90 protein-coding genes, 1 tRNA gene, 1 rRNA gene and 2 pseudogenes (1 of these 94 cut by a window edge) are annotated in these 101,089 nt (G+C 66.5%); 27 read left to right on the forward strand and 67 right to left on the reverse strand.

Features of this window, described 5'->3' with window-relative positions; all coding sequences use genetic code 11:
- From KOE53_RS04605 to KOE53_RS04640, 8 genes are all read right to left on the reverse strand, one after another.
- A protein-coding gene (locus tag KOE53_RS04605; RefSeq protein ID WP_188057567.1) for an ABC transporter ATP-binding protein crosses the window boundary here: on the reverse strand, window positions 1–175 show its start. 1,622 nt of this gene lie to the left of the window's left edge; the window shows 175 of its 1,797 coding nt (coding positions 1–175); it begins with the start codon at window positions 173–175; its stop codon lies off the left edge, out of view.
- The gene (locus tag KOE53_RS04610) at window positions 168–1,796 is read right to left on the reverse strand and encodes an ABC transporter transmembrane domain-containing protein (RefSeq protein ID WP_215401661.1); all 1,629 of its coding nucleotides are present in this window, start codon (window positions 1,794–1,796) and stop codon (window positions 168–170) included. Before KOE53_RS04610 ends, KOE53_RS04605 begins: the two co-directional genes overlap by 8 nt.
- Window positions 1,793–2,581, reverse strand: a complete 789-nt coding sequence (locus KOE53_RS04615; RefSeq protein WP_188057568.1) for an ABC transporter ATP-binding protein — start codon at window positions 2,579–2,581, stop codon at window positions 1,793–1,795. The genes KOE53_RS04610 and KOE53_RS04615 overlap by 4 nt, the downstream gene beginning before the upstream one ends.
- 11 nt (window positions 2,582–2,592) lie before the next feature.
- Window positions 2,593–3,651 (reverse strand): FecCD family ABC transporter permease, encoded by a 1,059-nt coding sequence (locus KOE53_RS04620; RefSeq protein WP_188057569.1) that lies wholly within the window; start codon window positions 3,649–3,651, stop codon window positions 2,593–2,595.
- On the reverse strand, window positions 3,648–4,775 hold the full coding sequence (locus KOE53_RS04625) for a FecCD family ABC transporter permease (protein WP_353055579.1): 1,128 nt from the start codon (window positions 4,773–4,775) through the stop codon (window positions 3,648–3,650). Before KOE53_RS04625 ends, KOE53_RS04620 begins: the two co-directional genes overlap by 4 nt.
- Window positions 4,772–5,833: an ABC transporter substrate-binding protein gene (locus KOE53_RS04630; RefSeq protein ID WP_188057570.1), complete on the reverse strand. Its 1,062-nt coding sequence runs from the start codon at window positions 5,831–5,833 to the stop codon at window positions 4,772–4,774. Before KOE53_RS04630 ends, KOE53_RS04625 begins: the two co-directional genes overlap by 4 nt.
- A 151-nt stretch (window positions 5,834–5,984) precedes the next feature.
- Complete coding sequence (locus KOE53_RS04635) at window positions 5,985–6,830, reverse strand: helix-turn-helix transcriptional regulator (RefSeq protein WP_188057571.1); 846 nt, start codon at window positions 6,828–6,830, stop codon at window positions 5,985–5,987.
- A gap of 69 nt (window positions 6,831–6,899) precedes the next feature.
- Window positions 6,900–8,369, reverse strand: a complete 1,470-nt coding sequence (locus KOE53_RS04640; protein WP_188057572.1) for an MFS transporter — start codon at window positions 8,367–8,369, stop codon at window positions 6,900–6,902.
- A gap of 195 nt (window positions 8,370–8,564) precedes the next feature.
- Between KOE53_RS04640 and KOE53_RS04645 the strand changes: the two genes are divergently transcribed.
- Complete coding sequence (locus KOE53_RS04645) at window positions 8,565–9,605, forward strand: NAD(P)-dependent alcohol dehydrogenase (RefSeq protein ID WP_188057573.1); 1,041 nt, start codon at window positions 8,565–8,567, stop codon at window positions 9,603–9,605.
- 106 nt (window positions 9,606–9,711) lie between these two features.
- Here the strand turns inward: KOE53_RS04645 and KOE53_RS13690 are convergent, their stop codons facing one another.
- Window positions 9,712–12,795, reverse strand: a complete 3,084-nt coding sequence (locus KOE53_RS13690; protein ID WP_188057574.1) for a beta strand repeat-containing protein — start codon at window positions 12,793–12,795, stop codon at window positions 9,712–9,714.
- A 215-nt stretch (window positions 12,796–13,010) separates the two neighbouring features.
- Window positions 13,011–13,652 carry a hypothetical protein gene (locus KOE53_RS13495; protein WP_251364124.1) on the reverse strand — a complete coding sequence of 214 codons (642 nt, stop codon included), beginning with the start codon at window positions 13,650–13,652 and terminating at the stop codon, window positions 13,011–13,013.
- 111 nt (window positions 13,653–13,763) lie between these two features.
- Between KOE53_RS13495 and KOE53_RS04665 the strand changes: the two genes are divergently transcribed.
- The 6 genes from KOE53_RS04665 (at window position 13,764) to KOE53_RS04690 (ending at window position 18,952) form a co-directional block, all read left to right on the forward strand.
- Window positions 13,764–14,246 carry a MarR family winged helix-turn-helix transcriptional regulator gene (locus KOE53_RS04665; protein ID WP_188057575.1) on the forward strand — a complete coding sequence of 161 codons (483 nt, stop codon included), beginning with the start codon at window positions 13,764–13,766 and terminating at the stop codon, window positions 14,244–14,246.
- Between the two features lie 14 nt (window positions 14,247–14,260).
- Window positions 14,261–15,238: a zinc-binding dehydrogenase gene (locus KOE53_RS04670; RefSeq protein ID WP_188057659.1), complete on the forward strand. Its 978-nt coding sequence runs from the start codon at window positions 14,261–14,263 to the stop codon at window positions 15,236–15,238.
- A 109-nt stretch (window positions 15,239–15,347) separates the two neighbouring features.
- Window positions 15,348–16,478, forward strand: a complete 1,131-nt coding sequence (locus KOE53_RS04675; RefSeq protein ID WP_188057576.1) for a GTPase family protein — start codon at window positions 15,348–15,350, stop codon at window positions 16,476–16,478.
- On the forward strand, window positions 16,475–16,786 hold the full coding sequence (locus KOE53_RS04680; protein ID WP_188057577.1) for a hypothetical protein: 312 nt from the start codon (window positions 16,475–16,477) through the stop codon (window positions 16,784–16,786). Before KOE53_RS04675 ends, KOE53_RS04680 begins: the two co-directional genes overlap by 4 nt.
- A 181-nt stretch (window positions 16,787–16,967) precedes the next feature.
- Window positions 16,968–17,762, forward strand: a complete 795-nt coding sequence (locus KOE53_RS04685; protein ID WP_188057578.1) for a siderophore-interacting protein — start codon at window positions 16,968–16,970, stop codon at window positions 17,760–17,762.
- A gap of 83 nt (window positions 17,763–17,845) precedes the next feature.
- Window positions 17,846–18,952: a serine hydrolase domain-containing protein gene (locus tag KOE53_RS04690; protein WP_188057579.1), complete on the forward strand. Its 1,107-nt coding sequence runs from the start codon at window positions 17,846–17,848 to the stop codon at window positions 18,950–18,952.
- Between the two features lie 140 nt (window positions 18,953–19,092).
- Here KOE53_RS04690 and KOE53_RS04695 read toward each other — a convergent pair whose 3' ends face one another.
- Window positions 19,093–19,662, reverse strand: coding sequence for a MarR family winged helix-turn-helix transcriptional regulator (locus KOE53_RS04695; RefSeq protein ID WP_188057580.1), 570 nt, complete (start codon window positions 19,660–19,662; stop codon window positions 19,093–19,095).
- Between the two features lie 104 nt (window positions 19,663–19,766).
- Here KOE53_RS04695 and idi point away from each other — a divergent pair, with 104 nt between their 5' ends.
- The 6 genes from idi (at window position 19,767) to KOE53_RS04725 (ending at window position 25,536) form a co-directional block, all read left to right on the forward strand.
- Entirely contained in the window at window positions 19,767–20,315 is a 549-nt protein-coding gene (gene idi / locus KOE53_RS04700) for an isopentenyl-diphosphate Delta-isomerase (RefSeq protein ID WP_188044427.1), read from the forward strand.
- A gap of 164 nt (window positions 20,316–20,479) precedes the next feature.
- A complete protein-coding gene (locus KOE53_RS04705; protein WP_370566934.1) occupies window positions 20,480–21,484 on the forward strand; it encodes a polyprenyl synthetase family protein in 1,005 nt (334 codons plus the stop codon).
- Window positions 21,481–22,380, forward strand: coding sequence for a phytoene/squalene synthase family protein (locus KOE53_RS04710; protein WP_188044382.1), 900 nt, complete (start codon window positions 21,481–21,483; stop codon window positions 22,378–22,380). Before KOE53_RS04705 ends, KOE53_RS04710 begins: the two co-directional genes overlap by 4 nt.
- Entirely contained in the window at window positions 22,377–23,978 is a 1,602-nt protein-coding gene (crtI, locus tag KOE53_RS04715) for a phytoene desaturase family protein (protein WP_188057582.1), read from the forward strand. Before KOE53_RS04710 ends, crtI begins: the two co-directional genes overlap by 4 nt.
- Window positions 23,978–24,310: a lycopene cyclase domain-containing protein gene (locus KOE53_RS04720; RefSeq protein ID WP_188044384.1), complete on the forward strand. Its 333-nt coding sequence runs from the start codon at window positions 23,978–23,980 to the stop codon at window positions 24,308–24,310. The genes crtI and KOE53_RS04720 overlap by 1 nt, the downstream gene beginning before the upstream one ends.
- The gene (locus KOE53_RS04725) at window positions 24,307–25,536 is read left to right on the forward strand and encodes a prenyltransferase (protein WP_188057583.1); all 1,230 of its coding nucleotides are present in this window, start codon (window positions 24,307–24,309) and stop codon (window positions 25,534–25,536) included. The genes KOE53_RS04720 and KOE53_RS04725 overlap by 4 nt, the downstream gene beginning before the upstream one ends.
- A gap of 73 nt (window positions 25,537–25,609) precedes the next feature.
- Here the strand turns inward: KOE53_RS04725 and KOE53_RS04730 are convergent, their stop codons facing one another.
- The 3 genes from KOE53_RS04730 to KOE53_RS04740 are packed head-to-tail and all read right to left on the reverse strand — an operon-like array spanning window position 25,610 to window position 30,620.
- Window positions 25,610–27,082: an SDR family oxidoreductase gene (locus tag KOE53_RS04730; protein ID WP_188057584.1), complete on the reverse strand. Its 1,473-nt coding sequence runs from the start codon at window positions 27,080–27,082 to the stop codon at window positions 25,610–25,612.
- Entirely contained in the window at window positions 27,079–28,413 is a 1,335-nt protein-coding gene (locus KOE53_RS04735) for a nucleotide disphospho-sugar-binding domain-containing protein (protein ID WP_188057585.1), read from the reverse strand. The genes KOE53_RS04730 and KOE53_RS04735 overlap by 4 nt, the downstream gene beginning before the upstream one ends.
- The gene (locus tag KOE53_RS04740) at window positions 28,410–30,620 is read right to left on the reverse strand and encodes a glycosyltransferase (protein WP_188057586.1); all 2,211 of its coding nucleotides are present in this window, start codon (window positions 30,618–30,620) and stop codon (window positions 28,410–28,412) included. The genes KOE53_RS04735 and KOE53_RS04740 overlap by 4 nt, the downstream gene beginning before the upstream one ends.
- A gap of 209 nt (window positions 30,621–30,829) precedes the next feature.
- Here KOE53_RS04740 and KOE53_RS04745 point away from each other — a divergent pair, with 209 nt between their 5' ends.
- From KOE53_RS04745 to KOE53_RS04770, 6 genes are all read left to right on the forward strand, one after another.
- Window positions 30,830–32,263, forward strand: coding sequence for a nucleobase:cation symporter-2 family protein (locus KOE53_RS04745; protein WP_188057587.1), 1,434 nt, complete (start codon window positions 30,830–30,832; stop codon window positions 32,261–32,263).
- 209 nt (window positions 32,264–32,472) lie between these two features.
- Window positions 32,473–33,408, forward strand: coding sequence for a linear amide C-N hydrolase (locus KOE53_RS04750; protein ID WP_188057588.1), 936 nt, complete (start codon window positions 32,473–32,475; stop codon window positions 33,406–33,408).
- Window positions 33,409–33,504: 96 nt separating this feature from the next.
- Entirely contained in the window at window positions 33,505–34,335 is an 831-nt protein-coding gene (locus KOE53_RS04755) for a TspO-related membrane protein (protein WP_188057589.1), read from the forward strand.
- A 240-nt stretch (window positions 34,336–34,575) separates the two neighbouring features.
- On the forward strand, window positions 34,576–36,468 hold the full coding sequence (locus KOE53_RS04760) for an AMP-dependent synthetase/ligase (RefSeq protein ID WP_188057590.1): 1,893 nt from the start codon (window positions 34,576–34,578) through the stop codon (window positions 36,466–36,468).
- A 64-nt stretch (window positions 36,469–36,532) separates the two neighbouring features.
- A complete protein-coding gene (locus tag KOE53_RS04765) occupies window positions 36,533–37,408 on the forward strand; it encodes a DUF1295 domain-containing protein (RefSeq protein ID WP_188057591.1) in 876 nt (291 codons plus the stop codon).
- Between the two features lie 9 nt (window positions 37,409–37,417).
- Window positions 37,418–38,239, forward strand: a complete 822-nt coding sequence (locus tag KOE53_RS04770; protein ID WP_188057592.1) for a DUF1206 domain-containing protein — start codon at window positions 37,418–37,420, stop codon at window positions 38,237–38,239.
- 45 nt (window positions 38,240–38,284) lie between these two features.
- Here KOE53_RS04770 and KOE53_RS04775 read toward each other — a convergent pair whose 3' ends face one another.
- The 6 genes and pseudogenes from KOE53_RS04775 to KOE53_RS04800 all read right to left on the reverse strand — a co-directional run bounded on the left by KOE53_RS04775 (window position 38,285) and on the right by KOE53_RS04800 (window position 42,312).
- Window positions 38,285–38,734 carry a GNAT family N-acetyltransferase gene (locus tag KOE53_RS04775; RefSeq protein ID WP_353055580.1) on the reverse strand — a complete coding sequence of 150 codons (450 nt, stop codon included), beginning with the start codon at window positions 38,732–38,734 and terminating at the stop codon, window positions 38,285–38,287.
- Window positions 38,731–39,263, reverse strand: a pseudogene (locus KOE53_RS13790) (SDR family NAD(P)-dependent oxidoreductase). The gene KOE53_RS04775 and the pseudogene KOE53_RS13790 overlap by 4 nt, the downstream one beginning before the upstream one ends.
- A 102-nt stretch (window positions 39,264–39,365) precedes the next feature.
- Window positions 39,366–40,154, reverse strand: a complete 789-nt coding sequence (locus KOE53_RS04785; RefSeq protein ID WP_188057593.1) for an anti-sigma factor — start codon at window positions 40,152–40,154, stop codon at window positions 39,366–39,368.
- The gene (locus tag KOE53_RS04790) at window positions 40,141–40,791 is read right to left on the reverse strand and encodes a sigma-70 family RNA polymerase sigma factor (RefSeq protein ID WP_188057594.1); all 651 of its coding nucleotides are present in this window, start codon (window positions 40,789–40,791) and stop codon (window positions 40,141–40,143) included. Before KOE53_RS04790 ends, KOE53_RS04785 begins: the two co-directional genes overlap by 14 nt.
- A 10-nt stretch (window positions 40,792–40,801) precedes the next feature.
- On the reverse strand, window positions 40,802–41,455 hold the full coding sequence (locus KOE53_RS04795) for a class F sortase (RefSeq protein WP_188057595.1): 654 nt from the start codon (window positions 41,453–41,455) through the stop codon (window positions 40,802–40,804).
- Window positions 41,456–41,490: 35 nt separating this feature from the next.
- Window positions 41,491–42,312, reverse strand: coding sequence for a DUF4397 domain-containing protein (locus tag KOE53_RS04800; RefSeq protein WP_188057596.1), 822 nt, complete (start codon window positions 42,310–42,312; stop codon window positions 41,491–41,493).
- A gap of 614 nt (window positions 42,313–42,926) precedes the next feature.
- Between KOE53_RS04800 and KOE53_RS04805 the strand changes: the two genes are divergently transcribed.
- Window positions 42,927–43,568 (forward strand): helix-turn-helix domain-containing protein, encoded by a 642-nt coding sequence (locus KOE53_RS04805; protein ID WP_188057597.1) that lies wholly within the window; start codon window positions 42,927–42,929, stop codon window positions 43,566–43,568.
- A 12-nt stretch (window positions 43,569–43,580) separates the two neighbouring features.
- Here the strand turns inward: KOE53_RS04805 and KOE53_RS04810 are convergent, their stop codons facing one another.
- The 6 genes from KOE53_RS04810 to KOE53_RS04835 all read right to left on the reverse strand — a co-directional run bounded on the left by KOE53_RS04810 (window position 43,581) and on the right by KOE53_RS04835 (window position 50,960).
- Window positions 43,581–44,657, reverse strand: a complete 1,077-nt coding sequence (locus KOE53_RS04810) for a peptidase C39 family protein (protein WP_188057598.1) — start codon at window positions 44,655–44,657, stop codon at window positions 43,581–43,583.
- Window positions 44,654–46,555, reverse strand: a complete 1,902-nt coding sequence (locus tag KOE53_RS04815; protein ID WP_188057599.1) for an ATP-binding cassette domain-containing protein — start codon at window positions 46,553–46,555, stop codon at window positions 44,654–44,656. The genes KOE53_RS04810 and KOE53_RS04815 overlap by 4 nt, the downstream gene beginning before the upstream one ends.
- Complete coding sequence (locus KOE53_RS04820; protein ID WP_188057600.1) at window positions 46,552–47,415, reverse strand: ABC transporter permease; 864 nt, start codon at window positions 47,413–47,415, stop codon at window positions 46,552–46,554. The genes KOE53_RS04815 and KOE53_RS04820 overlap by 4 nt, the downstream gene beginning before the upstream one ends.
- Window positions 47,412–48,398: an ABC transporter permease gene (locus tag KOE53_RS04825; RefSeq protein WP_188057601.1), complete on the reverse strand. Its 987-nt coding sequence runs from the start codon at window positions 48,396–48,398 to the stop codon at window positions 47,412–47,414. The genes KOE53_RS04820 and KOE53_RS04825 overlap by 4 nt, the downstream gene beginning before the upstream one ends.
- A gap of 16 nt (window positions 48,399–48,414) precedes the next feature.
- Window positions 48,415–50,010: an ABC transporter substrate-binding protein gene (locus KOE53_RS04830; RefSeq protein WP_188057602.1), complete on the reverse strand. Its 1,596-nt coding sequence runs from the start codon at window positions 50,008–50,010 to the stop codon at window positions 48,415–48,417.
- Window positions 50,011–50,177: 167 nt separating this feature from the next.
- A complete protein-coding gene (locus KOE53_RS04835) occupies window positions 50,178–50,960 on the reverse strand; it encodes a gamma-glutamyl-gamma-aminobutyrate hydrolase family protein (RefSeq protein WP_188057603.1) in 783 nt (260 codons plus the stop codon).
- 145 nt (window positions 50,961–51,105) lie between these two features.
- Between KOE53_RS04835 and KOE53_RS04840 the strand changes: the two genes are divergently transcribed.
- Window positions 51,106–51,861: a FadR/GntR family transcriptional regulator gene (locus KOE53_RS04840; protein WP_188057604.1), complete on the forward strand. Its 756-nt coding sequence runs from the start codon at window positions 51,106–51,108 to the stop codon at window positions 51,859–51,861.
- An 83-nt stretch (window positions 51,862–51,944) separates the two neighbouring features.
- On the opposite strand, the gene KOE53_RS04845 is transcribed toward KOE53_RS04840, so the two are convergent.
- The 10 genes from KOE53_RS04845 to KOE53_RS04890 form a co-directional block, all read right to left on the reverse strand.
- Window positions 51,945–52,433: a DUF1801 domain-containing protein gene (locus tag KOE53_RS04845; protein ID WP_215401662.1), complete on the reverse strand. Its 489-nt coding sequence runs from the start codon at window positions 52,431–52,433 to the stop codon at window positions 51,945–51,947.
- A gap of 398 nt (window positions 52,434–52,831) precedes the next feature.
- Window positions 52,832–55,504 carry a DEAD/DEAH box helicase gene (locus tag KOE53_RS04850; protein ID WP_188057605.1) on the reverse strand — a complete coding sequence of 891 codons (2,673 nt, stop codon included), beginning with the start codon at window positions 55,502–55,504 and terminating at the stop codon, window positions 52,832–52,834.
- Window positions 55,501–56,517 carry a HamA C-terminal domain-containing protein gene (locus tag KOE53_RS04855; protein WP_188057606.1) on the reverse strand — a complete coding sequence of 339 codons (1,017 nt, stop codon included), beginning with the start codon at window positions 56,515–56,517 and terminating at the stop codon, window positions 55,501–55,503. Before KOE53_RS04855 ends, KOE53_RS04850 begins: the two co-directional genes overlap by 4 nt.
- Window positions 56,518–57,128: 611 nt before the next feature.
- Window positions 57,129–57,317 carry a hypothetical protein gene (locus KOE53_RS04860; RefSeq protein WP_188057607.1) on the reverse strand — a complete coding sequence of 63 codons (189 nt, stop codon included), beginning with the start codon at window positions 57,315–57,317 and terminating at the stop codon, window positions 57,129–57,131.
- Window positions 57,318–57,682: 365 nt separating this feature from the next.
- Window positions 57,683–57,756: transfer RNA gene (locus KOE53_RS04865), tRNA-Pro, on the reverse strand.
- Between the two features lie 84 nt (window positions 57,757–57,840).
- Window positions 57,841–58,350, reverse strand: a complete 510-nt coding sequence (locus KOE53_RS04870; protein WP_188057608.1) for a GNAT family N-acetyltransferase — start codon at window positions 58,348–58,350, stop codon at window positions 57,841–57,843.
- A complete protein-coding gene (locus KOE53_RS04875) occupies window positions 58,347–59,162 on the reverse strand; it encodes a carbohydrate ABC transporter permease (RefSeq protein WP_188057609.1) in 816 nt (271 codons plus the stop codon). Before KOE53_RS04875 ends, KOE53_RS04870 begins: the two co-directional genes overlap by 4 nt.
- On the reverse strand, window positions 59,159–60,106 hold the full coding sequence (locus tag KOE53_RS04880) for a carbohydrate ABC transporter permease (protein ID WP_188057610.1): 948 nt from the start codon (window positions 60,104–60,106) through the stop codon (window positions 59,159–59,161). Before KOE53_RS04880 ends, KOE53_RS04875 begins: the two co-directional genes overlap by 4 nt.
- Window positions 60,084–61,442, reverse strand: coding sequence for an extracellular solute-binding protein (locus tag KOE53_RS04885; RefSeq protein ID WP_188057611.1), 1,359 nt, complete (start codon window positions 61,440–61,442; stop codon window positions 60,084–60,086). The genes KOE53_RS04880 and KOE53_RS04885 overlap by 23 nt, the downstream gene beginning before the upstream one ends.
- Before the next feature lie 81 nt (window positions 61,443–61,523).
- Window positions 61,524–62,663, reverse strand: a complete 1,140-nt coding sequence (locus KOE53_RS04890; RefSeq protein ID WP_188057612.1) for a carbohydrate kinase family protein — start codon at window positions 62,661–62,663, stop codon at window positions 61,524–61,526.
- 162 nt (window positions 62,664–62,825) lie between these two features.
- Between KOE53_RS04890 and KOE53_RS04895 the strand changes: the two genes are divergently transcribed.
- From KOE53_RS04895 to KOE53_RS04910, 4 genes are all read left to right on the forward strand, one after another.
- Complete coding sequence (locus KOE53_RS04895; RefSeq protein WP_188057613.1) at window positions 62,826–64,331, forward strand: family 4 glycosyl hydrolase; 1,506 nt, start codon at window positions 62,826–62,828, stop codon at window positions 64,329–64,331.
- A gap of 227 nt (window positions 64,332–64,558) precedes the next feature.
- Window positions 64,559–66,079: an HNH endonuclease signature motif containing protein gene (locus KOE53_RS04900; RefSeq protein ID WP_188057614.1), complete on the forward strand. Its 1,521-nt coding sequence runs from the start codon at window positions 64,559–64,561 to the stop codon at window positions 66,077–66,079.
- A gap of 99 nt (window positions 66,080–66,178) precedes the next feature.
- On the forward strand, window positions 66,179–67,132 hold the full coding sequence (locus KOE53_RS04905; RefSeq protein WP_188057615.1) for an NUDIX hydrolase: 954 nt from the start codon (window positions 66,179–66,181) through the stop codon (window positions 67,130–67,132).
- 83 nt (window positions 67,133–67,215) lie between these two features.
- A complete protein-coding gene (locus KOE53_RS04910; protein ID WP_188057616.1) occupies window positions 67,216–67,755 on the forward strand; it encodes a hypothetical protein in 540 nt (179 codons plus the stop codon).
- 24 nt (window positions 67,756–67,779) lie between these two features.
- Here the strand turns inward: KOE53_RS04910 and KOE53_RS04915 are convergent, their stop codons facing one another.
- The 22 genes and pseudogenes from KOE53_RS04915 to KOE53_RS05020 form a co-directional block, all read right to left on the reverse strand.
- Window positions 67,780–68,493 carry a lysoplasmalogenase family protein gene (locus KOE53_RS04915; RefSeq protein WP_353055581.1) on the reverse strand — a complete coding sequence of 238 codons (714 nt, stop codon included), beginning with the start codon at window positions 68,491–68,493 and terminating at the stop codon, window positions 67,780–67,782.
- Window positions 68,494–68,520: 27 nt separating this feature from the next.
- Window positions 68,521–69,003 carry a GNAT family N-acetyltransferase gene (locus tag KOE53_RS04920; protein WP_188057617.1) on the reverse strand — a complete coding sequence of 161 codons (483 nt, stop codon included), beginning with the start codon at window positions 69,001–69,003 and terminating at the stop codon, window positions 68,521–68,523.
- Between the two features lie 44 nt (window positions 69,004–69,047).
- Window positions 69,048–69,470 (reverse strand): ester cyclase, encoded by a 423-nt coding sequence (locus KOE53_RS04925; protein ID WP_188057618.1) that lies wholly within the window; start codon window positions 69,468–69,470, stop codon window positions 69,048–69,050.
- 9 nt (window positions 69,471–69,479) lie between these two features.
- A complete protein-coding gene (locus tag KOE53_RS04930) occupies window positions 69,480–70,598 on the reverse strand; it encodes a CPBP family intramembrane glutamic endopeptidase (RefSeq protein WP_215401663.1) in 1,119 nt (372 codons plus the stop codon).
- Window positions 70,595–71,650, reverse strand: a complete 1,056-nt coding sequence (locus tag KOE53_RS04935) for a DUF1648 domain-containing protein (RefSeq protein WP_188057619.1) — start codon at window positions 71,648–71,650, stop codon at window positions 70,595–70,597. Before KOE53_RS04935 ends, KOE53_RS04930 begins: the two co-directional genes overlap by 4 nt.
- Window positions 71,647–72,027: a GntR family transcriptional regulator gene (locus KOE53_RS04940; protein ID WP_188046671.1), complete on the reverse strand. Its 381-nt coding sequence runs from the start codon at window positions 72,025–72,027 to the stop codon at window positions 71,647–71,649. The genes KOE53_RS04935 and KOE53_RS04940 overlap by 4 nt, the downstream gene beginning before the upstream one ends.
- 175 nt (window positions 72,028–72,202) lie before the next feature.
- A complete protein-coding gene (gene der, locus KOE53_RS04945; protein WP_188046670.1) occupies window positions 72,203–73,744 on the reverse strand; it encodes a ribosome biogenesis GTPase Der in 1,542 nt (513 codons plus the stop codon).
- On the reverse strand, window positions 73,737–74,516 hold the full coding sequence (gene cmk, locus KOE53_RS04950; protein ID WP_188057620.1) for a (d)CMP kinase: 780 nt from the start codon (window positions 74,514–74,516) through the stop codon (window positions 73,737–73,739). Before cmk ends, der begins: the two co-directional genes overlap by 8 nt.
- Window positions 74,501–75,643 (reverse strand): prephenate dehydrogenase, encoded by a 1,143-nt coding sequence (locus KOE53_RS04955; RefSeq protein ID WP_188046668.1) that lies wholly within the window; start codon window positions 75,641–75,643, stop codon window positions 74,501–74,503. The genes cmk and KOE53_RS04955 overlap by 16 nt, the downstream gene beginning before the upstream one ends.
- A gap of 326 nt (window positions 75,644–75,969) precedes the next feature.
- Window positions 75,970–76,719, reverse strand: a pseudogene (locus tag KOE53_RS13505) (pseudouridine synthase); the annotation flags it as partial.
- Between the two features lie 157 nt (window positions 76,720–76,876).
- Window positions 76,877–77,515 carry an SMC-Scp complex subunit ScpB gene (scpB, locus tag KOE53_RS04965; RefSeq protein ID WP_188057621.1) on the reverse strand — a complete coding sequence of 213 codons (639 nt, stop codon included), beginning with the start codon at window positions 77,513–77,515 and terminating at the stop codon, window positions 76,877–76,879.
- A complete protein-coding gene (locus KOE53_RS04970) occupies window positions 77,505–78,365 on the reverse strand; it encodes a segregation and condensation protein A (RefSeq protein WP_188057622.1) in 861 nt (286 codons plus the stop codon). Before KOE53_RS04970 ends, scpB begins: the two co-directional genes overlap by 11 nt.
- 10 nt (window positions 78,366–78,375) lie before the next feature.
- On the reverse strand, window positions 78,376–79,230 hold the full coding sequence (locus KOE53_RS04975) for a ParA family protein (RefSeq protein ID WP_188057623.1): 855 nt from the start codon (window positions 79,228–79,230) through the stop codon (window positions 78,376–78,378).
- A gap of 99 nt (window positions 79,231–79,329) precedes the next feature.
- A complete protein-coding gene (locus tag KOE53_RS04980) occupies window positions 79,330–81,600 on the reverse strand; it encodes an invasin domain 3-containing protein (protein ID WP_188057624.1) in 2,271 nt (756 codons plus the stop codon).
- Between the two features lie 159 nt (window positions 81,601–81,759).
- Window positions 81,760–82,797: a site-specific tyrosine recombinase XerD gene (locus KOE53_RS04985; protein ID WP_188057625.1), complete on the reverse strand. Its 1,038-nt coding sequence runs from the start codon at window positions 82,795–82,797 to the stop codon at window positions 81,760–81,762.
- On the reverse strand, window positions 82,794–83,546 hold the full coding sequence (locus tag KOE53_RS04990) for an NUDIX domain-containing protein (protein WP_188057626.1): 753 nt from the start codon (window positions 83,544–83,546) through the stop codon (window positions 82,794–82,796). Before KOE53_RS04990 ends, KOE53_RS04985 begins: the two co-directional genes overlap by 4 nt.
- Window positions 83,515–85,242, reverse strand: coding sequence for a CTP synthase (gene pyrG / locus KOE53_RS04995; RefSeq protein ID WP_188057627.1), 1,728 nt, complete (start codon window positions 85,240–85,242; stop codon window positions 83,515–83,517). Before pyrG ends, KOE53_RS04990 begins: the two co-directional genes overlap by 32 nt.
- Before the next feature lie 50 nt (window positions 85,243–85,292).
- On the reverse strand, window positions 85,293–86,561 hold the full coding sequence (locus KOE53_RS05000) for an AI-2E family transporter (protein ID WP_188057628.1): 1,269 nt from the start codon (window positions 86,559–86,561) through the stop codon (window positions 85,293–85,295).
- A 38-nt stretch (window positions 86,562–86,599) separates the two neighbouring features.
- Complete coding sequence (gene recN / locus KOE53_RS05005) at window positions 86,600–88,288, reverse strand: DNA repair protein RecN (RefSeq protein WP_188046659.1); 1,689 nt, start codon at window positions 88,286–88,288, stop codon at window positions 86,600–86,602.
- Window positions 88,285–89,235: an NAD kinase gene (locus KOE53_RS05010; RefSeq protein WP_188057629.1), complete on the reverse strand. Its 951-nt coding sequence runs from the start codon at window positions 89,233–89,235 to the stop codon at window positions 88,285–88,287. Before KOE53_RS05010 ends, recN begins: the two co-directional genes overlap by 4 nt.
- Before the next feature lie 47 nt (window positions 89,236–89,282).
- Window positions 89,283–90,086, reverse strand: coding sequence for a TlyA family RNA methyltransferase (locus KOE53_RS05015; RefSeq protein WP_188046686.1), 804 nt, complete (start codon window positions 90,084–90,086; stop codon window positions 89,283–89,285).
- 86 nt (window positions 90,087–90,172) lie between these two features.
- Complete coding sequence (locus KOE53_RS05020) at window positions 90,173–90,367, reverse strand: hypothetical protein (RefSeq protein WP_188046687.1); 195 nt, start codon at window positions 90,365–90,367, stop codon at window positions 90,173–90,175.
- 38 nt (window positions 90,368–90,405) lie between these two features.
- Here KOE53_RS05020 and KOE53_RS05025 point away from each other — a divergent pair, with 38 nt between their 5' ends.
- Complete coding sequence (locus tag KOE53_RS05025) at window positions 90,406–91,152, forward strand: FadR/GntR family transcriptional regulator (protein WP_188057630.1); 747 nt, start codon at window positions 90,406–90,408, stop codon at window positions 91,150–91,152.
- An 11-nt stretch (window positions 91,153–91,163) separates the two neighbouring features.
- On the opposite strand, the gene KOE53_RS05030 is transcribed toward KOE53_RS05025, so the two are convergent.
- The 8 genes from KOE53_RS05030 to KOE53_RS05065 all read right to left on the reverse strand — a co-directional run bounded on the left by KOE53_RS05030 (window position 91,164) and on the right by KOE53_RS05065 (window position 99,612).
- On the reverse strand, window positions 91,164–92,786 hold the full coding sequence (locus tag KOE53_RS05030) for an amidohydrolase (protein WP_188057631.1): 1,623 nt from the start codon (window positions 92,784–92,786) through the stop codon (window positions 91,164–91,166).
- 22 nt (window positions 92,787–92,808) lie between these two features.
- Window positions 92,809–93,666: an ABC transporter permease gene (locus tag KOE53_RS05035; protein WP_188057632.1), complete on the reverse strand. Its 858-nt coding sequence runs from the start codon at window positions 93,664–93,666 to the stop codon at window positions 92,809–92,811.
- Entirely contained in the window at window positions 93,663–94,613 is a 951-nt protein-coding gene (locus tag KOE53_RS05040) for an ABC transporter permease (RefSeq protein ID WP_188057633.1), read from the reverse strand. Before KOE53_RS05040 ends, KOE53_RS05035 begins: the two co-directional genes overlap by 4 nt.
- Window positions 94,613–95,758, reverse strand: coding sequence for a polyamine ABC transporter substrate-binding protein (locus KOE53_RS05045; RefSeq protein ID WP_188046653.1), 1,146 nt, complete (start codon window positions 95,756–95,758; stop codon window positions 94,613–94,615). Before KOE53_RS05045 ends, KOE53_RS05040 begins: the two co-directional genes overlap by 1 nt.
- Before the next feature lie 28 nt (window positions 95,759–95,786).
- On the reverse strand, window positions 95,787–96,878 hold the full coding sequence (locus KOE53_RS05050) for an ABC transporter ATP-binding protein (protein ID WP_188046652.1): 1,092 nt from the start codon (window positions 96,876–96,878) through the stop codon (window positions 95,787–95,789).
- Entirely contained in the window at window positions 96,875–97,414 is a 540-nt protein-coding gene (locus KOE53_RS05055; protein WP_241095418.1) for a gluconokinase, read from the reverse strand. Before KOE53_RS05055 ends, KOE53_RS05050 begins: the two co-directional genes overlap by 4 nt.
- 147 nt (window positions 97,415–97,561) lie before the next feature.
- Window positions 97,562–98,596, reverse strand: a complete 1,035-nt coding sequence (locus KOE53_RS05060; RefSeq protein ID WP_188057634.1) for an HAD-IIA family hydrolase — start codon at window positions 98,594–98,596, stop codon at window positions 97,562–97,564.
- A 2-nt stretch (window positions 98,597–98,598) separates the two neighbouring features.
- Complete coding sequence (locus tag KOE53_RS05065) at window positions 98,599–99,612, reverse strand: hypothetical protein (protein WP_188057635.1); 1,014 nt, start codon at window positions 99,610–99,612, stop codon at window positions 98,599–98,601.
- Between KOE53_RS05065 and KOE53_RS05070 the strand changes: the two genes are divergently transcribed.
- Window positions 99,574–100,731 carry a hypothetical protein gene (locus KOE53_RS05070; RefSeq protein ID WP_188057636.1) on the forward strand — a complete coding sequence of 386 codons (1,158 nt, stop codon included), beginning with the start codon at window positions 99,574–99,576 and terminating at the stop codon, window positions 100,729–100,731. The two genes, KOE53_RS05065 and KOE53_RS05070, sit on opposite strands and share 39 nt — an antisense overlap.
- A gap of 81 nt (window positions 100,732–100,812) precedes the next feature.
- Here KOE53_RS05070 and rrf read toward each other — a convergent pair.
- A 5S ribosomal RNA gene (gene rrf / locus KOE53_RS05075) occupies window positions 100,813–100,929 on the reverse strand.
- Window positions 100,930–101,089: the final 160 nt, after the last annotated feature.

Here is a 101,089-nt window from a genome sequence, read left to right on the forward strand (position 1 = left end):
CGATGATCTTGCCGATGCAGGCGGGCATGACGAGCCCGAGCGCGGAGGCCGCGAGGAACAGGGTCGCCACCGCGCTCGCCCGCCCGCGGTGCTGGCTCAGGAGCCGCCGTACGACATCACGGACCTGGCCGCCCGTCGCGATGGGGAGCGTCGTTGCGGGTGCGTGCTCATGCATGCGGGTTCTCCGAATCGTTCGGGCGCAGTGCGACGACCCGGTCGCAGGCGGCAAGCAGCACGGGCGAGGTGGTGATGACAATCGTCGTGCCCTCGAGCCGAGCGAGCGCCCGGGCGATGTGGGCCTCGGTGAGCGCGTCGACCGCGGACGTGGGCTCGTCGAGCACCAGCACTTCCGCTTCGGCGTGCAACCCGCGGGCAAGCCCGAGCCGCTGCCGTTGGCCTCCAGAGAGCCGCCGGCCCGACTCGCCGACTTCAGCTCCCCATCCGCCCACCTGCGCGACGGTGTCGTGCAGGGCCGCGGCTTCGACGAGCGCCGGGTCGGGCGGCCCGGGAGCGCGCCACCCACGCACGGCGTCGCTCAGGGTACCGCTGACGATCGCCTGCCGGTGCGGCATCGAGACCACCCGGGCCCGATAGTCAAGCGGGTCGAGATCTCGCAGGTCGCGGTGGGCGCCGTCTACTTCGACCGAGACGTCATCGCGGGTGACGGGTGCACGCATGCCGAGCAGTCGGGCAAGCGCGCGGGCCGCATCGCTGTCCCCCGGCCGCACGCCGAGCAGCTCACCGCGGCGCACGTCGACCCGGTCGATCCCGACGCGGAATGCCAAGACCACGCCATCCGGGCGCTCGAGCGCCGCGCCCATGCCGGGCTCCCCGAGGAGGTCGGGGGCGTTGATGACCTCGGCGAGGCGCTTGGCCGACGCAAACTTGTGGATCCAATTCGACGGGAAGGACCCGGCATAGGCGAGCGAGCCGCTGATGTACTGCGCGAGCCCGAGCACGGTGACGAGCTCGCCGATGCTGATGTGCCCCTCCGCCGCGAACCAGGCGGACATTCCCGCGAGACCAGCAAGGGTGAGTGCCGCGAGCGTCGCGCTGACCGCCTCGTAACCGGCGAGGGTGCGCCCAGCGGCGGTCGCAGCCAGGCGAGATCGGTCGCTTGCGGTGGCGTAGCGGCGCACCGCCTCGTCCCGCGCGCCCATTCCCACAAGCACCCGAAACCCGCTCATAAAGTCGGCCGCGACGGCGCCCGCCTCGGTCGCAGCGCTCTGCTCAGCGAGGCCCCGGCGCTCGAGCGGTCGCGACACGGCGCGCATCACGACCATCATCAGCACGGTCGACGCACACACCACGATCGTCGCGACCGGGGAGATCACGAGCATCGCGAGCGCAGACGCGACGATCGCTGCGATCGTGGCGCACTGCTGCGCGACAGACCAGGCGACCCCGGCGACGCGGTACGTGTCGGAGGTCACGAAGGTAAGCGCCTCGCCCGCGCTGAGCGGTTCTTGCGACAGTCTGGGCCGCAGGATCCGGGCCAGTGTGAGGTGGCGCAGCGCCTGCTCGCCGAAGCCGTAGATCGAGACCATCAGGCGTGACGCACCTTGATAGCTCAGGGTCAGCACGAGAAACACCCCGAGCATCACGCCGAGCCAGACGGCGAGCGCGCCCGGGTCCGCCGGCAGTACGGCGCGGTCTATTGTCACTCCGATCAGCACCGGGATCGCGGCCTCCGCGAGCGCGTGTACGACCAGCAGCAGGATCGCCACGCTCAGCTGAGCGCCGCGCCCCTCTCCCGACAGCGCCATCCCGAAGAGCTGCCTGGGTGAAACGCTCACGGCCTCCGCCTGCCGAGCGGCAGCACCAGCGGCGTGCCGGTGACCGGATCGGTGATGACCTTGCAGGGAAGGTCATAGACGGCCTCCACGAGTTCTGCGGTGATGATCTCTCGCGGGTCGCCCTGCGCAACTATCTCCCCGTCTCGCATGGCGACCAGGTGCGTCGCGTAGCGGGCTGCGTGGTTCAGGTCGTGCAGCACCGCCACGAGCGTCGTGCCGCCACGGTGGAGTTCGGCGAACAGCTCGAGGAGGTCGATCTGGTGCGCGATATCGAGAAAGGTCGTCGGCTCGTCCAAGAGCAGGTGTCCTGTCTGCTGAGCGAGCGCCATCGCGACCCACACGCGCTGGCGCTGCCCACCCGAGAGCTCGTCCACGGGGCGACGCGAGAGGTCAGTGGTAGCCGTCGCCGCCATCGCGTCCGCGACGGCCCGCTCGTCCGCCCGGCTCCAGGTGCGCATCGCGTTCTGGTGGGGAAAGCGGCCGCGCCCGACGAGGTCGGCCACGGTGATGCCGTCGGGGGCGATTGAGGACTGCGGCAGCAGCCCGAGCCGCTGCGCGACCTCCTTGGGTTTGCGGGTGTGCAGCTCCGAGCCGTCGAGCAGGATGGCGCCCGTCGCGGGTCGCAGCAGCCGAGCAAAGCCGCGCAGCAACGTCGACTTCCCGCAGGCGTTGGGCCCGATGATGATGGTGAACGAGTGGTCGGGGACCTCGAGGCTGAGTTCCGAGATGATGCGTGTGTCCCCGTAGCTCAGGGTGATGTCGCGCGCGAGCAGCGATGCGGTCATGGCGGGTCCTTTCAGGTGCGACGCGAGTACTGGGCGGCGAGAAGCCAGGCGAGGTAGAACCCGCCGACCGAAACGGTGACGACGCCGACGGGCACGGTGAGCAGCTGCGCAAACGCATCTGAGACCACGACGAGCGCGGATCCTGTCAGCATCACCGGCACCGTGCCCATCGGGCTGTGCGAGCGGGTGAGCCGTTGGCTGATCTGCGGTGCGGCGAGCGCGATGAAGGAGATCGGGCCCGCGGCGGCGGCCACGAGCGCCACGAGGGCGACGCCGAGGACCATCGCGGAGAAGCGCGTGCGCCCAGGGCTCACCCCGAGCGCGGTGGCCGCGTCGTCGCCCATCTCGAGCACGGGGAGCGTTCGATTCAGCGGCAGCGCCGGCAGCATGACCGCGACGAACACCAGGGTGGCCGGGACCAGTTGGTCGAAGCCGAGCGACGCGATCGACCCCGCACCCCAGGTCGCCGCCATCATCGCCTTCTCGACGCTCACGGAGATTAAGATCCACGAGGTCAGAGAGCCCAGGCCCGCGGAGACCCCAATGCCGACGATGATGAGCCGGAATGAGGACATGCCGTTCTTCGTCGCGAGCACGTACACGATCAGCGCCGTAATCAGCCCGCCAACCAGCGCGCCGGCCGCCTTGTACATGTAGGTATTGAGCTCGAGCACCACCATGGTGAGCGTGACCCCGAACTGGGCGCCCACGCCGAAGCCGATGATGTCTGGCGAGCCGAGCGGGTTACGGGTAAGCGATTGGAAGATCCCGCCCGAGAGCGCAAGCGCCGCACCGCACAGCACGGCGAACAGTACGCGCGGCAGGCGCCACTCGAAGACGACTTGGCCTGTGTCTGGGTCGGCGGCGGGGTCGACGAGCGCGCGCAGCACGTCCGGGAAGCTCACGTCGTAGGCGCCGATGGTCATGGAGGCGATTCCCGCGACGAGAATCACGACGATCAGCACCGCCGATACGACGACCGAGCGCACCGGCACGAGGGCGGACAGCCGCCTGGTCTCGATCCGGAACTGTCGGCGCCCGAAGTCGACGGGGGGAGGGTGAACGCTCACAGCCCGCTCACCCGCCCCCGTCGCACGAGGGCGATCAACACTGGGGCGCCGAGGATCCCGGTGACGATTCCGACGCGGAGCTCACCGTTCGGGAGCACGATGCGGCCCAGCACGTCGGCGAGTACGAGGAAGATGGGACCCACGATCATCGAGTAGGCGATCACCCAGCGCTGGTCGGGGCCGGTGAACCAGCGCACCATGTGCGGGATCATAATGCCAACGAAGGCGATCGGACCTGCGGCCGCGACGCTCGTGCCGGCAAGGAGGGTAACGGCCACGATTACCAGGATCTGCGTGAGCGCCACCCGGGCGCCGAGAGCCTGCGCGAGATCGTCGCCGAGCGCGAGCGCGTTCAGCGAGCGGGCGCACACGAGTCCGAGCGCGAGGCCCGCGGCGATGAGCGGCAGCGCCCACTCGAGCTGGTCGAGGGTTCGCCCGCCGACTGAGCCGACGCCCCAGAACCGCATGACCTGCAGCGTGCTGTTGTTCTGCAACACGATCGCGGTGGTGAATCCGGTGAAGGCGGCCCCGAGGGCGACGCCCGCAAGCGTGAGTTTCATCGGGGTGGCCCCGGACGGGCCGACCGAGCCGAGCGCGTAGACCAGGAGGGTCAGCACGAGCGCCCCGAGCAGGGCGAAGGGCACGTAGGCGCCCGGCGAGCTGAGCCCGAGAACCCCAACGGCGAACGTGACGGCGAATGAGGCACCGGCGTTGACGCCGAGGATCCCGGGGTCGGCGAGCGGATTGCGCGTGAAGGCCTGGATCAGCGCGCCACATACGGCGAGCGCCGCACCCACCAGCAGGCCGAGGACGGTGCGCGGAACGCGCAGCTCGACCACCATGAGGTGCAGCGGATTGGCCTCGTCGTAGTGGGTGAGCGCGGTGAGCACGGTCACCGGGTCGATCGGTCGACTCCCCACGGCAAGGGAGACGATCGCGGCGACGACGAGGGCCGCCGCCGCTACGAAGAGCCCGACAACGCGGGCCGTGTTGCGGCGGGGCCGGCCGCCGCGTGTGCGACGACCACCCCCGCCCGGCTGAACTTGGTCGCGCGCGGCGCCGACGCTCAGGCCCGCGGCCGGCGAGGCCGTTGCCTGGCCAAGCGCTGACACCGGCGAACTCACTTGCCCAGGATCGTCGGTTCGCCCTTGAGGGCCGCCGCGAGGTCGTCGACGTAGGTGGGCAGGATGTACTCGAGCGAGAGCACTGTCGGGGCGCTGATGGCGGAGGCCTCGGCGTCGCTCGCGTAGATCACGTAGGAGTTCGCGGCGATCGGCTGCCACCGCGAGACCACCTTGTTTTCGACAGTGTAGGTACCCTCGGCGGCACTGCTTCCCCAGGCGGCGAAGAGATCCGCGTCAACGTCGTACAGATTCTCGAGGCTGACACCCGTGTACCAGTTGTCGCCCTCCGCAGTGGAGAGGAAGGAGTCCATCGCCGAGGTCGAGGTGAACCCAAGCGCCTCAGTGATGCGCACGCGCGGGTCGTACTCGAGGTACACGCCGAGGTCGGTACCGCCCTCGTTCAGGGTCAAGCCCCAGACAAAGCTCTTGTCTTGGAACTCTGGGTGCTCCTCGGCGAGGCCGGTCACGAGGGCGCTCGTCTCCTCGATCAGTTCCTCGGCTCTGTCGTCCTCCCACATCGCCTGGCCGACGGTGCGGGTCATGCCCTCCCACGTACCCGGGTTCCAGGGGCCCTCGATATAGGGAACCGTGGGGGCGATCTCGCTCAGACGCTCGTACTCGACGTCGGTGATGCCCGAGTAGAGACCGAGGATCAGGTCGGGCTTCAGCTCCTTGATCGCCTCGTAGTTCGGCCCCTCCTTGGCGGAGGGAATGATCACGGGGGTCTCGCCGTACTCTTCGGTGACGAACTCCTCGAACCAGGGTTGGAAGCCGCTCTCGCCGGCGCCCCACACCTCCTCGATTCCCACAGGGTTCTCACCGAGGGCCGCAACGATGTCCGGGGTCATCCAGCCGAGAGCGACGATGCGCTTGGGCTTCTCCGGGATTGTGGTCGAGCCGTGCGCATGTTCAACCACCACGCCGTCGGTGGCGACCGCGCCCGGCGAGGTCTCTGTAGCGGACGCGCTGCAGCCGCTGATGGCCAGCGCGGCCGCGGCCACCAGCGTGACGAGCGCCGTGGCCCGCCGGGCCTTCGGGCGCGCAAAAGTAATCGACATGATTCTCCGATCGAGAAGAGGGGGAAGGGGCCGCAACGACACGGCACGCGGTTAGGAAAGCCTTACCTAACAAAACGATGCTACGGCGAAACCCGCGACGCATGTGTCGTCAAACAGACGACTATTCCCGAAAAACAGACATAGATCAGATCTATCGCCAGTACTGGTGACTCGCGGGGTCGGACCTGACCTGCGCGACATACCGACGCGGGGTCACGCCATAGCGCCCCTTGAAGGCCGCCGAGAACGCGCTCGTCGAGGCAAAGCCGCTCTTCACCCCGGCGACGCCGACAGGATCGCCGTCGACCATCAGCCGCGCCGCCGCAGTCAGCCGCACCCCCGTGCGCCACTGACCAAAGGTCATGCCGACATCGCCCTGGAAGATCCGCAGCACACTCCGCTCGTGCAGCCCGTGCGCAGCGCACAGCTCGCCGGCGGAGCGCGGGTCCCCCGGCGCGGCCAGCACGGTCCGCACCAAACCACTCACCCGCTCGTCTCCGGGCAGCGGCACCTCTCCCCCGGCGCCAGCGAGGCTCGCCGCGGGCAGCTGAAGGAGCTCGATCAACACCGACTGGATGCGCACGCGCAGACCCTCGTCCATGTCGTTCACGCCGAGGTGCAGCATCATCTCCTGCACCGCGCGCGGCACTTGCACGCGGGCAACCGCGCGCATCGGCGCCGCGAGCGCCTGATCTGGGACATAGGTGTAGCACCCGATCGCAGTGCCCTCGTGACGCGCGGTGTGCGCGATTCCCGCCGGAATCCAGACGCCCTGACCCGGGGCGAGGCGCCACATCGTGTCTGACAGGTGCACCGAGACGGTGCCGCGATAGCACCAGGCCAGCATGGCGTCCGGGTGACGATGCGGCGGCGACAGCGGTCGACTGGTCGAGCCGCCCGCACCCGTCACCACCCCGGTGCCCATGAGACACGGCGGGTGCACCATCGAGGGGTGCAGCGCGCTGGAGTCCCAGTCGGCCTGGAGGAACACATTCATCAGATGATTAGCGTAACAGGGGTCGGCGACGCAACACTCCCGCGAACGGACCCGTCGCTTTGACTGGCGTTATCGGGACGCGCTCGGCTGCACCGGCAGGCTCGCGGTGTCGTAGCGCGGCTGGCGCTTGGGCAGCAGCAGCGTGAGCACGAGCCCGATCAGGGCGGCCCCCGCACAGAGCGCAAAGCTCAGCTTGAATCCAAACTCGTTCGGCGTCGTCACCCCGTTGACGGTGACGATGTTTACGGACAGGATCACGCCGATGACGGCGCTGGCCGACGTCGAACCCAGGGTGCGCATGACCGAGTTCAGGCCGTTCGCCCCCGCGGTCTCGGACGCAGGCACCGCGGCCATGATCAGCGTCGGCATCGCGGCATACGCGAAGCCCACGCCAAAGCCGACCAGGGTGGCGATCAGCACGGTGTGCCAGATCTCGGTCATGAGCCAGATCGCGAGGAGATAGCCGACCGCGATCAGGGTGATCCCGAGGAAGAGGCTGGTCCGGGCGCCGTGTCGATCGGTCAGCCGGGCCGCGGCACCCGACATCGCCCACATGACCAGGCCGCTCGGCATCAGGCAGAGGCTGGCGATAAGCATGCTCTGGCCGAAGCCGACCCCCGTATCAGTCGGCGACTCGAGCAGCAGCGGCAGGGCGACTGCCGTGGCGAAGAAGGCGAAGCCCACGGTGACCGAGGCCAGGTTCGTGAGCAGCACCGAGCGCCGCATCGACACGCGAATGTCGATCAGCGGGCTCGAGATGCGCAGCTCGTACCAGGCCCAGAGGCCCAGCACGGCGATGCCGCCGAGCGTGGTGCCGAGGGTCAGCGGGCTCGTCCACCCCCACGCAGCGCCCTTCGAGACGCCCAGCAGGATCCCGACCAGGCCGACCGCGAACCCGATCGCGCCGACGAAGTCGAAGGACCCTGGGCTGCGCAGCGTACTGACCGGCACGATCGTGAGGACGAGCACGAAACCGATCGCGCCGAGCGCGCCCGACGCCCAAAACAGCATGTGCCAGTCGAGGTACTGCGAGATGACTGCCGAGACCGGCAGCCCCACCGCGCCGCCAATGCCGAGGGTGGCACTCACGAGCGCCACCGCCTTGCCGAGGCGATCACGGTGCAACACGTCGCGCAAGATGCTGATGCCGAGCGCGATGACGCCGAGTCCCGCGCCCTGCAGCGCGCGCCCGACCACGAGGGGAATGAGCGTGGAGGAAAAGGCGGCGATCACCGAGCCCAGCACGAGGCTGCCGAGCAGCACCAGCATGATCCTGCGCTTGCCGTAGAGATCGCCGAGGCGACCGCCGATCGGTGTCGCCACCGCGGCGGCGAGCAGCGTCGCGGTCACGACCCACATCGCGTCCGCCTGCGTCACGCCGAGCAGATGAGGGAGCTCGGGCAGCAACGGGGTGACCAGGGTCATCATGAACGACGCCACCAGGCCGGTGAACGCGAGTGCCGCGACGATTGCGCCGTCGGGCTGCTTCCGGCTCAGGCGTTTTCGTTCAGATTCGCTCAGCCATGATGCGTCGCTCATGCGCCCCCAGTCAGTGTTGTCAGATTTCGCTGCAACTCCGCAGGGTGCCACTCTAATGCGTCGGGCACTCGCCTGGTGATCAGGCCGGATCCTGCCCAGCAGCCATCGAGCGCAGCACAAGCAGCAGCAGATATCGTCAGTAGCGAGAGCGCCGGTGCCACCAGCAGCGACGACCACCAGAATTTGAGGAGCCCCATGCGAACCGTGAAAGCTTTCGGCGCAGTTTCCGCGACCGATCCCCTCGAGCCGATGACGATTGAGCGCCGCGACGTCGGACCGACCGACGTGCTGATCGATATCGAGTACGCCGGGATTTGCCACTCTGACATTCACACGGTGCGCGGCGACTGGGGACCCATCGCATACCCGCAGGTGGTCGGCCACGAGATCGTCGGCCGCGTCGCCGAGATCGGCAGCGCCGTCACCCGTCACCAGGTCGGTGACCTGGTCGGCGTCGGTTGCCAGTCGAATTCCTGCCGCACCTGCGAGCAGTGCCTGAGAGGCGAAGACCAGTACTGCCTGAACGGCAACGTGCCGACGTACAACGGCCCCGACATTGACGGGTCAATCACCCAGGGCGGCTATGCCGAGGCGACCGTCATCGACCAGGACTTCGTGCTGAAGATGCCCGAGGGCCTCGACCCGGCCAAGGCGTCGCCGCTCTTGTGCGCCGGCATCACGACGTACTCGCCACTCAAGCGCTGGGGTGCAGGGCCCGGCAAGCGGGTTGCGATCCTGGGGATGGGCGGCCTCGGCCACATGGGCGTCAAGATCGCGAGCGCGCTCGGTGCCGAGGTCACCGTGCTGTCGCGCGGCACCGCGAAGTCGGCCGATGCGTTGAGCTTTGGCGCATCGCGCTACGTCGACACCACCGACGCGGCGGCCCTCGCCGAGCTGGCGGGCAGTTTCGATCTGATCCTGAGCACCGTGTCGGCCCCGCTCGACATCGTCGTGTACCTCGAACTGCTCGACATCGACGGCACGCTCGTGAACGTCGGCGCCCCGCCAGAGCCGTTCACCGTCCCCGCGTTTGCCCTGATCGGTGGGCGTCGCTCGCTCGCAGGATCAATGACCGGCGGCATCCCCGAGACGCAGGAGATGCTCGATTTCTGCGCCGAGCACGGCATCCTCCCCGAGACCGAGCTCATCGGAGCGGACGGCATCAACGACGCCTACGAGCGCGTGCTGTCGGCCGACGTTCGGTACCGCTTCGTACTGGATACGAAGACCCTGTAACTGCAGGATCAGGCGGACACGTTTCGCCGATACACACCAGCAACGCCCGGTGAGGCCAGATAACTGGCTCCCACCGGGCGCTGCTTGTTCGTGAGCGGGTCCTCGCCTAGACCTCGCGGCGGCGACGACCACCCAGCGCCAGCGCGCCCGCCAGCAGCCCGGCCACGAGCAGCCCCATAGCCCCGAAGAGCGCCGGGCCCATCTCGGCACCGGTCAGCGCGATGATGTCCGCAGGGTTGCCCACCGGGCCGGTCGTCGAGACGGCCGTGATCTTGCCCGCGGCGTCGACCGCGAACCAGACCGTCTGCGACTCGGCACCCGCGGTGATCACGAGCTTGTGGCTGCCCTTCTCTACCGCCGGGAGGGTGACGGTCGCGTCGAGCGTGCCGCCCGCACCGGTGAACGCCGAGTAGATCGTGGTCGGGGTGGAGTGCACCACGGCCGTGACCGACTGCGCGGCAGCGAAGCCACTTGCCACGAAGGCCACCTTCGCACCCTTGGCTGTGTCACCGACCTTGAACTGAACCGAGAGCTCGACCGACGGCGCGTTGTAGGTGAACGCCGAGGCTGCGGTGGCCTCGCCCCACGGGTTTGTCACCTGGACGTCGACACTCTTGCCTTCCGAACCGGCCAGCACGGTCGGCACGAGCACCGTCAGCGAGGTCGCCGTGTTCGTAGCGCTCGCATCGATCGGCGCGGCCTCGCCTCCGAACGTGACGCTCGCCCCGTCGAGATCGGTACCGGTGATGGTGACGGCGCCTCCCGCATTGCCCTTGTCGGGCGAGATGCCCGCGATGGTCGGGACGGATGACGCAATCTCGATCGTGTAGTCCGCGCTGCCGGTGTAGTCGTCCGGGCTCGTGCCGGTCACGGTGACGTCGAACGAGCCGTGCTCGGTCGGTGTGCCGGTGAGCGTGCCGTCTGCGGCGAGCGCCAGGCCGTCCGGCAATGCGCCGTCCGTGACCTCGAACTCGTACGGACCGCTCGCTGCGCCAGCCGCCGTGAGCGCCTGCGCGTACGCGACGCCCTGCTTTCCTTCGGCGAGCGTCTGGGGAGAGACCGAAATCGTCGGCGCCGCGAAGCTGAACTCACTTGCCGCGCTCGTCGACGTCACGCCATTGGCGGTAGTAACGGTGATGTCGACGTTGCCTGCCGAGCCGGCCGGGGACGCCGCCGTGATCGAGGTGTCTGAATTGACAGTGAACGAAGCCGCGTTCTCGCTGCCGAACTTCACCGCGGTCGCCCCGACAAAGCCGGTGCCAGCGAGGGTGACGATCGTGCCGCCATACACCGAGCCGGTCGATGGAGTCGCGCCCGATACTGTCGGCGGAATGTATGCAAACGCGTCGGATTCGGTGTCGCTGCCCCAGTCGTTCGTTACTGTCACATCGACCGCGCCGCCAGTGGCTCCCGGGGCCACCGCCGGGGCGAGAACGGTGAGGGAGGTGTCGGTGTTTGACGCGCTCGAGTCGGCCTGGGCCGCCTCGCCGCCGATGGTAACGCTCGCGCCGTCAAGGTCAGTTCCCGTAATGGTGACCGCCCCACCGGCAATCCCCGTCGCGGGAGCCACACTCGTGATGACCGGAACCGACGACGCGACCACGAAGGTGTAGAGCCTCGACCCCATGAACGAGTCCACGCTCGTCGCGGTGATCACAAAGGCTCCCAAGCCGGGCTCGCTCGGAATTCCGTGAATCACGCCGTTACTCAGCGACAAGCCCGTGGGAAGCTCGCCGTCTGTCACCGCGAAGTTGTATGAGCTGCTCTGGGCCCCGCTCGCGCTCAACGTCAGCGAGAACGCGACCCCCTGCTTTATCGCCCCGAGCAAGGAGGGGGCCACGCCGATGGTCGGCGCGAAGTAGGTGTACCGCGTGGCAGCGCTCGTGGCGCTCACGCCCCCGAGAGTGATAACAGTGACATCAACAGTGCCGACGACCGAACTGGGCACAGTCACTGAAATTGTGGTGCCCGACGACTCGATGAAGCTCGCAAATTCGTCGCCAAAGAAGACCCCCTGAGTGTTCTCGAGGCCTGTTCCGGTGATCTCGATAGTTTTGCCGCCGTACACCAACCCGGTCGACGGGCTCATCGCAGTGACCGTCGGGATGGGTGCGTAGGTGAACTCGCTGGGGGCTGTGAGCGCAGATCCGCCCGCAATGGTCACCACGATCGGCTGCGCTGCAAGGGGCAGCGGAGACCGTGCCGGGATTGTCAGCACGAGCTGCCGGTCGCTCGAAGACATCACCGTCGCGGCGACCCCGCCGATCGTCGCGGTCGCGCCGGCCAGCCCGGCTCCGCTCAGCGTCAACGCGTCGCCGGCCTTTCCGATCGTGGCTGAGACTGAACCGACAACTGAGGGGTAGGTGATCTTGACGATGCCGTTTCCGCCTTGGTCAACGGCCGAGTTGGCGAGCGTCCCGGAGAAGTAGGACCCGCCGCCACCGCCACCGCCGGCCTCACCATTCTGGCCAAAGTTCCCGCCGCCACCGCCGCTGTAACCGCCGCCACCGCCACCAGCGGATCCGTCGGCCCCGCCGCCACCGCCGAAGCCGCCTGCACGAGCCCCTGAACCGCCGGCCGCGCCGCCCGCCAAGCCCTGCCCGCCCACAGCGTTCCCGCCGCTAGTCAGTAGGCCGCCACCGCCGCCAGTGAGACTCCTCGAACCAAAAGGTGATCCCTGTCCGCCGGCGCCAGCGCTGCCGCCAGCGCCCCCGCCGTTCGTGCCGTTCTCACCGACACTGCCGAGGCTTGCCGAAGTGGGGAAGCTATTCGACCCGGCACCGCCGCCGCCACCCGCGGCGGCGAGCAGACCAGCTTGAGTTGCGGTCGTGTAGACGAAGGAACCGCCACCGCCGCCACTCCCCGCCTGGTACTGCACGCCGTTCGCTCCCGCGCCGCCCACCACAATATTGAGGGTCGCGCCAGGAGTGACCGTCACCGTGCCGGCGAGACGAGCGCCAACGCCACCTCCACCGTAGGCATGTCCACCCTGAGCACCTGCGAGCTCAAGCCCGATCTCGGTCACTCCGGCCGGGACAACCCAGGTCTGCACGGATCCTGATGCCGCGAAGGATGCAACGTGGTCCGCAGGAACAGCGACGGCGGAGCCAGAGGCGCTGATCGCCGAAGCGACCACGATGGTACTGACGGCGACCGCGGCCGCGGTCGCTCGTAAGCGGGATGAGCGCATGTTGGAGGATGCTTTCTCTCGAGGAGACCGAAACGAAACTGTTCGCCGGCGTACTGCGGAACTACGTGTTTCGACCGCTTCTGAGAGAGCAATGGCGGCAATGCCAGCATGGGGTCAATCGCACACTACTCGGTGGTCCGCGCTCAAGATAGGACGTGATCCACTTTTCACCCTGCCGTGTGCGCCTCGGTCCACGATCCCGATGCGCCGCGTGCCTACTGGCCTGGCCCGTTGAACGCGATCATACATGCGAGCACCGCGAGCACTAGAGCGACCGGCGTCATTACCCATCGCTCTCGAGTGGACCTCGAAATTGCATTCATCAGCACTCCGAGCGCGAGATAGCCGAACACCACCCACATCCCGATCGCGGCAATCGCCTCAGGAAGGACGTCAATGATGTCCGCGCGATCGAGCGCAATGATGGCAATGGTGGCGTAGACCACGAGCGACGCGGCGGAGGCCACGCGATACTTCAGTGGCAACGTGCCAGGGTGTTGCCCACCCCAAGCGAAGCTGCCCCACGGAGCGCCGCAGGCGAGCGCAACCTGGAAGAGCGCGAGAACTGCGAGCAACGCGACGAATGCAATAGCGATCACGAGCGAAATTCTAGCCGCCGGGCGGCGCTTCTCCCGGGCCTCTCGGCGGTGCCGCGCCTCAGTTGGCGCTGTGCGGGTGTCTACACGAACGGTGAGCGCCGCCGGGTTCCCCTTCGTCGCGTCCCCCGCAACCGTCGCGAGCTGCAGCTCCCCGCCATCGTCACGCCCGTCGCGGTCGCTTCCCGTCGCAGCGAAGCGAGACGCGACCGGGCCAGCACAGGCCGCAAGCGCCAGGCCGGCCGCGCCGATCGTGAACATGCCGAGCATGCTCTGCTCACCCAGGCGCCGCCAATGGGGAAGCTGGACGCAAGCCGTGCGCGACCAGGAAACTAAGTTGTGCACAATTTAATTGCGTGCAAAACTTAGAACATGTCGGTGACCAATGAGATGGTGTGCTTCTCCCTCTATGCCGCGACCCGAGCGACGACCCAGGCGTACCGCCAGCTGCTCGAGCCGTGGAACCTGACGTACCCGCAGTACCTGGTGCTCGCCACCCTGTGGATCGAAGGTGAACAGACCGTCTCGTCGCTTGGCGAGCACCTGCAGCTCGATTCGGGCACACTCTCCCCTTTGCTTCGCCGCATGGAACAGGGCGAGCTGGTGCACCGCGAGCGGCGCGGGGCCGACGAGCGCGTCGTGACGGTCTCGGTGGGCGCTCGCGGCCTCGAACTTCGCGCCGAGCTCGCCCACATCCCGGGCCAGATCGCCGCGGGCACCGGACTCACCGACCGGGCCGCCGCCGCCGCGCTCATCGAGACGCTGCAGCAGCTCACCGAGACGATGCACGCCGTGAGCGCCCACCCTACAAACGACACAATCGCCATCACGACCCCGAAGGAGTCACACAAATGACCACGAACCCCACCATGCGCGCCCTCGTTCAGCACCAGTTCGGCGACCCCGCCGAGGTCCTGACCGTCGAGGAACGCCCGCTCCCCCAGCCCGGCCCCGGCCAGGTGCGCGTGCGCACCCTGCTCGCCGCCGTGCACAACCACGACCTGCTGACCGTCCGCGGCATGTACGGCTACAAGCCGGAGATGCCCGCCCAGTCGGGCACCGAGGCCGTCGGCATCGTCGACGCGCTGGGCGAGGGCGTCGAGCACCTCGCCGTGGGTCAGCGGGTCGCCAGCGGCGGAACGTTCGGCGCCTGGGCCGAGTACTTCGTGGCTGACGCCGCAGCACTCATCCCCGTCATGGACGCCCTGTCCGACGAGGTCGCCGCCCAGCTCGTGTCGATGCCGTTCAGCGCGATCAGCCTGCTGCACTTCCTCGACCTGAAGGAGGGCGACTGGATCCTGCAGAACGCCGCAAACGGTGCGGTCAGCCGCATGATCGCCCAGCTGGGCAAGGCTCGTGGCATCAACGTCGTCGGCCTGGTGCGCCGCAGCGCCGGCGTCGAGGAGCTGCGCGCCCAGGGCATTGAGCGCGTCATCGCCACCGACTCCGACGACTGGCGCGAGCAGCTCGCCACGATCTCGGGCGGCGCCGATATTCGCGTCGGCATCGACTCCGTCGGCGGCAAGGCCGCGGGCGATGTCCTGTCCGCCCTCGCCACGAACGGCACCCTCGTCGTCTTCGGCGCGATGGCCTCGCCGACGCTCGAGATCTCGTCGGGCGACCTGATCTTTAAGCAGGCCACGGTCAAGGGTTTCTGGGGCAGCGTCGTGAGCCGCGAGATGAGCGCCGAACTCAAGGGCCAGCTCTTCGGCGAGCTGATCGGCCGCGTGCTCGACGGCACGCTCACTCTCCCGGTCGCGGGCACGTTCAGTTTCGATGAGATCGGGGCCGCCGCCGCTGCGAACGCCGCGCCCGGCCGCGTCGGCAAGGTGCTGCTGCGCCCGTAAGGTACTCCCGGCAGGATCCTGCCGCACCACCTCGCGCCCGCCCGGACAGCTCCCTTCGAGCAGTTCGGGCGGGCGCACTTGTATCCTGACGGAAAGACGAGGGGGCACCATGGCAGCCGACGGTTGGTCCGACGAGGAGTTCCGCCAGAAGTGGCAGGAGCAGGCAGACCAGATTGGCCGGTTCAACCTGGCCATCTTTGGCAAGACCGGCGTCGGCAAGTCCACGCTCATCAACGCCGTCTTCAGCGAGGACGTCGCGCCCACCGGCATCGGCGAGCCCGTCACGATGGACAACCACCTCTACCTGCACCGGGCGGGCTTTCTGGGACTGCTCGACACGCGTGGCCTCGAGATTGGCAAGGACACGGACACGCTGATTGGTGAGCTCGGCGACTACGTCAAGCGCATGCGCAAGCAGCCCCTGCAGGATCAGGTCCACGCCGCTTGGTACTGCGTGCGCGCGACCGACCGCCGCTTTGAAGACACCGAGGCGGACTTCATCCGCCGGCTGCACGACCTGGGCCTGCCCGTCGTCGTCGTGCTCACGCAGGTGCCCTCGCGCGGCGCCGAGTATCACCGCGACGCGGTCGCGCTCGCCGAACACATTGCGAGCCTGGGCTTGCCGATCTTCGGCGGCGGGCCGATCCTGGTGATGGCCACGGAAGATCAGTTCACCGGCCAGGTGAAACACGGCCTGAAGGATCTCGTCGATGCCACCTTTCGCGTTGCTCCAGCAGGTGTCGAAGCAGCATTCATCGCGGCACAGAAAGTCGACCTCGAGCGAAAAAACAAGCAGGCCAAAGACGTCGTCAAAGTGGCTGCCGGGATGGCGCTAGCCGTCGGCGCGGTGCCGATTCCGATGGCCGACGCGGGCGTCCTCGTGCCCATTCAGCTCGGCATGATGGCAAAGATCGCCGCCATTTACGGCGTCAAGATGGAGACGGCGACGATCGCCGCCACTGTCGCGACGACCGCGGCTACGGCCGCGGGCCGCAGCGCCGCCGTCAGCCTCGTGAAACTCATTCCGGGTGCCGGGTGGGTAATCGGCGGCACGATCTCGGCCGCCGTCGCCAGCACGTTCACCTTCGCCGTCGGCTACGCCTGGGCGACGGTGTGCGGCGAGCTCACGCAGGGGCGACTCAAGGGCGCCGACGGCGCGCTCGACACCGAACTGGTGCGGAAGCTCTTCACCGAGCAGGTCGCCGCGTGGTTCACAAAGAATGGGTCAAAGAAGCCGTGACGAGGGAGCCAAGCGTTCCCCGGCAGAGCAGCCCCGCGCACTCGCCGCAGAACAACGCCCGCCACCTGTTCGCGCTTGCCGCCGGCATGCTGGTCATCGTCGTTTCGATTTTCGGGCCGAGCGGAATCGCTGGCTACCTGCTCCTGATCGGAATGGGCATCGTGGCCGTCGCGATTGGCCACAGGTCCCTTCGGCACCCCGGACCGCTGCTCTGGGCCGCCATCGTGGGCCTCGTACTCGGCTATCTCGAACTCATCATGGCCGTCGGCTTGCTCACCGTTCGCCTGACACGGATCGCTGCGATGTAGCTGACGCACGCGCGTTGGGCACCGCGGCGAGCGGGCCCTCTGGATCGGAGACGACGCGCGCTCGGCCGTGGCACTGCTCGAGCGGCTCGACGCCCCTCAGTAGCCAGGGGCCAGCTGAGCGCCAGACCACTCTGACAAAAGATCCGACCATTCCGTCCGCGAACCGGATAGCGTGGAACAGGTGACCACTGCACCCGAGGCCTCCCCTCGTCCCCCACGCCCACAGCGCCCCGTCGTCGAGCTGACAGTGATCTCGTCGGAGCGCCTCAGCCCCTCCCTCGTGCGCGTGCGGTTCGGCGGCCCCGGCTTTGCAGAGTTCCAGGATCGGCCCGAGACTGACAAGTACGTGAAGCTGCAGTTCACGACCCCGCCGCCCGAGGCGCACCCCGTGACGCGCACGTACACCGTGCGCCGCGTCGACGCCACAGCGCAGACGCTCGACATCGACTTCGTCGTGCACGGCGACGAGGGCCTCGCGGCGCCCTGGGCGGCGGCGGCCCAGCCCGGCGCGTTGCTCTCGCTTTCCGGTCCGGGTGGCGGCTACCGGCCGAACCCGGATGCCGCATGGCACCTGTTCGCGGGCGACCTCTCGGCCGTACCGGCGATCGCCGCGGGCCTGGAGGCGCTGCCCGCAGATGCCGTCGGCACTGCGATCATCGAGACCGACTCGGAGGAGGCCATTCTCGAACTCGCGGCCCCCACCGGCGTCGAGGTCCGTTGGATCGTGGACCCGGCACATGACACGGAGCTCCTGGCAGATGCCGTCCGCGCCCTGCCCTGGCGTGACGGGCACGTGGATGTTTTCGCGCACGGCGAGCGCGAGTCGATGAAGGCCCTGCGCCGCGTGTTCTTCGACGAGCGCGGCCTCGAGCGAGGCCAGGTCTCCCTCTCGGGGTACTGGGCGCGCGGCCGCACCGAGGACCGCTTCCAGGCGGAGAAGCGCGAGCCGATCGGGCAGGTCATTCCGCAGGCCTAGTGCTCGCCGCTCGCACCGGCCAGGCCCGCGGAGCCCGAAGCACGCCAGTTTTCCCGAACAGATATCCGACGAAGGAGCCCGACATGTCCGAAGGCCTGAGCGACCTCCTGGCCCGCCACGTCGAGGCGGGCACCATGCCGGGCGCCGTCGCCACGTTCGGGGGGACGTTTGAACCGGTCGCCGTCGGGCTGACCGCGCCTGGCGGCGAGCCCATGCCGGCCGACGCGATCTTCCGCATCCAATCGATGACGAAGGCCGTCACCTCCGTGGCGGCACTGCGCCTGGTGCAGGACGGCGTAATCGCGCTCGACGACCCCGTCGCTTCCTGGCTGCCCGAACTGGCCGACCGCCGCGTGCTCGCGCACCCCGACGGCCCACTCAGCGAGACGCGGCCAGCACGAGGCCCGATCACCGTGCGGCACCTGCTGACCAACCAGTCCGGCTATGGAATCATGACGACCGATTCTCCGCTCAAGCAGACGATGATCGATGCGGGGGTAGAAGCCGACGCCGGCCCCGTGGGTCTCGGCGCCCAGGACTGGCTCGACACCTTGGCAACGCTGCCGCTCGCCTTCGAGCCGGGCGAAGCCTGGCGCTACCACCACTCGTTCGGCCTCCTGGGCATTCTGCTGGGACGCGTGCGCGACCGTAGCGCGCTCGAGATACTCAACGAGACCGTGTTCTCGCCTGCGGGGATGACCGATACCCGGTTCTCGGTGCCGCTCGACCAGGCGCATCGCCTGCTCCCCGGCTTCCGGCATGGGGCAGACGGCCTCGAACAAACCGAGCCAGCAGGATCGGGTTTCTACGTTGAGCCGGCGCCGTTCGACGTCAGCCATGCCGAGCTCGTCTCAACCGTCGCCGACTATCACGCGTTCCTGCGCGCGCTGCTCGACGGCAAGCTCATCGACGCTGCCCTGCTGCACGAACTCCGCAGCGACCAAGTCTCGCGCGACGCGAAGGCGGAGGACAGTTTCTTCCCCGGGTTCTGGGAAGAAACCGGCTGGGGGTATGGCGTCTCCGTCGCGACCACCGGCCCACATCGCGGCCGGTTCGGTTGGTCCGGCGGGCTCGGCACCGACTTCTTCGTCGACCCCGACGGCACCATTTGCATCGTCCTCACCCAGGTCGAGATGGGCGATCGGATGATGGGGCTGCTTCGCGACCTCCAGGAGCTACGCGGCGCCTAGTGCCGAATCTCGATGAGATGCCGGTCCGTTCGGCGAGCGCGCCACGGACCAGTAGCACCGCTACCGCTCGGAGGTCACAGCCGAGCCGAACCGCGTGCGAAAGCACGATCGCTTGCTCACCAGTTCCCGTGCGCCCGCCATCACGCTTCTGTCCAGGCCTCATCGAAGGTCGTGATCTCATCCGTCATGTCCTCAAGAAACCGAATGATGATTTCTCGTTCCGGTTCAGTCAGGCGGGCCGCAGCATGAAATCGCTTTGCATGTTGTCGGCCCACCGAGTTCATGGCGGCCTCGTGCGTTTCAGGAGTGATCGAGATGGCGAGGGCACGGCGGTCTGTCGGGTGCGACGCTCTGGCAATGTGCCCAGCCCGTTCAAGGCGATCGAGCAGCTTGGTGGTTGATGCACTGGAAATCTTGAGATGCGCGGCGATCCGCCCCGGAGTCGCGATGTCGCCACTATTGCTCGAGACAATGAGGTAGTGCAATGCCCGCATGTCCGTCTGGTTGAGCTTCATGTACTTCATGGACAGCACCGAGAGTTCCTGCTCGGCCTCTCGCAGCCGAGCGAACGCACCCATCAGGGCACTGATCCCTCGTACCTGAGCGGGGTCCAACGCCGAGCGATCGACCAGCGCGCCTCGCGGGTCACTGGAATCGAGATCGAACATCTTCGACGAAACCGAATCGTGGTTTTCATCGACGTGTTCCATGAAAAGAATTGTAGCTTCGGATAACATAAGCACCCAGTACTAAATCTTGAGAAGTTATTTTCATGCCAGGCTAGGCAAATTCTGGAAGCGTGAAGCGAGCGAAGATGTTCGATGAAGAGCGTGTGGTTCTCTTAGGTGAAACCGGCCTGCCGATAGGCACCGCGTTGAAGTCTGGCGTGCACACCGCCGATACTCCCTTGCATCTGGCATTTTCTTGTTATCTCTTCAACGAGCTCGGCGAAGTTCTCGTGACTCGCAGGGCGCTCACCAAGCGAACCTGGCCGGGGGTCTGGACCAATAGTTTCTGTGGCCACCCCAGCCCTGATGAATCGCCAGAGATCGCCATCGTGCGTCGGGCGCAGGAAGAGCTTGGCGCCGAAATCTTTGGGATCGAACTTGTCCTTCCGAACTTTCGGTACCGCGCGACTGACGCAAGCGGCGTCGTCGAGAACGAGATCTGCCCGGTGTATGTTGCCCGGCTCGGCTCCTCGCTGACCCCCCACCCGGACGAGATTGCTGAGTGGGCATGGGTGTCTCCACTTCACCTTGCAGAGTCGCTTGAGCGCACACCCTTCACGTTCAGTCCCTGGATGGTGCGGCAACTCCCCGAACTCTTCCTGCACGAGAACGCCTTCCCCGGGGAACGCCGATGACGGCGTCGACAGTCGTCCTCCACGATCGAAGCGACGTCAGGCGCGCGATCGAGCGCGAACTGAGTGAGATATTTCAGGCTCGCGCGAGCGCTGCCGCGCCATACGGAAACAGTTTTGTTCGACTCTGGACGCTCGCCGGACACAGCGTTCTCGGGGGCAAGCTCGTGCGCCCCCTGCTGCTCGTAGAAACGCACGAAGCTCTCCATCACCGAGATCCCGAGCGTCCCGGGCCTGCTGCACTCCCCGCCCCCACCGCTCAATACCCTCAGGATCGCGCGTGGCCGAACCAGGAGTCCGTCATCAGCATCGCCGCAGCGATCGAGTTGCTGCACTACTCATTCTTGCTGCACGATGATGTGATCGATGGGGACTTGACTCGACGCGGACGGCCCAACCTCATCGGGGCGCTCCTTGCCGAGTCCGGCACGGGTACGAGCGACCCTGTCGACGCAGAAAATATGTCTGTCGCGGGGCTGCACTGGGCACGCACCGGTGGCATCCTCATGGGGGATCTGCTTCTGGCAAGCACGCATCAGATCTTCGCCCGAGCGTGCGTCCCACAGGCGACACGTTTGAGATTGCTTGACCTCCTCGAATACACCATCACCGAGTCGGTGGTGGGCGAACAGCTCGATGTGGGTTTGGGCGGGGGCATCATTGAACCGGATCTAGGGACAGTGCTCACCATGTCCACGTATAAGACGGCAACGTACACATTCGAATTGCCCCTCCGGGCAGCGGCGATACTCGCGGACACCAGCTCTCAAGTCGAGAGCACCCTCTCATCAGCAGGTAGACACTTGGGGCTCGCATTTCAGCTCCAGGATGATCTGTTGTCGACGTTCGGGGACCCGCTGCGACACGGCAAAGACCCGTTCTCCGATCTGAGGGAGGGTAAGCAAACCGCGTTGATTGCCTACGCGAGAATGACGAGCGAATGGCCGAGCATCGAACCGATGTTCGGGAGTGCTTCCCTCAGCAAGGAGGACGCGCTGCGTATCAGGGACCTGCTTCGGCAATGCGGCGCGGAACAGTTTGTGCAGGGCCTCGTCGACGAGCAACTCAGGTCTTTCTATGAGCTGCTGAGCAACCGCGCCTCAGCGATCCCCGCTGAGGTTCGGCGCGTATTGGTCGACCTCGCACGCCAGTTGGAGGGCAGACAGGCATGAATGACAGCGTCTCGTTGGCCCTGTTCACGCGCACCGCTGAGCGTGCAGCAAATCAGGTGATCGAGTCCTATTCCACCTCGTTCGGGCTCGCGTGCCGCCTCTTGGGAGCACCGCATCGCCAGCACATTCGAAACATTTACGCGCTCGTTCGCGTCGCCGACGAGCTCGTTGACGGGATGACGGTCGAGGCTGGGCTGACTGCGGCGGAACAGTCTGAGACGCTCGAGAGCTTCATCGAGCGCACCCATCTCGCGTTGCGGCAGGGGTGCAGCAGCGACCTCATCATTCATGCGTTCGCGCGCACTGCACGTCAGTGCGGCATCACCACCGAACTCACCACGCCCTTCTTTGACTCGATGCGCACTGACTTGATCAGACAAGACAGTTCGTCACCCGGTCTCGCCCGTTTTGACGCATCGGCACACGCCGACTACATATACGGCTCGGCCGAGGTGGTGGGGCTGATGTGCCTCCGCGTCTTTCTGCGCGACCAGCACGTCAGCGAGCCTGAACGCCGTGCGCTTGAACATGGTGCCCGCCAGCTGGGTGCCGCTTTCCAGAACATCAACTTCCTCCGCGACCTCTCCGACGACACCGATCGCCTGGGGCGGAGCTACCTGGGTGTCAACGACCGTCTCAGCGACGAAGACCGGAGTTCTTGGGTGCAGACCATCCGAGAACAGCTGGCAGACGCGCGCGCGAGTATTCCCCTGTTGCCGCCTGACGCCCGAGCGGCAGTGCGCAGCGCACTTGAGCTGTTCACCGCGCTCACCGATCGAATTGAAGCCGTGCAAATCGAAGACCTGTATCGCCGACGTGTCCGAGTACCCAATCCGGTGAAAGCCGGGCTCGCCGCCCGGGCCCTGTTCACGAGTTGGCGGGAGCCGCGACGATGACCCGCACTGTGGTGATCGGTGGCGGTATCGCCGGCCTCGCGACTGCCGGGCTGCTCGCTCGGGAAGGCCACGAGGTCGTCGTACTTGAACGACTCGAGCGCTTTGGCGGGCGCGTCGGCACTGTCGAACGAAACGGGTTCCGCTTTGACACGGGGCCGTCGTGGTACCTCATGCCGGGTGTCTTCGACCATTTCTTCTCGCTCATGGGAACGAGCACCAGCGAGCAGCTCGATCTTCACGATCTCGACCCTGCCTATCGGGTGTTTCAAGAACCTGGCCCGGACGGAGGCGCGGCCCTCCCCGTCACCATTCCTCGTGGCCGGGAACGTGTGATTGCCGCCTTCGAGTCGCTCGAAAGCGGAAGTGGGCACACGCTCACTACCTATCTCGATTCCGCGCGCACCACCACTGCGATGGCCGAGCGGTTCTTCCTCTACAACCCGTTCACTCGGCTACGTTCCCTGCTGAACCGTCAAGTTCTCGGCTCGCTCCCCAAGCTTGCACAGTTGCTCCTCACTCCACTTGATACCTATGTGGCGCGACGATTCCAGAACCCGGTGTTGCGCCAGATCCTGGGCTATCCTGCAGTCTTTCTGGGGACCGCGCCCTCCGCTGCGCCCGCGATGTATCACCTGATGAGCACCCTCGACCTCGACGAGGGCGTTCAGTACCCGATGGGCGGATTCTCCGAGCTGGTGGAGCGAATCGAGGCACTCGCGCGCGATGCCGGCGCGACACTGATCAGCAGTGCTGAGGTCACCGCCATCACTACCGATCGGGACGGCGAATCCCGCTCCAGCCGCCGTCCGTCAGTGACAGGAGTCCGCTGGCGTGACGCACATGGCGAGGTCCATTTCACCGCAGCCGACCTGGTTGTGTCGGGGGCTGATTTGCATCACACCGAGACAACTCTGCTGGAAACAGCAAATCAGAGTTACCCCGAACAGTGGTGGACGAAGCGAACGAGCGGGCCGGGGGCAGTGATCGTCCTCCTCGGCGTCCGCGGCGAGCTTCCTGAGCTCCCGCACCACTCTCTGTTCTTCACCCAGGACTGGCAGCACAACTTCGACGCGATCTTTGGGGGCCATCCGTCAATTCCGGATCCTGCCTCAATCTATGTGTGCAAGCCCAGTGCCACCGACCCCAGCGTCGCTCCGCCCGGACACGAGAACCTGTTCGTCCTCGTTCCGATCCCCGCCGATCCGGACATCGGCGCGGGAGGCGCAGACGGTGACGGCGACCCCCGGATCGAGCAGGCAGCAGATGCGGCCATCGACCAGATCGCACAGTGGTCAGGTGTCACCGACCTTCAGGATCGAATCGTGTTGCGACACACTCTCGGGCCCGCTGACTTTGCGCGCGACTACCATTCGTGGCAGGGCGGCATGCTGGGGCCCGCGCATATCTTGCGACAGAGCGCGATGTTCCGCCCGCAGAACGCGTCACCGCGGGTGGAGGGCTTGTACTACGCAGGTGGCACCACCTCTCCCGGTGTCGGAGTACCGATGTGCCTGATTAGCGCAGAATTGGTGCTGAAGCATGTGCGCGGCGATCACAGCGCCGGGCCGACTCACGCGGGACCGGAGGCCAAACGATAATGGGATACATCTATCTCCTATCCCTCCTCGGGGGGATCGCCTGCATGCTCCTGCTCGACTTTCGCTACCGCCTGTTCTTCTGGCACGACGCCCGGTCGGCAACAATTGTGACGCTCGTGGGTCTCGTGGTGATGCTCGCATGGGACCTCGCGGGAATCGGTTTGGGGATCTTTCTTCGCGGCGAGGGAGAGATCGCGACCGGGCTGCTCATCGCGCCAGAGCTTCCCATTGAAGAGCCCTTCTTCCTCCTCTTCCTCGTGCTCTGCACCATGATTATCTACACCGGACTTCGACGGATTCATGAGCGCCGAGCAGAGAGGCACGCGTCGTGACCTATCTCTGGCTCGCGCTGCTCTTCGTCGTCGCGGCAGGGATCTCGGGAATACTGCTCGTTCGTGTCCGTGGGACGCGGGAGTCAACTCGCACGCACTGGGCCATCGCAGGGGTGACGTTTCTTGTGCTGGCGGTCCTCACCGCGGTGTTCGACTCGGTAATGATTGGCATGGAGCTGTTCGACTTCGGCTCAGCGCACATCCTGGGAGTGCGCATCGGGCTCGCGCCTATTGAAGATTTTTCTTACCCGCTGGTCTGTGTGCTCTTGCTTCCCGCCCTGTGGCTCGCGCTCACGCGGGTGCGTGAAGCTCGGGTGCGTGAAGCTCGGGTGCGTGAAGCGCGCGTTCCCACCCAGCGCCAAGGGCTGGTATCCCAGGCCCTGCTGGCCTCGCGACCGGTGAGTTGGATCAACACCGCGTTCCCGTTCGCGGCGGCCTATCTCCTCACCACGCGTGAGATCGACTGGGTGCTCATCGTCGGCACGGTCTACTTCCTTATCCCATACAACCTCGCGATGTACGGCATCAATGATGTGTTTGACTACGCATCGGATCTAAAGAACCCGCGCAAGGGAGGTCTCGAAGGCGCGCTCCTCGCACCTCGGCTGCATCGTCCCTTGCTCTGGCTCGTTGCAGCGACGAATCTGCCATTCCTGATTGTGTTGGCCGCCGCCGGCGGACCAGTCGTGTGGGTCAGTCTCGCCTTCAGCACCTTCACGGTGATCGCCTATTCTGCGCCAGGGCTCCGTTTCAAGGAACGCCCCATTATTGATTCGATCACCTCGAGCACCCACTTCGTCAACCCCGCCATTGTGGGGCTGGCCCTTGCCGGAGTGGAGGTCACGCCGGGGCTCGTGATCGTCCTAGCGGCGTTCTTCCTGTGGGGTATGGCCGCGCACGCCTTCGGTGCGGTGCAAGATATCGTTCCGGATCGGGACGCCGGCATCGCGTCCATCGCCACGGTCTTCGGGGCACGGCGCACCGTCCGGCTGTCCGTTGCCCTCTGGTCCGTGGCGGGGCTCGCGATGCTCGCGACTGCCTGGCCGGGCCCCCTCGTATCGCTGGTGGCCATCCCGTACCTCCTGAACAGCCTGCCGTGGTGGAACGTCACGGAGAGCACCGCTGCGGACACCAATCGTTCCTGGCGGCGCTTCATTTGGTTGAACTACGGTTCCGGGTTCTTGGTGACCCTCGCGCTGATCCTGCTGTGGATGCAAGGGCCCTAGCGACCAGCCGGTCCTGGGGATGAGTCGCAGGATCCGCCGAGTCTGCCCGCAGCAGGCGCGACGGCGCGAGGCATCAGTCGTGTTGCGGATCAGCCTGCATCGCGGTGGAAGTGATCCGGTTCACCATGCCGCTGAAAATGATCCCGTGAAATGGCAGGATCGAAAACCAGTACAGTCGCCCAGCGAGTCCTCGGGGAAAGAAGATCGCGCGTTGTCGGTACAGCGAGCCCTTGCCGTCGGGAAGCACTTCCATCTGGAGCCAGGCGAGACCGGGGAGCCGCATTTCGGCACGGAGCAGCAGCAGGCGTCCGCGTTCCAGACGCTCCACCCTCCAAAAGTCGAGCACTTCGCCAGTCTGCAATCGTTGCGGGTGGCGGCGGCCTCGGCGAAGTCCCACCCCTCCGACCAGCTTGTCGGCCCATCCCCGAAGCGCCCATGCCAACGGGAAGGAATACCACCCGTTTGCTCCGCCGATCCCTTCGACGACGTTCCAGAGCTTCTCGGGAGTCGCGTCCGTCCTCCGCTCGCGGGAATCGGTGAAGACCGTGCGTCCGGCCCATTCCGGATCGCTGGGCAGCGGGTCACTGGGCGCATCGCCCACTGATGAGTTCTGCCAAGTGGTCTCGACGGCACCGGCATCCAGCTTCGCGAGCGCAAGTCGGACCGCTTGGCGGTACCCGGTGAGGCCACCCTCGGGCGGCGGAATGAACTCGTCAATGTCGTGCTCGGTCATGACGCAGTCGTGTTGCAACGAGGCGATGATCGGAATGGCCAGTCTGCGCGGAATCGGAGTGACCAGGTTGACCCACTGCGAGGCGAGCCAGGGGGTCAGTACCGGTAGTGCTGCGATCGGCCGCTGACGCAGTCCCGCTTCAAGCGCGTACCCGTTCATCATCTGGCCGTAGCGCAGCACGTCCGGTCCCCCGATATCGAACGCACGGCTGACTTCAGGAGGAAGCTCTGCGGCCGCAACGAGGTAGTACAAGACGTCGCGTACCGCGATCGGTTGGATGAAGTTGCGCACCCACTTCGGCGCCGGCATGTATGGCAACACGTCAGTCAGGTGCCGGATCATCTCGAATGAGGTCGACCCGGAGCCGATCACCACACCGGCCTGCAGCGCAACCGTGGGGACGCCAGAGGCAAGCAGGATCTCGCCCACCTGTTTGCGCGAGGCCAGGTGTTGTGACAGACGATGCCCTCGGGGGTAGAGCCCCCCGAGATAGACAATTCGCCCCACCCCAAGCTGTGCCGCAGCCGTCGCGACGTTCCGAGCAGCACGGCCCTCAGCCACTGCAAAGTCGCCCTTGGTGCCCATTGAATGGACGAGATAGTAAACCACGTCCTTGCCCGCGCAGGCTTCAGCCACCGTGTCTGGGTCGAGCAGGTCGCCTGCGACGATCGTCACTCGCTCTGCCCACGGCACGTCCAAGAGTTTCTGAGGCGATCGCACCAGTACCGTGACCTTGTACCCGGCGTCCAGCAGCCGAGGGACGAGTCGTCCACCGATGTACCCGGTTGCCCCGGTTACGAGAACACTCTTCATTTCGTTGTCCCTTCTGCGATGGGATTCAGAGGCCGAACCCGTCCGGCGAGGGCGTGATGGCCCTCGCGCGCACGCAAGGTCGCTCCCAGGTCATGCAGGGCACGGCGGGCGTCTTCGGGAAGGTTCAGCATGGAATCAATGGCGATTTTGATCTCGGCGACTGTGGCTTCATTGGGCGCCAATGCGGCCCCGAACCCGATGCGTTCGAGGGCTTCTGCACCGGCAAACTGATCTGTGGAGAAAGGCAAGACGACGAGAGGTACGCCGAAAGTGAGGGCCTCCGTCACGCTGTTATTGCCGCCATGCGTCACCCCCAACGCCGCTGCCCCCAGCAGCGTGACTTGCGGGAGGAACTCCCCCACCAACCAATGATCGGGGACATCTCCGAGATCCGCGATGTCTGCGGATCCATACGCAATAGCGGCACGAACGTTCGCCACCCGCAGCGCCTCGGCGACCTTACCGAGGACATCGCCGCGAACCGACAAAAAGCTGCCAAAACTGACGTAGACAAAGGGCTCGTCAGTGGCGGACAACCATTCTTCGATGTGAGGTTCTGGCGTCTCTGCACGCACGGACGCACCAATGAACTGGTGCGCCGGAAGGTGCGCCAAACGATCTGGCGGCATGAGTTCCGCCGGGTAGTTGAAGACGAGGGGATCTCCGTGCTCGGCAAACGCGTTCGGAGAGGGCGCGCGGTTCGGCGCCAATTCTGCCAAGGCAGTGTTCCATTCGGAGGTAAACGACTGGCTCACTTGTTCACAGAGTTCACGCAATTCGGTGACTTGCTGCTCGCTGGGTGAGAACGCGGAGGGCCAAGCAGGGGGCAGCCCGTACACCTCGCCGGCGGCTGTCATCGGCAGTGCGGTCGGGTGACCCAGCACGACATCGACATAATCAATCCCTGCGGCTACGAGCGCGAGTCGCGCGCTATAGGCCAGATGATCGACCATAATCGTCGTCGGATTCAGGTCTTCGACGATCGCTTGGACTGCCCGGGCTGTGGCGACCGGCTCCCACATGAGGTCGTTCAAACGGGCCTCCGCCTGGAACGACAGCGTCTGGATCATGCCCTCGCGGGTTGCAGCGAAGAAGCCTCGAAGCGCATCATCTTCGCCGTCTGGTTGCTCCTCGGCGCGAATGATCCCCGGGTTTGAGCCCCGGCTCAGCTGGAGACTGACATGTTCGTAACCGAAGGAGCGGACAATCGAAGCGGTGGCGGGTCCAGTCGCGACAACCACCCGCTCACCAGCCTCCAACCAGCTGCTTCCCAGCGCCGCGAGGGGGTAGAGATGTGAGGCATAGTCGGGGCTAATAATCAGTAGCGTCATGCGGTGCGCACCAGTTCTCTTCGTTGTGCTACGTCATCGCGGTGGACGTCGGAATAGACTCGCGTCAGGGCCTCGGCCATCGCCTCAACCGTGAAGCGTTCTTGCACGACGCCCCGAGAATAGGCAGCTCGTTCAGCGGTGGTTTCCTCGGCTGCGCAGTCCAAGGCGTCCTGCATTGCGCCGCGCAGTAACTCCAGATCCCAGGTCGTGGTCAAGAAGCCGGTTCGGCGCTGTTCCACATAGGTCGCTGGGCCACCGCCGTCAGGGGCCACCAGCAACAGCCCCGAGGCCATGGCTTCGAGAAGCGCCAGACCAAACTCCTCCTTCAGACTTCCGCACACGTAGACGCCACCCGGTGCGATGAATCCAGGCAATCCGATCCGGGTGGCCGCGATCCAGCGAGAAACGGTGGTGTTCGGGCGATGCCCCGAAAGCACAAGACCCGCTGCCATCCGATTCTCGGGATCTACCGTTTGGTCGATGCGAGTCAGTTGCTCGCGTTCATCGGCTGAGGGGTTTTCCAGATTTCCCCCGACGAGCAGGAGGTTCGCACGAAGGCTCAGATCTGATCCGGCCCAGGCGGCAACGATCGAGGCCATGCCCTTCACCCTGTGGAATCTGCCGACACTGATGAGTACCGGTAGGCTCCGGCGTTCCCTCGGAAGCTCCTCGAGCAGTGCGCACAGTTCCGCGAGGGGAGCGCTCGGGGGGCCGCCATCGGCACAGGCTTCTGCTTCGCGCACTGCCTGGTCGATCACCGCCAGATCAATGCCTTCCGGAACCGTCGTGTGCCGCCCTGGTTCACTCCCCATGTCGATGCCCATGAGGTCTTGCATGTCATGTTGCAGGTTTGGTCGCGGGAAGAAGACATTGTGGGCTGAGTTGGCCGCCAACCGCTGGACCAGTCGGGCCCGGAACCAGAAGTGCTCTGCTTCGTCAATCGTGCCGAAATTCTGGCGGTGCAGCTTCCCTGACATGTCCAGGGAATTAATGAGACCATGCGGGTCTGGTGCCGCCGTGAAGATTACCGGTATGTCGAGCTCGCGCGCGACATCGAATGCCGCCAGGCTCCCCACGTCTGCCATCCGAAGATGAATCAGGTCCACGGGTCCTGCCGCCTTCAGGATCCGCGCAATGCCCCTGCGCGCTGCCACTCGGAGCGGCCAAGCATTCGTCGCCTGCATCGGTTCCTGCAGCAACGGAATGCGGCCGTACTGGTGGCCAGAACGTTCGTCTTCGATCGCGGACAAACTCTGTACGGCATCGTCCACTCCACCTCTCGACAGTGTGATGACCCGCTTGATGGGCAGCTGCCGAGACGAGTCAGTACTCGAACTCCTAACACCTCTTTCTGAGCTACTGACGAGCGCATCACCCAGTCGGACCAACAACGTGGCGATCCCACCAGTATCTCCGCTGCCCGCATGACGGAGCTCTGGGTCAATATCTGCGTGGAGAAATAGTTGGGCGACCGTAAGTCCCGCCTCAGGAAGCGGCGTCGAACTTCCACTACGTGCTTCGTCGTGATTCGCCAAGTCAGTCAGGGCAAGTCGCGCCACCTCTCCGAGCGGCGCTTCTGCTTCAGCCAGCTGCGTCAGGCGTCGTTGGACTTCCTCGCTGCCCGCGCGTTCGCCTAACGCTGCGACAGCAGCCATCCTGACGGCGATCTCTTCACCTGTATCGCTGGCGATACGCAGCAGCGGTGCAGTCGCAATCGAGTGGTGCACCAGACCCAGAGTCTCGGCCAGTCGGTATCGGCTGGGCGCGTGCGTGAGGCTGAGTAGCGCACTTTCCAGACCGATGGCGACGAGTTCGGGAGAGGACCTCGCCCAGCGCTCGAGGGTGCGCTGGGCCAGCATCCCGACAAAACCGCCCGCGATCACCAAACCGATGAGTCGCCCGATCGGCCCTGGGCGGGGGGCACGCGCATGCAGCGCCCAGGCCGCATGCTCTCGCACAAACCCGCGTTCGCTGGACAACAAGTCAGCGAGCGCTTCGTCGGACTCTTCGTCAGCGATGTTCGCGAGCGCGTGTATCGCCGCGATCGCAGAGATCTGGTCTGAAGATTCGATCGCACTCAGCAGGATCAGAACATTGCGTATTCCCCCGTCGCGGCTGGCCTCGACGGCGAGCTCGTCTGCCAGGCGGAGGACTTCGACGAGTCGATCAGCGCTCTGCACCGCTTCGAGACAGTTACGAACTCGCATTCATCTCCCAATTCAAGCGTCATGAATCTTCAGCCTGGCGGCGAAAATCCCCCTCAAGTCACTGCTGTGTCCGAGTTTCCAGTCGTTCAGAGCAGTCCCTGCCTCTCGAAGACCGTGATTGATTGCCTAGCTATTGTCTCGTTTATCTAGGTACATTGGCAACAAGGCCCTCATCTCGTCCGTCACCCGCCACAGCGAGGAACATAGTTGTGAATTTCGCTCAACGTAACACCGCAACGCGTCGACCAGAGGACGAGCGTCTTCCCGCGGGACGCACACTCGCCTACGGAATGCAGCACGTGCTCGCCATGTACGGCGGCATCATCGCACCTCCGTTGATCGTTGGCGGTGCAGCCGGGCTCAGCGCGCAAGAAATTGGCCTCTTGATCGCGAGCTGCCTGTTTGTCGGCGGACTCGCAACCATTCTGCAGACCGTCGGCATCCCGTTTTTCGGATCCCAGTTGCCGTTGGTACAGGGCACGTCTTTCGCAGCAGTAGCCACCATGGTCGCGATCATTGATAGTGGCGGAGGCATCCAAGGCGTGTTTGGCGCCGTGCTTGCGGCTTCCACTATCGGCTTCCTTGTTGCCCCGTTCTTTGCCCGAATCGTTCGGTTCTTCCCTCCGGTTGTGACCGGTGTGGTGATTACCATGATTGGCATCTCACTGATTCCTGTCGCCGCAAATTGGGCAATGGGGGGTAACTCAACCGCTGACAGCTACGGAAGCATGGGCAACATTGGGCTTGCCGGTGCGACACTCTTGATTGCACTTCTGCTCTCCAAGCTTGGAAATGCTGCGATTGCCCGGTTAGCCATCTTGCTCGCGCTGTTGCTGGGCACCGGCCTGGCGTGGCTGCTCGGCATGGCTGATTTTTCGACGGTCGGCGAGGGCGCATTTTTTGCCTTCCCGCAGCCGTTCGCCTTTGGCTGGCCAGTCTTTGAGGTGGGAGCCATCATCTCGATGACGGTCGTCGTCTTGGTGATTCTGACGGAGACTACCGCCGACATTCTTGCTCTTGGTCAGATCGTGGGAACGAAGGTCGACAAGCGCCGCATCGCCGACGGGCTCCGGGCAGATATGGCATCTAGCATCCTGGCCCCAATCTTGAATACCTTCACCCAGAGCGCGTTTGCCCAGAATGTCGGTCTGGTGGCGATCACCGGCGTCAAGAGCCGTTTCGTCGTTGCCGCCGGCGGCGGGATCCTGGTCACTCTTGGCCTTTTGCCAGTGCTGGGCCGAGTGGTCGCCACCGTTCCCACTGCTGTTCTGGGCGGCGCAGGAATCGTCCTCTTCGGCACGGTCGCGGCCTCAGGTATTCGCACCCTCAGCAAGGTCAGTTATGAGGGGAACTTTAACCTCATCATCGTCTCGACCTCAATCGCATTTGGCTGCCTGCCCATCGTGAAATCAGACTTTTACGATGCCTTCCCAACTTGGTTCGGAACCATCTTCCACTCTGGAATTAGTTCGGCTGCGATCATGGCGGTCTTGCTCAACCTGCTGTTCAACGAGTTGAAAATCGGCAAGAAGAACCACCACACGCCTGCAGCTGTCGGCGCTGCTCCACGAAGCGGCTCAGACGCTCCCGTTACACATCAGCCCATCACGCCTCCCCCTCCAGGACCTGGCATGCCGGAATAGTCCGCAGAAGCCAAGCTCGTCGACGTCCGCGTGGCGCTGGCGACTGCTGGGAGCGGTCGCTACCGCTTCGTGCGGCATCGTGATGATTCTCGCAACGTTCACCATCACCCATTGGATTGCTGCGTCTGAGATCTAGCATCGGGTACGAAGATGTTCGGACGAACAATCTGGGCACCCGCGGAAGGTAATCAGCCAGTATCGTCAGCGTTATGTGCACACGAGTCTTCTGGAACGACAACCCGATCGCGAAGGTTGCTTCGCGCTGCATGGATTGGGAGGTGAGCGACGAGCCAGAGCTCTGGTTCTATCCTCGCGGCCTCGATCGATCGGGCGGCACACAACCAGATGCCGCCACCTGGAAATCGTTGCATTCGAGCGTCGGGCTCAGCATGTGGAACGTCGGAACCTCCGATGGCATGAACGAGAAAGGCCTCGCGGCGCACGCGCTCTTTCTCGATGACATTCACCCGCCCACCGACACGGGTGCGGCCACCATCACTATCGCAATGTGGGCGCAATACGTTCTTGACCGCTTTGCCAGCGTCGCTGAAGTGCTCGAGCACCTCGGCGAGGTGCAGCTCATTGCCCCGCCAATCAGGGGACAGTACATCGGCGCACACCTCGCCCTTGAAGACCCTTCGGGAGACTCGGCGATCATAGAGCCGATCGACGGCGAATTGGTCGTACATCACGGTGCAGAGTTCTCTGTCATGGCGAACTCCCCCAACTACGACGAGCAACTCGCGAATCTCACTCGCTATGCACCGTTCGGCGGCGATCTGACCCCTCCCGGCGACATCACCTCACTCGATCGTTTCGTGCGCGCCAGCTACTTTCGGCACTATCTCCCCGAACCCGCAAACCTGACCGAGGTGGTCGCAGGAGTGTTCCGCGTCTCGCAAAACGTGGCAGTTCCGCCGGGTGCCCCCTACCGCGACGGAGGTGTCTACCCCACGTGGTGGCATTCCGCGAGCGACGTGACCAACCAGATCTACTACTTCTGGTCAACCCTCAGCCCCTCGGTGATTTGGGTAGATCTCGCCCAGCTCGCTGACGGCGCCGAAGTGCTCGCGCTCAATCCGCGTCAAAACGCCTTGATCGGTGATGTGACCGCGCAACTCGCGGCTGCTGAACTCGCGTACTAAACGCTCTCGGTGCGACGAGGTCTGGGGAGTGCGCAGTCCACTCGAAGGCCTTCGCAGCCCTCGTGCAGGACAGCTCGTGCAGGTATCGTGCCCCACATGAATAGTCGACCTGAACCTTCTGACCGTGTTCGGCAAGTCGTCGTCTTCGTGCTCGCTCTTCTGGCGGTCGCTGCCGCGGGGCTCGGTTCGGGCGCCTTCGGGGGAACGCCTGTGCAAGACGCAGCGGGCGGTGCGCTGGCCGCCGACGCGACCTTGATTGCTCCGGGAACTCCCGCGTTCAGCATCTGGTCGGTCATTTACCTGGGATTGCTGGCCTACGCCGTTTGGCAGCTGGCTCCCGCTCAGGCAGCACGGTTGGTCCAGCGTCGGGTTGGCTATCTCATCGCTGCCTCCATGCTGCTCAATGCCGCTTGGCTGGGTGCCATCCAAATCGGACAACTCTGGCTGTCGGTGGCGATCATTGTCGTCCTCCTGGTGGTGCTCGCCCGCACCCTGAGCCTGCTGCTGCGCACGCCGAGAGGAGTAACCACTCGTACCGGGGCCATTGTCGAGTCCGTGGTGCTCGATGGAACGGTGGGGCTCTATCTCGGGTGGGTCACGATCGCCTCCGCAGCGAACGTTGCTGCCTGGGCGGTAGCGGCCGAATTCAGCGATTTCGGTATTGAGCCCACCGTCTGGGCCGTGGCCGCTCTGGCGATTGCCGCCTGCATTGGCGTTGCCACGGCGATCTTCAGTCGCGGGCGCCTCACCCCAGCGATCGCGCTGAGCTGGGGGCTGTGCTGGGTTGCGATCGCCAGGCTCACCGACGAACCGGCGTCACTACCGGTCGGAATCGCGGCGTGTGCCGCGGCGGGAATCGTCATCGTCGCCGCAATCGCGACACGCCTGGTCGCTCACCGCCGTTCAGGCGACCAGAGCGTTGCGTGATCCAGACCAACCCGGCAGACAGGTTCTCGGAACCCGCGAAAATTCTCTGCATGAATTTTCCATCCGATACCCCGCTCGCTCCGAACATAGAGAAGACTGCGACGCAACGAAGGAAAGCCCCGGAGAATGTCGCTAGTTTGGCATACTAGTAGCTAACGTCGCCAAATATCCCTGCACCTCCCACCAGACGCCGTTCGTGACCACGGTTCACCAATCATCGGAGCACTCATCGTGAGGAACATGACCCCGACACACGCCAGCGGAAGCTCAGATCAACGTTCTGCGGCAGAGCCTCTGGTCGACATCAGCGGCGTCCGGAATGTCACTGAGCTTCTCGCGGCTCGCTTCGCTACCGCACCCGATCACATCGCCTTCGAAACGCGAGTTCCCGGGGCGGCCCTCAACGAACCGTGGCGGCAGATCAGCACGCGGGAGTTCATGGCGGAGGTTGCTGGGGCAGCAAAGGGACTGATGGCCAGCGGGGTGAACGCTGGCGACACGATCCTCATCATGTCCCCCACGCAATACCGATGGACCGTCGCCGACTTCGCGGCCCTGTTCGCCGGAGCGGTCGTCGTTCCCGTATATGACACGGCCTCTGATGCGCAGCTGCAAGCGATCCTCGCCGACGCCCGCCCCACCGCCGCATTTGCCGGCGACACGAGTCTCGCGCGCCGCATCTCGCGAGCCGCGGCAGGCGCCGTCGAGGCTCCCCCGAGCGTCTGGGTGCTCGAAGCGAGTGATCCAGAAGATGAGGGGCCCGCTTTCTACTCGCTCGACGACCTGATCCATCTCGGCGAAGCGGTCAGCGATGCCCGTCTCGAGGAACGCCGGCTCACAGCCCAGCTGGACGACATCGCGACCATCGTTTACACCTCAGGCACCACCGGCTCACCCAAGGGCGCGCTCATCACCCACCGCAACCTCGTCGGGCAGGTGCTGAACACGGCAGCCGCCTACCGCGAGGTGGTCAAGGAGACCGGCAACACGATCCTGTTTCTTCCGCTCACGCACGTGCTGGGTCGCGCGTTGCAGCTGATCTGCGTCGCGAATGGCATGCGCGTCGCGCACCTGTCGAACCCGAAGGAAGTCGTGCAGGCGCTCGCGATCCTGAAACCGACGTTTCTCGTGGTGGTGCCGCGGGTGCTCGAGAAGATTCAGGCGGCGGCCGCGGCCTCGGCCCGCGAGAAGAAGGTCGAGCCCATCTGGTCGGTCGCGTCGACGGTCGCGCAGAAGTGGGGTCGGTATCTCGAAACCCGCGACCAGGATCCCTCAGCCCGCGCTCCCCTCGGCCTGCGCATGCAGCGCGCGTTCTTCGACCGCCTGTTCTATCGTCGCCTGCGTGCGGTGATGGGCAACCGGATCGAGTACTTGCTCTCTGGGGCGGCGACCCTGCAACCCGACCTTGCACGATTCTTCCGCGGCATTGGCGTGCCGATCATTGAGGGCTACGGGCTGACCGAGACCACAGCGCCGCTCACCGGCGGCCGCCCCGGTTCGCTCGTCGCGGGCAGCGTCGGCCGGCCGCTCCCCGGGAACGCGGTACGAATCGCCGCCAACGGAGAAGTCCTGGCCCAAGGGGTCGGCGTCTTTGCGGGGTACCGCGACGAGGCGCAAAACGCGCAGGCCTTTGTCGACGGGTACTTTCGGACGGGCGACCTCGGCACGCTGAACGCAGACGGGTCGCTAACGCTCAACGGACGGCTGAAGCACGTCATCGTGACCTCCACTGGTCGCACCGTCTCTCCCGAGCCCTGGGAACAGTCAGTCGAGTCGCACCCGCTCGTCGCGCACGCCGCACTGGTGGGCACCGACCGGCCCTATCTCACTGCGGCGCTCGTCATCGATCCCGAGGCGGTCACCGAGTGGTTTCGCACGCTTGGTGAATCGCTGCCAGCAGAGGTCGAGGCTCCCGGCGTGACTGTCTGCACCGACGGACGCCTCGAAGTGGCGCTCTCGGGCGCGGTGGATCGCGCCAATGCCACCGTGTCACCTGCGGAGCGCGTGCAGTATTGGCGCGTCATCGTCGTCGGCAGCGACCGCTGGGACGACTTCGTCACGCCCACCATGAAGCTCAAGCGCCAGGCGCTCATCGACGAGCTGCAGCCGATCCTCGACGAGCTCTACCGCTAGGCCTCGCGCCTCGCGCCTCGCCCCTCCCACCTCTACGCCACCCCACACTCGACAAGGAACCGTCATGCAACGTACTCGCCCATCCTCAGTGATCCTGATCGCCGTTGCCGTCGTCATCGGGTGCGCCCTGGCGCTCGCGGGAAGCCAGCATGGCTGGACCATCGGCGTCATGCCCGGGTTTGCGATCGCGGTGGCGGTGGCGTTCGTGGTGCAGTGGGTCGCGTTCATCCCGGCCGCCATCGCACAGACCGATCGCTACTTCGACGCGACCGGCAGCGTGACCTACATCAGCGTCACCGCGATGTTGCTGTTGCTTGCTCCGGCACTGGACGCACGAAGCCTGATCCTCGGCGCCCTCGTCATCATTTGGGCGGTCCGGCTCGGCAGCTTCCTCCTCGCCCGCAACCTGCGCAGCGGCGGGGACGATCGCTTTGACGAGATCAAGCGTTCGAAGCTTCGCTTCCTGTCGGTCTGGACCGTGCAGGGGCTCTGGGTGAGCCTGACCGCTGCGGCGGCGTGGATCACGATTGCCTCGGCGAACACCGTGCCCCTGGGCTGGACCACCTGGCTCGGTCTCGCGATCTGGGTGCTCGGGTTTGGCATGGAGGTCATCGCGGATCTGCAGAAGAGTCAGTTCAAGGCGAACGGAAACAACGCCGGGAAGTTCATTCAGTCGGGCCTGTGGTCGGTCGTGCGCCACCCGAACTACCTCGGCGAGATCCTGCTCTGGGTGGGTGTCTTCATTATCGCGGCGCCGGCGCTGCAGGGCTGGCAGTGGATCGCGATCCTGTCCCCGGCCTTCGTGGTGCTGCTGCTGACCCGCGTGTCTGGCATCCCGCTGCTCGAGGCGAAGGCGCAGCGCAAGTGGGGCGACGACCCCGAGTACCTTGCGTACCGCGCCCGCACCCCCGCACTGATCCCGGGATTGCAGGGGAGATAACCTAAGCGCATGGACACTGCTGCCCCGAAGCGGGCCGCACGCAAGGCGGAATCAAGTTCCGTCTTGCGTGCTTTGGCGCGTGGCGGCTTTGCCGCAAACGGCGTCGTGCACCTGCTCATCGGTGCCATCATCATCGTCATCTCATTTGGCGGAAGAGGCGAGAGCGACCAGGCAGGCGCGTTCATGGCGATCGCCTCAGCACCGCTCGGCTTTGTCGCGCTCTGGGTGCTGGCGGTCGCGCTCTGCGCGCTCGGGATATGGCACGCGCTCGAGGGTTTGCTCGCGCGGAATACACGTGACGACGCCAAGGGCTTCGCCAAAAAATGGGGCCGCCGCATCTCCAAGTGGGGTCAGGCGTGCATATTCATCGCGCTGGGCGTCGTCGCAATCGCTGTCGCCCTCGGGGCGCGCGTCGACAGCGAGGAGTCCGCAGAGAACGCCAGCCATGGCATCCTGTTGCTGCCCGGCGGCCCGGTCATGCTCGGCCTCCTCGGGCTCGGCATCGGCATCGGGGGCGTCTCATTCGTGGTGATGGGCGTGCTGCGCAGTTTCCAGAAGCAGCTATCAATCCCCTCGGGCACGCTCGGTGGCGTAGTGACCGCGCTCGGTGTGATCGGGTTTCTCGCCAAGGGCGTGGCCCTGGTAATTGTCGGATTTCTGCTGGTCGTCGCCGCCGCGACAGTCGATGCCTCCTCTGCGGGCGGGCTCGACGGGGCCGTCCAAGCGCTCTTGACCGTCGCCCTCGGGCCACTTCTCGTCTGCCTGGTCGGCATCGGCTTTGTCGCATACGGCGTGTTTTGCCTCTTCCGCGCGCGATACGCCCGGTTGTAATCGCGGGCGAACCCCACGACGGTACGTGGTGTCAGATTCCGTGCCCTACAGCGCGGTCTTGCCCGCGGCTCGCGTCATCGGGACGTGAGGAATCCCGTCTTCGACGAAGACCTCGCCAGAGCGAGCGAATCCCAAGCCCTCGTACCAAGCCTCCAGGTGCTGCTGCGCGTCCAGCACAATCGTCGCTTCGGCGTTGTCGGCAATCGCACGCCGCATGAGTTCGGCGGCGAGGCCTCTCCCCCGCGCCGCCGTCGCCGTGGCGACGCGTCCGATGCGCGCGCCGTCCGGCTCCGTCAGCACTCTGAGCGTCGCGAGCACGGCGCCGTCTTCCTCGGCCCAGTACAGGCGGGCGGGCGGCTCGACATCCCGGCCGTCGAGTTCGGCGTAGGCGGCCTGCTGTTCGACGACGAACACGTCTACTCGCAGTTGCAGAATCGCGTACAGGCGAACAGGATCCATCTCGGCGACGCTGGCCTTCTCGAAGCTCACGGTCACGTGTGTTTCTCCTTCTCCACTGCGGGCCTCGCTCGGCGTGCGCCGGGCAGGTATCTCTTGCCTCCCAACGTATCGGACGCCAGCCAGCTGGTAAGCGGTGCGGTCAATCGCAGGATCCTGCCGCTTGCGTTCACTGACGGGGACGAAATGCCACTGGCGGCGGCTAGACCAATGAGCGCTGTGGTCTCAATGGCACCGGGGGTCACGGCGTTCACGCGGATTCCTTGTTCAGCGGTTTCCTTGGCGACACTGCCGGCCACAGACACCACGCCATGCTTTACTGCACCATAGGGGTCAAATACGGGGTGCCACTGATGGCTGCGAGCGGGGCGATGTTCGCGATGGTGCCGTATCTCTGTGCCCGAAAGAAGGCGACCTGGCTTTGCATCGCCAGAAGGGTTCCACGTAGGGTCGCGTTGATGGTGCGGTCCCAGTCCGCGGCAGCGATCTTCTGCACAGGCGTAGGCATGATTCCCACGCCGGCGTTGTGGACTGCCTTGTCCGGGCGACCGAAGGACTCAATGGCCAAGGGAACCAGCGCGTTGACTTTCGCTGCGATAGCGCCCGCTGGACACGAATCAGGCTGCCAGTCTGAGCCAGCATCGTCTGATGGCGGACCCCGAGAAGTCCTCTAGATGAGGCGTAGCTCACCGCGAACGATTGAGTCACCGGAGTGGCCGGGGTTTCCGTCGCCAGGTTCCTCCGAAATGTCCACAAGTGAATACGCGCTCAGATCGACATCGGCCGGGACCGTGAAATGGCCGCTCGTACCGTCCAAGAATCCGAGGCTCAGGAGGCCCGACGTCTCAGGGTTGATCAGCCACACCTCGCGGAACCCGCCAGACGGAGCGTCAAGTTCTACAACCAACTCACGGGACCCGTTCGAATCCTCCAGCTGCGCGGAACCGGCAGCCTGCCAATTCGGGAACGGATCCAGCGTGGCCTTGGCGACCACCTGCGTTGCCGTCGGAGACCATAGCTGGGCTCCGGCGATGCCGAGAACGACGCCGACAAAAAGTGCCGCGACGGCTACTGGCCACCAGCGGCCGAAACCTGAACTTCGGCGTGCAGAATCGATGGGCGTCACGGTCGCGGACGGTTCGTTTGCGGTCTGCGCTCCCCGTTCGGAAACGGCAGAGGTCATTTCGACAACGCCACCGGCAGCGCCCGAGCGGGAGAGCGGGTCGGCGGCAACGGCATCCGTCAGGGCTAATTCGGCATGGATCGCCTGCCAAACGTCGGAAGCTGGCGCCACCAGCTCAATCTCGGCGGCGTCGCGACCGCGTGTCAGTAGGTGGCTGATCGCATCTAGCTCGGTCGCGCAGTATTTGCACTGCGCTACGTGCGCTCGTTCTCCTTCGTCAAGCTCGTGGTCGCCGAGGGCGACCATGGCCAAAATGTCTTCATCAAGATGCATCATTCACCTCCAAGCGGTTGCGTAATCGGGTCAGACTTCGTCGAATGTGGCTCTTCACAGTACCGAGCGGGATGCCGGTCGAGTCTGCGATCTCCGCGTGCGTCATGTTCCTGTAGAACGCGAGTGCCATGACTTCTCGAGGAACGGGCTCCAGCCGGGCCAGCTCGTCGGCAAGCAATAGCCGGTCCACCAGATCATCGTCGACCAGGTGTTCGGCTGTCAGCGCGGCTTCTGCACTGACTTCCTCAACCCGACGGGCGCGTGAGCGGGCCTCCAACGCATCGGCGATGCGGCGTCGCGTGATCCCGGTGATCCACGAGCCGAGGGCTCCGCGCTGAGGCTCGAAGGTGGCACGCCCCCGCCAAGCAGAGATGAAGACCTGTTGCGTGACGTCTTCGGCATCGGCGGTCGTACCGAGCGCCCGGAGAGCGAGGGTGTGTACGAGGGGGGACCAGCGTGCGTAAGCGGCGGAGAGGGCCTGCTCATCTCCGGCAGAGAAGGCCAGGGCGATGTCCGACTCGTCGAGGAACGCTGTTACCAAGTACTCGTGCCCTTCTTTCTCGGTGTAGCGCAGATCCGGCCAGCGGAAGTGGTCCTCGGTCGTGAACTCAGTTGATGCCAAGGTGGTTGCAGACAGCATAGTGAAGGTCTCACGGTCTCGGCAGCGCGGTGACGATCACATTTGACAGGTAGGCTCCGTCTTCGTTGTCAAATTCCCCTCCGCACGTAACGACCGTGAGCCTATTTGCGCCGGTGCGATCAAAGACACTCGCCCAGGGCACGTCGCTCTTCACGACCATCCCGCCCTCGGCAACCTCGTACACGACCTCGGAGCCGTCAGCCGTGGTGACGATGATCTCGGTGCCAGGGACCGCCTCGGTCAATCGCGACATGGGTCCGAGGCCATAGCCCACCGCGTCAACGTGTGCCGCGATCACTACCGAGCCCTCAGCGCTCCCCGGCCAGGATCCGTAGCGGTACCAAGACGCATCTGCGGGGTTCTCCGGCAGCGCCATCGAGTCGTTCTCCGCAAGGCCCATCGGTTCGACGGCCATATCAATGCCCAGCGACTCAACGCGAAGGCGCACCGGTGGGACTGCCTGCGGGCGTTGGTTCTCGAGTCCCGCACTGACCTGAGGCACGTCGACGGCGGGAGTCTGGGCGGGAGAAACCGCCGGTGGCGCGGCGTTTACTCGCGGGTCATCGCTCGGTTTGCCTGTCGCGGCGAGCGAGCATCCGGCCAGCGTGCACAGCACGGCGAACGCCGCAACGAGGGAGCTGACGCTTCTCGTTGCGGCGTTCATCGCGGTGCTCTGTTCTCTGTCAGCACGCCGCTGGTTTAGCGACGAGCCTTGGCACGAACGGCCATGGTTCCCACTGCAGCCGCGAGCAGGGCGACGAGGCCGGCGCCCATCCAGAGGCCAGCAGATTCAGCGGGCATGTTCGTGGCAACCAGGCCAGCCGAACCAGCGGGGATGCTGCCCGGGTTGGAGTGCAGCCCATCGATGGTCTGGACGGCGAGGGCGAGGTTGTCGTCCTCAAGGCTGCCCCAGGCGTACACGATGGTATTGACGCCCTCGGCTACGTTGACATCAGCCGGGCCAATCACCGGGTCAGTGGTACCCGTCGCGGCTACCGAGGCAGAGACCATTCCGGCCGCGAGGTTGAGAACCTTCTCGTTGGGGTTACTCAGGTCGGTGATGACGGCGGAACCACCGGCAAGCACGTCGACAGCGGGTGCGGCAGCCACGTGACGAACCGTCAGGCGACCCTGCCCTGCGTCAAGTTTCGCAATGTCATTGGTGAACAGCGTGGCACTGGGCTCGCCCGCCTCCGTGAGGTGCGCCGCAGCGGTGTAGTTGCCACCAGCAGCCAGTGTGAGGTCGATCGGCCCGAGAACCGGAGCGGAGTCATCTGCCGCGTCAGCGGCGGTGAGTGCGACGCTGTAGGTGCCAGGAGCCAGCTCAAGGGGGCCAGCAAGAGTGCCGGGGGTGAAATCGTCGAGGGTGAGCTCGCCGTTCACATAGACATCAACGGTCAGGCCAGGAATACCGTGCAACACGGACAACTGGGCGTCGCCCTCTGCCGCGGTGGCCGGCGCAATAGCGGCGACGGCGATGAATGCTCCGGCTGCGATGCCGGTTGCAAGTAGCTTACGCATGGATCTACCTCCTGATAGGGCCCGAGGGCAATTTGCACTTTCACTACTACTTCCGCCACCGGAGCGCGTTTGGATGCAGCTCTGGAGAAATTTTTTCGGCGATAGTCTCCTTGCCCCAACTGGTGCCAATCAGGCAAGCGGAAGAGCGCCTCAGCATCGAGGCGACAGTTCGCTTGGCCGGTTCAGATTTCTGAGCGGACGCTTCTCGCGGAGCGCCCACTGGCGAGCTTCGGAGTTCCGGCGAAGCCGCAGCCCTCCCGCGTGCTGCGCTGGATGTGCTCGCTGCTGACGGGATTCCCTTGGTGGTGTCGTGCCGGGTATTGACGCTTGTTCGATATCCGCCGGTGTCATCCTGAGTTCGAATTTCGCCTCGCCCCTGTTCCCGACCCGCTTCGGCGGAGAGCAGCCGCAGCAACAGGTCCATCGCGTTTGCGCCATACAGGTGCCCCGCATTCGCGTCCTCATATTTGTCCCGGCTTGTGCCGGCAGAGGTATTGAGCGTGCACCGCGGCCCCAGCAACCCACCATTCGTCGACCACGACCGCGGGTTCCACACCCGTTCGCCCGCCCAGTAGCATTGCCCGTGGAGACCCACGACGAGGAGGCGCAAAGCGATGCCACAGAACGAGGGCGAGCGGCCACTCGAATCCGCCGCGGGCTTTCCGTTCGCCGAACGCATCAACAGCGCGACCCTCGAGGTGCGCGAGACGATCGCCGCGAATACCCGTCGCGCTCGACTCCTTGCGGGAATGAGCGTACGCGAACTTGCGGAACGCGCACACCTGAGCCCGGCGCTCATCTCTCAGATTGAGCGCGGCGTCGCCAACACGACGGTCGACACGCTCGTCAAGCTCGCCGAAGTGCTGAACCTCTCCTTTCCCGACCTCACCTGGCGCTATGTCGCCGAACCGCACGTCGTGCGCGCAGACGAGGGTGAGATGGAGATCGAGCCGGCCGGTACTGTCCGCACCCTGTTCGGATCCACCGATCGCCGGCGCTTCACCGTGTCCATCGGCACGACCGACCCGAACTCCATGCGCGACCCCGTGACGCACGGGATCGGCTCGGTCGAGTACTCCGTCGTCATTTCGGGCGAGGTGACCGTGGTGACGCCCGACTGGAGCGTGCACCTGCGTCGAGGCGACGCGGTTCGATTCTCTGGAGAGTTCCCCCACAGTTACCGCACCGGGGATTCTCCCTCTGAGGTGCTGACGCTCGTCGCCTCGACCGACGACTGGGACACCACCCGGGAGTAGTGCCCGGTCCCCTTACTCGTCCGCGGTCGGCCGCAACACGACGAGGCCGCGGAAACCCGGATCCTTCCCCCACCAGACGATCTTGTCGAGGTCAGCCTGGGCGATGGGGAGGTGGCTTGCGTCGACCCAGCTATCACCGTTCCCCGCATCAATCCACGGGTCGTTCACGACGAAAATGCCGTCGCTGTGCGCGTGCGCCAGGATCCAGTGCGAACCCGTGTCGTCGTGGAAGTAGAACTCGTCAACCAGCAGCAAGACGGTCGAGTGTGCTGCGATTTCGGCGGCCACCTCGTCGAGGGTGAACAGGCGGTATGTGATCGGGATGTTCAGCTCGGCCGCGATCCGCGCGTCCTCGCCGTCAATCAGCTCACGCACTTCGAGTTCCCACGGCTTCAGCAGGTGCTCTCCCAGGATCACGTCTTCAGTACTAATGAACACCTCGGGACGGTAGGTGTCGAGGTCCGCGTAGACCGCAAGCGCGATGGGGCCGGCGCCGGGCTGATGTGCGGACTGGCGGTAGAGACGCAGCTCTTGCGCACGAGTGATCTCCTCGCCCGTCTCGGCCGACTGCGCCATGAGCAACGAGACCGGGCCGCAGCTGTACTCCGTGGTCTGACGGTAGTAAGGGACGTCGCGCGAGGGCGCCGCCTGAAGCCACCGCACGTAGCCCGCGCGCTGGCTCGTTCCTGCGCCCGAGGCGATGGGCGCCTCCATCTGGGTGAAGCCGTTTCGGGCGGCGTGCGCCCCCTGCTCTGCGCGCGCATCTTCCCACTTCAGGGCGGCGATCCCGCCCTGCTCGTGCGCGTGCTGCACCAGCTGCGCGACGGCGGCATCGAGCGCCGCATCGCTCCGCGACCAGACCTGGGCGATCTTGCGGTACGCGGTGTACGGCCGTCGCGTCACGAGCAGCGCCGCGGCCAGGCCCGCGTCGTCGCGCGCAAGCACGAGTTCCGGTCGGTATAGCTCGTGCGCCGTCAGCCAGGCGGGCGCGGCCAACGCGCCGATGGCCTCGACGAGTTCCGAGTCCAATTCCTTGCCCCGCTCGGTGATCGAGGTCGAAATGGCGGTGTCCGGCAAGAGTGTAGTCATGATGGTTCCTTTGATGTCGAACGTACTGATGGAAAGAGTTCTGGCTGAGCCAGGGCATCGCCGAGCTCCGCTCCAGCGCGCACCCCCGTGGCCCGCGCCGCAGCGACGAGTCGAGCCGTATACGGGTGCACGGGATGCTGCAGCACCTCGCTGGTCAGGCCTTCCTCAACGATGATGCCCTCGTTGAGGACCACGACGCGATCCGCAATGTGGTTGATCACCCCGAGGTCGTGGGAGATGAAGACAATCGAGAGCGACTCCTCGTCGCGCAGCCGGGCAATGAGGCGCAGGATCTGGGCCTGCACCGAAACGTCGAGGGCCGACACCGACTCGTCGCAGATGAGAACGTCGGGTTTCAGCGCAAGGGCTCGCGCGATCGCGACGCGTTGCTGCTGCCCTCCCGATAACGCCCGCGGCAGCCGCCGCAGCAGGTGCTCCGGCAAGCCCACGTTCGCGAGGAGCTCGGCGGGAGTCGTCACCGTGTCCCCCGCCACGCGCAGCGATTCCTGCAGGGCAGTGTGAATCGTGTGACCGGGGTTCAGCGCAGAGGCCGGATCCTGGAACACAATCTGCACGCCGCCGGTGGGAGTGGTGCCGCGGGTCCGCCTGCGGAGCGAGCGCGGCTCCGGGTGGATTTCGCCCTCGTCCCACGTTTCGAGGCCGACGATGCAGCGCGCCACGGTGGTCTTGCCCGATCCTGACTCCCCCAGAATGCCGAGAATCTCGCGGGGCATCACCGCGAATGACACGTCATCGAGCACCGTGTGAGAGCCAAACTGCTTGCGGAGACCCGCGACGGAAAGCGCCGCCCCGGAGGCGTCCGCCGCGGCCGCAGGCGCGTAGGGCGCCGGCTGCGCGAAGACCTCGGCCGGCACAACCTCGGGGCGAGCCTCCCCCGCGAGATAGACAGCCACGCTTCTCCCGTCCTCGAGGCGCACCTGGTACGGGGGCGGCGTGGATCGCACGGATTCGGCGCTCGCGTAGCCATCGCCAAAGGAGGACCCCGGCGGGAGCTCGACCGAGAGCGGCGTCTCGATCCAGGGCTTGGCGGGAAGGGCGGTGTCGCGACGGTCGAGCGAGGGCGACGACGCGAGCAACCCCTTCGTGTACGGGTGGGCCGGCGCCGAGAGCACGAGCTCGGCACGGCCCTGCTCGACGACACTGCCGCCGAACATGACCTCGATGGCGTCCGCATGCCCGCGCACGAGCTCGAGGTCATGGCTGATCAAGATGACGGACATACCGCGCTCGGTGCGCAACCGATTGATCAACGCCAGCGTCTCACCCTGGGTCGAGGCGTCGAGTGCGGTGGTCGGCTCGTCGGCGATGAGCACCGCTGGGTCAGCAGCAAGGGCGGCCGCGATGGCGACGCGCTGACGCATTCCCCCCGAGAGCTCGTGCGGATACTGCCGAGCGACGCGCTCGGGCAGACGCACCTCTGCAAGGCGCTCGAGCACGCTGGAGCGAATCTCTGCGCGGCTCATTCGACCGGGCGCCCGCTGATGTGCGAGGAGGGTGTCCGCGACTTGCGCGCCCACCCGTCGGAGCGGGCTGAGGCTGGTGAAGGGATCCTGCATGAGCAGGGCGATGCCGTTGCCCCGGATGCCCCGCCAGTCCCGCTCGGTCACCGCGCCGAGATCAAGGGGGTCGGCGCCCAGAAGCTGGAGGGTTCCGCGGGCGCGGAGCCCAGTCGGCAGCAGACCGGTCAGCGCGCGCACCGTGAGCGACTTGCCCGATCCCGACTCGCCGACCACCGCGAGCGTTTCGCCGCGACGCACCGAGAGTGAGACCTGACGCACGATGTCGCCCACCGCACCAGAGATCGTGAGCCCCGAAAGCGAAAGCGCAGCGTTTGTGCTCTGCCCGGTCCCGGCCGGAAGAGTTGCCTCGGCGGTCATCTGTTGCCCCGTTCTTCGAATCGCTCACTCAGCCAGTCGCCGAAGAGGTTAATCGCACAGGCGACCACGATAATGAGCAGGGCCGGAGTGATGACCGCGGCGGGGTTGCCCGCCATAATCGTCCAGCCGTCTGCGAGCTGCCGGCCCCAGTCGGGGGTGCCGGGCGCGATGCCGAGCCCCAGGAACGACAGCGACGAGAGGGCGACCAGCGCGAACGCCGTGTTCAGCAGCAGGTTCGTCACTGCCATGCGCAGCACGTTGGGCAGAATGTGTACGAACATGATGCGGGTGCTGCCGATTCCCGCGACCCGGGCCGATTCGATGTAGGGCCGGCTCGCCTCTTCGAGCACCACGCTGCGCACGATTCGAGTGTCGGACGGGCTAAACAAGAGCACCAGGAGCGCGATGCTCAGCCAGTACCCCGAGCCGAGAATTCCGACCACCACGAGCGCTACGAGTACGACGGGGAGGGCGAGGAGCAGGTCTGCCCAGCGCGAGACGAGGGCGTCCACCCAGCCACGGCGGTACCCGGCGAGCGTGCCGAGCAGCACGCCGAGCACGCTGGAACCGAGCGCGATCACGATCGGACCGATGATGGCGGTGCGTGTCCCCGCGATGGCGAGTTGCAGCGTGTCACGCCCCAGCTGATCGGTGCCCAAGAGATGACCGGGCGAGCCCGGGGGCAGCATGGAATCGGCGAGATCCTGATGGTTTGCGTCGGGCGCGAGCATCGAGCCAAAGGCTGCCAAGAACAGCGCGAGCAGGATCACGGCGACCGACGCGATGATCAGCGCCGGCGGGCGATGCTTCCTGGCCCGCTGAGGGGCGATCGGCGCCCACTGGATAGGTGTGGTTTTCATGCGGCATCCCTCCGGCGAAGACGGGGATCGAGCGCGATCGACACGAGATCAACGATGACCGCCACCGCCACGATAAAGAGCGCGATCAGCAGCGTCACGGCCTGCACGACGGGTACGTCCTTGAAGATCACCGAGTCCTGCAGGAGCGTGCCGAGCCCCGGGAACGCGAACACCGTTTCCACGAAGATCGCGCCGCCCACGAGCGAGGTGAGCACGAGGCCGCCGCCGGTGACGATGGGAGTTGCCGCGCCGCGCAGGGCAAGCAGGTTGATTTTCCGCTGGCTCAGGCCGCGCGCGCGAGCGAAGGTAATTGAGTCATGGGAGTACTCGCGCACCAGGGCGGTCCGCGTGATCTTGGTGAGGATGGCGCTCAGGCCGATGACGAGCGCGATGGCCGGCAGGGTGAGATGCCAAAGGGTGTCGAGGCCGCCGGACCCAAATCCGTAGAGCGGGAACCAATCGAGGCGATACGAGAAGACAAGGATGAGGAGCAGGCTCACCGCGAACGCTGGCGCGCTGACCCCGATGACGGCGGTGGAGGTGATGAGGCGGTCGAGCGGGCCGCCGGGGCGACGGGCGGCGAACATGCCCAGGGGAACGGACACCACCACGGAGATCAGAAAGGCGAGCAGTGCGAGCATTAACGTTGCTCCGGCGCGCTGGCTGATCACCAGACTCACCGGCTGCTGGTACCGGATCGACGTGCCGAAGTCGCCCTGCACCGCGTTGCCCAGCCAGTGCGCGTACTGCAGCAGGAACGGGTCGTCGAGGCGGTACTGCGCGCGCAGCGCCGCCACGGTCTCGGGGCTCACCTTCTTCGGGCCGAGGAGGCTTTGGACGAGATCCCCCGGAGCGAGATACATCAGCGAGAAGACGAGGAGCGAGAGGGCCACGAGCAGCGCGATCGCCCCGAGCGTCCGGGCGGCGAGCATCCGGGCAACCGGATGCCCCCTGCCCGGACGCTTCGAGGTGGTGAGACTCATGTGCAGAGGATCCTTACTACTTCACTCGGGTCGCGGTGGCAGCCCACGGCGTGACAAAGGTGAAGGTCTCGTTGTCGGTGAGCTGCAACGTGTCGGACACCGCGGTGGTGCGCACGTTCCACACGATCGGGAGGTACGGCGTATCAAGCGCCGCGAGAGCGTTCGCCTGCACGAGCAGATCGATGCGCTGTTGCAGATCCACCTCGGAGCGGGCCTGCTCGATCGTGCCGAGCACCTCCGCGTTGTCGTAGTTCGCGGGGTTGTCCGGTCCGAGGAACCAGCCGATGAGCTCGGCCGGATCGCCGGTGGTCGAGTTGTAGGACATGAAGCCCAACCCGTGAACCCCGTCGCCCAGCGTCTCGATCCAGGAGGAGATCGGGAGTTCCTTCACCTCGAGGGTGATGCCGATTTCGGCGAGGTTCTGCGCCATCGACTGTGCCACGAGGCCGAGTTCCGGGACCGTATTCGGGTAGGTGATCTCGGCGGTGAAACCGTCCGGCGAGTCGGAGAGCGCGAGCTCGGCCTTCGCCGCGTCGAGGTCAAATTCGACCTGCGGGATCTCGGCGAGCGTCGCGCGCGCCTCCTCCGGCGTCCCGACGGTTTCGAGCTGAGAGGGCGTGAGGATAGAGGTCGCGACCTCTGCCCGACCGGCAAAGACCTTCTCGGCGATGCTGTCCCGGTCGACGCTCATCGCGATGGCCTTGCGCACGTGCACGTCGTCGAACGGCGCGACGGACGTGTCGAAGGTGAGGCCCTCGTACGAGCGGTTGGGAATCGAATCGACGGTGACGCCGGAGGTCTTCGCCCACGATTCGGCCTGCTGCAGCGGCACGTTGAACGCGAGGTCAATGTTGTTCTTCTCGAGTGCGAGCAACCGGGTGTTGTCGTCGGGGATCACCTCGAAGCGGACCGATTCGAACTCGGGCTCACCGCCCCACCAGGTGTCGACCGCATCTAGTGTGATGTGCGAATCAGGAACAAACTCTGTGACCTGGTACGGGCCGGTGCCCATGAGGAGGGCGGTTGCGCTGCCCACCTCGCCGGCGTTGGCCTCCCAGAATGATTTGGGGGCGATCGTCAGGCCGGCGGAGGCGCTCGGCACCCACACGAAGCCGACGTCGGGCTCCTTGAGGGTGATGGTGATTTGCCAGTCCCCCGTCTGCTCGACCGAGTCGACGTTTTCGTACCAGTAGGCGAACTGGGGCGAGACTTCGGCGTCCCCCGACTGCTCGATGCTGTACAAGATGTCGTCGATAGTGACCGGTTCACCGTTCTGGAACTTCGCGTCGTCGCGAATCTCATAGACGTAGGTTTTCGCATCGGGCTGGTCCCACGAGGTCGCGAGCGCGGGGACCAGGTTTCCGACCGAGTCGAGTGCGACGAGCCCTTCCTGGCTGAGGGCGGAGACGTAGTAGTTGAGCACGCCCGCCTCTTGGCCGACGTACAGCGAACCCAACGAACCCGGGAGACCAACCGTGAGCGTCTCGCTGCTCGCGGGGGCCGATTCGCCGGATCCCGAGCAAGCCGAGAGGCCGAGAACTGCGCCGAGTACTACCGCGGTGGTGCTCAGCAAGAGCCGGCGGCGACCGGACCTTCGGAGTGATGAGGCCATGGTGAGTCCTTTCGAGCGTTCTGAGCTGGTTCAGCGCGGGAGAACCCGCCGCAGACCGTGCTCTTGTTTGTTAAATGTAATCAATTGACAAGTTCTAGTAGACAAGAATTGGACGAATAAATGAAGTGAATCTGTAACGAACCGGAATATGGCGCGGGGCCCGCCCGCTACGCAACCGCCGCAGTGAGCCGATCGCCTCGCCGAACGCGATGGGCCTCCTCCGCGAGCGCCGAAAACAGCCCGCTCTTGAGCGGCCCCTCAGAGAGTTCCGCCTCGGGGTGCCACTGCACGCCGACCGTCCACCCCTGTGGGGCCTCGAATGCCTCGATGAGGCCGTCATCCGAGCGCCCCACCTCGATCAACCCGGGCGCTAGCCCCCGCACACACTGGTGATGGGCGGAGCGCACGGGGACCCGCAGAGCCGGGGCGTCCGCCTCGCCGCGCGGCACCCCACCGGCGACCGCCCTCGCGGCGCGGCTCTCAGGCACCAGCGCAACGTCGTGCGTCACGAACATCTCGGGGTACGGGCTGGTTGCCACATTGTGGTGATGGTTCTGCGCATGCGGGGGCAGGTCTTCGTAGAGCGTCCCTCCCAGCGCGACGTTGATCACCTGGGCGCCCCGGCATATCCCGAGCAGCGGCAGGCCGTCCGCGAGGGCGTGGGCCACGAGGGCGAAGTCAAGGTCGTCTTGCTGGGCATCAACCCCGTACGTCGCATGACTCAGCACTCCGCCGTAGCGCTCCGGGGAAACGTCGGCACCGCCAGGGATGACCACGGCGTCAATTTCGCTGAAGTCCGAGTCGATCGTGGTGAGCACCGTGGTGAACCCCGCGGCGCGCAGGCACTCGAGGATCTTCGGGAAGTTGCCTTCCGTGGGCGCGGTGGGGCCCGAGGCCGACTGCCCGCCCGGGCGGAGCGGAACCGCCGCGAAGAGCTCACCGTGCGCCATACATTCCTCCTGTGCCAGGGTGGCAACCCGCTCCATCACTGCAGCGCTGCCTCGATAGTGTTATGTACACTAGATGATAGAGTTCTAAGAACGCAAGCGTGAATGTGAACATGTTCTCGGCTGTGCGGCGAGACGGGAGTCTGAGATGGAAGAACCGAAGTGGGACGAGCTGCTCCAGCCCATCCAGTCGGCGGGAGTCGCCGAGGCGATCCTGCGCCGGCTCGGCGAACTCATCGGCTCGGGGGTGCTGCGGCCCGGCGACCGACTGCCCAGCGAGCAGGACCTCGCGCAGCTTTTTGGGGTCGCCCCCATGACGGCGCGCGGGGCACTACAAGCCATGCGGGCCCGCGGCATCCTCCACACCACGCGAGGGCGGGGCGCTGGCACGTTTGTCGCCGACGACATTCGCACGCGTCTCCTTTCGGGCGGCGCTGACCTGCCCACGAGGGCCGAGTTCGCCGACTTCAACGTCTGGCGCGAGGCCATTTCCGGCGAAAGCTGCGCGCTCGCCGCGGAGCGCGTCACTCCGGAAGACCTCGCCGAACTGAGCGATCTTGCCCAGCACGTCGATGGCGACGATTGCGCGGTCGAGGAGCATCGCTTCGCCGACGCGAGGCTGCACGCCCGCATCGCGGAGCTTTCGGGGTCCGCGCGTCTGCACGCCGCCGAGCTACAGATCCAGGACTATCTCACGCGCGCCCTCGCCTACGACGGCCCGCGCACGAACCCGAACCGAATCGAGGCGCAGCGCCACGACCGCATCCTCGACGCCATCGCCTGCGGCGACGCCGAGGCCGCTCGCGCCGCACTCAAGGCGCACGCCCGCGCCACCTTCGACGTCATGATTGGACTCGGCCGGATCCGGCCAGAGACGCTCGGGGAGGCGAGCACACCCGCTTAGAGCGCGCTGAGGGCGGGTCTGCTGCAGCTGTGCATGACTCGGGTTCTTATGCCGCGAGTGCGACGATTGTGATCATTTCGCACTCAAGCGGTGTGCGATGGCCGAGGCCGCTTGCCTCCGAGGCCCGGCACCGCTGCGACCTGCCTCATCCACGCCGCGATCTGTCGTTCGTCAAGGTCTTCCAGCGACGCGAGGTCAACGCCTCGCGTCGCCTTGCCCATCCCCACCGGTGCCACAGGCGGGACCGGATCGAGTGCCACGCCGTTGATGAACATGAGCTTCACATGGTGCGCGAAACCACCACTACTGAAGCACCATCCGTCGCCGACGCCGTAGTACGCCATTCCCCACTTCACGGAACGCTCGAGCCCGGGCAGCGTCTGGGCCGCCAGCGCGTCGATGGCCTCGGCGATGCCACGCTGCGGCTGCGGCAGGCTGGCGATGTAGGCGAAAACGGGCTTGTCCCCGACCGCCGCCTTCGCGGGGCTTGCCCTGCCGGTCATCGCTTCCGGGAGAACGAAGGTGACGTCGGAATTCTGGGCGCCGACGTTGCTGCCGAGTTCGCGGGACATGCCGGAATTGTAACTCCGAATCCCGGCAAACTCGCGGGGAGTCACTTCCATCACGACGGCCACCCGACTGCAACTATGTTCCGGTCGAGACTTCGCATGTCGGGATGACAGGATTCGAATCGGCGACCCCCTGACCCCCAGGTAGCCCTATTTGCTCAGATGGTTGATTTTCCGCGGCGCAGCACTACGCAGAAGGCCTCAAATCACGTCATGCATTGCATGATTTGCATGATGCTGGTCCCCTTTTGGTCCCCTGCCAACACTGCCGTTCAGGGAGCCTGCGGACGATTCCCGCCGGCTTCACGTCGGAACGGCTCGAACTCTGCACCCATGATCATGCTCGCTGCAAGGCTAAGTTGCGCTCTGTAAAAGGCATTCGGTAGTCCTGATCAACCTGATCACATATGCGAGGTGCCCACGGGTGCTTCAATCTTGACCATGATATTTTCGACCTCTGCGCGAGCCTCATCCGATAGCTTGGTGCTCTTCAAGACCGAATCGTAATCGAAGCCCTCAAGTTCGTCCGCGACGGAAAACTGCAGCGCGTCCAAGTGCTCAGTCAGGAGTTCCGTCGCGACTGTACGGCCGAAACCAACCTCCTGAAGCTGAATTGCCCGCTGGTCCCTCGTGCCGTACTCCACAAGCGTGGCGACATTGACCCCGGCTGCGTCGCGTCCGAGCGCCATCACACTTACGTCGAAGAAGTTCTGCAGGTAACCGATGATGCGGAACCGCAATCCCCCTTCGATATCCCGAAGCGTCCACTCGATGATGAAGTTGACGTGCTTCGCCGACTTTCGATCGAAAGGCTCGGCAACCAGACTCTCCTCGCGGGAGTAGTCGCGATAGGTGATCCAACCTCGCTGGGTGTAGTAGGCGATAGAGCTTGAAATTACGCGGCTGATCGGATCGCCGCGAACCCATCCCCGCATAAGGAGCGCCCAATAGTAGAGCCGTCGCTCCCACCCATCGGCATCAGCGTTCTTCGGCATGAGGGGATCTGTGCCCGAAACCTCAGTAGAGCGCCATCCATAGAGACTACTGAGACGGGTGAGTACGCTGAGGAACGTCTCCACATCGGCGAGGTCAGCATCATCGGCCACAAGTGGTTCAGCCGATGCAGCGGTGAGCTCGTTCCAGACGCGGTTCTGATACTCAGGCAAAATGTTTGGCGAGCGCCGCAACACGTCAGTTGGCACAACAACAGACGCAGCCGCATTCTTCAGGAGATCGCGGCCGTCCTTGACCTTGTCAAGGAAGTAGCTCCGGAGCGGTGTCTGCTGATCATCTAGTTGATGTACTGTCAGAATCGACGCGTACTGCTCGACGCTCCTTCGTTGATCAGCCGACGGTTTGCCTGGAAGGGCCTCTCCCCGAAGTATCCGCGCAATGTCGCTGTATTCCTTCTTGCGGTTGCTCGCGGGATTCACGAGAAAGCTCTCTGCTCGGGCAGGTTCAGCCCGAGGTATGAGCGCCCGAGTATTGTCGGTCCAACGGCTTGCTTCCTCGCGAACGCAGACCACGTTGCCAGAGAAGTCGTAGGTGAGTCGACCGGCGCGGCCCGCGAGATTCTCGAAGTCAATCTTCGTAAACGAACTATTCCCGTGCTTATCGCTCAGTACGAAGATGTTCTTCGCCGGGAGATTCACGCCTTCGAGGAGTGTCGAAGTGCAAACCACAAACTGGATGGGTGAATCCGGGTCAGCGAATGCTTGCTCGACCTTCTCACGCACGTCCTGTGGCATCTTGCCGTGGTGAAAGGCAACCCCTCGGCTCAGCGTGCTTGCAAGGAAGTAGTCCTTATGTACGTACTCGCGGACGTGCTCGATCAGTTCATCGACCTTTTCATTCGCCACAACGTCACGACGTTCAGCGAGCCGTAGCGCAAACTCGGCGGATTTCAGCGACCCGTTGATGTAGATGATTGCCTTACGATCTCCACTCCTCGCGAGGATGAAATCGACCACATTCGTCTGGCTAGGCGCGGCGTCGAGCTCGAGAGGTTCCGCGTCCAATCCGGAAAAATAGTACTGCTTTCGGTCGACGAGGTCCACGAAGTAACGCTGCTGCGCCACCGTACGCTCACTTACAGACAGGGTTCCGTTGGTCGCTTTGCCGAAAAGTTGCAGAAACAGCTCTGGGTTCTCAATACTCGGCGACGCGAAAACGAGCTTGGTTGCAAAGCGGCGGGTCGCCTCGACGATCGCGTGATAGTAAAGCGAGCTGCGAGCATCGTTCTTAGCGATGACCTTCTGAGCTTCATCGACGACGAGGTAATCGATGTCACGAACTGGATTGGCTAGGTACCGGAGGAGGCGCTCTGGCGTCAACACGAAAATTGTGCGTCGGTACTTCTGACGGAGCAACTTAGGCAGCGACGGGTAGGTCGCGACGTTCACCTCTGGTACTTCCGTGAGAAGATTCCGAAGGTCCGCGGCTGTCTGACCGATCAGAGCTTTGGTCGGAACGAGGACCACGACGCAACGGTCATTAAGTTCATCACGACGAACAATGTCGTACAAGGCGTCCTTGATGATGAACGACTTACCGAGCGAGGTCGGCCCCGAGAAGCTGAAATAGTCCTCGCCACGCATCTTCTCCGTGATCGCGTACTGCGTGTCAGTAAGAATTGCATCGCCCCGGCTGGTCCGCTGCAAGACCTCCTTCGCGACTCGCAGCGTGCCACGAGACAGCGGGAGCGCATAACGGCTCCCAACCCCCTTCTGTAGGGTACGGATCCCCGGGAAGTTTCCTAGTTGCACGAGAACTGCCTCAGCGACCGCAAGAACGCGCTCGCTCAGATCCTGGCCGAGCCCTATAGCAGCGTCATACTCACGGAGCAGGGCGATGGTCGTGTACGCGAGCTCTCGATGACGAGGATCTACGGAATGGGACAACACATCCGCGTATCGTAATAGACGCTTCGTCTCGATGAAGTCACTTGGTTGCCCTGCCTGACCCGACAAGAACGAGTCCGCGACGGCGCGCTCTAAGTTACCGAAAGCGTCTTGGAAATCCTGTCGTCCGACTATCATCTCGCTGAGTAGATCAGCGGCAGTACGCGATGTCACTTCTTCGTCTTCTCCTTCGGCAAGCGTAAATTCTTACCGCTCAGTTCGGAAGCGAGATCGATGCGGATGTCCTCAATGCCCCGGATGGTCCCATTAACGTTCCGTTTCAAGAACGGGACTAGATAGATATGAAACTGATATCCGCCGAGGCCGCGGTTCTGAATCTCGGTCTCGATCGTATCCACCTGGGCAGTGACCGCCGACAGCGCGAGCTCACGCAGATGCGTTTCAATATCTGCTGCGGTGTGATCCGCAAACGGATATGACGTCACATCGAGCTCGAAACCGATGAACACGCCGAAAGCGTTCGCCTTGGTGATGGCTGGCGCCCCAGCGGCTGAAGGCAGAAGAATGGAAGCCAGGAGTTCGACCTTGTCCGTGTCAAGACTCTCCTTGAGCAGCTCCGATTCCACGAGCCAGGTATCGAAGTCGAAGTCATCTTCCTGCACCTTGCCGATAGACGCGAAAGCTGCTTTGACGCCGCGACGAACACTCGATCCGACGCTGCCAGTGGCATCTCCGTACATCTTCGATTCGCCAAAGATCAGCTGGTAGTCACCCTCGGAGACTTCAAAAAGATGAACGCCATCGGTGCCGTGCACGTAGTGTTCCGACGATGTCTTGAGCTCCATTTTCGAGAGAATCTTGGGTGCGCCGAGGTGGCCCTCTAGAAATGAGTAGAGAAGAAGCTCTCCGCCCTCTCCCGAGTTTGGGTCGGGTGCCTTGAATTGCGTCTGCGCCTTCTTGAAGAACTCGCCCATGCGGCTCAGGTCACCAAGGAGTTTCCCCATATTTTGGCGAGAGAGAACGAAGCTGATGCTGTTGTTCACCAGCTCCCTGAAGAGCGGTTTGATCGCGAAATCTCCGCCGTCCACACGTAGCACGTGGAGGTGCATGACAGTCTTCGTGTGGATGTCGAATCGCTCAGGGTCATAGAAGAGATCCCGGAATCGTTCACGATTCATAAGGGAGAGCGGGAGAATAGTGTCGCTCACAGCGATGTCTTCTGCCATGCGAAGTTGGACGGTCGACGACTGACAAAATCCAGAAACTCGCTCGCCCGCAAGTTTTTCTTCCAATGCTCCACAATGGTCACGCTGGCTAGGCCTTCGCGCCATTGGCGTCCATCATGCTGCTTCACTGCCAGGGCGTTGACGGTAGTTATGCAACGCGGTCGCTCAGGATCCTGATTCGCCCATTGTTCAGTTATTAGGGTTGCCGGTCGCGCTGGTTCGATGCAGAGGTTGACTGCGGTCCTTGAGTGGAACATGGGCGTCAAATCTCCTTCGTGCGCCTATGCACGGATCAACTGAAAATGAACAATCATCCAAAGAGTATCGATGAAAGGATCCAACTGCCCCGGGGCATGCCGCGTACTCTCCCGAGATTGGCAAAGACGCAGGATCGCTGTGTTGGGGAATACAGTTTGTGCGCATGCCATTAATAGGCGGAACTCGCTTTAAGGCGTCCGCCGTCAAGTAGCTTTTACGTTACCTGCCTGGCGTGGGTCGGCCTCCTGTAAGCGGGCCCGGGCGAGAAGCACCAAGCTCCATGGGCCGAAGAGGAGAAACTTGAGCCCGTTGTAGAGGCAGAGGAAGAAGAGCAGGTAGAGCCATTGGCTCCATCAGTGGCCGATCAGCGTTGTGATGATTGCAGCGATGGCGATGTATGCGATGCCGATGAGCATCGCGGGTATTCCCCATTTCAGGCTGTGCCTCTCCCGCAGTTTATTCAGGAGGAGGTTCGTGGGGGCGTAGCGGTTCAGCAGGTTCCGGGTGCGGATGCTGAGGTTCCAGAGTCGCGGGATGAGCATCAGGGTTCTCATTTTCGTGGGCACAGTCGAACGAGGATTGTGCGGGCCCTGTGCTTGTGAGTTCCCTAATGGGGCTGCTCCGCCCGAACGCGTGATGTTCGGACTCGGCCAACGATTTTTCCCGCGTATCTGCGAGCATTCGCCGACGACGTGTACTTTGTGGTGCGAATTCTTACCTGTCTGCTGGCGGCCTCTGCGCAACAATAGTTTGGGCAGGATCCTGCTGTAGTTAGCGCACACTGATGTCAGTAAGTGCAGTGCTGTGAGAATCCCCCAGCCAGGAAACGGCCTTAGGGGGACGAGACGCTTCCCTTTGCAAACGACAAAGGCCCGACCACATTCTTATGTGATCAGGCCTTTTTCTGTCGGGCTGACAGGATTTGAACCTGCGACCCCCTGACCCCCAGTCAGGTGCGCTACCAAGCTGCGCCACAGCCCGTTGCTGATTCGACCAAGGCCGAGGCAACCCCTCTATATTACCCACACTTTGGGCGGCCGGGTGACCACGCACAACCCGCGCGCGTCACGCCCCAGGCAGAGCGCCGAGAGACCGGCTCATCGCGTAGTTTTGCAGCTCCACTCCGCCCCGCCAGACCGTGCGCTCGCCGTCCACGACGAAGCCGCGTGCCTCGAAGAACGGCAGCGCCGTGCGGCTCGCAAACGTCGACATCCGCGGGGCGCCGATCGCACGGGCCTCCTCGATCGCCCACTCGAGCAGCGCGCTCGCGACGCCCTGGCGCGAGGCCTCGGGCACGACGAACATCAAATCCAACAACGCGTCGCCCCCGGCGGCAGGATCCGGCAGTTCAAGCGCCACCAGCCCGACCAGCGGCCCGCCCTCGCCCGCAGACGCGACCACAATGCGCTGTCCGGCGCGCGCCGCGACCCACACGGCGACCGTGCGCGACCCGACCCAGGCCTCGACCTGCTCGTCCGTGTACGCGTCCCCGGCAAGCCCGCGCACCGACCGCTCGAACACCTCGAGGGTCTCGGCGGCATCAGTGGCCGCGTACGGACGAATCAACACCGTCACTCGCGCACCGCCCCGTCGAGCATGCCGCGAATGAAGTGCCGCTGCAGCACGAGGTACACGAGCACCACCGGCAACGCCACAAGCACCGCCGCGGCGGCCAGCAGGGCGGTCCCCTGCGTGTACTGCCCCTGGAAGATCGACAGCGCGAGCGGCGCCGTGCGGAACCCGCCCGTGGGCGACAGCACGAGGGGAATAAGGAACTCGTTCCACGTCCACATGAAGAACAGCACGACCATCGTCGTGATCGCGGGCCGGCCCATCGGCACGAGGATCGACCAGAGAATGCGCCGCGGGCTCGCACCGTCCACGCGCGCCGAGTCGAGCATCGAGGGGTGCACGCCGCGGAAGTACGCGCGCATCCAATACGTCCCAAACGCGATCGACTGGGCGACCTGCGGCAGCGCGACGCCCCACAGCGTGTCGGTCAGCCCGAGGCTGCGCAGGTCGAAGAACAGCGGAATGATGATCGCCTCGGTCGGCACCATGATGCCCGCGAGGAACAGGTAGAACAGCACCGTGCTGCCCCGAAACTGCATGGTGCCGAACGCGTAGCCGGCGAGAATCGACAGCACCGTCGCACTCACCACGACGACAATCGCGACGAGCACCGACGTCAGCATGTACTGGCTGAACCGACCGTCGACCCACGCGGCCTGGAAGTTCTCGGGGTGGAACGCGCCATCCTGAGCCGCAGCGACCGTCGCGGGCGAGAACGCCTCGCGCACGATCAGCGCGATCGGCCCGAGCACGACGAGCGCGAACAGCAGCAGGATCGCGTAGTTCGCGGCCCGCTCGAATGCAGACACCCTCATCGCGCACCCGCCCCGGCTCGGCGGCGCTCGTGGGCAGGATCCTCGCTGCGCTCGCCCACGCGGTTCACCGCGAGATTGATCAGGAAGATAAGCAGCGTCAGTGTGATGCCGACGGCGGCGGCCGAGCCGACCTCGCCGCGCTCGAACGCCCGCACGTACACCTCGTAGCTCGGCACGGTCGTGCTCGATCCGGGCCCGCCGCGCGTCGTGACGTAGACGAGATCGAAGGTCTTGAGCGACGCGACGATCGTGAGCGTCAGCGCGACGGTGATTTCAGCGCGGACGGCGGGCAAGATCACGGCGAAGAACTCTCGCACTGGGCCGGCCCCGTCAAGGCGGGCCGCCTCGAACTGCTCGCGCGGAATGCGCGCCATACCCGCGAGCAAGAGCACGGTGACGAGCCCGGTCGAAACCCAGCTGCCGATCAGGCCCACGGCAGGCAGCGCGAAGTCGTAATCGCCCAGCCAGGCTCGGGCGAAATCGCCGAGCCCAACCGCGCGCAGCATGACATTCAGCGCCCCGTCCGGCGCGTAAATCTGCCGCCACGCGATCGCGACGACGACCATCGCGATGACCTGCGGCAAGAAGACGATCGTGCGAAACAGGCCGATGCCGCGCACCTTCGCGCGGGTAAGCACTGTCGCGGCGATCAGCCCGAGCGCGAGCGGCAGGATCGCGTAGAAGAATACGAACACGAGTGAGTGCAGGAACGCGGCCCGCAGCCGCACGTCAGTGAAGACGTCGACATAGTTCTCAAACCCGACGAACGTCGCGAGCGACAGCCCGTCCCAGTCGAACAGCGACAGGTGGGCGGCCCGCCCGAGCGGGTACAACACCAGGGCGCCGTACACGATGAGTGCCGGCGCCAGGTACAGGTAGGGCCGGAGGGAGCGCGATGCTCCCCCCGGTGACCGGGTTCGCCTATTCGGCGACGAACTCGGCATAGTCGGCCTCGAGCGCTTCGGTGAACGCTTCCGGCGTGATCCTGCCGTCAATCAGCTGCTGCAGCGCCTCGCCGAGGGTGGTGCCGAAGGTAGGCGTCGCGTAGTCGAGGTAGGGCAGCAGTACGCCCTCGCTCGTGACGGCGCCGAACGCGGCGTAGACGTCGCGCTGCACGCCGCTCTCGGGCGCGTAGTCCTGCGTGTTCACGACGGGCAGGTTGCCCGTGTCGGCGAGGATCTGCATGGCCTCGTCGCTCGTGATGAAGTCGATGTACGCGGCCGCGGCGTCGGGGTGCTTCGATCCGGTGGTGACCGTGAACGGAATGCCGGTGCCGCCGGTGGTGTGCGCGCCCTCGCCCGACTTGTTTGCCGGGGTGAAGAAGCCGACGTCGTCGCCCATCGCGTCCTCAAGGTCGGCTGCCAACCAGGATCCGCCGATCAGGAAGACGCCGTCGCCCTTGGCCAGGTTCTGCCAGGCCGCGTCGTAGTCGGTGCCGTTGGCGCCCGAGTTGAAGTAGCCGGCGGTGCTCCAGCCGGCGATCTGCGATGCCGCGGCGACGTTCTGCTCCGTCGTCCACGAGGCGCCGGGGTTGCCGAAGCCGAGCTTCGAGATGTCCTCCGCGTCGACGTTCGCGCCCTGCACCGGGCCGAACACGTGCACGGCGGGCCACTGCTCGATGTTGCCGAGCTGAATGGGGGTCTCGCCAGCCGCCTTCGCTGCGGCGAGCGCCGCGTCAAACTCTTCCCAGGTCTTCGGCACCTCGAGGCCGAGGGCCGCGAGCTTGGGCTTGCTGTAGAACACGCCGACGACCTCGCCGACCTGCGGCACGCCGTAGATCGAGCCCGAGCCGAACGTCTTCGCGTCCTTGCTGTACCGCGTGTACTGCAGCACGCTCGGCGCGAAGCGGTCTTCCCAGCCGTACGCCTTCGCCCACGGGTCGAGCGAGACGAGCTGGCCGGCGGCCACGAACTGGCCCATCGAGCTGCGCGCGTTGTTCGCCTGCACGACGTCCGGGGCGTCGTCGCCCGAGAGCGCGAGACGCAGAGTCTTGCCGAGGTCTTCGAACGACTGCGAGTTCCGCTTAATCGTCACGTTCGGGTACTTCACCTGGAACGCGTCGTTCAGCGCCGTCATCTGCTCGTCCTGGCCACCACGCACCTCCTGGTCCCAGACCGAGAGCGTGAGGTCGCCCATCTTCGAAACGTCGGTCTCGACCGTGCGGTTCGGGTCGTCCGTCGCGACCGGGGCGCCCGAACCCGGCGTGCAGCCGGTCAGGATCAGCCCTGCGACGGCGACCGCAGCGAGGGAGGCGAGGAGGGTCCGGGGAGAGCGTGTCATCGCGTTCCGATTCCTTTGTGTCGTGGTGCGTGAGTGGTGAAAGTGTCTGGGGTGCGCGCCCGGTGGGGCGCCGGCCGGGAGTTACTGCCGCGAATCGGGGTGTGGCCGCGGCACATGCGGCAGTTTGAACGTAGCACTTGCGCGGCGGGGCGGCGGCGGGGTGCCGGTGCTCAGCGGCCCATCAAGGAAGGCGAAGCGCTCGGCGATCGCGGCGCGCGCCTCGTCGTGCTGCGCCTCTCGCAAGATCTTCGCGCGCCAAGAGGCAATGTCGGCCCAGCCCGGCGAGGCGAGGGATCCGCCAAACTCCTCCACCGCGAGCGCCGCGCACAGCGTGGCGAAGGCCAGCCGGTCGGCCAGGGGCCATTCACGCAGCGTGCCGGTGATCATGGCCGCGGCGAACACGTCGCCCGCCCCCGTCGAGTCGAAGGGGTTCACGGGGACGGAGGGCACCCGGGCCGTCTCCCCCGTGCTGCCGTCGATCGCGAGCGCCCCACCCGAGCCGCAGGTCACGACCGCGAGTGGCACGCGCTCGGCGAGGGCCTTGACGGCGTCTTCCGCGGAGTCGGTGCGCGTGTACGCCATCGCCTCGACGTGGTTGGGCAAGAAGGCGTGGCAGCCGTCGAGCTGCGCGAGGGTGGCCGCGGACCAGTCCCCCGACGCATCCCAGCCGAGGTCGGCGAAAACAAGCGAACCGCGGCGGGCGGCGGTGCGCCACCAGGGCTCGCCCGGTGCGCCGCCCCGTTCGAGCTCGAGCCCGAGGTCGAGGCCCAGGTCGGCGAAGACCGCGCGCGAAGCTGGCGGGTCGCCGACGAGCTCGCTCGTGCGCATCGGCAGCCGGTCGCCGTGCGTGATCATGCTGCGGTCGCCGTGCGTCGACAGCGACACCGTGACGGGCGTGTGCCAACCGGGCACGACGCGCGAGTGCGACAGGTCAATGCCCTCCTGCTCGCCGAGCACCTGCGCGTTCCAGGTGCCGTACGCATCGTCGCCGATCGCGGCGGCGAGCCCCGTGCAGAGCCCCAGGCGCGCTGCCGCCACTGCGAGGTTCGCGACGCCGCCCGGCAGCGAGCCCATTCCCGCGGCCCACACCTCGGTGCCCGGCTGTGGGTCGGCCGGCAGCCCGGTGAACACGAGGTCGAAGAAGAGGGTGCCCGCGAGGAAGAGGTCGAGGGGTTCGTCGGACGGTTCGGAGTGCTGGCGCGTTCCGGTGGGCTCTGCCACGACGTCCCCCGTCCAGCGCTTGGCGGCTTTCGCCGTGTCGACTCGTCGGGCGAAAGCGTCGCCCGGTTTCTCGCCAGAATATCACTCGGTCCTCCCCCGCGAAGTACGGCCTCGGTAGAGTGAACCCATGCTGCAATCGAGCGGATTCGAGGTGTTTCCGGCATGAAACTTACCCTGATTGGCGGCGGCGGGTTCCGCGTGCCCCAGCTGTTCAGCGCGATCGGCGGGGGCGGGCTGGGCCGGGGGCCGGTGGGCGGGGATCCTGCGGGGGCTGGTGCTGCCGGTGGTGCCGCTGGTGCCGCGCCGCGGGCCGGACTCAGCGCCGACTCAGCCGGGCCCACCGTCACCGAGCTCTGCCTGCACGACGTCGACGCCTCGCGCCTCGACACGATGCGCGCGATCCTCAGCCACCTCGCGCCCACCCTGCCGCACCCGCCGCGCGTCACCGTGACGACCGACCTCGACGAGGCGATCACGGGCGCCGGCTTCATCTTCTCGGCCATGCGTGTCGGCGGCATCGACGGCCGCATCGCCGACGAGCGCGTCGCCCTCGACCTCGGTGTGCTCGGCCAAGAGACGGTCGGCCCGGGTGGCCTCGCCTACGCGATGCGCACGCTGCCGGTCGCGTCGCGGTTGGCCAGCCGTGTCCGGGAGCTCGCCCCCGACGCCTGGGTCATCAACTTCACCAACCCCGCCGGGCTCGTCACCGAGGCGATGCGCGAGTTCCTCGGCGACCGCGTCATCGGCATCTGCGACACCCCGATCGGGCTCATGCGCCGGGCGACCCGGGTCGCGGGCCGCGGGGTCGGCCTGACGTCGCTCGACCAGGCCTCGCTCGAGCGCGTGTCGTTCGACTACGTGGGACTCAACCACCTCGGCTGGCTGCGCCGCCTGTCGATCGACGGGGTCGACCATCTGCCCGCGCTGCTCGCCTCGGACAGCGCGCTCGAGTCGATCGAGGAGGCGCGGCTGATGGGCTTCGACTGGATCCGCGCGATCGGCGCCCTCCCCAACGAGTACCTCTTCTACTACTACTTCGAGCGCGAGGCGACGGCGCGCATCCGCACGAGCGAGACGCGCGGCGAGTTTTTGAAGGGGCAGCAGGAGCGGTTCTACGCGCGAGCTCTGGGCGCGAGCCCGGCCGACGCGCACTTGGTGTGGCAAGAGACGCTGCGCGAGCGCGAGTTCACCTACATGGCCGAGAGCCGTTCGGAGGAGGAGCGCGAGGGCCGCGAGGAGGCCGACGTCGAGGACGGCGGGTACCAGCAGGTCGCGCTCGACCTCATGAGCGCGCTGACGGGCGGGCCCGCGGCGACCATGATCCTGAATGTGGCGAACCGGAGTGGTGCTGCCGGTCCCGGCCAGCCCGCGCCCCGCGCCGCGGTGCCCGAACTGCCCGACCACGCCGTCATCGAGATCGCGTGCCGCGTCTCGGAGGACGGGGTGCGGCCGCTGCCGATCGCCCCGGTCGCGGGCGACATGCTCGGCCTGATGCAGCGGGTCAAAGCCGCCGAGCAGCTCACGCTGTCTGCTGTGCGACACCGCGATCCTGCCCTTGCCTGGCGCGCGTTCGCCACGCACCCCCTGGTGGACTCGGTGACGGTCGCGAAGTCGCTGCTCGAGGGCTACCGGGCCCGCATCCCAGGCGTTGCGGCGGCGTTCGAGTAGCTGGAGCTATCGGCGGCGGTCGCCTGGCCGGGGTTCGCATAGCTGGGGGGGTCGATTGGCCGGGGTTCGCGTAGCTGGCCCGCGTCTTGTTGCCGCTCGGCCTATCGCGCGCCTTCGCGTGATTCCGGCCCCACTCAGCGTCAGCCGCTCCGCCTCAATCGAGAGCGACGCGCCCGGGATTCGAAAGACCCTCGTCCAGTGTCGGTGGTGCAGTGTGCACTCGATACATGGAAGAAATCCAGCCCCGAGACCCGCACCCAGGTGCGAGTTTCGACGTCGCGCGGACATTGATCAGCAGCTACATCCGGGCGGTCGATCTCGACGAGCGAATCGCTCGCGCGGCAGTGGCCTCGCAGTACGAAGCGATTGAGCAGGCCCGAGCATTCGCCGTGAACGAGGGTCGGTTTTCGCAGGAATTTGCGATCCGCAGCCTCACCGCGGAGATCGCCACGACGCTGGGCCTGCACGAAGCGACCGCGGTCACCCTCATCCACGAGGCAGAGGCACTCGTACAACACTTCCCCACCACGCTGCGGTCGCTGTCCGACGGCTCCATTTCTCGGCAGCACGTGCGCCTGCTGTTGCATGAGGCCTGGTCGCTCCCTCTCGAGAGGCGCGGCGAATTCGAGCGGCTCGCACTGCCCCTCGCCCAAGACCTCGTACCTACCCGGTTCCGTCGAGAGGCTCGGAAGCTGCGTGAGCGCATGCATACCGAGTCCATGGCCGAGCGACTCAGGCTCGAGCGGGCCGAGCGGAAGGTGACGGTCGAGCCCAGACGCAACGGAATGTCGTGGTTCACCCTCTACCTCCCAACTGACCAGGTCGCGGCGATCTCAGCCCGGCTCGATTTCATGGGGCGGCGTACCGCTTCCGATGACGACCCGCGCACCCGGGCACAGCGCGAGGCTGATATCGCATCGGATCTGCTGCAACACGGCACGGTCGATCGCGATGTCGCCACGAGCTCGGCCGCCGCCGGGTCTGTGGGCTCGGTCCGACCGACAATCTTCGTGACGGTTCCCGTTTTGACCTTGCTGGGTCGCTCGGACGAGCCGGCCTCCCTCGAAGGCTTCGGCCCGATCGACCCCGACACTGCTCGGGAGCTCGCGGGCGATGCAGCGTCGTTCTTCCGCATCCTCACCCACCCAGAGACTGGCACGTGGATGTCGTACGGCCGCGACGCCTATAAGGTTCCCGCCGACCTGCAACGGTTCATCCGGCTTCGCGACGGCGTGTGCCGCTTCCCGGGCTGCACCCATCGCGCGATCACGGGCGAGAACGACCACACGGTGGACTGGCAGGACGGCGGCCACACGAGCGTGGAGAACCTGGCGTCCCTCTGCAAGAAGCATCACCGGTTGAAGCACAACTCCGACTGGCGGGTCGCCCAGCTCGCCGACGGCATCATCGAATGGACCTCGCCCGCTGGCCGCACGCATCGCACGAGCCCGGACAGCGATTTCGGTGGCATTCACGAGGCAACGCCCGCCCGGCCGACACCCGCCCGACCAACACCCGCCTGGCCGACACCCGCTCCGCCAGAACGCGGCTTGTTTCCCACTCGACCGCCGGGACAAGACGGTCTCTCGCCCAGCGTCCCCGGACGGCGCTTGAGTTCCGCTCGCCCACCGGCCGAGGCGGTCATTCGCACAACGCCCGGACTGCCGCACCGATCACCGTCGAGACGCGAGAAGACGAAGGCGCAAGTGAGAACGTCCATCCCGAACGACGAAGACCCACCCAGTTGACCTGGCAGGTCGGTTCATCTCTGCCCTGAGTTCACCACCCCGCGTCCCGCCGCGACCCGGTCAAAGCGCGCTCGCATCCGCCTGTGAAAGACTCAAACCATGAGCGGTCCGACCTCGCAGCCCCGTGACCCCGGCGACGCCTGGGTCACCCTCCCCGACGGCAGTGAAGTGTGGGGGCTGTTCGGCGCGGCCGGCCTGCTCGCGATCGATGCCGAGCGCGGCGTGCTGCTGCAGCACCGCGTCGCCTGGAGCCACCACGGCGGCACCTGGGGAATCCCCGGCGGCGCCCGCAACCAGGGCGAGAGCGCCGAGGCCGGCGCGATCCGTGAGTCTCAGGAAGAGGCGGGGGTGCCCGACGGCGCCGTCCTGCCCCGCTTCACCCACGTCTACGACCGCGACGTCTGGACCTACACGACCGTCATCGCCGACGTCGTCCGCCCCTTCGAGCCGGTCATCACCGACCCCGAGAGCCTTGAGCTGCGCTGGGTGCCCATCGATGAGGTCGACTCGTACCCGCTGCACCCCGGATTCGCGGCGTCCTGGCCGATGCTGCGCGAGCAGCTGAACACCCGCCCCGCGCTCGTGGTGGACGCCGCGAACGTCGTCGGCTCGGTGCCCGACGGCTGGTGGCGCGACCGTCGCGGGGCCGGCGAGCGCCTGCGCGACCGCCTCGCCATCGTCGCCCGCGAGGGCATCCCGGCGGCCGAGCTCGAGCTGCCCGGCGATCGCTGGCACCCCGAGATCGTCCTGGTGACCGAGGGCACCGGCCGCGGCATCGTGAGCGTCTCGCCGCACGAGAACGTGCCCGGCGTCATCGAGTTCGACGAGTCCCGCAACTTCCCGAGCTACTTCGGCCACGACGGTCTTGGCGGGGTCACCCTGGTCGAGGCCCCCGGCCACGGCGACGACACGATCGCGGCGGTGACCGCGCGCCTCGTGCGCGACGGCCGACAGGTCTTCACCGTCACGAGCGACCGCGAGCTCGCCCAGCGCGCCCAGACGGCGGGCGCACAAGTACGCGGCACCGGCTGGCTGCGGGCATTCACCGACTAGGTCTTCCGGCAGGATCCTGCCCGGTCAGCATCGCCCCACGCGCCCGAGCCGGAGGGAGCCCCTTCGCGGCATAGTCTTGCCCCATGAGCTTCTCCACGTCGCGGCCCGCCCGCCGGAAGTGGAACATCAAGTACAACTGGATCGTCGCCCTCGTCGGCGCGCTCCTGGCAGGTGGGCTCATCTTCGTATACCAGTGGGTTTGGCTGCCGCTCGTCTTCGCCGATCTCCTGTCCCGAGGAATGCCCGGTGCAGGCGGCGACGCCGCCCGCGTCTACTTCTGGACGGCCGTGATCTTCGCGCTGCCCGGCGTCGCAATGGTGCTCGCAACGCTGCTCTGGCATTTTCGAACGTCGTGGACCACTCGGATCCTGGTTCTCATCGTCGCCTCCGTCTGGTTCGTCTTCGGGAGCACTTCCAGCCTCGGGCGCTACGCCGGAGGCCCTCGCGCGGAAACGAGACGAGGCATTTTGGTTCGCGCAGGAGCCGAGCTACCCGTCGCGGAAGCGTGGAGTCACGCTCTCTTCATCGGGTCGCTCATCGGCATGCTCCTGGGCATATCCGCCCTGCTGTTTGTGTTGGTGCGGACGATCAAGGGTGCGGGGCTGCGGGCATTCACCGACTAGGTCTTCCGGCAGGATCCTGCCCGGTCAGCCGAGCTTTCTGAGCGCCGCGAGCACACCCGCGACGATGAGCCCCTGGCCGAGCGTGTAGGTCACCATGACGGCGGGGCTCGTCCAGTCGGGCATCGCGTCGGGCAGGAAGAGCCGGAACGCGAGGATCGAGTCGGAGGCCAGGAACCACACGCCGCCCCAGGCCGCGATCGGGCCGCAGCGCGAGGCCGACACTGCGGTTGCGCCCAACACGAGTCCGTACGCGGCGATGCCCCAGAACAGGGCGCCGGTGTGCGGGCCGAGCACGGCGAGCAGCACGACGTACCAGGCGACGTAGGCGAGCGCCCAGAGCGGCGGGCGGCCCCGCCCGAGGCCGCGCGTGCGCCAGAACAGCGCGATGTAGACGATGTGGGCGACGCCGAACCAGAGCAGCATCATCGGCAACTCCGGCAGCCCCGGGAAGAAGGTGCCGGCGCCGTCGCCGAGCCACGAGGCCGCGATCGCCGCGAGCAGGGCGATGACTGCAGCACGCGGCCACGGGCGAAGGCCCGCAGTACTCCACACGGCGGCGAGCGCGAGCGTCGGCATCAGCAGCAGCTTCGTGGGCCCGGCGAGCGGGTGTTCGAGCGCGAGGAGCACGACATGGATGATCGACACCACGATGTACGGCACAAACGGGAGCCAGGCTCTGGCGGCGCGGGGTGCGGTTTCCGGAAACACGGCTGGGGCTGGGGTTGCTGGGTTACTCACGTGTCTCCTTTGACAACGTTCTGGCGGCTACAGCCGCTTGATCATCTTGATGCTGACGGCATCGCTACCGGTGATCTCGTACCCGAGCGCTTCGTAGAGGCCGCGGGCCGCAACATTGAAGCGGAAGACGCTGAGGCCGAGCATCGTCGCGCCCTCGGAACGAGCGTAGTCCTCGGCGAGTTGCATGGCCGCGCGGCCGTGCCCCTGCCCCCGCTGACCCGCGTCTACGACGACGTCCCACACCCACCAGGCGGTCGGGTCGTCCGAGTGGTCCTCGCCGACCCACAGGTACCCGACGATCGCACCGTCGCCTGCGACCAGGTCGAACACGGCATTCTCGGCGCTCGGGGCTCCCCCGGGGAATTCCTCGGCCATGCTCTCGACCGCCCTGCGCCGGGCCTCCCCCACGGCGACACCGGTCGTGACGAGGTCGGCCGTGTACTCCGCAATGCTGCGCTCCACCCACGCCGGGAACTGGTCGCTACTGATCGGTGCCAGGCGGAGAGTCATGCGTCAAGAATGGCACAGGCCCCGCGGGTGCCAGGGTCGGTGCGCTACGCCCCGGCCTGCAGCTGCGCCATGAGGCCGGCGGCGTCTTGCTGGATCCAGTACTCCGCAATCAGTCCCCGATCGACCCGGTACACGGCACTTCCGATTGTGGTGATGGGGCGCCCGGTCGGCGCGAACCCCTCAATTTCGCCGACGTGCGTGCCGTGCTGGGTCCAGCGCGCATACGCCTTCACCCCGTCGACGATGAGCTCGTCCACCACCAGCTCGAATGCCCCGAATTGCTCGGTCATCTCGCGCACGTGCTCCGCATAGTCCTGCGGGTCGCGCTGAATGACAGATCCCTCGGGCGCCCGCACCTGGTGCGCGAGCACGGTCGGGGCGAGAAACTCGCCCGCCCGTTCGGGTGCGACGCCGCTGCGAACGACGTCGAGGAACTGGCGAACGGTGTCCTGGGTGCTGCGATTCACCGGGCCATCCTAGCGCTCGCCAGTCTCGCTCGCGGCCCCAGCTGGTGCACTCGGTGCTGTGGGCGGGACCGCCCGCCGCGGCCCCGCGAGCGCCGGCTCGCGCCGGAACTGCCCCATGAGCACGAGCACGACGACGGCCACCGCCACCACTGCCCACGTCACGACACCGATGGGGCCGACGATCGCGAGATCCAGCGGCGCCCCCGCCATCGCGAGCAGCAGGATCGCCCCGCCGCCCGCGTTCAGCGCGCCGTGGGCGAAGACCGCGGGCCAGACCGATCCGGTGCGCAGCCGCGTCCATCCCAGCAGCACGCCCCAGGCGACACAGCCGCCAACCATGAAGGCCACACCGGTCCAGTCGGTGCGCGCGAAGTTGTAGCCGAGCAGGATCATCGGCGAGTGCCAGAGCCCCCAGATCACGCCGGAGATGATGAGTGCGGGCCAAACCCCGAGCGGGCGGAGCGCCGGCAGCAGCCACCCGCGCCACCCGATCTCTTCTCCGAACGTCGCGAAGATGTTTAAAACCGCGCCGACCGGAATCATGATCAGCTGCGTCACGACGAGCACGCCCATCGGCGGCAGGCTCGACATCAGCTCGGGGGGCACACTCTCGCTGAGCAACGCCGCAAACCCCGAGAACTCCACGAGATCAAGCTTCGCGAGCCCGAAGGCCGCCGAGAGCAGGATCCCGACCGCGACCAGCACCAGCGGGCCGAAGATAGCGGCCACGCTGAACCAGATCACCCGCTTCGCGGGGCGGAGTGGCCACAGGCCGAGGTACCGGGCCCGCCCGTTTGCAGGCGCCCGCATCGCATAGACCACGACCAGGGTGGCGAGCGCCGGCGTGTACATCATGACGACCGGCAGCACGCCGCCGAAGGTCGCAAAGTCCCCGCCGTTCAGCCACACCGGCAGAATCGCCAGCCACGCGAGCCCACACGCGATCAGCACGAAGGCCGTGACGGCGCCCCAGCGCACCTGCTCCCCCGGCGCAGTGCCCGGCGCAGGTAGGACGGGGCCATCCGCGACCGCGGCAGGTGGGACGATCGCGGGTGGCACGACGGCGGGTGGGACGGCGCCCGCGGGCACAGAGACCTCCGCCGGCTCTGCAGGGTTCTCGGCACTCATGACGACTCTCCTTCGCGTTCAGGTTCCGTGTCAGTCGCGGCCGCGTTCCCGTGCACGACCGCCTGCAGCAGCCCCGCGCCGGTCGCGGGGTCGTCGACGGTCACGACGAACGTGCGCCCGCTGGTCAGCGTGACCTGGATCCCTTCGCCGCCGCGCATCAGCACGCCGGTGCTGCCGGGGATGAAGCGCAGGCCCCAGCCACCGTATTCCGCCATCGGGGCGACATCGACGACGGCGACCGCGGTGATGCTGGCGGGGGTGTAGTGAAACGCCGGCCAACCGACGAGTGAGCGCACCAGCAGCCCGCGCGAGTCAATGCGCACGCGGTACACGGTGCAGGTCACGATTCCGAACACGATGACCAAACTCACGAGCAGCATCAGCCACCACACCTCGGTGCCCGAGGCGAGCATGACGGCCCCAATGGCGACAAAAGCGAGCACCAGCACCCCGAGCGAGACGAGGGCTCCGGTACCCATGCGCGTCTCCGCGATCCAGACGGCGCGCTCCCCGGGCGCCAGCTCGATCGGCGCCCCGGTCGCGGTCGGGCGCGCGAACTCGGCCTTCGGCTGCACGAACCAGGCGATCACGCCGACGACGAGCGCGCTCCCGAGCCCGGCCCACAGCATCGGGTCAACGTTGCCGGCGTCGGCCGCGTCGGCCAGCCCGCGCTGCATACCGACCATTCCGACGAAGAGGACGGTCAAGAACACCGCCATCGCGGGTCCCATCGCCCCCATGAGCCGCTGCGACCAGCCCCAGGTGTCGGGACGTTGACGGGCCTCGAGCCAGACGATGCCACCGAACAGCGCGGTCATCCCGAGCCCCATGCCGAGCGTCAGCCACACGGCCGCCATCGGCGACGAGAACCCGTTGGGCCGCGGCCCGCTGCCCCAGTGCGTCGCGATGGGATCGGGCAGCTGCGGCAACCACGCGATGATGACCGCGGTGCCCGCCAATACGATCAGCGTCGGCGCGACGATCGCGACACAGAAGAAGACCCGGCGGGCGCTCGCCACCTCGGCCCGGGCGGCCTGTGCGATGTCGGTCATGAGCGTTCCTCCTGGCGGTGATCCAATTGCGCGTAGTCCTCTTGCACGATCGCGGCGAGCGTCTCGCGGGTGACGCCGAGCGCCGCGGCCTGGGCGACGAGCGCCCGAACCTCGCGGTGCAGCTCGGACAATTGCCCCGCGGCCTCGGTGACGACGGCCCCGCGCCCGCGCCGCAGATCAATGAGGCCCTCGTCGCGCAGCTGCTGATAGGCGCGCAGCACGGTGTGCATGTTGATGCCGAGGCCTGCGGCCACGTCACGCGCGGTCGGCAGGCTCGCTCCCGGCAGGATCCTGCCCCGGACGGCGTCTGCACGGACCGAGCCGGCGATCTGCTCGTAGATCGGGCGATCGCTCGTGGGGTCGATCTTGATGAGCATCGCACTCTCTCCTCGAAAGCAAGCTTGTTATAGGGTAACTATAACTAATCTCGAGTGCGGGGCGCAAGAGTGAATGCTGGGACCGGCACACCGGCGGCGCTCCCCGGGCACGCAAAAGGCCGGGGCCCGGTACGAATACCAGGCCCCGGCCCTGTGCGTGACAACGCGGCAGTAGCTACCGGTTGCGCTCGCGCTTCTCGCGAATGCGCATGTTGATCACGATCGGCGAACCCTCGAAGCCGTACCGCTCGCGCATGCGGCGCGTGATGAAGCGGCGGTAGCCCTGGTCGAGGAAGCCCGTGGTGAACAGCACGAACGTCGGCGGGCGGTTCTGCACCTGCGCGCCGTACATGATGCGGGGCTGCTTGCCACTGCGCAGCGGGTGCGGGTGCTCCTGTGCGAGCTCGGCGAGGAACGCGTTGATCTTCGCGGTCGGGATGCGCTCGTCCCACGAGGCCAGCGCGGTCTCGAGGGCGGGAACGAGCTTCTCGAGGTGACGACCAGTGCGGGCCGAGATGTTGACGCGCGGGGCCCAGGCGACGTGCGCGAGATCCTGCTCGATCTCGCGGGTCAGGTAGCGACGGCGGTCATCGGTGAGCAGATCCCACTTGTTGAACGCGAGCACGAGCGCGCGGCCCGACTCGAGCACGAGGTCGATGATGCGGATGTCCTGCTCGCTGATGACCTCGGTGACGTCGATGAGCACGACGGCGACCTCAGCCTTTTCCAGCGCGGCCGCGGTGCGGAGCGAGGCGTAGAAGTCCGCGCCCTGCTGCATGTGCACGCGGCGGCGGATGCCGGCGGTGTCAACGAAGGTCCAGACGCGTCCGGCGATCTCGACCTGCTCGTCGACCGGGTCACGGGTCGTGCCCGCGAGCTCGTTGACGACGACGCGCTCTTCGCCAGCGGCCTTGTTGAGCAGGCTCGACTTGCCGACGTTCGGGCGGCCGAGGATCGCGACGCGGCGGGGGCCCCCGACGAGGGGCTTCGCGATTGCGGACTCCTCGGGCAGCGACTTGATGACGAGGTCGAGCAGGTCTGCGACGCCGCGGCCATGCAGCGCCGAGACGGCGTGCGGCTCGCCCAGGCCGAGCGACCAGAGCTGTGCAGCTTCGGGCTCGAGGCGGGCGTCATCCACCTTGTTGGCGATGAGGAAGACGGGCTTGTTCGCGCGGCGCAGCAGGCCCACGACGCGCTCGTCGGTAGCCGTCGGGCCTACGCGGGCGTCGACGACGAACAGGACGGCGTCGCACAGCTCAATGGCGATCTCCGCCTGCTGCGCGACCGAGAGGTCGATGCCCTTTGCATCGGGCTCCCAGCCACCGGTGTCGACGAGCGAGAAGCGGGTCTCGTTCCACTCCGCCTGGTAGGTGACGCGGTCGCGGGTCACACCGGGGATGTCTTCCACGACGGCCTCACGGCGACCGAGGATGCGGTTCACGAGCGCGGACTTGCCGACGTTCGGGCGCCCCACGATCGCAACCACGGGCAGCGTCTTCGGGACCTCGGTGATGAAGCCCTCGATACCCTCTGCATCAAGCAGCGCGAGGTCGTCCTCGTCGAGGTCGAGGTTCGCAAGGCCCGCACGCATGGAGCGCAGGCGCTCGTCGTCGGTCACCGCGTCGCCCTCGTAGACAACCTCGGGGGCAGCTACTGCGTTTTCGTTAAACTCCACCTCGGCGCCGTCTGCGCCAAACGTCTCGTCGTGTTCACTCATTCGTATCCTCCTGGGATGCGTTGGCCGGGAGCGCCTGAACGATGCTGATAACAGCGTCCACCGATCCCTCGAAATCTAGGTCGCTCGTGTCGACGAGCGTGACGCCGGGCGCCGGGTTGAAGAAGTCCACGACCTGCGCGTCCTTCGCATCGCGCGCGGCGAGGTCTGCCAGCACCTGCGCGGCGTCAGAGCCGGACAGTTCGCCCGAGCGGCGCGCGGCGCGCACCTCGGGCGATGCGGTGAGCAGGATCCGGACCGGGGCGTCGGGCGCCACAACGGTCGTGATGTCGCGGCCCTCGATGATGACGCCGGGCAGGCCCGACTCGGCCACCAATCGGCGAAACATCGTGTTGAGTCCCTCGCGCACGCCGGGGTGGCGCGACACATGACTCACCTGCCCGCTGACCTTGGGGTCGCGAATCGCGTCGGTCACGTCGTGCGCGAGCGTGATCGCCGCGACGTCGCCAGGGGCGGGCGGCAGGGTCACCATGATCTGCGGCTCGCCGAGCAGCGTGCTCGAGTACCCCCAGCGCGACAGGATCGCTTCGACGGCTTCTGCATCATCGAGGTCCGCACCCATTTCGAGCGCCGCCCACGCGAGCGCGCGATACGCGGCGCCGGTGTCCAGAATGCCAAAACCGAGGCGACGGGCGGCCTCGCGCGAGACGCTCGACTTCCCGCTTCCCGCGGGGCCATCAATTGCGACGAGCACGGGGGCCACGACGGGCGCGGTGGCGTCAGCCAGTGCAGCATTGGTCACAGCGTTCTCCATCCGCGGTCTGAGAGGTCCTTGGCGGCGCGATCCGCCACCTCTGGCAGCACCGCGATCTCCGCGAAGCCGATCTGGGCGCCCGGCGAGTGCTCAAGGCGCAAGTCTTCCATGTTAATGCCCAATTCTCCGAGCTCGGTGAGTAGTCGCGCAAGCTCACCCGGCCGGTCGTCCACGAGCACCGTCAGCGTCACGAAACGCTCGGTCCGGCCGTGCTTGCCCGGGATCCTCGCGACGCCCCGATTTCCGGCGGCCAGCAGGTCGGCGATCTGCCGCTTCGACCCGGGCTGATCGGCGCCGCGCAGCGCCTCGGTCAGCGCCGAGACGTCCCGCTGAAACGCCTCGAGCAGCTCGACCACGGGTGCGCGGTTCGCGCCGAGGATCTGCACCCAGAGCTCGGGCTGGCTCGCCGCGATGCGCGTGGTGTCGCGGAGCCCCTGGCCCGCGAGGCCCACTGCCGCGTCGTCGGCGTGCAGCAGGCGCGCGGCGAGCAGGCTCGACACGATCTGCGGCAGGTGCGACACGAGGCCGACCGAGCGATCGTGCTCTTCCGGCGTCATCTCGAGCGGTGAGGCACCGAGCTCGAGCGCAAGCGCCTCCACGATCGCGAGGGCGGCCGCGGGGGTCTCCCCGTCGCGGCAAATCACCCAGGGCCGGGCGACGAAGAGGTCGGTGCGGGCCATGATGGCACCCCCGCGCTCGCGCCCCGCCATGGGGTGCGAGCCGATGTAGTTCGTGAGGTCGACGCCGCGACGCGTCAGCTCGACGAACGGGGCGAGCTTGACGCTCGCGACGTCGGTGACCACCGAGGTCGGAAACGCGGCGAGCGCGCCCTGCACCGCGTCGGCCGTCACGTCCGGCGGGGTCGCCACGACGACGAGCTGCGGATCGGGGTCACCGGCGACCCGGGCCCGGCCCGCGCCGTAGTCGATCGCGAGCGCGAGCGCCGTCGGCGACGCGTCGTCGAGCGTGACGTCGACGCCGCGCTCGGTCAGCGCGAGTCCGACGCTCGCGCCGAGCAGGCCGGCGCCCACGATGTGCACCGGCCCGGCCACGCGGCTGACGCGCGCGTCCCCCGCTACGGCGCTACTTCCGCCGTCGATGTTGTTCGAGAAACCCAGTACGCTCATCGGCCACCGCCGCTGCGTCGATCCTGCCCGGGGTTGCGCCCATTGCCGCCGCTGCCACCGCGCCCGCCAAAGCCGCCACCACGGCCCGAGAAGCCTCCGCCGCCGGGGCCGTTGCCGCCCGAGCGGCCGCCGTCGCGGCCTTGGCGCGAGTCGCCCGATCCGCCGTCGCCCGACCCACCGCGCGGATCCTGCCCGGGCTTACGCGCGTGGGGGTTGCCGCGCGACGCAACGCCGCGCATGCCCTTCGCGCCCTTGCCGTCGCCGGGGCGACCGCCGGTCACCTCGCCGGCCTTGCGCTCGCGAGGACCGCCCTTGCCCCGCGCGCCTTCGCGGGGCGGGGCCGAGACGACCTGCTCGCCCTGGGCCGCGGTCAAGAGCGCGCCGCGCTCGGCGGCCGAGAGCTCGCGCATCTCGCCGACCATCAGGGTGCCGAGGTGCAACGGGCCGAACTGGCGACGCACGAGCTCAATCACGGGGTGGCCGACCTCGGCGAGCATGCGCCGAACGATGCGGTTGCGCCCCGAATGCAGCGTGAGCTCGACGAGCGAAACCTCAAAGTCGGGCGCGCCCGGCACGATCTTCGCGGCGTCGACGCTGATGGGGCCGTCCTCAAGCTCGATGCCGTCCTTCAGCTTCTGGATGGTCGCGGCGGTGACCCGCCCCTCGACCTGAGCGACGTACGTCTTCTGCACGCCGAACTTCGGGTGCGCGAGGGCGTGGGCGAGATCGCCATCGTTAGTCAAAATCAAAAGGCCCGAGGTGTCGGTGTCGAGACGACCGACGTTGAAGATGCGCTCTTCGAACTGGTCGGTGAACTCGCGCAGGTCGGGGCGGCCGTTTTCGTCGGACATCGTCGAGACGACGCCGCGCGGCTTGTTCAGCACGAAGTAGCGCTTGGACACGTCGAGCTGCACGATCACACCGTCGACCCGTACCTCGTCGGTTCCGGGCTCAATGCGGCTGCCGAGCGAATCAACGACCTCGCCATTGACGCGCACGCGACCGCTCGTAATGAGTTCCTCGCACGCGCGGCGCGAGGCGACGCCCGCCGAGGCGAGCACCTTCTGCAGGCGCACGCGGGTGTCATCACCGGGGCGGTTCTCGCCGATCTCGGTCTCGCCGACGCGCCAGCCGATCGGCTTGTCCCAGCCAAACGCGGCCATGTCGACATTCATCTTCTGGCCGTCGACCTCAATCGATCCGCCGAAGTCTGCGGGGTTGTCGTTGTCCTCGTTAGAACCGTTCATGGTCAAACCCTTCTCGTCCATCATCGAGCATCGGCGCGATCGGCGGCAGCTCGTCCAGCGAGCCAACCCCCAAGTGTCCGAGCAAAGTATCTGTGGTGCCGTACAGGATCGCCCCGGTCTCGGGATCCTGCCCAGCTTCGGTGATCAAGCCGCGCCCCACCAGGGTGCGCACGACCGAATCGACATTTACGGCGCGAATCGAGGCGATTGCCCCGCGCGAAATCGGCTGCCGATACGCAATCACGGCGAGCGTCTCGAGCGCCGCCTGCGAAAGCCTCGCCGGACTTTGCTGTTGCACGAAGTCGGCGATGATCGGGTCTAATGATTCTCTCACGTAAAAGCGATAGCCGCCCCCGACCTCGCGCAGCTCAAATCCGCGCTCGGGGCCGGAGCCCTTTCCGTCGTAGTCGGCGGTGAGGAGCTCGATCACTTTGCGCACCTCGCGCACGGGTCGATCGGTCGCGGTCGCAAGCCCCACCGCGCTAATCGGCTCATCCGCCACCATGAGCAACGCCTCGAGCTGCTGCTCCAGGGTCGCGCCCTCGCGGGCACGCGCGAGGGCGCTCGGCGCAACGGCAGGATCCTGCCCGGTCGCCTCGAATTCCACGGTCGAACTATCCGTCATAGTCAGCTCCCAATGTCGCGAGGTCGTCGTCCGACCACCCCTCGCTCGTCCAGCGCACGGTCAGTTCGCCGAGCGGCTCGGGCTGTTCGAACGTCACCGCCGAGCGGCGGTACAGTTCCAGGATCGCGAGGAAGCGCGCCACCACGACGCCCTTCTCGCTGACGCCCGCGATCATCTCTCGGAACGAGTGGATGCCGCCGCGTCGCAGCATCGCGACCACGATCGCCGCCTGCTCACGAATCGACACGAGCGGGGCGTGCAGGTGGTCCAGGCCGACGACGGGGATCTCGCGGGGCGCGCAGGCGAGGGCTGCGAGCGTCGCGAAGTCGGCGGCGCTCAGCGTCCAGACCAGCTCGGGGCCTTGATTGCGGTAGCGGGTGTCGAGGGGCACCTGACGCGCGTGCCGGCCGGCCTCCGCCTCGAGGTTGCCGCGGAACCAGGCGCTCGCCTCCTTGAACGCGCGATACTGCAGGAGGCGGGCGAACAGCAGGTCGCGGGCCTCGAGCAGGGCCACGTCCTCGGCGTCGACGACCTCGCCCTGGGGCAGCAAGCTCGCGATCTTCAAATCGAGCAGGGTCGCCGCAACGACGAGAAACTCGGAGGCGCGGTCGAGCGCCCCAAGCCCTTCTTCCGATTCGAAGCGGGCCAGGTACGAGATGAACTCGTCCGTGACGAGGCTCAGCGATACCTTAGTGATGTCGAGCTCGTGCTGCGAGATGAGGCTCAGCAGCAAGTCGAACGGGCCCTCGAAGCCGTCGAAGACGACGCGGAACTGATCGCTTTCTGGCGCGACTGTCCCGGCCGACGCGCCTCGCGCGCCCGGCTTCGGGTTCGTCTCGAGCGCTGTCATTGGGGCGGCCTTAGGCGACTGCGCCCCGCTGCACCAGTTCTCGCGCGAGCTTCAGATACGCTTCCGAAGCCGCGTTCGCGGGTGCGTAGTCGAGCACCGATTTCGCCGCGATCTGCGCGTCGGGCAGCTTCACGGTGCGTCCGATGACCGTGTCGAAGACCTTGTCTCCGAAGGTGTCGACGACGCGCTCGAGCACCTCGCGGGCGTGCAGGGTGCGGGGGTCGTACATGGTGGCAAGAATGCCGTCGAGCTCAAGCTGCGGGTTCAGGCGGTCCTTGACCTTGTCGATCGTCTCGATCAGCAGGGCGACACCGCGCAGCGCGAAGAACTCGCAGGCGAGCGGAATGAGCACGCCGTGGCTCGCGGTGAGGGCGTTCACGGTGAGCAGGCCGAGCGACGGCTGACAGTCGATCAGCACGACGTCGTAGTCTGCCGAGACCTTGCGCAGCACGCTGCCGAGGATCTGCTCGCGGGCGACCTCCGAGACGAGGTGCACCTCGGCGGCCGACAGGTCGATGTTCGCGGGGATCACGTCGAGGTTCTCGATCGTGGAGCGCTGAATCGCGGCCCGCGGGTCTTTCTCGTGGCCGAGCATGAGGTCGTAGATCGTGGGCACGTCATGGGCCTGCACACCGAGGCCGGCGGAAAGCGCGCCCTGCGGGTCGAAGTCCACCGCGAGCACCCGGCGGCCGTAGCGTGCGAGCGCGGCGGCGAGGTTAATGGTGCTCGTCGTCTTGCCGACGCCACCCTTCTGGTTGCACATCGCGATGATGCGCGCGGGACCGTGGGTGGTGAGCTTCGGCGGCACGGGGATGAAGCGGTCCGGTCGCCCCGTGGGGCCCAGCTTCGCTTCGGCCTGTGCCATGTCGTTTCCTCGCTCTTCGACTACCCAATGATGCAGGGAACATCCTATCGTTCGCGCCGCCGGTGAGCGTGACGGCGGCGCGAACGAGAGTGGCGTGGCCTAGCCCCGGCGCAGCTTCCGACGCGAGAGGAGCAGCACTCCCCCGGCCATGAGCAATGCCGTGGCGGCCCAGCCTCCGAGCGTCGACTCCGATCCTGTGCCTGCGAGGGCGGCAGGTTTCGCCGCAGGGGCAGGATCCTTGCCGGGCACGACCGCGCCCGCCCGCTGCTCGAGCTGGGTCGTTCCGAGCACCTCGGCGAGCGGCGTCGGCGCCTCCTCCTGGATCTGGGGCACCGCGAGCGTAATCGCCTGGAGCGGCGCGGCGAGGCGATTGACTGCCGGCGCACCGATCAGCCCGAGGCTGAGCGTGCTCGTGCCGACCGTCCGCGAGGCCCGCACGCGCACCTCGTACACACCGTCTGAGGTCTCCACTGCGGGGCTAAAGCGGTGCCCCGGGTCAGTCGAGGTCGCACCGATCGGCAGGTCCGTCACGGGGTTGCCGAACTCGTCGAGCACCGTGGCGACGAGGGTCGTCTCGCCCGTGCCGTCCGCGGTGAGCCACGGCGTGCCGAGGGTGAGCTGCGCGCCCTCCGGAGCCCCCGCAGCCTGGGCGAAGGTCACCGTCCGCACGAGCGCCGGGGTGACGGATGCGTCGGTCACGGTCAGGGTGACGTCGCCGGCCTGCGTCGAGGAAGTCACGTCGACTGCATAGTTGCCGTCACCCAGGTTCTGCAACACACCAAGCCCCACGCCAGGGTCGCTGCTCGTCACGCTCAGGGGCTGTGCCGAGAGCGGGTTGTCGTACTGGTCTGCCGAGGTGATCGAGAGCGTCGTGCTCGCGGCGCCGTCCGCCACGAGCTGCGACGAAGCGAGAGCGACCTCGAGAGAGTCCGCCGCCCCGGGCGTCTGCGTCAGCGAGAAGGAACTCTCCACGCGGGGCGAGGTACTGGGGATGCTCACGGTCACGGTCGATACCCCAGCGCGGGTACTCACGATGAGGGTACCCGTGTAGATCCCGGGGAGGGGCATGGTAAAGCCTGCGAAGCGGTGACCGAGGTCAGAGCTCGCAATCTGTACAACGTTCGGAACCACGTATCGCCCCTGCGCGTCCAAGGCCGCAAACGAAACGGGAAGCGATGCTGTGCCATCAGCCGGGCCACTGACTGGTGCGTTCAAGAACACCACCGAAGCGGGCGGGCCGACCGTCTGTACCATGGTTCGCGTTGCCGCCAGCGCCCCGCTTGAGGCGATCACCGTCACGTTCCCCACCGTGGTCGACGGGGTGATCGAGGCCGAGTACGTGCCGTCGCCGTGATCGGTCGTTGCGCCGATCTGCTGCGCGGCATCGGTGCTCGAGAAGATGACCGTCTCGCCGGTCACCGGCCGCGCCTCGGAGTCGCGCATCGTCGCGGTCGCCGTGAACGTGCTCGCACCGTCGGCAACCACCGAGGACTGCGAAAGCGCCAGAGACATGCCCGTCGCGGGCGGCATCCGGAAGGTCAGCCTGATGAACGGCGCCTCGTAGAGCACTCCCGCTGTCATGCTGACGTTTGTTCCTGCTGGGTCAACATAGCTCGAGCCGGCTCCGCCGCCGCCGTACGGGCTGCCTCCGCCGCCACCGAAAAAGCCCCCGCCGCCACCACCGCCATGAGACGCATCAGGGTCACGGAATCCCGGGAGGCCACCGATCCCGAGGGACCCGGCTTCCCCTACGGTTGAGTCGCACGGGGCACCGGGGGCGCCTCCCGAAGTCAAGGTCCCACCGCCAGCATCCCCGACGCAATTCCCGCGAGTGATTCCTGCTCCACCGACACTGCCTGACGCGGTGCCGCCGCTTGTGCCGTCGTATGGGCTTGCGCCGCCACCGCCGCCGGCCACCAGCACGCGGTCTGCGAGACCTGTCCCCAGGCGGCGCAGATCGGTTGCCCCGCCCCCACCACCGGCAGGGCGTGCATGTACCGCTGCGGGGTTTCGCCCGTCCGCTCCGCCATTAACGCCGCCGGTTTCCGCAATGGCGTTCCCCCCGACGGTTGCCGTTAACGTCTCTCCAGCGACCACCTGCAGTTCGGCCTCAACGCGTGCGCCGGCACCCGGCAGCTTTAGACTCGACGATGCGCCCGAGCCACCTTGAGCCACCACTCTCACGCTCGTCGCTCCGGCGGGCACGACGACCTCGTGCGTCCCGCTCGTGGTGAACAACACCACCCGGTCCGCCGCCTGTGCCGGCGCCACCGCCGGTGAGAACAAGGAGCCCGCGGTCACCGCAACCGCGGCGATCACCGCCCCCGCCGCGAACCGATTCCCTCGGCGATTCATCGTCGCTGATGCCATGCCAGCCCCCACCCGTTCTGGCGTTGCGCGTGTGCGCTTGGGCTCGCCAAAATGCCCCCTACTACCGAAGTATCGAGAGTGAGGTTACTCCGAGCAGACCCTAAACGCCAACCAAACATGCACCCAGTGCGCAAATTGTCGCATCTGCGCGCGGACTGGCTAGCTGCGCGCCCTCGGGTGCGCTGTCAGATAGCTCTCGCGCAGGGTGTCGGCGGTCACATGGGTATAGATCTGGGTCGTCGTCACGGAGGAGTGCCCGAGCAGCTCCTGCACCGTGCGCACGTCGGCACCGCCGGCGAGCAGGTGCGTCGCGAACGAGTGCCGCATGGTGTGCGGCGAGATTTCGGGAAGCGTCCCTGCCCGCTCGGCAGCGGCCCGAATGATCAGCCAGACGCTTTGCCGCGAGAGGCGCGCCCCGCGGGCTCCAACGAAGAGCGCCGGCGTGCCCTTGCCCGCCGCAACGAGCAGCGGCCGCGCACGGACAAGGTACGCGGCGAGGGCCGTGCCGGCGAAGCTGCCGTAGGGGACGATCCGCTGCTTCGACCCCTTGCCAGTGACTCGCAAGAAGCCCCCGCTCTCGAGCGCCCGCTCAGGATCGCGCCAGGCGTCGGCAGCCCCGGGCTGCGAGAGCAGGTCGTCCAGGTCGATCGCGGTCGCCTCGCTGACGCGCGCCCCGCTCGCGTACAACAGCTCAAGCAGGGCGCGATCGCGCAGGCCAACCGGGTCGTCGCCCGAGGCGGCGTTGAGCAGCGCCTCGATGTCGCCAACCGAGAGCGCCTTCGGCAGGCGTAGCGTCGGCTTCGGCGTGCGCACCCCGCGGCCCGCATGCTCAGCCAGCAGCCCCTCGTCAAAGAGAAAGCGATGCATGCCGCGGACGGTCGACAACCGCCGAGCAATCGACGCAGGGGTGAGCTTCTTCGGCTCCTCCCCTGCATCCGTGGCTACAACCGCCGCGGGGACTCGGTCAGCTGCGGGCCGTGGGGCCCCGCCAAGCTCGGCGACATACGCGCTGAGCAGCTCAGGCGTCACATCAGAGAGGTCCGTGACCTCGCGTGCCGCAAGCCACGACTGGTACGCGGCCAGGTCTCGGCGGTAAGCGTCGAGGGTGTTCGCAGACAACCCGCGCTCGAGGCTCGAGTGCCTGAGAAAGCGCGCCGCCCCGTCCTCGGGTGAGAGCGCGCTCGGGGTAGGGCTCACGACCGCTCGCCCCGCACGATGTCGCGCCGATCCCACGGCTCGTTTGCATCCCCGAGGGTCGCCCAGCCGCGGTCGCAGGCAAGGGCCGCTGCGAGCACGGCATTGGTCGTGAGCGAGTTCTGCACGCGCCGTTCGAGCACGGCCTGGACCGCGTCGTCGAGCGGGATCCAGGTCGGCACGATCTCGGCCTCTTCGCCGTCGCGCACGAAGTCGTGTTCGACGGGCCTGAGGTCCCGTGCGAGGAAGACGCGAATCGCCTCCGAGCTGCCGCCGGGCGACAAACACACGTCGAGCAGCAGGTCCCAGCGCGCGGCCTGCAGGTCGGCCTCCTCGGCCAGCTCGCGCTGCGCGCCCGCCAGCGCCGACTCCCCCGCGACGTCCATCAAGCCGGCCGGGATCTCCCAATCACGCACGCCGATCGCGTGCCGGTACTGCTGGAACATGAGCACGCGACCGTTGTCGTCGAGCGCGAGCACTGCGACGGCGCCCGTGTGGTCGACATAGTCGCGCACTAGCTCGGGAGCTCCCGGCGCCCCGTGCAGGGTGAAGCGATCGCGGCGGACGTCCCAGACCTTGCCCTCCGCCAGCAGCGCACTCTCGTGCACCGTCACGTCGGTGGCCGGAGAATCGGCAAAGGCCGCGGGGAAAATCCCCGCGGCCTCGCCAAGCGCAAGGCCGGCATCCGCGTCAGCGGGATCCTGCCTCGTTCGTTCCGAGTTAGGCGGCAGATTCGCCAACGGTGCTGCCATTCTCATCGGTGCCGTTCGAATCGCTGAACAGGCGGCTCGCCCGCTGGCGCTCAATCGCGGCGCCGGCGAGGCCCGCGAAGAGCGGGTGCGCGCGGCCGGGGCGCGAGCGCAGCTCGGGGTGCGCCTGCGTGGCGATGTAGAACGGGTGGACGTCGCGAGGCAGCTCGACGTACTCGACGAGCGAGCCGTCGGGGCTCGTGCCTGAGAAAGAGAGGCCGCCAGCCGCAATCTCGTCGCGGTAGGTGTTGTTCACCTCGTAGCGGTGACGGTGACGCTCACTCGCGCTCGGTGCACCGTAGAGGTCGGCCGCGAGGCTGCCCTCGGTGAACTTCGCCTCGTACAGGCCCAGGCGCATGGTGCCGCCCAGGTCGCCGCCGTCGATAATGCTGACCTGCTCGGCCATCGTCGCGATGACGGGGGTGTCCGTCTCGGGGTCAAACTCGGTCGACGAGGCGCCCGTGAGGCCCACGACGTTTCGCGCGTACTCGATGACCATGCACTGCATGCCCAGGCACAGGCCGAGGGTCGGGATCTGGTTTTCGCGGGCAAAGCGCAGCGCACCAAGCTTGCCCTCGATGCCGCGCACGCCGAAGCCGCCGGGCACGCAAATGCCGTCGACGTCTCCGAGCTGCGCCGCGGCACCCTCGTGGGTCTCGCACGTGTCGGACGGGACCCACTTGATCTTGACCTTCGCGGTGTGCGCGAAGCCGCCGGCGCGCAGCGCCTCGGTGACCGAAAGGTACGCGTCGGGCAGATCAATGTACTTGCCAACGAGGGCAATCGTGATCTCGTCCTTCGGGTGGTGCACCGCGTCAAGCACGGGCTGCCAGCCGCTCCAGTCGATCTCGTCGGCGATGAGGCCGAGGTGCGAGACGATGGTCTGGTCGAGCTTCTGATCGCTGAGCAGCGTCGGCAGGTCGTAGATGCTCGGCACGTCGATCGCGTTCACGACCGCGTCCTCGTCCACGTCGCACATGAGCGCGATCTTGCGGAGGTTGTCCTCCGTCACCGGGCGATCCGAGCGGAGCACGAGCGCGTCGGGCTGGATACCGATCGAGCGCAGCGCAGCAACGGAGTGCTGGGTCGGCTTCGTCTTCTGCTCACCCGAGGCGCCCATGAACGGCACCAGCGAAACGTGCACGAAGAACACGTTGCCGCGGCCGAGCTCGTGGCGCACCTGACGCGCCGACTCCAGGAACGGCTGCGACTCGATGTCGCCGACAGTGCCACCGATCTCGGTGATGATGACGTCGGGGCGGGGGTACTCCTCCGCCTGCAAGCGCATGCGGCGCTTGATCTCGTTCGTGATGTGCGGGATGACCTGTACGGTGTCGCCGAGGTACTCGCCGCGGCGCTCCTTGGCGATGACCTCCGAGTAGATCTGGCCGGTCGTGACGTTCGCGGCCTGGCTCAGCTCGATGTCGAGGAAGCGCTCGTAGTGGCCGATATCGAGATCGGTCTCAGCGCCGTCGTCGGTCACGAAGACCTCGCCGTGCTGGAACGGGTTCATCGTTCCCGGATCAACGTTCAAATACGGATCCAGCTTCTGCATCACCACGCGCAAACCGCGCGCTGTCAGCAGGTTGCCGAGGCTTGCCGCCGTCAGGCCTTTTCCGAGAGAGGAGACCACACCTCCCGTCACAAAAATATGCTTCGTGACTCCGGCCGATCGATCCGCGTTTCGCTCTATTCCCACGGGCTTTGATCCTATCAGTACATTCTGGACATGAACACTGGGCGCCGCACTCAGCGCAGCTCCTGGCGGGGAATCCACACCTGCTTGATGATCATCAGGACCATCGCGGTCACCGGAATCGAGATCAGTGCGCCGAGCAAGCCGAGCAGCGTACCGCCTGCGATTGCGCCGATCACGACGAGCGAACCCGGCACCGAAACGACCCGACTCATCACGCGAGGCGTCATCACGTACGACTCAATCTGCATGTAGATCAGGTAGTAGATGGCGATGCCGATCGCGGTCGCCGGCGAGTTGAACAGGGCGATCGCGGACACCATAATCGTGGCGAGCACCGAGCCAACGAGCGGGATGAGCGCGAGGAAGAACACTCCGACCGCGACGAGCGGCGCGAACGGCACCCCGAAGATCGTCATCGCAATGAACCCCAGGCTGGCGTTAATGAACGCGAGGGTCACCATGCCGCTGACGTAGCCACCGACGGACTTCGTCACCTGCTCGGTGATGTCCATCACCTTGCCGCGCACCGAGCGCGGCGTCAGCGAGTAGAAGCCGCGCTTGACGTTCTGCATTGAGGCGAGGAAGTACAGGCTCAGGATCAAGACGATGATGGTCGCGGTCAGCGCGTTGGCCAGGCCGATGCCCGCCTGCCACAGCCCGCCTGCCACCTGCGCCCAGCTCTCGGGACGACTAATAAAGTCCTGCGCCGTCTGGAGCAAGCCGTCGAGGTCGATGAAGCCGCCAACGCGATCGTTGAGATCAATGAACCAGGGCTGCGTGGAAATCTCGGAGAAGTACTGCGGCGCCGTCCTGATCAGCGTGCCGATCTGGCTCGAGAGCACCGGGATCACGAGACCCAAGATGGTGCCGACGATCAGAATGAATCCGCCGAAGACGACGCCGATGCCGAGCGGGCGTTTCAGGCCGCGGCGCTCAAGGAAACGGACGACCGGGTCAAGACCGAGCGCGATGAACAGCGCTCCGACCACGTACATGATGACGGTGGACAGCTGCCCGACCGCGCCGCCGAACAGCAGCGCGGCGAGCCCGCCCAGCGTGACGACGAAACCAAGCTGGAAGGGCTGACGGAACGTGAACTCGCGCACACGTTCGCTGCGCAGCTCAACCTGCGCCTCGTGGCCCGCCTCGCGCGCGTCCAGGTACATCGCGCGCGTCTGCGGGTCCATCTGTTCGGGGTCCGCGTGGACAACGTCGGGGTGGTCCTCGAGGTAGGTGGCCTCTTCCTCAGGAGAATCGACGTCCGCCGCCTGCTGGGGGCCGGACTTCGTTTTGAGAGCTCGTCGCAGGAAGTTCGCCATGCTGGTGAGCGTAGCAGCCGCCACCGACGCGGATCGGCCTATTTCGCTCCGCGAAGCGCCAGTAGTTCCGCGGCGTGCTCCAACGCACTCGAAGAGTCGCTCATGCCCGAGAGCAGGCGCGCCATTTCTGCCAGTCGGGCATCGCCGTCAAGCGCGCGGCAACTGCTCTCGGTGAACCCTCCGGCGGAGTCCTTTGCCACCTGGAGGTGGTTCCCGGCAAATGCGGCGACCTGAGCGAGATGCGTGACGACGATGACCTGCGACGTTCGGGCGAGCCGCTCGAGCCGGCGACCAATCTCGATAGCGGCTGCCCCGCCGACGCCGGCGTCCACCTCGTCAAAGACGAACGTCGGCACCGGGTCCACCCCGGCGATGACGACCTCGAGTGCAAGCATGACGCGCGAGAGCTCGCCGCCTGATGCACCCTTCGCGATGGGGCGCGGCTCTGCCCCCGGGTGAGGCCGCAACAGCAAGAGCACTTCATCGGCACCGCTGATACCTGGCTCGGCGGGCAGCACATCGACGCGAAACTCAGCGTCGGGCAGCGCCAGCTGGCGCAGCTCCGCGCTGACCTGAGCCCCGAGCTCAACCGCGGCGGCCCGGCGCAGCTCGGTGAGGGCCGTGGCGAGAGCGGCGAGACGGGCCTCAGCGCCAGCGAGCCGCGCGGCGAGTTCGCCGATCCGATCATCGTCTCCGTCGAGCTCAAGCAGACGAGTCGACCCGACCTCCGCGTAGGCCACGACCGCGGCGGCATCCGCGCCGTACTTTCGCGTCAGGCTCGTCAGGCTGGCGAGGCGTTCGTTCGCCCGCGCCAGCTCGCTCGGCCCTTCCTCATCGAGATCGCTGACGTAGCCGGAAAGACCTTGGGCGACATCGTGGAGCTGGAAACCGATGGCGCGCACCGTCTCGAGCATGGCTGCAAGGCGCGGGTCGTGCCCGGCAACGCGATCGAGCTCGTGTTCGGCCTCGGCGATCAGTCCCGCCGCGTCGCGCCGGAAGGGGTCGTCGGACTCGCTGGTCAGAGCCTCGTGGGCGGCGAGGCTTGCCGTGCGTAGTTCCTCGACGTTGCCAAGTCGCTCGATGCGCTGCGTGAGTTCGACGTCCTCGCCCACGACGGGTTCGACCTCAGCGATCTCGTCGAGCTCTGCGCGCAGGCGGGCAGCCTCGCGTTCGCGCTCGTCGCGCGCCTCCGCGAGCTCTGCGTGGGCGGCGGCGAGCTCCCGGCGCTCGCGATATGCGATGCGGTACTCATCAAGGGCGGCGGCGAGCGTCGCTCCCCCGAACCGGTCGAGTGTGTCGCGCTGGGCCGCCGAGGACTTGAGTCGCAGCTGCTCGGACTGGCCGTGAACGGCAAACAGCCGATCGGCGAGACGGTTCAGCGTGCCGACGGGTGCGGTCGCTCCGCCGACGCTCGCGCGGCTGCGCCCCTCGGCGCTCACCGTCCGGCCGAGCACGAGCTCGCCGTCCTCGACCTCGCCGCCCGCGTCGTCCACGATCTCGGCGACCTGCGGATCCTGCGTGCGCACGATGCCCGTCACTCGCGCCTGCGCGGCGCCGGTGCGCACCGCGCCGGCGTCGCTGCGCTGGCCCATGAGCAGACCGAGCGCCGTGACGACCATCGTCTTGCCCGCGCCGGTCTCACCAGTGATCGCGGTGAAGCCGGGGCCGAGGGGCAGGCGCGCATTGGCGATCACCCCGAGGTCCCGGATCTGGAGTTCGTCGATCATGCGTGCTCCCCCTCGGCGAGGCCCATTGCCGGCTCGGTGGCGCGAGTGCCGCGCCAGCCCGAGACGGGAAGGTGGAACTTGTTGACAAGCCGGTCGGTAAACACGGCCTCGTCCAGGCGCGCGAGACGCACGGGTTGCGGCGATCGCCGCACCTCGACGACGGAGCCGGCAGGCAGCTCGGTGCGGCGGCGGCCGTCACACCAGAGCACGCCGTGGCCGGTGCTCTCGGGAAGAATCTCGACGGTGAGCACCGACTCGGGGCCGACCACGAGTGGACGGTTAAAGAGGGCGTGCGCCGCAATTGGGACGAGCAGCATCGCCTGCACGCTCGGCCAGACCACCGGCCCTCCAGCGGAAAAGGCGTACGCGGTTGATCCGGTGGGGGTCGCCAGCACGACCCCGTCACAGCCGAACGACGACAGCGGGCGACCATCGACCCCGACGGCGACCTCGAGCATGCGCTGACGCTTCTCGACGCTGGCCTCGTTGACCGCCCACGACTCCGCGATCAGCTCGCCGTCGAGGCTCGCGCGCACGAGCAGCGTGACGCGCTCCTCGACCGTGTACGCACGGGCAAGCACCCGCTCGACGGTGGCGGTGAGGTCGTGCCGCTCCATTTCGGCGAGGAACCCGACATGGCCAAGGTTGACGCCCACGATGGGGCAACTCGACTCGCGCACCAGCTCGGCCGCGCGCAAGATCGTTCCGTCGCCGCCGAGCACAATCGCAATCTCGACCTCGGACACGGGAGTTTCAGAGTGCAGTTCAGAGGTTCGTTCGAGCGGGAGGTGGGGGGCAAATTCGACCCGGTCCTCCGGGTCCATGACCACGGTGACCCCTGCGGCAGTCAGCGCCGCGACCACCTCGAGGGTCGCCTCGATCGCCTCCGGACGAGCGGTGTGGGACACCACGAGGATCCGCCGGTTCGCGTCTGCGTCGTGCGTCATGCGTCCTCCTCATCCTCGGTGTCGACCGGCAAGGCGCGGCCGTCGGCTCACGCGGCGAGCGCGCGGATCCGTGCGTCCCATTCTGTCGGATCGCCGCCCGAATCGCTCGGGCCACGCCCGCGAGTGAAATGGACGACATACTCACGATTGCCTGCACCACCGACAATCGGTGACGGGATCAGTCCCTGGGTACGCAGGCCAAGGGTGAAGGCGGCGGCGAGTACCCCGCGGATGGCGTTCGCACGGCGAGCTGGGTCGACGACAATCCCGTCGCGAATCCCTGACCGACCCACCTCGAACTGCGGCTTGATCAGGAGCACGAAGTCGGCCGTCTCAGCCGCCACCGAGACCATCGCGGGAAGCACGAGCGGCAGGGCGATGAACGACAGGTCGGCGACGATCACCTCGGGCGGCGCGGGCTCCCCCGTCGCCTCGGCGAGTCCGGCGGCCGTCATTTCGCGCGCGTTCAGGCCCTCCACCAGCCGGATCCTGGGGTCGCCCCGCAACTCCACGGACAGCTGATCGTGACCCACATCGATCGCGAGCACGGCGCGGGCGCCGCGTTCGAGCAAGACCTGCGTGAACCCGCCGGTCGACGCGCCCACATCGAGCGCGAGGCGCCCCGCCGGGTCGACGCTGAACGCATCGAGGCCGGCAACGAGCTTGTGGGCGCCCCGGCTGACGTAGTGGTCGAGATCGGCGGCGGAGAGCATCGCGCCGTCTGGCACCTTCTCCGACGCCTTCGCCGCAACCCGCCCGTTGACCCGGGTGCGCGCAGCAGCGATCAGTTCGGCGGCGTGGCTGCGCGAACGGGCGAGCCCACTCTCGGCGAGTGCGCGATCAAGGCGCACCGGCTCCCCGGCCCAGACACGTTCGGTCCAGGCGCGCTCGTTTCCGGCGGAGTCTTTCTCGGAAGAAGGGCCGTGCTGTTCAACCGTCACCGCGCGCCGTCACCGGCCTGCAGCTCCGCGAGCAGCTCCTCGTACACCTGGTCGAACTGCGCGGCGCGCTCCGCGAGCGGCTGGGCCTCGATGACCTCGATGCGACCCAACAGGCCGTCCTCGGCGGGGCCAGAGGGGGCGGCCTCCGATGACCGTGCGGCCCCCGTTTCTCGCGGCTCGACTTCGTTCATAGCCCCAGCGTATCTGGTGAACGCACTACGATGGGGCCATGGCCCCGACACTGCACGACCAACTCCTGCAGCAGCTCGGAACCGGCATCATGACGGGACTCTTTCCCGCTGGGACGATCCTTCTCGCCGATCAGATCGCGCGCGATCAGGGCGTGTCTCGGCCGGTGGTGCGCGAGGCGGTTCGCGTCTTACAGTCCCTCGGCATGGTCGCCACTACGAAACGGGTCGGCATCCGTGTACTACCGTCGACCGCTTGGAATCTCTACGACCCCCTCATCATTCGGTGGCGGCTGGCCGTCGGCTCCGCCGGCGGCCAGCTCCGCTCGTTGACCGAGCTGCGTTCGGCCGTCGAGCCCAAGGCCGCCGAGATGGCGGCGCTGTTTCGCGACGACCGCACTGCTGCGAAACTCCTCGAGCTTTCCGTCGAGATGCGCGAGGTCGGCCGCGCGGGCGATCTCACCCAGTTCCTCGCGCTCGACATCGCATTTCACCGGCTCGTGCTCGCGGCCAGCGGCAACGAGATGTTCGCGCAGCTCGATAGCGTGATCGCCGAGGTGCTCACCGCCCGCACCGAGCAGGGCCTGATGCCACACCATCCTCACGAGGAAGCGCTCGAGTTGCACGTACGTGTCGCCGAGGCGATCTGGTCACAGGACGCCGCGGCGGCGCACTCCGCGATGGACCGCATTATGCGCCGCACGGCGGCCGAGGTCTCGCAGACCTGGTCGCACCTGCCGCGCCCCTCCGTACTCGCCGAGGCCCCCGCGGGAACTCACGCCGCGTAGCCCGCTCGGGGCTATTCCCGAGTGAACACGAGTTCGCCACGCACGAACGTTGCGTCGACCCGCACCGCGTGCAATTCCTGATCCGCGATCAGGGACAGGTCTGCGTCGAGCACTACGAGGTCCGCGAGCAGGCCAGGCTCGAGCGCGCCGCGGAGGTCCTCCTGCCGGACGGCGTAGGCAGCGCCGCTCGTCGCGGCGAGCAGGGCACTCTCCCGCGAAAGCGCCTCGTGCGGGAGGAACGGGGCTTCGGAGTCCCCCGGGTAGGCGCGGTTCACGGCGACGTGAATCCAATCCATCGGGTTCGGCGTCGTGACGGGCCAGTCCGAGCCGAATGCGAGCGGAATCCCGGCGTGCTCGAGCGAGCGGAACGCATATTGGTGACTGTGCAACGACGGATCAAGGAACGGCAGCGTCATCTCGGTCATCTGGGCGTCGCCCTGCGCCCAGTAAGGCTGGATGTTCGCGATGACTCCACTGAGCGCCATCCGCCGGATGAGCGCCTCGTTCAACACCTGCAGGTGGGCCAATTGGTGGCGCCGATCGCGCGCGGGGCTGACCGCCTGGGCCGCCTCGATCATCGAGAGCATTTCGTCGGTCGCCCGGTCCCCGATGACGTGCGCGTGAATATCGAAGCCAGCCCGCTCGAGCTCGAGCACGACCGGCGCGAGCTCCTCGGGGTCAAAGAACGTGATGCCGAGGTTCGGCTCGCTCTCGCCGTCGAGATAGGGAATCGACACGGCACCGGTGAGCGTTTCGCACACCCCGTCGTACATGATCTTCACGCCGTTGATGCGGAAGCGCTCAGTCTCGCCGAACGCCGTTCGGCGCGTGATGAGCTCTGACAGCGCACCCATCGGGTCCTCGCGCGGCAGCCAGAGGTTTCCAGTGACTTGCCCCAACAGCGCGCCCGTGTCGACGGCGCGCCGGTAGCAGCGTTCGATGTCGGTGGTCGGCACGAAGTCGCCGACGATGGCCTCCTGCCACCCGGTGATCCCGAGCGAGAAGAAGTGCTGTTGGCCGGTGACGAGTCCCTGGACACGGGTATCGTCGTCGAGCGGTGGGAGCAGGTCGGCCACGAGCAGCATCGCGGCCTCGTGCAGCAGGCCGACCGGGTTGCCCTCGGCGTCCCGTTCGATCTTGCCCCCGGCAGGATCCTGCGTGTCTTGTGTGATCTCGGCCAGTCGCAGCGCGGCGGAATTCACCCAGGCGCTGTGTCCGTCTTTGTTGGACAGGTACGCCGGGCGCTCCCCTGTGGACCGGTCGAGCTCAGCGAGCATCGTCGTTGTGTCGGTGAAGTGATCGAGCGACCAGCCCCGTCCGATGATCCAGGGCTGCTCGGGCGAGCGCGCGCAGTACGACTCAATCAGCTCGACCGCGTGGGCACGGCTGCGGCTGGCAGAGAGGTCGCAACGTGCCAGTTCGATACCGGACTCGACAAGGTGGACGTGGGCGTCGGTGAACCCGGGCAACACGCTGCGACCCGCGACGTCGAAGAACGTGCCGTCATCGGGTGCAAGCTCCGCCATCGGCACGATCTCGACAATCCGCTCGTTCGCGACCCGCACCGCGAAGCGTTCGCGTCCGCCGTCGGTGAGTGGCAGCTTGCAGTTGATGAGTGTGAGCGCAGAAGTCACCCGCGGCTCCTTTCGGTCGTGTCTACTCCGAGCCGACGAGGGCTCGGGCGGCGCTGGCTGTGGAGGTCCCGCGCGCCAGGATGGCGGCGGCGAGCGCGAGCAGCGCGAGGGTCGCGATGAGCATGACGGTCGCCATCGCCGCGAGCTCGGGGCGCAGCCCGGAGCGCAGCGAGCTCAGCACGTACACGGGCCACGGGGTGTTTCCGGTGGTCTGCACGAACGCCGAGATGATGGTGTTGTCGAGGCTCAAGGTGAACGCCATGAGCGCCCCCGCCCCGATGGCCGGGGCGAGCTGCGGAAGGAGGATCTGCCGGAAGCTGTTCCAGCGCGTCGCGTACAGGTCGGAGGCGGCCTCGGTCAAAGCCGGGTCGAGCGCGCGCACGCGCCCACGCACCAAGAATGACACGACGGCGGTAGCAAAGAGTGAGTGTCCGATCGCGAGGCGCAACAGCCCGTCGTTCAGGATCGCCACGCCGAAGTCCACGCTCAACGAGGTGAGCCACGGCATCAGCGATACGGCCTGCACGATCTCGGGAGTGACGAGTACGAGGGCGAGGACAGCCATGACCACAGACGCGAGCGTCCCCGTGCGCATCCCGATCGCGACACCGAGCAGCGAACCGAGCAGCGTGGAGATCAGCGTTGCGATCACGCTCGCACGCAGCGAGACGCCGACGGCGTGCAGGATCTCTGGCGTCTGGAAGGCCGCCTCGTAGGCGTTAATCCCGAACCCCTCCCATGCGCCGAGCAGGCGCCCGGTGTTGAAGGAGTACACGACGATGACGGCGAGCGGCGCGAACAGGAAGACCAACACCAGGATCCCGAAGATCCGAAGCGCGAGGTCACCGCCGCGGCCGCGCGGGCGCGGGTTCGTGGTCATGCGGACTCCTTGGTGTGTGCGAGAGCTGCGGACGAGCGCTCGATGGGCAGGCGGCGGCGCGCACGCAGCACCACGGCGCACCCCACGCCCACGGCGGCGACCAGTGCGATCGTGAGCACCGTGACCAGGATCAGCGTGACCGACATCGCCGAGCCGAGCGCCCAGTTCTGACCCTGCTGGAACTGCCCCGCAATCATCTGGCCGACCATGTTCCCCTTCGCGCCGCCAAGCACCTGTGCGGTGATGTAATCACCCATCAACGGGATGAAAACAAGCAACATGCCGGCCAGAATGCCGGGCAGCGCGAGTGGAAGGGTCACCTGCCGGAAGGTGCCCCAGCGGCCGGCGCCCAGGTCTTTGCTGGCTTCACGCATGGCGGGCGTGAGCCGCTCCATGGCGACGAAGATCGGCAGGATCATGAGCGGCAGGTAGTTGTAGACGACGCCGAGCTGGACGGCGCCCTTCGTGTACAGCATCGAGAACGCCGCGTCCACGAGACCCGCCTCACGCAGGAATAGTGTGACCGGCCCCTCGGGCGCGAGCAGAATCTGCCAGCCGATCGTGCGGATGAGGAAGTTTGTCCAGTACGGCACCAGTACGAGCGCGAGCACGACGTAACGCCAGCGCGCGCTCACCTTCACGGCGAGCCAATACGCGAACGGCACCGAGATCAGCAAGCAAATGAACGTGCCGATCGCCGCAATCTGCAGGGTGTTCGCGAACGTCTGCAAGAAGGCGCCGCTGAGCGCCTCGCCGTAGCGCGCGAGCGAGAGCACGGAGTTGTCGTGGGTGCCATAGAGCCCCGGCTTTTGCCCGAAGCTGTACCAGACCACCACCAAAATGGGGACCGCAAAGAACAGCAGCATCCACGCCATCCCCGGCGCCGCGAGCAGCGCAGCCGTGCCGCGCTGCTCGGCGCCGGAGGTCCGAGTTCTCGCCGCGCTCATCAGGCTCCCGCGCGCGCCTTCATTTCGGAGACGATCGCCATGCGCGTCTCCTGGGCGGCGTTGATCTGGCCGGTGTACATGCGCGCCTTCTCCTCCTCGGAGGGGAAGATCATGTCGAGCAGCTCGACGTCGCGCGCCACCAGCTCGTCCTGCGAGGCGCCGATTCCGGTGCCGTACCCGACGAACTCCGTGTTCCGCGCAGACTCCTCGATGCCCAGCGAGAAGTCGATGAACTCGTACGCGGCATCGATGTTCTTCGCGCCCTTGACGATGGCCCAGTTGTCGGTCCAGAGATTCGTCTCAGGCGTCGGCAGCACCCACTTCCAACGATCGGGGTCGCCGCTCGCCAGGATTCCCCGGCGGGCCTCACCGTTCCAGGTGTGTACGAGGGCCTGCGACCCCTGGGGAATGGCGCCGCCGCCCGGGGCCGAGTCGAACGCCGAGATGTGCGGGGCGAGGTCGTCCACGAGGAACTTGCGGATCTGCTCGAGTTCACCCTTGTCCTGCGTACTCTGGTTCCAGCCTCGAGCGAAGCACAGAATCGAGCAGATCTCGCCCGGGTCATCGGCGAGCGACGTGCGCCCGCTCGCCTCGTTCTGGGCCGCGTCGATGAAGTCATCCCACGAGACGAGGTCGCGCGTAATCACTCGGGTGTCATACGCGAAGCCGGTCGTGCCCCAGAACTTCGGCACGGTGTAGCTGTTGTCGGGGTCCCACTCCTGGCCCATGAATGCAGCATCGACGTTGCCAATATTCTTCAGACGGCTGAGGTCGAGCTTCTCCAGAAGGTCGTTCTCCGCCATCTGCGGCACGAACACACCCGTGGGGATCACCATGTCGTAGCCGCTCGTGCCGCGCGCTGCAACGAGCTTCGCGATCATTTCCTCATTGGAGGAGTACGAGTCAATGGCGACCTTCTTGCCGAACTCCTTGACGTTCGTGGGGTCGTCATAGCCAGCCCAGGAGTACACGCGCATCGTGCCGGCGCCAGCGCCGCCACCGGACGTGCCCGAGCCGCTCGGGGCACAGGCCGCGAGCGCAAGCGTCGCGCCCGCCCCGACGATGCCGCCGAGGAAGAGCCGACGGGTCAGCTCCAACTCACGGGCGCGCGGAACAAGGATCTTGGGAATGCGTGATTCGGTCATGAGATTCTCTCCCTTGAGATAGACGGGGTCAGACGGCGGATACTGCGGGGAAGACGGCGACGTGCTCGGACTGCCACGACGCGAGGACGCGGTCGCCCGCGGCGAAGCGGTGCGGGTCGACGGTGCGCGCGGCCCGGGTGATCAGCGTCGCGCCAGCGGGTGTCCGCACGACGTACTGACGGGCATCGCCCAGGGTATTTACGGCCTCGACCGTGCCCGCCACGGCGTTGATCGGGGCGTGCACCGACTCCGGCGCGAGCGAGATTGCCTCGGGCCGGATGGCAACCGTCACCGAGCCCGATCGGGGCCCGGCCACACTGTGGAAGCGCACCCCGTCACCAGTGACGAGCAGCCCGTCACCCTCGGCGCGGACGTCGTCGAAGAAGTTCTGCTGGCCGACAAACCCTGCCACGAAGCGGCTCGCGGGGCGCTCGTACACGGTCTCGGGGTCATCGAGCTGCTCGATCCTGCCGCCATTCATAATGGCGACTCGGTCGCTCATCGCGAGCGCCTCGCCCTGGTCGTGGGTGACGAACAGGAAAGTGGTGCGCAGTCGGGTCTGGATGAGGCGCAGCTCGATCTGGACCTCTTCGCGCAGCTGCCGGTCGAGTGCCGCGAGCGGCTCATCGAGCAGCAGCACGCGCGGGCGGTTGACGAGCGCACGGGCGAGGGCGACGCGCTGCTGCTGACCGCCCGAGAGCTGAGCGGGCTTGCGGTCCGCGAAACGCTCAAGCCGCACGAGCTGCAGCACGTCGGCGACCCGCTCGGCGATCTCCGACTTCGAAATGCGTCGCTGACGCAGGCCGTACGCGACGTTCCCGGCGACGGTGAGGTGCGGGAACAATGCGTAGGACTGGAAGACAGTGTTGACCTCGCGCTTGTTCGCGGGAAGGCCCGTAATGCTCTCGCCGTCCAGCAGGATCTCGCCCGCATTTGGCTGCTCGAACCCGGCGATCATGCGCAGCGTGGTTGTCTTGCCGCAGCCTGACGGGCCGAGGAGCGAGACGAACTCCCCCGGGTTGAGCTGGAGGTCGAGCGCGTCAACCACCGTGGAGTTTCCGAAGCGTTTGGTGATCCCGCGCAGCTCGAGCGTTGAACCGTTGGGTACAGGGGTACTCATCGCGTCTCCTCCAGATGTTCATGTGCAGCTTCGAGCGTGCGCAGCCAGTCGGCGGCGGCTGCGGCGATCTCTTCGACCGGGCGGTCGATCTCCAAGCAGGCCACGCCGGGTTCGCCGGCCGGCGATTCGAGCGTGTTGAGCTGGGAGTTCAGCAGGCTCGCGGGCATGTAGTCGTGACTGCGTTCGGCAAGGCGTGAGGAGATCACGCGCGAGTCCCCATCCAGGTGCACAAACGCCAGTTCCGGGCTGTAGGCGCGCAGCAGCGTGCGGTAGCTCAGCTTCAGCGCCGAACATGCGACGACCGGCGCGGAGCCGTCCCGCGATCCCGCGGCGATTGCAAGCCCCACGATGCGCAACCAGGGCTCCCGGTCGGCGTCGTTCAACGGGGTCTCCGCTTCCATCTTGCGCCGGTTCTCGGCGGGGTGCAGGTGATCCGCGTCGATGAACGGACGGCCCAACAGGGCCGCTAACGCCTCTCCCACGGTACTTTTACCCGCGCCAGAAACGCCCATGATCACTACCGGCACCTGTGCCATCCGCGTCCCCTCGTTGCAGCTCACTCAACAATAAACCATATTTATAGATCGTCAAGTTTGGCAAAGAGCAGATGTAAGGAGTTGAGCGCGGAAGCACAGCGCCCGGCGAGATCACGCCGGGCGCCGGCTCGCCGGGCACTGGGAGTGCTACAGCCAGTGGTCGGCGTACAACGCCTCGGGCACGCGCAGCCCGTAGATCGCGAGGCCGGACGACCAGATCGCCGCGCAGCCCGCGCGCAGGAGATCGATCTGGGAGTCGCCCTCAGCGACGATCTCGACCACGTTGGCGTTCATGCGCACGCGCGACCGACCGACCCGGTGGCTGCCGTCGCGCATGCGCTCCGTCTCGGGGTAGGGCAGGTGCAGATCGGCGAGGCTCGCCACAATATAGTCAGGCCGCATGTCCGCTGAGGCTGCAACGAGCTGCTTGGGACGATCCGCGCCGGTGAGCACGTGCAGTGAAGGGATCCCTGCGGCGATCGCGCCCTTGATATCCGTGTCGAGGCGGTCGCCCAGCATCAGCGCGTTGCGCGTGCCGAACCGCTCGAACGCCGTCTCGAAGATTGCACGTTCGGGCTTTCCCGCAAAGACCGGGAGCCGCTGGACCGCGGTGTGGACGGCCGAAACAAGCGTCCCGTTTCCGGGCGCCATCCCGCGCGCAACCGGAATCGTCCAGTCGGTGTTCGTCGCGATCCAGGGCAGCGGCGGCTGGCCCGGGCGCTCGGCGAGCGCGAACGCTGCCTCGGCGAGGTGCTCCCAGCCAACGTGCGGGGCAAAGCCCTGCACGACCGCATCGGGGTTGTCCTCCGCGCTGCGCGTGACGCGGTAGCCGGCCTTCGTAAGCTCATCGACCACGCCTTCGCCACCGACGACGAGCACCAGGGCGTGTGCTGGCACGTGATCGGCCAGCAGCATGACCGCCGCCTGCGGCGAGGTCACCACGTCTGCGGCGGTGGTGTGCAGCCCCAGCGAAGTGAGCTGCTCGGCCACCGCGACATCGGTCCGCGAGGCGTTGTTCGTGACGTAGCCGAGTCGCACGGTCTCCGAGGCACGGTTCAGCGCATCAACGGCGCCAGGGAGCGCCAGCGGCCCGCGGTAGACGACGCCGTCGAGGTCAGCGAGTACGAGCTCGCGGCCCTCGATCGGCGCAGCTCCTGCGGCGGCGCGGCGGAAGAGCGCCACGACTACTCCTGCTCGCTCGGCTCGGCCTGCCCTGCGGGCTCCGCCGTTGGGGCGCTGCCGGCTTCGGTCTCGGCGTCGGCTTCAGGAGCGACCTCGACGCCGGCGTGAGTCTCGGCAGCAACTTCGGCTTCAAGCACCTCCGTCTCCGAATTCTCGACCACGGACTTCTCGACCACGTCGACCGGCTGCCCCACAAACTCGTCAGCCGGCGACTCTTCGGCCACGTGACGAGGCGCATCGTCAATCTCGACGCCCGCCCGGTCGTTTGCGTACGAGTACTCCTCGACTACCTCGAACACCTCGAGTTCGGCGCCGCCGAACTTCTCCTCGAGGGCTGCCTCGGCGACCTCGGCACGCTTCTGCCACTGCGCTGCCTCGCGATCGCGACCGAGGTCACTGAGCACTGCGGCATACGCGGCGAAGAGCTCGGGGCTCCACGAGAAGGCGCGCTGCGGATCGAGCTGAGGAATCTCGAGCTCGAACAGCGCCTGCTGGGTCTGGCCCAAGTCCAGGCGAGCACCGGACATCGCGATCGCGACCTGCACCTGCACATCGGTCGACAGGGTCTTGACCTCGACGCCGTGGCCAGTCTCGATGGCCTTCTCCGGCCGCCCGAGCGCGCGCTCGCAGTCGATCATCATCGCGAGCTGCTGCTCGGAACCCGACAAGCGGCGGTAGGTACGCAGCTCGCGCAGCGCGGTGGCGAAGTCGCCGTTCACGTATGAGGTGATCGCGAGGGTCTCGCGAGTCACGGGGATACGGCCAGCCTTCCGCGACGCCGAGATGGCGTGCTGGTGGGCGAGCTCAGGATCGGTATCGATCAGGATCCCGACCATCGCGAGGTGCCGCGCGACGACGTCAGCAAGGTCCTTCTCGAGCGTCTTTAGCTCGTTGCGGGCACCGGGGTGCAGGTCCTTTGCGACGACCTCTTCCGGGATCGACGGATCCCAGTGCTCCGAGCGCACGGGGCGCAGCTCGTGCTGGAGGCGCTCGGCCTCGGTCCATTCGCGATCCACGCCGCCGCGATCCGAACGACCGCCGCCGCGGGTGCCGCCACGGCCGAAGCTGTCTCCCCCGCTGCGTGCGTTGTCGCGGCTGAAGCCGCCGTCGCGCTGCGGACGATCACGGTCGAAGGAGCGCTGGGGGCGATCGCCATCGCGGCGGGGACGGTCACCGTCGAAGCTGCGCTTCGGACGATCGCTGTTGTACTCGCGCTTGGGACCATCGAACGAACGCTGGGGGCGATCGCTGTTGTACGGACGCTGCAGACGGTCGCCGCCGAACTCGCGCTTGGGACCGTCGAAGCTGCGCTTCGGGCGATCGTTGTTGAAGTCGCGCTTGGGACCGTCAAAGGAACGCTGAGGACGGTCATTGTTGTACTCACGCTTGGGTCCGTCGGACGAGCGCTGCGGACGGTCGCTGTTGTACGGACGCTGCGGACGATCGCTGTTGTAGTAACGCTTCGGGCGATCATCGAACGAACGCTGCGGACGATCATTGTTGTACGGACGCTGCGGACGATCGCCGCCAAACTCGCGCTTGGGACCGTCGAAGCTGCGCTTCGGGCGATCGTTGTTGAAGTCGCGCTTAGGGCCGTCAAAGGAACGCTGAGGACGGTCATTGTTGTACTCACGCTTCGGCCCGTCGAACGAACGCTGCGGACGGTCGCTGTTGTACGGACGCTGGGGGCGATCGCCGCCGAAGTCACGCTTCGGGCGGTCGTCGCGGAAGTCGCGTCGATCTGCCGGGCCGCCGCGGTTGTCGCGCTGCGGACCACGATCTCGGTCTCCGCCGCGGTAGCCACCGTTCGAGCTCCCGCCGCCAGAGTTTCCTCCGCGGTAGCCTCCACCCGTGCTGCCGGAGCCGCCACCGGCACTGCCGCCACGGTATCCGCCGCCGGTGCCGGCACCGCGGGAAGCGCCGCCGCCGTTGCCCCCCTCACGGTAGGGACGCTGGGGGCCTTCGCCGCCACGAGGGGCGCCACGGTTCTCAGAGTTCGGACGTCCGTGGTCGGAACGATTCCCGTCGGGACGGTTGCCGTCGCGTCGGGCTCGGTCGTTGCCGTCGTAGCTACCATTCGACCGGTCGTTCATGAGGTTTCCTCCCGCGGGCGTCGTGCCCAAATCACTGTCTAGAAATCAGAAAAGGCCGCTCAGGACCGAAGCTACCAGCAATGGTAATCTTCGATTCTGAACGACCTTTTCTTTGAAAAAGAAGTCCGGCGGTGTCCTACTCTCCCACAGGGTCCCCCCTGCAGTACCATCGGCGCAGTCAGCCTTAGCTTCCGGGTTCGGAATGTTTCCGGGCGTTTCCCTGACGCTATAACCGCCGTAACACTATTGACCTGTCAAACCCAACCACACAAACACACCAACCAGGACAAGTACACACTCCGAAGAGCATGGACCACACCGGTCAGGGTGGGTGGTTGTGGCTTGACCGTACGTCAAGAACCACAAAGTGGACGCGAAACATCAAAACACACATCAGAGG

The sequence above is a fragment of the Leucobacter sp. CX87 genome (genome assembly GCF_018682295.1).
Classification (GTDB): domain Bacteria; phylum Actinomycetota; class Actinomycetes; order Actinomycetales; family Microbacteriaceae; genus Cx-87.

Coding starts and splice junctions, on each gene's coding strand:
- KOE53_RS05020 (WP_188046687.1), bottom strand. CDS start 90,367: ATGAACGAAGTCGAGCCGCGAGAAACGGGGGCCGCACGGTCATCGGAG.
- KOE53_RS04905 (WP_188057615.1), top strand. CDS start 66,179: ATGAGCGGTCCGACCTCGCAGCCCCGTGACCCCGGCGACGCCTGGGTC.
- KOE53_RS04930 (WP_215401663.1), bottom strand. CDS start 70,598: ATGAGTGCCGAGAACCCTGCAGAGCCGGCGGAGGTCTCTGTGCCCGCG.
- recN (WP_188046659.1), bottom strand. CDS start 88,288: ATGATCGACGAACTCCAGATCCGGGACCTCGGGGTGATCGCCAATGCG.
- KOE53_RS05035 (WP_188057632.1), bottom strand. CDS start 93,666: ATGACCACGAACCCGCGCCCGCGCGGCCGCGGCGGTGACCTCGCGCTT.
- KOE53_RS13690 (WP_188057574.1), bottom strand. CDS start 12,795: ATGCGCTCATCCCGCTTACGAGCGACCGCGGCCGCGGTCGCCGTCAGT.
- KOE53_RS04670 (WP_188057659.1), top strand. CDS start 14,261: ATGCGCGCCCTCGTTCAGCACCAGTTCGGCGACCCCGCCGAGGTCCTG.
- KOE53_RS04795 (WP_188057595.1), bottom strand. CDS start 41,455: ATGAACGCCGCAACGAGAAGCGTCAGCTCCCTCGTTGCGGCGTTCGCC.
- KOE53_RS05025 (WP_188057630.1), top strand. CDS start 90,406: ATGGCCCCGACACTGCACGACCAACTCCTGCAGCAGCTCGGAACCGGC.
- KOE53_RS04690 (WP_188057579.1), top strand. CDS start 17,846: ATGTCCGAAGGCCTGAGCGACCTCCTGGCCCGCCACGTCGAGGCGGGC.
- KOE53_RS04975 (WP_188057623.1), bottom strand. CDS start 79,230: ATGGCACAGGCCGAAGCGAAGCTGGGCCCCACGGGGCGACCGGACCGC.
- scpB (WP_188057621.1), bottom strand. CDS start 77,515: ATGACGGATAGTTCGACCGTGGAATTCGAGGCGACCGGGCAGGATCCT.
- KOE53_RS04825 (WP_188057601.1), bottom strand. CDS start 48,398: ATGAGTCTCACCACCTCGAAGCGTCCGGGCAGGGGGCATCCGGTTGCC.
- KOE53_RS04835 (WP_188057603.1), bottom strand. CDS start 50,960: ATGGCGCACGGTGAGCTCTTCGCGGCGGTTCCGCTCCGCCCGGGCGGG.
- KOE53_RS04990 (WP_188057626.1), bottom strand. CDS start 83,546: ATGGCAGCACCGTTGGCGAATCTGCCGCCTAACTCGGAACGAACGAGG.
- KOE53_RS04695 (WP_188057580.1), bottom strand. CDS start 19,662: ATGGAACACGTCGATGAAAACCACGATTCGGTTTCGTCGAAGATGTTC.
- KOE53_RS04875 (WP_188057609.1), bottom strand. CDS start 59,162: ATGAGGGTGTCTGCATTCGAGCGGGCCGCGAACTACGCGATCCTGCTG.
- KOE53_RS04885 (WP_188057611.1), bottom strand. CDS start 61,442: ATGACACGCTCTCCCCGGACCCTCCTCGCCTCCCTCGCTGCGGTCGCC.
- KOE53_RS04785 (WP_188057593.1), bottom strand. CDS start 40,154: ATGATGCATCTTGATGAAGACATTTTGGCCATGGTCGCCCTCGGCGAC.
- KOE53_RS04765 (WP_188057591.1), top strand. CDS start 36,533: ATGCAACGTACTCGCCCATCCTCAGTGATCCTGATCGCCGTTGCCGTC.
- KOE53_RS04840 (WP_188057604.1), top strand. CDS start 51,106: ATGGAAGAACCGAAGTGGGACGAGCTGCTCCAGCCCATCCAGTCGGCG.
- KOE53_RS05055 (WP_241095418.1), bottom strand. CDS start 97,414: ATGGCACAGGTGCCGGTAGTGATCATGGGCGTTTCTGGCGCGGGTAAA.
- KOE53_RS04800 (WP_188057596.1), bottom strand. CDS start 42,312: ATGCGTAAGCTACTTGCAACCGGCATCGCAGCCGGAGCATTCATCGCC.
- KOE53_RS04760 (WP_188057590.1), top strand. CDS start 34,576: ATGACCCCGACACACGCCAGCGGAAGCTCAGATCAACGTTCTGCGGCA.
- KOE53_RS04920 (WP_188057617.1), bottom strand. CDS start 69,003: ATGACTCTCCGCCTGGCACCGATCAGTAGCGACCAGTTCCCGGCGTGG.
- KOE53_RS04740 (WP_188057586.1), bottom strand. CDS start 30,620: ATGCGAGTTCGTAACTGTCTCGAAGCGGTGCAGAGCGCTGATCGACTC.
- KOE53_RS04820 (WP_188057600.1), bottom strand. CDS start 47,415: ATGAAAACCACACCTATCCAGTGGGCGCCGATCGCCCCTCAGCGGGCC.
- KOE53_RS04810 (WP_188057598.1), bottom strand. CDS start 44,657: ATGACTACACTCTTGCCGGACACCGCCATTTCGACCTCGATCACCGAG.
- KOE53_RS04615 (WP_188057568.1), bottom strand. CDS start 2,581: ATGACCGCATCGCTGCTCGCGCGCGACATCACCCTGAGCTACGGGGAC.
- crtI (WP_188057582.1), top strand. CDS start 22,377: ATGACCCGCACTGTGGTGATCGGTGGCGGTATCGCCGGCCTCGCGACT.
- KOE53_RS04980 (WP_188057624.1), bottom strand. CDS start 81,600: ATGGCATCAGCGACGATGAATCGCCGAGGGAATCGGTTCGCGGCGGGG.
- KOE53_RS04635 (WP_188057571.1), bottom strand. CDS start 6,830: ATGAATGTGTTCCTCCAGGCCGACTGGGACTCCAGCGCGCTGCACCCC.
- KOE53_RS04830 (WP_188057602.1), bottom strand. CDS start 50,010: ATGGCCTCATCACTCCGAAGGTCCGGTCGCCGCCGGCTCTTGCTGAGC.
- KOE53_RS04665 (WP_188057575.1), top strand. CDS start 13,764: ATGTCGGTGACCAATGAGATGGTGTGCTTCTCCCTCTATGCCGCGACC.
- cmk (WP_188057620.1), bottom strand. CDS start 74,516: ATGGAGAACGCTGTGACCAATGCTGCACTGGCTGACGCCACCGCGCCC.
- KOE53_RS04955 (WP_188046668.1), bottom strand. CDS start 75,643: ATGAGCGTACTGGGTTTCTCGAACAACATCGACGGCGGAAGTAGCGCC.
- KOE53_RS04630 (WP_188057570.1), bottom strand. CDS start 5,833: ATGTCGATTACTTTTGCGCGCCCGAAGGCCCGGCGGGCCACGGCGCTC.
- KOE53_RS04735 (WP_188057585.1), bottom strand. CDS start 28,413: ATGACGCTACTGATTATTAGCCCCGACTATGCCTCACATCTCTACCCC.
- KOE53_RS05040 (WP_188057633.1), bottom strand. CDS start 94,613: ATGAGCGCGGCGAGAACTCGGACCTCCGGCGCCGAGCAGCGCGGCACG.
- KOE53_RS04910 (WP_188057616.1), top strand. CDS start 67,216: ATGAGCTTCTCCACGTCGCGGCCCGCCCGCCGGAAGTGGAACATCAAG.
- KOE53_RS05000 (WP_188057628.1), bottom strand. CDS start 86,561: ATGGCGAACTTCCTGCGACGAGCTCTCAAAACGAAGTCCGGCCCCCAG.
- KOE53_RS05050 (WP_188046652.1), bottom strand. CDS start 96,878: ATGAGTACCCCTGTACCCAACGGTTCAACGCTCGAGCTGCGCGGGATC.
- KOE53_RS04880 (WP_188057610.1), bottom strand. CDS start 60,106: ATGCCGAGTTCGTCGCCGAATAGGCGAACCCGGTCACCGGGGGGAGCA.
- KOE53_RS04895 (WP_188057613.1), top strand. CDS start 62,826: ATGAAACTTACCCTGATTGGCGGCGGCGGGTTCCGCGTGCCCCAGCTG.
- KOE53_RS04640 (WP_188057572.1), bottom strand. CDS start 8,369: ATGAGCGACGCATCATGGCTGAGCGAATCTGAACGAAAACGCCTGAGC.
- KOE53_RS04770 (WP_188057592.1), top strand. CDS start 37,418: ATGGACACTGCTGCCCCGAAGCGGGCCGCACGCAAGGCGGAATCAAGT.
- KOE53_RS04710 (WP_188044382.1), top strand. CDS start 21,481: ATGAATGACAGCGTCTCGTTGGCCCTGTTCACGCGCACCGCTGAGCGT.
- KOE53_RS04860 (WP_188057607.1), bottom strand. CDS start 57,317: ATGCTCATCCCGCGACTCTGGAACCTCAGCATCCGCACCCGGAACCTG.
- KOE53_RS04720 (WP_188044384.1), top strand. CDS start 23,978: ATGGGATACATCTATCTCCTATCCCTCCTCGGGGGGATCGCCTGCATG.
- KOE53_RS04970 (WP_188057622.1), bottom strand. CDS start 78,365: ATGACAGCGCTCGAGACGAACCCGAAGCCGGGCGCGCGAGGCGCGTCG.
- KOE53_RS04790 (WP_188057594.1), bottom strand. CDS start 40,791: ATGCTGTCTGCAACCACCTTGGCATCAACTGAGTTCACGACCGAGGAC.
- KOE53_RS04855 (WP_188057606.1), bottom strand. CDS start 56,517: ATGGCAGAAGACATCGCTGTGAGCGACACTATTCTCCCGCTCTCCCTT.
- idi (WP_188044427.1), top strand. CDS start 19,767: ATGTTCGATGAAGAGCGTGTGGTTCTCTTAGGTGAAACCGGCCTGCCG.
- KOE53_RS04805 (WP_188057597.1), top strand. CDS start 42,927: ATGCCACAGAACGAGGGCGAGCGGCCACTCGAATCCGCCGCGGGCTTT.
- KOE53_RS04900 (WP_188057614.1), top strand. CDS start 64,559: ATGGAAGAAATCCAGCCCCGAGACCCGCACCCAGGTGCGAGTTTCGAC.
- KOE53_RS04645 (WP_188057573.1), top strand. CDS start 8,565: ATGCGAACCGTGAAAGCTTTCGGCGCAGTTTCCGCGACCGATCCCCTC.
- KOE53_RS04940 (WP_188046671.1), bottom strand. CDS start 72,027: ATGCTCATCAAGATCGACCCCACGAGCGATCGCCCGATCTACGAGCAG.
- KOE53_RS04935 (WP_188057619.1), bottom strand. CDS start 71,650: ATGACCGACATCGCACAGGCCGCCCGGGCCGAGGTGGCGAGCGCCCGC.
- KOE53_RS13495 (WP_251364124.1), bottom strand. CDS start 13,652: ATGTTCACGATCGGCGCGGCCGGCCTGGCGCTTGCGGCCTGTGCTGGC.
- KOE53_RS04815 (WP_188057599.1), bottom strand. CDS start 46,555: ATGACCGCCGAGGCAACTCTTCCGGCCGGGACCGGGCAGAGCACAAAC.
- KOE53_RS05045 (WP_188046653.1), bottom strand. CDS start 95,758: ATGACCGAATCACGCATTCCCAAGATCCTTGTTCCGCGCGCCCGTGAG.
- KOE53_RS04845 (WP_215401662.1), bottom strand. CDS start 52,433: ATGTCCCGCGAACTCGGCAGCAACGTCGGCGCCCAGAATTCCGACGTC.
- KOE53_RS04730 (WP_188057584.1), bottom strand. CDS start 27,082: ATGAAGAGTGTTCTCGTAACCGGGGCAACCGGGTACATCGGTGGACGA.
- KOE53_RS04755 (WP_188057589.1), top strand. CDS start 33,505: ATGAATAGTCGACCTGAACCTTCTGACCGTGTTCGGCAAGTCGTCGTC.
- KOE53_RS04675 (WP_188057576.1), top strand. CDS start 15,348: ATGGCAGCCGACGGTTGGTCCGACGAGGAGTTCCGCCAGAAGTGGCAG.
- KOE53_RS05010 (WP_188057629.1), bottom strand. CDS start 89,235: ATGACGCACGACGCAGACGCGAACCGGCGGATCCTCGTGGTGTCCCAC.
- der (WP_188046670.1), bottom strand. CDS start 73,744: ATGAGTGAACACGACGAGACGTTTGGCGCAGACGGCGCCGAGGTGGAG.
- KOE53_RS04750 (WP_188057588.1), top strand. CDS start 32,473: ATGTGCACACGAGTCTTCTGGAACGACAACCCGATCGCGAAGGTTGCT.